Origin of the sequence: Aquabacterium sp. NJ1 (assembly GCF_000768065.1) — a bacterium.
Classification (GTDB): domain Bacteria; phylum Pseudomonadota; class Gammaproteobacteria; order Burkholderiales; family Burkholderiaceae_C; genus Aquabacterium.
The window spans coordinates 627,867-743,209 of record NZ_JRKM01000001.1; the positions used below are offsets into that span (position 1 = coordinate 627,867).

The window sequence follows — 115,343 nt, forward strand, 5'->3', positions numbered from 1 at the left end:
GTTACTGAACACCTTGGCCGCCTGCTGCTGCCCGAAGGAGATCGGGCGCAGGGAATCGACCTGCGTGGTGCGCTCCAGCGTCAAGGTGCCCATGATCACGCCGTCTTGCGCCAGAGGCACCGTGACCAGGCCCGACAGCCCCTGCACCCGGCTTAAAGTCTGGTGCGCCATGGTGATGGCACTGGTGGGATCTGCGCCCTGCAGCAAAGGCCAGCTCAGCATCTTCTGCTGGTGCGCAGCCTCCAGCATGGCCTGGTGCAACTCCGGCAAGGCCACGCCCTCTTCCAGCAACACGCCATCGGACAGCACCCGCAAGCGCAGCGTCTGCCCGCTGACCCAGCCCAGCGACACGCGATGACATTGCATCTGCTGATTGAGCAAGGTCGCAAACGCCCCGGCGCCGGACGTCCAGTCCTTCTCGGCCAGAAACGCCTGCAGACAAGCGACCGCCGCGGAGTCGTTTGGCGCAAAAACGGGCGGCACCTCTCCCGGCGCCTCGGTGGGCGCCACAGGCGTGGCCGGCTGTTGCTCAGCCGGCTTCGGTCGAGGCGAAACGATGGTGCTCAAGGTGGCGGTCCTGGCTCACACACATGGGGGTGTCGGGCTTTTTAGCCCGGCTTGCCCCTATGATCTGAAAATCTCAAGCGGCCGATACCTTGAAAAACGGAGAAAGTTCACGCCTTGACAGGGATTCGGGTGGGTTCACGGTGGCTGCAAACCAAGATTTCAGGAGTTATTCATGAAGGTATTGCTGATCGACGACCACCCCCTGATCCTTGCCGCGCTGCAATCCGTCATCCAGGGCCTCGGCGACAACGTGACCGTCTCAGCCGCCGACAGCGGGCGTGCCGCCCGGGAAACGCTGCGCACCGACGCCAATTACGACCTGGTCCTGCTGGACCTGCATCTGGGCGACGCCGACGGCTTTGACCTGCTGGGCGAATTGCGCACCAAATACCCTGCCCTGCCTGTGGTCGTGATCTCCGCCTCGGACCGCACCAGCGACGTGATCCGCGCCATCGACATGGGCGCCATGGGCTTTGTGCCCAAGCGTGCCGCCAACGAAACCCTGCTGGACGCCCTGCAACAGGTCATGTCCGGCGGCGTGTACGTGCCCCCCATGAGCATGGGCGCCGACCACCAGCCCCAGCTCAGCGGCTCCCCTCACGTCCAGCAGGTGCAACGCGAGGCCACGGAAGCCTCCTTCCAGACGGTGCCGTCCCTGGTGCAACTGGGCCTCACCCCACGCCAGTCCGACGTGCTCAACCTGCTGCTCAAGGGCCAGCCCAACAAGCTGATCGCCCGCGAACTGGGCCTGTCGGTGGAAACGGTCAAGGACCACGTCGCTGCCGTGCTGCGCGCATTGGGTGTCAGCTCGCGTACCCAGGCGGTGATCGCGGTCAGCCAGATCCTGCAAAAGCAAGGTGGCGGCAACATGGGCACCGCTGCCAACACCTGGCGCACACGCTGATACCGCGCGGAGCCATGGCCACCCCCACCGTGAGTACCGCCCAACCGGGCAAACGGGCCCATGCGGCCGCCGAAAACCCGGACAGCTACAACACCCTGCCCCCGCCGTCTGACGACGCCCTGGCGCAGGACACCACCAAGCTGGTGTACCGCCAGACCAGCGCCGCGCTGATGGCGCACTTCCTGGGCATGGTGGTCCTCATCGGCGTGTACTGGCGATACGCGCCCCGGCACGTGCTGTGGGGCTGGGCCGCGGCCTTTGCCACGGTCTGGACGGTGCGCTTCGCCGGCTTGCTGGGCTATGACCGCGCGATTCTGCAAGGGCGGGCCGACTCCGACAAATGGCTTCGACGCTGGAACGTCAGCATGTTCGCCGGCGTGCTGCTGTGGAGCCTGGCCTCCATGCTGTTCTATGACTATGGCGGCCCGCAGGAACGCACGGCGATGCTGCTGATCGTGTACTCGCTGGCCCTGGGTGCCGTGCCCAATATGGCCTGCCAGCCCAGGCTGTTTCTGGCCTGCATGGGCGTGTATTTCGTGCCCATGATCGTGCGCACCGCCCTGCGGGACGTGCCGGGCGAGATGCAGATCGCCGGCATCCTGTGCCTGGTCTGCCTGTGTGCGCTGGCGCTGGGGCGCTCTTTCCGCAACGTGTTCGGCGAAATGGTCAGCCTGCGGGTGCACACCCAGGAACTGGCCCAGCGCCTGCGCGGCGAAATGGCCATTGCCGAGGCCGCACAACGCCAGGCCGAGCTGGCCAACCGGGCCAAGACCCAGTTCTTTGCCGCTGCCAGCCATGACCTGCGGCAACCGCTCCATGCCATGGGCCTGTTCGCCGAAGCCCTGCGTCAACGCAGCAAGGACACCGAGGTCGCCCACCTGGTCAACAGCATCAACAACTCGGTGGACGCCCTGGAGGGCCTGTTCAGCGAGCTGCTGGACATCACCAAGATCGACACGGGCGGCGTGGACAACCAGCCCGAGCACTTCTCGATGGGTGAGCTGTTCAACCGTGTGCGCCTCACCTTCGAGCCCAACGCCTTCGAAAAAGGCCTGATGCTCAGCTTCCGTGGCGAGCACCTGCATGCCTATGCAGACCCGCTGATCGTCGAACGCATCCTGCGCAATCTGGTGTCCAACGCCATCCGCTACACCGAAGATGGCGGCGTGCTGGTCACCTGCCGCAAACGCGGGGACCAGCTTTGCCTGCAGATCTGGGACACCGGCATCGGCATCACCGAGAAAGAACAGGGCCGCATCTTCGAAGAGTTCTACCAGACGCAAAGCAGCCGCCCACTGGAGCCGCACCACCGCAAGGGCCTCGGGCTGGGGTTGGCCATCGTCAAGCGGCTGGCCGACCTCATGGGCGCCCCGCTCACCCTGCGCTCCCGCGTCGGGCATGGCACGGTGTTCACCTTGATGCTGCCCATGGGCCGTGCTTCACGCCTGCAGGCCAGCACCTCGCCCGCCAAGCAATCCCTGGGTGTCACGCTGGACCGCCGCCACATCGTGATCGTCGAAGACGAACAGGCCGTCACCGAAGGGCTGGAGGTCTTGCTCAAGGGCTGGGGCGCCAGTGTCAGCGCCTTTGACACGGTAGAAGCCGTCCAGCAATGGGCCACGCACGCAGAGGCTCGCCCCGACCTCTTGATCGTGGACTACCGCTTGCCCGCGCAGCAAACCGGGGTGGATGCCATCAAGGTGCTGCGCGCCCGGTTCGGCGCCGACCTGCCCGCCATCATGGTCACCGGCAGCACGATGACCGGGCACGAAGAAGAAGCCCGACAGCACGACTTCCATCTGCTGATCAAGCCGGTCGTGCCCACCAAGCTGCGGGCGATGATCGCCTTCAAGCTCAGCCTGCGCTGAGGCGGGTGCATCAAACCTGCAGCGAGCAGGCCTGCGGACGGCAAGCCTGCATCGCTCGGGGGCCGGTCAGCAGCCCTGGCAGAGTTCCTTGCGCGCGGCCTCGTACTCGGCCTTCAGGCGCGCCACCAGCTCGGCCGTGGGCACGATCTGCTTGACCGCACCAATGCCCTGGCCGCAACCCCAGATGTCCTTCCAGACTTTGGCGTCGCCGCCGTCCTTGCTGCCGAAGCTCATCTGGCTGGGGTCGCCATTGCCCAGCGTGTCCGGGTCCAGGCCCGCGTTCACGATGGAGGGGCGCAGGTAGTTGCCGTGCACACCGGTGAACTTGCTGGAGTAGATGATGTCGGCGCTGTTGCTGTCGACGATCATCTGCTTGTAGGCCTCCACGGCGCGGGCCTCTTCGGTGGCGATGAAGGCCGAGCCGATGTAGGCGAAGTCGGCACCCATGGCGCGCGCAGCCAGGATGGCACGGCCATTCGCGATCGAGCCTGACAGCGCCAGTGGCCCGGTGAACCACTCGCGGATCTCCTGGATCAGCGCAAACGGACTGGTGGTGCCTGCATGGCCACCGGCACCAGCCGCCACCGCGATCAGGCCGTCCGCACCCTTTTCAATGGCCTTGTTGGCGAACTTGTTGTTGATGATGTCGTGCATCACCACACCGCCCCAGTTGTGCACCGCATCGTTGACGTCGGTGCGCGCGCCCAGCGAGGTGATGATCAGCGGCACCTTGTACTTCTCGCACATGGCCATGTCGTGGTCCAGGCGGTCATTGCTCTTGTGCACGATCTGGTTGATCGCGAACGGGGCCGCAGGCTTGTCCGGGTTGGCGGCGTTGTGGGCAGCCAGGCTTTCGGTGATCTCGGCCAGCCATTCGTCCAACTGGGCGGCCGGACGGGCATTGAGCGCGGGCATCGAGCCCACCACGCCGGCCTTGCATTGAGCGATCACCAGCTTGGGCGTGCTGACGATGAACATCGGCGAAGCGATGACGGGAAAGGGAACGCGCTTGAGCGTTTCAGGCAGTGCCATGGTCTTGTCTCCTCGTTATCAAACAAAAAAAGACGCCCTCACCGGCTTGAACCGATTGGGGCGTCCTTGTGTGGGCCGATCAATCCTGAACGATCAGGCTTGATACATGCTCAGTGCGGGTCGATCAGAAAGCATCCAGCGACAGGGCCGTCACGCTCTCACCACCGTTGAGGATGGTGTCACGCAGCGAAGCCACGCGGGCCAGGATGTGGTCGCCGTAGAAACGGGCGGTGGCGATCTTGGCTTCCATGAAGGACACGTCGTTGCCAGCAGCCAGATTGTCTTCCGCAGCGATCAGCGAACGGGCCATCTGCCAGCCGCAAACCAGGTTGGCGGTCAGCATCAGGTAAGGCACGGAGCCCGCGAACACGTCGTTGGGCTTGCTCTTGACGTTGGCGACCACGAAATCCACCGCTTGCAGGAAGGACTCGCGTGCGGCCTTCAGCTGGGTGGCCAGCTTCTTGCCAGCGGCGCTGTTGCGGCCAGCCAGTTGACCTTCGGTGTCGGCGATCATGGCGGCCACAGCCTTGGCCATGGCACCGCCGTCACGCGCGGTCTTGCGCCCGACCAGGTCATTGGCCTGGATGGCGGTCGTGCCTTCGTAGATCGGCAGGATGCGCGAGTCGCGGTAGTACTGAGCGGCACCGGTTTCTTCGATGAAGCCCATGCCACCGTGCACCTGTACGCCCAGCGAGGTCACTTCCACCGAGTTCTCGGTGTTGTAGCCCTTGATCAGTGGCACCAGGAACTCGTACATGGCCTGGGCCTGCTTGGCCGTGGCGGCATCCGGGTGATGGTGAGCCGTGTCATAGGCCGCTGCACCAACCAGCGCCATCGCGCGCTCGGCTTCGCACAGGGCACGCATGGTCATCAGCATGCGCTTGACATCGGGGTGATGGATGATGGCGGCCGAACCAGGGTGAGAGCCATCCACAGGGCGCGACTGGACGCGGTCCTTGGCATAGGCCACGGCATGCTGGTAAGCACGCTCGGACACGCCCAGGCCCTGCACGCCCACGTCGTAGCGGGCGGCATTCATCATGATGAACATGTACTCGAGGCCGCGGTTCTCTTCGCCGACCAGGTAGCCGATGGCACCTGCACCGACGTCGAACTTGTTATCGCCGAACACGAGCACAGCGGTGGGCGATGCCTTGATGCCCAGCTTGTCTTCGATCGAAGCGCAATACACGTCGTTGCGCTTGCCCAGCGAACCATCTTCGTTGACCAGGAACTTGGGCACCACGAACAGGCTGATGCCCTTGACGCCTTCCGGTGCATCCGGGGTACGCGCCAGCACGAGGTGGACGATGTTCTCCGACATGTCGTGCTCACCATAGGTGATGAAGATCTTCTGGCCGGAGATGCGATAGGTGCCGTCGCCTTGCTTGACCGCCTTGGAGCGAACCAGAGCCAGATCCGAACCAGCCTGCGGCTCGGTCAGGTTCATCGTGCCCGTCCACTGGCCGGCGATCATGTTGGGGATGTAGCGTTGCTTGAGCTCGTCGCTGCCGGCTGTCAGCAGCGCCTCGATCGCGCCTGCTGTCAGGATGGAGCACAGCGAGAAGCTCAGGTTGGCCGAGGTCATGTGCTCGATGCAGGCCGCACCGATGGACTTGGGCAGGCCCTGGCCGCCAAATTCCGTGGGTTGACCCAGGCCTTGCCAGCCGCCTTCGGCCAGGGCCTGGTAGGCTTCCTTGAAGCCCTTGGATGCGCGTACCACGCCGTTGTCCCATGAACCGTGGTCCTGGTCCCCGCTCCAGTTCAGCGGCGCCACCACGCCTTCATTGAACTTGGCCGACTCTTCCAGCACGGCCTGGGCGGTTTCGTAACCGGCGTCTTCAAAGCCGGGGATCTGGGCAATCTTGTCGAGGCCAGCCAATTCCTTGAGGCAGAACAGTTGGTCCTTGACTGGGGCGCGGTAACTCATAGGTATTCTCCGATAAACACAAAGGGGGCGTCTCTTGAAAGACGCCCCCGGCGGGTTGGTCAAACAGACAGACCGTCTGTCATGAATTATCCCGTAAATTGCCCGTGATTACAGGGCTTTCACCAGTTCCGGCACAGCCGTGAACAGGTCGGCTTCCAGACCGAAGTCAGCCACCTGGAAGATCGGGGCTTCCGGATCCTTGTTGATGGCCACGATGACCTTGGAATCCTTCATACCGGCCAAGTGCTGGATGGCGCCGGAGATGCCGCAAGCGATGTACAGCTGAGGCGCCACGATCTTGCCGGTCTGGCCGACTTGCAGGTCGTTGGGAGCGTAGCCAGCGTCCACGGCAGCGCGGGAAGCACCCAGGCCAGCGTTGAGCTTGTCAGCCAGGGGCGACATGACTTCGTTGAACTTCTCGGCAGAACCCAGGGCACGGCCACCGGACACGATGATCTTGGCAGCGGTCAGCTCGGGGCGAGCAGACTTGGTCACTTCACGGCCCACGAAGGACGAGGAGCCCGAATCGGCCACGGCAGCCACGGTTTCCACGGCAGCGGAACCACCGGTGGTGGGCGCAGCGTCGAAAGCGGTACCGCGAACGGTCAGCACCTTCACCGAGTCAGCCGATTGCACGGTGGCAATGGCGTTACCGGCGTAGATGGGGCGCTCGAAGGTGTCACCCGACACGATCTTGGTGATTTCCGAGATCTGGGCGACGTCCAGCTTGGCGGCCACGCGAGGCGACACGTTCTTGCCGGAAGCGGTGGCGGGGAACAGCAGGTGGCTGTAGCCCGAAGCCACGGCCAGCACTTGAGCAGCCAGGTTCTCAGCCAGGCCGTCGGCCAGTTGAGCGCCGTCAGCGTGCAGGACCTTGGCCACGCCAGCGATTTGAGCAGCGGCAGCGGCAGCGGCACCAGCGTTGGAGCCAGCGACGAGCACGTGCACGTCGCCACCCAGCGCCTTGGCAGCCGTCACCACGTTCAGGGTGGCGGACTTGATGCTGTTGTTGTCGTGTTCAGCAATAACGAGAGCGGTCATGATGCTTTATCTCCTCAGATCACTTTGGCGACGTTCTTCAGCTTGTCGACCAGGGTGGCCACGTCGGGCACCTTGATACCAGCGGAACGCTTGGGAGGTTCGGCAACGCTCAGGGTCTTGACGCGAGGGGCCACGTCCACGCCCAGATCCGCCGGCTTGACGGTTTCCAGGGGCTTCTTCTTGGCCTTCATGATGTTGGGCAGCGTCACGTAGCGGGGCTCGTTCAGACGCAGGTCGGTCGTCACCACGGCGGGCAGCGACAGCTTGACCGTTTCCAGGCCGCCGTCGACTTCACGGGTCACGGACACCTTGCCGTCAGCCACTTCCACCTTGGAGGCGAAGGTGCCTTGGGGCAGGCCAGCCAGGGCAGCCAGCATCTGGCCGGTCTGGTTGCTGTCGTCATCGATGGCTTGCTTGCCCAGGATGATCAGATCAGGCTTTTCCTTGTCGACCAGGGCCTTGAGCACCTTGGCCACGGCCAGGGGCTGCACTTCAGCGTCGGTTTCGACCAGGATGCCACGGTCGGCACCGATGGCCATGGCCGTGCGCAGGGTTTCCTGGCATTGCGACACGCCGATGGACACGGCGATGATTTCAGTGACCACGCCCTTTTCCTTCAGGCGGGTGGCTTCTTCAACGGCGATTTCGTCGAAGGGGTTCATGGACATCTTGACGTTGGCGATGTCGACACCAGAGCCGTCGGACTTCACGCGAACCTTCACGTTGTAGTCAACAACCCGCTTGACCGGAACCAGAACCTTCATGCGATGTTCTCCTGCGTCATGAGGAAGAGTTAAATAAAAGTTTGCCGCGCCCAAAAAAGCACGATCGTTCGATTCTAACGCGAACTTGGGAGATTGGACCACAAATGCGGATGCAATCGCATGACAAAATGCGACTTCTGCCCCGCGTTCCACGCCCCTGCCCCTCTGCTTGTGAACCAGCACGCCCCCGCATCCCCTGAAACAGGTGCCTCACCAGCACCCATCTACCGAGGCGCCCACACACACATCGGGGTATTCGACTCCGGCCTGGGCGGGCTTTCCGTGCTGCGCGCCTTGCACGCTCGACTGCCAGAGGCGGAACTGACCTATGTGGCCGACTCCGGGCACGCGCCCTATGGTGAGCGCGACGACGACTTCATCGCCGAGCGCAGTCATCGCATCTGCGCATTCCTGCTGGCCAGACAGGTTGATGTCATCGTGGTGGCCTGCAACACGGCCACGGCTGCCGCCATCCACTTGATCCGCCAGACTTACCCCCATGTGCCGGTGGTTGGCGTTGAACCGGGCGTCAAGCCGGCTGTAGCCCATTCACACAACAAGCGTGTAGGCGTGCTAGCCACCCCCAGCACCCTGTCAAGCGACAAATACAAACGTTTGATTGAAAGTTATGCGCAGGGTGCATTGATCGTGCCTCAACCCTGCCCTGGCCTGGCGCGGGAAATTGAAACCGGCGAACTGGATACGCCGGCTTTGCGCGCACTGGTCGAGCGCTTCAGTGCGCCGCTGAAGCTGGCCAAGGTGGACACCGTGGTGCTGGGCTGTACGCACTACCCTTTTGTCAGGCCACTGTTTGCCCAGGCCCTGGGGCCAGATGTGGTGATCATGGACACGGCGGACGCCGTGGCCGCGCACACTGCTCGTCTATGCAGCACGAGCAACAGCCAGAAATCGGCAAAACCAGAAAAATTGGAAACTTCGCGCAGAATTAATCATAAATCACCCAGCGAAGTTCATTTATTTTCCAGCGGAAACCCATCCCACCTCGCAGAGGTCGCGAAGAAATGGTTGGGCCTGGAAGGAAGCGTCTCTTCCTTCGACTAACAGGCCATTTGCCCCCCAAATTCTGGCAATTACTGAAATTTGCCTGAAAGGCCCCCCTCAGTCGTGAGGTTTCGCCCACTTTGCCTCCCGACATAGCGCCTTCGGATAGACCTGGTGTCGCCAGGGGCTTAAGCGGCGCCCCCCCTTCCCGATAACCCGATGTCGTGCGGAGAATCCCGCGGTTCAAAAACGCTTTGAAGAACCCCGGCTTATTCGCGCGTTGGAGTCTGTGCATCACGCATAGCCTCTGACGAGATCGGATTTTTCCTTCTGGGAACCGGGTGTTGGCCACATGTGACGCGCAACCCCAAGGACCAGAGGACCACAAGGGGTTAATAAATGTCTTCTCTGATTCCTCTGCTGACCACGACCCAGGTTGCGGCTCTGTCTACGCAAACCATCGTCAACCTGACGACATCGGACTGGGCCTTGTTCAACACGGCCCAGATCGCGGCGCTGACGACCGCGCAGGTTCAGGTCATTGAGACAGCAGACATCAAGGGGTTGACAACGACGTCCATGTCGGTCTTCACGACCGACCAGATCGCGGCCTTCACCTCGGCACAGTTCGGCGCCTTCTCCACCACCCAGATCGGCGCGCTGACCACATCGCAGGTGAGCGCCATCGAAACGAGTGACCTGCAGGCCTTCAACAGCACCTTGCTGCGCTCGCTGAACACCACGGCCCTGGGCGCCCTGACCACGGACCAGGTCGCGGCCCTGACCTCCGCCCAGATGCTGTCGTTGGCGACAAACCAGGTCGCCGCCCTGACAAGCACGCAAGTGGCCGCCATCGAGACCACCGATCTGTATGCGATGAGCTCGACCCAGATCGCCGTGTTCAACACGAACCAGATCAGTGCGCTGACCACAGACCAGATTGCCGCGCTGAGTTCATCCTCGATCAAGGCCTTCAACACCGCAGACATCGCGGCGCTGAGTACCGACCAGGTCGTGGCGATGAACACGGTCCAGCTATCGGCCTTCGACACCCGTCAGGTCAACACGCTGAACACGGCCCAGGTCGCCGCCATTGACACCGCCGCCATCAGCGCCCTGAGCACCGCCAGCATCCGCGCATTGAATACGGCTGCCCTGGCCGCCTTGAGCACCGACCAGATCGTCGGCCTGACTTCCGCCCAACTGGCCTCGCTGAGCACGTCGCAAGTGGCCTCACTGACCACCGATCAGGTCAGTGCCATCCAGACCAGTGACCTGGCGTCCATGAACACGGCGCAGATTGCCACGCTGAACACGGCTCAGATCGCCGCGCTGACCACCGACCAGATCGGTGCACTGAACACAGCCGAAGTCCGGGCCCTGTCGACCACAACCGTGTCCGGTCTGACGACCGATCAGGTCGTCGCGTTGAACAGCAGCCAGTTCACCGCCATGTCCACGGCGCAGGTCGGCGCCCTGAAGTCGGACCAGGTGGCCGCCATCGAGACAGGCGACCTGGCCGCGCTGAGCACGGCCGCCATTGCGGTATTCAATACCAACTCGGTCAAGGCGCTGACCACGGACCAGATCGCGGCGATGACTTCGTCGCAGATCGCCGCACTCAACACCAACCAGGTCAGCGTGCTCAGCACGGACCAGGTCAATGCCATCGAAACGACCGACATCAGCGCCATGACGACAGCGCAGATCGGCGTCCTCAACACCTCGCAAGCTTCCTCGCTGACCACCGACCGCGTCGCTGTGCTGACGACCGCTGAAGTGCGGGCCATGAACACGTCTGCCGTCGCGAACCTGAACACGGATCAGGTGGCAGCCATGAGTTCCGCCCAGATCGGTGCCATGACGACGACCCAGGTGGCGGCAATGAACACCGCCCAGGTGGCCGCCATTGAGACAAGCGACATCGTTGGCCTGAACACGGCCGCCATCCGCGCGTTCAACACCGCAGACGTGGCTGCCCTGACAACCGATCAGGTGGCCGCGATGTCCACGACGCAGGTGCTGTCGCTGTCGACGGCACAGGTCGCCGCCATGAACACCGACCAGGTGGTCGCGCTGAGCTCTGCGCAACTGGGCGCCATGAACACGCTGCAACTGGCTTCGATGAACACCGCGCAGATCGCGGCCATCGAGACCGGTGACCTCGCCGGCCTGAGCACCAATGCCATCAGAGGTCTGACGACCGCCGAAATCGGCGCCCTGACGACCGACCAGATCGTCGCGCTGAGCTCCGCCCAGATCGGGGCCATGAGCACGACCCAGGTTGCCGCGCTGACAACGGATCAGGTCGCTGCCATCGAGACGTCCGACGTGGCTGGTCTCAACACCGCCGCGGTGCGTGCACTCAACACGGCCGATGTGTCCGCGCTCACGACCGACCAGGTGGCCACCATGAGCAGCGCCCAGGTGGGCGCGCTGAGCTCCACGCAGGTAGGCGCACTCACGACCGATCAGGTCGTGGCACTGACCTCTGCAGACGTCGCTGCCATGTCGTCGGCCCAGACTGCTGCGCTGAACACCAACCAGGTGGCCGCCATGGAAACGGGTGATCTGGCTGCCATGACCACGAATGGTGTGCGTGCACTCAGCACCGCGGCCATCGCGGCCTTGACGACCGACCAGATCGTGGCCCTGAACTCGGCCCAGATCGCTGCCTTGAGCACCACGCAGTTCGGCGCGCTGACGACCGACCAGATCAGTGCCATCGAGACCAATGACATCAGCGCCATCAACACCGCGGACATCCGCGCCCTGACCTCGTCGGCCGTGGGCGCGATGAACACGCTGCAGGTGGCCACGCTGAGTACCACGCAAATCGCCGCGCTGGGCACCTCGCAGATCGCAGCCATGAGCTCCGATCAGATCGTGGCCATGACCTCGGCGCAGATGGCGGTGCTCAACACCGCCAGTGTCGCGGCCTTGAACACCAACCAGGCTTCTGCCATCGAGACCAGCGACATCTCGGCCATTTCGACGGCAGGCATGCGTGCATTCACGACCGCAGCTGTCGCCGCGCTGACAACCGACCAGATTGCCGCCCTGACCACAAGCCAGGCACTGGCCCTGAGCACCACGCAAGTGGCTGCACTGAACACCGACCAGGTCGCGGCCATGACCACCAACGATGTGCATGCCTTGAGTACGGCACAAGTCGCTGCGATGAACACCTCGCAGTTGGCGGCGCTGACGACCGATCAGGTTGGTGCACTGACCACGGCACAGATCCGCGCGATCGCCACGGCCTCGATTTCCGCGCTGACGACCGACCAGATCGTCGGGTTGAGCTCGGCCCAGGTGGGTGCACTGAGCACCGGCCAGGTCGCCGCCTTGACGACCAACCAGGTGGCCGCGATCGAGACAAGCGACATCGGCGCCTTGAACACCGCCGCGGTGCGGGCGCTGACCACAGCGGATGTCAACAACTTGACAACCGACCAGGTGGCCGCGATGACCTCGACGCAGGTGGCCGCACTGAGCACCACGCAAGTGGGCGCCCTGACCACTGACCAGGTGGTCGCGTTGACCACGAGCCAGGCCGCTGCGCTGAGCAGCAGCCAGGCGTCCGCGCTGAACACGGCCCAGGCAGCCGCCATCGAGACGACGGACCTGGCTGCCATGAGCACCGCCGCTGTGCGTGCGCTCACCACGGCTGCGACCAACGCGCTGACCACCGACCAGGTGGCCGCGATGAGCTCCAGCCAGATTGGCGCATTGAGCACGTCACAGGTGGCCGCGCTGACCACCGACCAGGTGGCCGCGATTGAAACGGGCGACATTGCCGCCCTGTCGACCGCTCAGGTCGCCGCGTTCACCACGAACCAGGCCTCCAATCTGACCACCGCTCAGGTCAATGTCATGAGCACGACCGACGTGCGGGCCCTGAACACCGCCGACGTGGCCGCCCTGACGACAGACCAGATCGTCGCCCTGAGCTCGGCTCAGATCGGCGCCATGAGCACCGCGCAGATTGCCGCGCTCAACACCAACCAGGCCGCCGCGATCGAAACCAGTGACATCGCCGGCCTGAACACGGCCGATGTGCGCGCCTTCTCGACAGCTGCCGTCAATGCCCTGACCACCGATCAGATCGTGGCCTTCAACACGGCCCAGGTCAGCGCCCTGAGCACCACCCAGGTGGCCGCGCTCAACACCGATCAGGTGGCCGCCATCGAGACCACCGACCTGGCCGCCATGAGCTCGGCCCAGATCGGCGCGATGAACTCCAACCAGGTTTCGGCACTGACCACCGATCAGATCGGCGCACTCAACACCGCCGATATCCGTGCGCTCAATACGACGAACATCGCCTCGCTGACAACCGACCAAGTCGTCGCGCTGAACTCCAACCAGGTTGCCGCACTGAGCAGCACCCAGTTCGCCGCGCTCAACACCTCGCAGCTGTCGTCCATGGAGACTGGCGACATCGCTGCGGTGAGTTCGACCCAGTTGGCTGCCATCAACACGGCCCAGACCGCCGCACTGACCACCGACCAGATCAGCGTCATCAGTTCGACGGCCATTCGCGCCCTGAACACCAACGACACGGCCGCACTGACGACCGACCAGATCGTCGCGCTGAACTCCAGCCAGCTCGGCGCCTTGAGCACCACCCAGATCGCCGCGCTCAACACCAATCAGGTCTCTGCCATCGAGACCACGGACATCGGTGCATTGAACACCGCAGCGGTGCGCGCCCTGAGCACAGCCGCTGTCGGTGCGCTGACCACGGATCAGATCGTGGCCATGACCTCGACGCAGATCGCCGCCCTGGGCACGACCCAGGTCGCCGCGCTCAACACCGACCAGGTCAGCGCGCTGGAGACAACGGACATCGCCGCCTTGACCACGGCCCAGGTTGCCGTGCTGAACACGGCCCATGCCACGGCACTGAACACACTGCACGTCGGGGCCCTGACCACGGCCGACATGCGGGCCTTCAAGACTGCCGACATCGCCGTGCTGAGCAGCGACCAGATTGCCTCGTTGACCTCGGCGCAGATCGCGTCGATGAGCACCTCGCAGTTCGCCGTCTTCAACACCAACCAGGCTTCCGCGATCGAAACGGGTGACCTGGCTGGCCTGAACACGGCAGACATGCGCGCCTTCTCGACGGCTGCCATCAATGCCTTGACCACCGACCAGATTGCGGCACTCAATACCGCTCAGATCAATGCCCTGGGCACCACCCAGGTGGCCGCGCTGACCACCGACCAGATCAGCAATATCGAGACCACCGATCTGGCTGCCATGAGCTCGGCCCAGGTCGGCAGCTTCAATACCGCCCAGGTTGCGGCCTTGACAACTGCCCAGATCGGCGTGATGACGACCGCCCAGGTACGTGCCCTGACCACCAGCGACGTCGGTGCCTTGACGACCGATCAAATCGTGGCACTGAGCTCGGCCCAGATCGGTGCCATGAGCACCACGCAGATCGCCGCGCTCAATACCAGCCAGGCCACGGCCATCGAGACCAGCGACATGGCCGGCCTGAACACGGCTGACATGCGCGCCTTCTCGACGGCCGCCATCAATGCCCTGACCACCGACCAGATCGTGGCGCTCAACACCGCCCAGATCAATGCCCTGAGCACCACCCAGGTGGCCGCGCTGAGCACCGATCAGGTCAGCAATATCGAGACCACCGATCTGGCTGCCATGAGCTCCGCTCAGGTCGGCGCCTTCAACACCAACCAGGTGGCCTCACTGACCACCACTCAGATTGGTGTGATCACCACCGCCGACATCCGCGCGCTGAACACCGCCAACATCGCCGCGCTGACCACGGACCAGGTGGTGGCGATGAACTCGACCCAGGTCGCCGCCATGAGCAGCACGCAGTTCGCTGCGCTCAACACGGCACAACTCTCGGCCATGGAAACGGGCGACATCTCGGTGGTCACGTCCTCGCAGCTGGCTGCGCTCAACACAGCCCAGGCCGCCGCGCTGACGACCGACCAGATCAGCGTCATCAGTTCCACGGCCATCCGCGCGCTCAACACCAATGACGTGGCCGCGCTGACGACCGATCAAATCGTGGCGCTGAACTCCGCACAGATCGGTGCCATGACGACGGCCCAGGTCGCTGCGATGAACTCGAACCAGGCCGCCGCGATCGAAACGGGCGATCTGGCTGGCCTGACCACCGCAGATGTGCGTGCCTTCTCGACAGCCGCCGTCAATGCGCTGACGACCGACCAGATCGTGGCGCTCAACACGGCGCAGATCACGGCGCTGAGCACCACCCAGGTTGGCGCCATGAACACCGACCAGGTCGCCGCCATCGAGACGACCGATCTGAGCGCCATGAGCACGGCGCAAGTCGCCGCGTTCAACACCAATCAGGTCAACGCGCTGACCACATCGCAGATCGCTGCGATGACCACGGCACAGGCCAGAGCCCTGAACACCGCCGACGTGGCCGCCCTGACGACGGACCAGATCGTCGCGCTGAACTCCAGCCAGGTCGCCGCGATGAGCAGCAGCCAGTTCGCCGCGATGAACACGTCGCAGCTGTCGGCCATGGAGACCGGTGACATCGCAGCGGTGAGCTCGACCCAGCTGGCCGCCATCAACACGGCCCAGACCGCCGCGCTGACGACTGACCAGATCAGCGTCATCAGCTCGACGGCCCTGCGTGCGCTCAACACGAACGACACGGCCGCGTTGACGACCGACCAGATCGTCGCGCTGAACTCCAGCCAGCTCGGGGCCCTGTCCACTGCCCAGATTGCGTCCTTCAACACCAATCAGATCACGGCCATCGAGACCAGTGACATCGGCGCACTGAACACCGCCGCCGTTCGTGCGCTCAATACCGCCTCGATCGCCGCCTTGACCACGGATCAACTCGTGGCGATGACGTCGACGCAGGTCGCCGCGATGAGCACCACGCAAGTGGCCGCGCTCAACACCAATCAGGTGAATGCGCTGCTGACGTCCGACATTGCCGCGCTCTCCAGCGCCCAGGTGGCCGTGCTGAACACGGCGCAGGCCTCCGCGCTGAGCACCGACCAGATCGGCGCGCTCAACACGGCAGACGTGCGGGCCTTGTCGAGCAATGCGGTCAACGCCTTGACCACTGACCAGATCGTGGCCTTGAGCTCGACACAGATTGGTTCGATGAGCACCGTGCAGGTGGCTGCATTGAACTCCACACAGGCGGCCGCGATCGAGACCGGCGACCTCGCCGGCCTGAACACGGCCGACATGCGCGCCTTCTCGACCAATGCGGTCAACGCCCTGACCACCGACCAGATCGTCGCGCTGAACTCCGCGCAGCTCGCCGCCTTGAGCACGGTGCAGGTGGGCGCGCTCTCCACCAACCAGGTAGCGGCCATCGAGACCAGCGACCTTGCCGCCATGGGTTCGAGCCAGATTGGCGCCCTCAATACGGCCCAGGCCAACGCCTTGACCACCGATCAGGTGAGTGCGCTGAACACATCGCAGGTTCGCGCGCTGAACACCAACGACGTGGCCGCCCTGACGACCGACCAGATCGTGGCCCTGAGCTCGACGCAGATTGGTTCGATGAGCACCGTGCAGGTGGCGGCACTGACCTCCACCCAGGCTGCCGCGATCGAAACCGGCGACCTGGCTGGCTTGAACACGGCCGACATGCGCGCCTTCTCGACCAATGCGGTCAGCGCCCTGACGACCGACCAGATCGCCGCCCTCAACACGGCGCAAATCAGTGCCCTGAGCACCACACAGGTCGCGGCACTGACCACGGATCAGGTCGCTGCCATCGAGACGACCGATCTGGTGGCCATGGGTACCGCCCAGATCGCCGCGATGAACACCAATCAGGTCACGGCACTGACCACCGCGCAGATCGGCGCGATGAGCACCGCCGCTGCCCGCGCGCTGAACACCGCCGACGTCGCCGCCCTGACCACCGACCAGGTGGTGGCGCTGAATTCGGCCCAGGTGGGTGCGATGAGCAGCTCGCAGTTCGCCGCGCTCAACACCTCGCAGCTCTCGGCGATGGAGACCGGCGACATCGCCGCCGTCACCTCGCTGCAACTGGCCGCCATCAACACGGCCCAGGCCGCTGCGCTGACCACCGATCAGATTGGCGTGATCAGCTCTACGGCCCTGCGTGCGCTCAACACCAATGACGTGGCGGCCCTGACCACGGATCAGATCGTCGCGCTGAACTCCAGCCAGCTTGCTGCAATGAGCACGGCGCAGATTGCCGCGTTCAACACCAAGCAGATCGCCGCGATCGAAACCACCGACATCAGCGCGCTCAACACCGCTGAAGTCCGGGCGATGAACACGGCATCCGTCGCCGCGCTGACCTCCGACCAGATCGTGGCCATGAACTCCACGCAACTGGCCGCGTTCAGCACGACGCAGGTGGCTGCCTTCAACACCACGCAGGTCAACGCCATCGAGACGGGTGACCTGGCTGCGATGAACTCGGCGCAGATCTCGGTGTTCAACACCGCACAGGCTGCTGCCCTGAGCACGGCCCAGATTGCGGTGCTGAACACGGCTCAAGTCCGGGCGCTGAAGACAGCCGACACGGCTGCGCTGAGCACCGACCAGATCGTGGCGCTGACCTCGGCCCAGATCGGTGCGATGAGCACGGCGCAGATCGCCTCGCTCAACAGCAACCAGGCTGCTGCCATCGAGACGGGCGACCTGGCGGGCCTGAACACCGCGGACATGCGCGCCTTCTCGACAGCCGCGGTCAACGCGCTGACCACCGACCAGATCGCCGCGCTGAACTCCGCGCAACTCGCCGCGCTGAGCACCACGCAAGTCGGGGCGCTGAACACCGACCAGGTCGCTGCCATCGAAACGGGAGACCTCGTCGCGATGAACACGGCGCAGATCGCGGCCTTCAACACGGCCCAGGCTGTGGCCTTGACCACGGCCCAGATTGGCGCGATGAACACGAACCAGGTCAAGGCATTCAACACCAATGACGTCGTCTCTTTGACGACTGACCAGATCGTGGCCTTGAGCTCGGCCCAGGTCGGTGCGATGAGCACCACCCAGATCGCCGCGCTCAACACCAATCAGGCTGCCGCCATCGAGACGAGCGACCTCGCCGGCCTCAACACTGCCGCGATGCGTGCCTTCACCACGGCCGCCATCAATGCGTTGACGACCGATCAGATCGCTGCACTCACCTCGACCCAGCTGGCTGCGTTGGGCACCACCCAGGTGGCCGCGCTGACGACCGACCAGATCGCGGCCATCGAGACCGCTGATATCAGCGCCATGAGCAGCGCCCAATTCGGTGTGCTCAACACGGCCCAGACCTTGGCGCTCACCACCTCGCAGGTCGCCGTCTTGACGACAGCCGATGTCCGTGCGCTCAACACCAACAACGTGGCAGCGCTGAACACGGACCAGGTCGCGGCGCTCACGTCCGCCCATCTGGCCGCGCTGAGCACGGTCCAGGTTGGCGCGTTGAACACCTCGCAGGTCGCTGCCATCGAAACGGGTGACCTGGCCGGCTTCAACACGGCCGACATGCGGGCACTCACGACAGCCGCCGTCGCCGCCCTGACCACCGACCAGATCGTGGCGTTGAGCACCACGCAGGTCAACGCACTGAGCACCACTCAGGTCGCAGCGCTGACCACCGATCAGCTCTTCAACATGCAGACTTCGGATCTGGCCGCCATGAACACGGCCCAGATCAACATGTTGAACACGGCCCAGGCCGCCGCCTTGAGCACGGTCGAGATCGGTGCGCTGGGCACGGCAGCAGTCCGCGCCTTCAACACCAACAGTGTCGCGGCACTCACCACCGATCAGATCGTCGCCCTGAACTCGGCCCAGGTCGGCGCCATGACGACGACTCAGATCGGCACACTCAACACCGCCCAGGCGGCGGCGTTCGAGACCAGTGACCTGGCCGGCCTGAACACGGCCGACATGCGAGCCTTCACCACCTCCGCCGTGGCAGCGTTGACGACCGACCAGATCGTCGCACTGAACTCGACGCAGATGGCCGCGTTCACGACAACGCAGGTCTCGGCCATGACCACCGACCAGATCGCCGCCATCGAAACGGCTGATCTGCGTGCGATGAGCACAGCCGAGATCCAGGCCTTCAACACCGCCCATGTGGCCGCGTTGACGACCTCGGAGATCGTGGCGCTCAGCAGCGCGCAATTCGTGGCCATGAACACCGCGAACATCGCTGCACTGACCACGGATCAGATCGTGGCCATCGAGACAGCCGACCTGCGCGCCTTCACGACAACGCAGATCTCGGCGCTGCACACCGACGTGATCGCCGCACTGGATACCGCCCACATCGTGGCCCTGACCACGCTGGACATCCATGCGCTGAACACGGCCCAGTTCGCCGCCATCTCGACGGACAGCATCGCTGCGATGACCACGGCGCAGTTCCATGAGTTCAATACCGCGCAGATCCAGGCCATGACCACGGATCAGATCGCGGCCATCGAAACCACGGATCTTGCGGCATGGACCATCAACCAGGCTGCCTCGCTGACCACGACCCAGGTCGGGGCCATGAGTTCCACGCAGCTCGATACGCTGATCAGCTCGACCCCGATCGTGCTTGACCTTGACGGCAACGGCGTGCACACGGTTTCCGCGGCACATGGCACCACCTTCGACCTCAACGCGACAGGCAGCACGGCCCAGCACGGCTGGGTGTCGTCAGGTGATGGCCTGCTGGTGCTGGACCGTAACCACGACGGCATCATCAACGACGGCACCGAGCTGTTCGGCACGGCCACCGTGCTGGAGAACGGGCAGCGCGCCGGCAATGGCTACAACGCCATGCTGGCGATGGACAGCAACCACGACGGCAAGCTGACGCTGGCGGATGCCCACTTCAAGGACATGCAGGTCTGGGTGGACACCAACGGTGACGGCATATCCGAGAAGGGCGAGCTGCATTCGCTGGCCAGCCTGGGCATCATCGAGCTGGACCTGAAAGCCACGACGGGTGTCGCCATCGACCACGGCAACCTGCTGGGCCTGGTCTCGAGCTACAAGACCAGCGACGGCGCCACGCACGATATGGCTGACGTGTGGTTCACCAAGTCGACCAGCGACGGCACGGCGGCAGCCAACACTGCGGTCACGCCGACCGATCACGCGACGGGCACGGCGACCACCGATGCCGCGGTCGCGGCGGCCAGCGGTTCACCGGCCGGTGCAGACGCCAGCACGACCCACGCCGCCGCCAGCGGCACGGGATTGGGCGTCAGTGCCTCCGATCTGCTGGCTGATCCGGGCCATAACCTCCTGAGCGGTCACGAGACCAGCGCATCCGTGACGTCCGTCACGAGCGAGGTCCAGGCCCATGCGGCGGTGGTGAATCTGGATGTGCAGATGGTCCAGACCGACCCGACCAAGTTGCTTGACGAGCAGCAACAAAACCACCCGCTTATCTGAGCTTCGGCTGCCCACGACTTAAGTAACGATCGTGGGCAGCCGATAAGTGCTCAATGGATTTGACCCAATGCTTTTGCGGTTGAAGCGTCATGCCATTGCGTCCGGCGGCCCCGGCGCGATCGCATCGCTTCAACCTTTTGCTTTTTTTCCGTATCAGACCGATTGGTACAAAGGAATAGACCATGGCATCACTCATTCCTAAGTTCACGACCACACAGATCGCTGCGTTGTCGACCACGTCGATCGCCTCGCTGAATACGGATGACTGGGCCTCCTTCGACACCGCGCAGATCGCGGCCTTGACGACCATCCAGATCCCCGCGATCGAAACCGTGGACTTCAGGGTGCTCAACACGGCCAACATCGCCGCGCTCGACTCCAATCAGGTCGCGGTGATGTCGTCTGCCCAGGTCGCTGCCATGACGACCACGCAAGCCGGTGTGCTCAACAGCGCTCAAGTGGCCGCGTTCACGACAGATGCCATCAGCGCGATGACCACCGCTTCGCTGCGCGTGCTGACCACGGACAGCACCGCGGCCCTGACGACCAGCATGGTCCAGGCGCTGTCGTCGACCCAGGTGGTGGCACTGAGCACCAACCAGGTCGCCGCCATGGGCACCAGCCAGATCGCCGCGCTGGAAACCGGTGATCTGCGCGCCATGAGCACGGCCCAGACTGCCGCCTTCAACACGGCCGATGTGGCCGCGCTGGACTCCAACCAGGCCGCCGCACTGACCACCGCGCAAGTACGCGCCTTCAGCACCGCCGCCATCGCCGCGTTCGGGACCGACGAAGTGGCCGCCTTCTCGTCCAGCCATGTGGCGGCGATGAGTTCGCTGCAGGTGCAGGCGATGACGACGGCGCAGATCGTCGCTCTCACCAGTTCACAGGCCGCAGCGCTCAATTCAGCGCAGACGGCGGCGCTGGACACAGCGCAAGCCAGCGCGCTGGAAACCTCTGATCTCGCGGCCGTCAGCACGACGGCCGTTCGTGCATTCAGCACCGCCAGTTTCGCAGCCCTGACCACCGACCAGATCGCGGCCTTGAGCTCCAGCCAGCTCGGCGCGATGACGTCCACCCAGGCTGCAGGCTTGAACACGGCCCAGGTGGCCGCCATTGAAACCGCAGACATTGCCGCGATCAACACGGTCAACCTGCGCGCCGTCTCGACAGCCGGTATCGGCGCCCTGACCACGGACCAGATCCAGGCCCTGAGCTCGACGCAAGTTGGCGCCCTCTACACGGCCCAGGTCGCCGCGATGAACAGCGATCAGATCGCTGCACTGTCCAGCACTGACCTGGCCGCGATAAACAGCGCCCAGGCCGCCGTGCTGAACACGAGCCAGGCCGCCGCCATCGAGACTGGCGATGTGTCCGCCCTCACGACAGCCGCGATCCGCGCGCTGAGCACCGCCGCCATCCATGCCCTGGGCACCGACCAGGTCGCCGCACTCACATCGACCCAGGTTGCTGCCCTGAGCTCGGCCCAGACCGGCGCGCTGACCTCCGATCAGGTGGCTGCGCTGGAGAGCACCGATCTGGCCGCCATGAACTCGGCCCAGATCGCCTCGTTCAACACCTCGCAGGCCGCTGCCATCGAGACGGGTGACATCAGTGCCCTGAGCACCACGAACATCCGCGCGTTCAATACCGCTGCCATCAACGCCCTGGGCACCGACCAGATCGCCGCGCTGACGACCGCGCAAGTCGCCGCGATGACGACGGCCCAGACTCAAGCCCTTAACACGGCCCAGGTTGCCGCGCTGGAAAGCACCGACTTTGCTGCGCTCAACTCGGCCCAGGTGGCCATCTTCAACACCGCCCAGGCTGCGGCCATCGAGACCACGGACATCGGCGTGCTGAGCACCGCAGCCGTACGCGCCCTGAGTTCTTCGGCCATCGCCGCGTTGAGCACCGACCAGATCGCCAATCTGAACTCCAACCAGGTTGGCGCCCTCACCTCGACCCAGGCCGCCGCGCTGGACACGGCGCAAGCTGCCGCCATCGAGACGGGTGACATCGCCGCACTGAGCACCGCCGCCGTGCGGGCCATGAGCACCGCCGCCATCAATGCGCTGGGCACCGACCAGGTTGCGGCCCTGAGCACCGCCCAGGTCGCGGGCCTGTCCAGCAGCCAGACCCAGGCCCTGAGCACCTCGCAGGTTGCCGCGCTGGAAAGCGCCGACCTGGCCGTGATGAACTCGGCCCAGATCGCCTCGTTCAACACCGCCCAGGCCGCCGCCATCGAAACCGGTGACATCAGCGCGCTGAGCACCACGAACATCCGCGCGTTCAACACGGCTGCCATCAACGCCCTGGGTACCGACCAGATCGAGGCACTGACCACGGCCCAGACCGCCGCGCTGACCACCACACAGGCTCAAGCCCTCAACACCGCCCAGGTCGCCGCGCTGGAAAGCACCGATCTGGCTGCCATGAACTCGGCCCAGGTCGCCGTACTCAACAGCGCCCAGGTGGGTGCCATCGAGACGGGTGATATCAGTGCCTTGAGTACCGCCGCCGTGCGGGCCATCGCCACCAATTCGGTGGCTGGCCTCACCACCGACCAGGTCGCCTCCCTCACCTCGGCCCAGATCGGCGCCCTGAGCTCGGCACAGGCCGCTGCGCTGGACACGGCGCAAGCTGCCGCCATCGAGACGGGTGACATCGCCGCACTGAGCACCGCCGCCGTGCGGGCCATGAGCACCGCTGCCATCAATGCCCTGGGCACCGACCAGGTCGCCGCCCTGAGCACCGCCCAGGTCGCAGGCCTGTCCAGCAGCCAGACCCAGGCCCTGAGCACCTCGCAGGTTGCCGCGCTGGAAAGCGCCGACCTGGCCGTGATGAACTCAGCCCAGATTGCCTCGTTCAACACCGCCCAGGCCGCCGCCATCGAAACCGGTGACATCAGCGCGCTGAGCACCACGAACATCCGCGCGTTCAACACGGCTGCCATCAACGCCCTGGGTACCGACCAGATCGAGGCGCTGACCACGGCCCAGACCGCCGCGCTGACCACCACACAGGCTCAAGCCCTCAACACCGCCCAGGTCGCCGCGCTGGAAAGCACCGATCTGGCTGCCATGAACTCGGCCCAGGTCGCCGTACTCAACAGCGCCCAGGTGGGTGCCATCGAGACGGGTGATATCAGTGCCTTGAGTACCGCCGCCGTGCGGGCCATCGCCACCAATTCGGTGGCTGGCCTCACCACCGACCAGGTCGCCTCCCTCACCTCGGCCCAGATCGGTGCCCTGAGCTCGGCCCAGACCGCAGCCTTCAACACCGCCCAGGCCGCCGCCATCGAAACCAGCGACATCGCGGCCATGGCCACAGCCTCGGTACGTGCCATGAGCACCGCCGCCATCGCCGCGCTGACCACGGATCAGATTCTGGCGCTGAGCACGGCCCAGGTCGCCGCCCTGAGCAGCACCCAGGCCCAAGCCCTGACCTCGGCCCAGGTCGCCGCGCTGGAAAGCACCGACCTGGCCGTGATGAACTCGGCCCAGATCGCCGTGCTCAACACCGCCCAAGCCGCCGCCATCGAAACCGGCGACATCAGTGCCCTGAGCACCACGAACATCCGCGCGCTCAACACCGCCGCCATCAACGCCCTGGGTACTGACCAGATCGCCGCGCTGACCACGGCTCAGACCGCCGCGCTGACGACCACGCAAGCGCAGGCGCTCAATACCGCCCAGGTCGCCGCGCTGGAAAGCACCGACCTGGCTGCCATGAACTCGGCCCAGGTCAAGGTCTTCAACAGCGCCCAGATCGGCGCCATCGAGACCGGTGACATCAGTGCATTGACCACCAACTCGGTCCGCGCCATCACCACCGATGCCCTGTCTGGCCTGACCACCGACCAGGTGGCCGCCCTGACCTCGGCGCAGATCGGTGCCCTGACCTCGGCTCAGACCGCCGTACTGGCCACAGCGCCCTCAGCCGCGATCGAAACGACTGACATCAGCGCCATGGTGACCGCCGCCGTGCGTGCGCTCAGCACCGCCGACATCGCCGCACTGACCACGGACCAGATTCTGGCCATGAGCACCGCTCAGGTGGCCGCGCTGTCCAGCACCCAGGTGCAGGCGCTCACGACCGACCAGGTCGCCGCGCTGGAAAGCACCGACCTGGCCGTGATGAACTCGGCCCAGATCGCCCAGCTCAACACCGCCCAGGCTGCTGCCATCGAAACCGGTGACATCAGCGCCCTGAGCACCACGAACATCCGCGCGTTCAACACGGCTGCCATCAACGCCCTGGGTACTGACCAGATCGAGGCACTGACCACGGCCCAGACCGCCGCCCTGACCACCACACAGGCTCAAGCCCTCAACACCGCCCAGGTCGCCGCGCTGGAAAGCACCGATCTGGCTGCCATGAACTCGGCCCAGGTCAAGGTCTTCAACAGCGCCCAGATCGGCGCCATCGAGACCACGGACATCAGCGCGCTGAGCACCAACTCGGTCCGCGCCATTGCCACCGATGCCCTGTCTGGCCTCACCACCGACCAGGTGGCCGCCCTGACCTCCGCGCAGGTTGGCGCCCTGAGCTCGGCCCAGACCGCAGCCTTCAACACCGCCCAGGCCGCCGCCATCGAAACCACGGACATCGCCGCGATGACCACGGCCTCGGTGCGCACGCTGAGCACCGCTGCCGTCAACGCCCTGACCACGGATCAGATCCTGGCCATGAGCACCGCCCAAGTGGCCGGCCTGTCCAGCAACCAGACCCAGGCCCTGACCTCGGCTCAAGTTGCCGCGCTGGAAAGCGCCGACCTGGCCGTGATGAACTCGGCCCAGATCGCCTCGTTCAACACCGCCCAGGCCGCCGCCATCGAAACCGGTGACATCAGCGCCCTGTCGACCACGAACATCCGCGCGTTCAACACGGCCGCCATCAACGCCCTGGGTACCGACCAGATCGAGGCGCTGACCACGGCTCAGACCGCCGCGCTGACCACCACACAGGCTCAAGCCCTCAACACCGCCCAGGTCGCCGCGCTGGAAAGCACCGATCTGGCTGCCATGAACTCGGCCCAGGTCAAGGTCTTCAACAGCGCCCAGATCGGCGCCATCGAGACCACGGACATCAGCGCGCTGAGCACCAACTCGGTACGCGCCATTGCCACCGATGCCCTGTCTGGCCTCACCACCGACCAGATCGCCGCCCTGACCTCCGCGCAGGTTGGCGCCCTGAGCTCGGCCCAGACCGCAGCCTTCAACACCGCCCAGGCCGCCGCCATCGAAACCACGGACATCGCCGCGATGACCACGGCCTCGGTGCGCACGCTGAGCACCGCTGCCGTCAACGCCCTGACCACGGATCAGATCCTGGCCATGAGCACCGCCCAAGTGGCCGGCCTGTCCAGCAACCAGACCCAGGCCCTGACCTCGGCTCAAGTTGCCGCGCTGGAAAGCGCCGACCTGGCCGTGATGAACTCGGCCCAGATCGCCTCGTTCAACACCGCCCAGGCCGCCGCCATCGAAACCGGTGACATCAGCGCCCTGAGCACCACGAACATCCGCGCGTTCAACACGGCTGCCATCAACGCCCTGGGTACTGACCAGATCGAGGCACTGACCACGGCCCAGACCGCCGCCCTGACCACCACACAGGCTCAAGCCCTCAACACCGCCCAGGTCGCCGCGCTGGAAAGCACCGACCTGGCTGCCATGAACTCGGCCCAGGTCAAGGTCTTCAACAGCGCCCAGATCGGCGCCATCGAGACCACGGACATCAGCGCACTGAGCACCAACTCGGTCCGCGCCATTGCCACCGATGCCCTGGCTGGCCTGACCACCGACCAGGTGGCCGCTCTGACCTCCGCGCAGATTGGCGCCCTGAGCTCGGCCCAGACCGCAGCCTTCAACACCGCCCAGGCCGCCGCCATCGAAACCACGGACATCGCCGCAATGACCACGGCCTCGGTGCGCACGCTGAGCACCGCTGCCGTCAACGCCCTGACCACGGATCAGATCCTGGCGCTGAGCACGGCCCAGGTCGCCGGCCTGTCCAGCAACCAGACCCAGGCCCTGACCTCGGCTCAAGTTGCCGCGCTGGAAAGCGCCGACCTGGCCGTGATGAACTCGGCCCAGATCGCCTCGTTCAACACCTCTCAGGCCGCCGCCATCGAAACCGGTGACATCAGCGCGCTGAGCACCACGAACATCCGCGCGTTCAACACGGCTGCCATCAACGCCCTGGGTACCGACCAGATCGAGGCGCTGACCACGGCCCAGACCGCCGCGCTGACCACCACACAGGCTCAAGCCCTCAACACCGCCCAGGTCGCCGCGCTGGAAAGCACCGATCTGGCTGCCATGAACTCGGCCCAGGTCAAGGTCTTCAACAGCGCCCAACTGGCCGCCATCGAAACGGGTGACATCAGCGCGCTGAGCACGAACGCGGTCCGCGCCATCACCACCGATGCCCTGTCTGGCCTGACCACCGACCAGGTGGCCGCCCTGACCTCGGCGCAGATCGGTGCCCTGACCTCGGCTCAGACCGCCGTACTGGCCACAGCGCCCTCAGCCGCGATCGAAACGACTGACATCAGCGCCATGGTGACCGCCGCCGTGCGTGCGCTCAGCACCGCCGACATCGCCGCACTGACCACGGACCAGATTCTGGCCATGAGCACCGCTCAGGTGGCCGCGCTGTCCAGCACCCAGGTGCAGGCGCTCACGACCGACCAGGTCGCCGCGCTGGAAAGCACCGACCTGGCCGTGATGAACTCGGCCCAGATCGCCCAGCTCAACACCGCCCAGGCTGCTGCCATCGAGACCACCGACATCAGCGCCCTGAGTACGACCAATGTGCGCGCCATCCGCACGGATGCGCTCAACGCCCTGAGCACCGACCAGATCGCCGCGCTGACCACGGCCCAGACTGCTGCGCTGACCACCACACAGGCGCAGGCCCTCAACACCGCCCAGGTCGCCGCGCTGGAAAGCACCGACCTGGCCGCCATGAACTCGGCCCAGGTCAAAGTCTTCAACAGCGCCCAGATCGGCGCCATCGAGACCGGCGACATCAGCGCGTTGACAACCAACTCGGTCCGCGCCATCACCACCACGGCGATCACCGGCCTGACGACCGACCAGATCGCCGCCCTGACCTCGGCCCAGATCAACGCCCTGACCTCGGCTCAGAGCGCCGTGCTCAACACCGCGCAAGCCGCCGCCATCGAGACCACCGATATCAGCGCCATGGTGACCACTGCCGTGCGCGCGCTGAGCACCGCCGCCGTCAACGCCCTGGGCACCGACCAGATCCTGGCCATGACCACGGCCCAGGTCGCCGGCCTGTCCAGCACCCAGGTGCAGGCCCTGACCTCCGCCCAGGTCGCCGCCCTGGAAAGCACTGACCTGGCCGTGATGAACTCCGCCCAGATCGCCCAGTTGAACTCCTCGCAGGCCGCCGCCATCGAGACCACCGACATCGGCGCGCTGAGCACTGCCAACGTCCGTGCCTTCAGGACCGATGCCATCAATGCCCTGGGCACCGATCAGATTGCCGCGCTGACCACGGCCCAGACTGCTGCGCTGACCAGCACGCAGGCCCAGGCGCTCAACACCGCCCAGGTCGCCGCGCTGGAAAGCACCGACCTGGCCGTGATGAACTCGGCCCAGATCAAGGTCTTCAACAGCGCCCAGCTCGGCGCGATCGAAACCACAGACATCGCCGCCCTGAGCACCACCGCGGTCAAGGCCATCACCACCGACGCACTGTCCGGCCTCACTACTGACCAGGTGGCCGCACTGACCTCAGCCCAGATCGCCGCCCTGACCACGACCCAGAGCGCCGTGCTCAACACCGCCCAGGCCGCCGCCATCGAGACCACGGACATCGCCGCGATGACCACGGCCTCGGTGCGCACACTGAGCACTGCTGCCGTCAACGCCCTGACCACGGATCAGATCCTGGCCATGAGCACCGCCCAGGTCGCCGGCCTGTCCAGCACCCAGGTGCAAGCCCTGACCTCCGCCCAGATCGCCGCCCTGGAAAGCAGTGACCTGGCGGTGATGAACTCCGCCCAGGTCGCCCAGTTCAACACCTCGCAGGCCGCTGCCATCGAAACCAGCGACATCCGCGCCCTGAGCACCACCAACATCCGTGCCCTGAGTACGGCTGCCATCAATGTGCTCGACACGGCCCAGATCGCTGCCCTGACAACGGCGCAGACCGCCGCCATGACGACGGCCCAGATCGCTGCCTTCGGCACGAACCAGTACGGCGCCTTGGACAGCACGGCCGTGGCCGCCATGTCCTCCGCGCAGGCTGCCTCGCTCAACAGCGCACAGCTTGGCGCCATCCGGACCGACGCCATCAGCGCCCTGTCAACAGCTGCCGTGCGCGCCCTGAAGACCGACGCGCTGGCCGGCCTCACCACCGACCAGGTTGCCGCCCTGACATCGGGCCAGATCGGTGCGCTGACCTCCAGCGAGAGCGCTGCGCTCAACACCGCCCAGGCTGCCGCCATCGAGACCACGGACATCGCCGCGATGACCACGGCCTCGGTGCGCACGCTGAGCACCGCCGCCGTCAACGCCCTGACCACAGATCAGATCCTGGCCATGAGCACGGCCCAGGTGGCCGGCCTGTCCAGCACCCAGGTGCAGGCCCTGACCTCGGCCCAGGTTGCCGCACTCGAAAGCACCGACCTGGCCGCGATGAACACCGACCAGGTGGCCGCGCTGAGCTCCACCCAAGTCAATGCCCTGACCACGGCCCAGAGCGCTGCGCTCAACACCGCCCAGGCTGCCGCCATCGAGACCACGGACATCGCCGCGATGACCACGGCCTCGGTACGCACGCTGAGCACCGCCGCCGTCAACGCCCTGGGCACCGACCAGATCCTGGCGATGACCACCGCCCAGGTGGCAGGCCTGTCCAGCACCCAGGTGCAGGCCCTGACCTCGGCCCAGGTTGCCGCACTCGAAAGCACCGACCTGGCCGCGATGAACACCGCCCAGATCGCCGCGCTCAACACCTCGCAGGCCGCGGCCATCGAGACCACCGACATCAGTGCGCTGAACACCAACAACGTTCGCGCCCTGAGCACCGCTGCCATCAACGCCCTGGGTACCGACCAGATCCAGGCCCTGACCACCGCCCAGACCGCCGCACTGACCAGTACGCAGGCCCAGGCCCTCAACACCGCCCAGGTCGCCGCGCTGGAAAGCACCGACCTGGCCGTGATGAACTCGGCCCAGATCAAGGTCTTCAACAGCGCCCAGCTCGGCGCCATCGAAACCACAGACATCGCCGCCCTGAGCACCACCGCGGTCAAGGCCATCACCACGGACGCCATGGCCGGCCTCACCACCGACCAGGTGGCCGCGCTGAGCTCCACCCAAGTCAATGCCCTGACCACGGCCCAGAGCGCTGCGCTCAACACCGCCCAGGCCGCTGCCATCGAGACCACGGACATCGCCGCGATGACCACGGCCTCGGTACGCACGCTGAGCACCGCCGCCGTCAACGCCCTGACCACGGATCAGATCCTGGCCATGAGCACGGCCCAGGTGGCCGGCCTGTCCAGCACCCAGGTGCAAGCCCTGACCTCGGCCCAGGTTGCCGCACTCGAAAGCGCCGACCTGGCCGCGATGAACACCGCCCAGATCGCCGCGCTCAACACCTCGCAGGCTGCGGCCATCGAGACCACCGACATCAGTGCGCTGAACACCAACAACGTTCGCGCCCTGAGCACCGCTGCCATCAACGCCCTGGGTACCGACCAGATCCAGGCCCTGACCACGGCCCAGACCGCCGCGCTGACCACCGCCCAGACCCAGGCCCTCAACACCGCCCAGGTCGCCGCGCTGGAAAGCACCGACCTGGCTGCGTTCAACTCGGCCCAGGTCGCCGTCTTCAACAGCGCCCAACTGGCCGCCATCGAAACGGGTGACATCAGCGCGCTGAGCACGAACGCGGTTCGCGCCTTCACCACCAATGCCCTGGCTGGCCTCGGCACCGACCAGGTCGCCGCTCTGACATCGAGCCAGGTGGCGGCACTCAACTCAGCGCAGACCGCCGCCTTCGACACCGCCCAGGCTGCCGCCATCGAGACCACGGACATCGCTGCGATGACCACGGCCTCGGTGCGCACACTGAGCACTGCTGCCGTCAACGCCCTGACCACGGATCAGATCCTGGCCATGAGCACCGCCCAAGTGGCCGGGCTGTCCAGCACCCAGGTGCAGGCCCTGACCTCGGCCCAGGTTGCCGCACTCGAGAGCACCGACCTGGCCGCGATGAACACCGCCCAGATCGCCGCACTCAACACCTCGCAGGCCGCGGCCATCGAGACCACCGACGTCAGTGCGCTGAACACCAACAACGTTCGCGCCCTGAGCACCGCTGCCATCAACGCCCTGGGTACCGACCAGATCCAGGCCCTGACCACGGCCCAGACCGCCGCGCTGACCACCGCCCAGACCCAGGCCCTCAACACCGCCCAGGTCGCCGCGCTGGAAAGCACCGACCTGGCTGCGTTCAACTCGGCCCAGGTCGCCGTCTTCAACAGCGCCCAACTGGCCGCCATCGAAACGGGTGACATCAGCGCGCTGAGCACGAACGCGGTTCGCGCCTTCACCACCAATGCCCTGGCTGGCCTCGGCACCGACCAGGTCGCCGCCCTGACATCGAGCCAGGTGGCGGCACTCAACTCAGCGCAGACCGCCGCATTCGACACCGCCCAGGCCGCCGCCATCGAAACCACGGACATCAGTGCCCTGACCACGGCTGCCGTCAACGCACTCAGCACCGCCGCTGCCGCAGCCCTGAGCACCGCCCAGATCGCGGCCCTGAGCACCGCACAAGTCCTGGCCTTCAACACCAACCAGGTTGCGGCCCTGAGCACCGACCAGATCGTCGCCCTCAACAGCGCCGATGTGGCAATCTTGAACACCGCCCAGGTCGCCGCCCTCAACACGGCCCAGGCTGCGGCCATCGAGACCAGCGACATCAGTGCCCTGTCGACCAATGACGTGCGCACCCTGACAACGGCTGCCTTCAATGCCCTGACGACCGACCAGATCGCCGCCCTGACCTCCACCCAGGTCGCGGCCATGACGACGACCCAGGCCAGCGCCCTGAGCACAGCCCAGATCGTCGCCCTGGAAAGCAACGATCTGGCCGCGCTCAACACCGCACAGGTGGCCGCCTTCAGCACCGCCCAGATCGCCGCGATCGAAACCACCGACATCAGTGCCCTGAACACGGCCAACATCCGCGCGCTGGGCACCGACGACATCGCCGCACTGGGCACCGATCAGATCGTCGCCCTGAGCTCCACGCAGTTTGGTGCGCTCAGCACCGCCCAGATCCAGGCGCTGGACACAGCACAGATCGCAGCGATCGAGACCACCGACATCGCCGCCCTCAACACCGCCCAGGTCTTTGCGCTGCAATCCGACCAGATCGCGGCCCTGTCGACCGCCGACATCCAGGCCATGACCACGGCCGAGGTCCGCGCGATCAACACGACAGCCTTCGAGGCGCTGAACACGGCTCACGTCGCCGCACTGCAAACCGACCAGATCCAGGCCCTGAGCACCGACCAGATCCACCACTTGAACACCGCCGACTTCGCCGCGATGACGACCGACCAGATCGTCTCGTTGACCACGGCACAGTTCGTGGCGCTGACCACCGACGACATCTCGGTCATGTCCTCCGTCGCCATCCAGGCCATGGAGACCGTCGATCTGCAGGCACTGACCACCGTACAGTTCGCCTCGCTGAACACGAGTGCCATCGGTGCCATGACCACGGACGACATCGTGGCCATGACGACGGCCCAGCTCCATGCACTGGACAGCAACCAACTGGCCGCCTTCAGCACGGATGCCATCGCGGCCTTCACCACCGCGCACATCCAGGCCTTCGACACCGCCCAGATCCAGGCCTTCACCACAACCCAGATCCAGGCCTTTGAAACCACCGACCTGGCCGTCTTCAGCATGGCGCAGGGTGCCGCCCTGACCCAGGCCCAGTTCAACGCACTCAGCACCGATCAGACGAATGTGCTGGCCGGCATCTCGCCGATCGCGCTGGACCTGAGCGGTGACGGTATCCAGACGGTGTCCGCCGCCCACGGTACCAACTTCGACCTGCTGGGTACCGGCAGCCATGCCACCCACGGCTGGGTGACGGGCAACACCGGCCTGCTGGCGATGGACCTCAACCACGACGGCGTGATCAACAATGGCACCGAGCTGTTCGGCTCGGCCACCCTGATCGACGGCCAACGCGCAGGCAACGGCTACAACGCCCTGATGGCCCTGGACACCAACCACGACGGCAAGATCACCACCGCCGACGCACACTTCAACGACCTCAGGGTCTGGGTGGACGGCAACGGCAACGGTGTGTCCGACGGTGGCGAACTCAAGGACCTCTCCGGCCTGGGCATCATCGAGCTCGACCTGAATGCACACGGTTCGACGCAGACCAACAACGGCAACCTCCTGGGCCTGATCTCCAGCTACAAGACGGCTGACGGTGCGACCCACGAGATGGCCGACGTCTGGTTCGCCAAGGATCACGGCAGCACGGCCACCGCGGACGCCACATCCCACGCCGGCACGACCACGGATCAAGCCCTGCACCAGGCTGCCGCCGACGCCGCCACCGCCTCGACCACGGGGACGGCCGACCACGGCAGCACCACAAGCACGACGGGTGAGCACACCGCCAGCACAGCGGACACATCGACCAGCCTGGGCGTCAGCGCCGGTGACCTGCTCGCCCACCCGGGCGACAGCCTCCTGGCCAGCGCGACGAGCGCCAGCCATGCGGAGGTGATGGCCACCACGGCGGCCCTGCCCGTCGACACGCACCTGGTCACGGTCGACCCGACTCAGTTGCTTGACGAGCAGCACAAGAACATCCCGCTGATCTGAGCCTGAGCGAGCCCCCGCCCCTTGCGCCCCCGTGGTGCAAGGGGCGTACCCGCGTCTGCAAGCTGTGCAAAAAGGCACGGTTGCCCCGGCTTTTCCGCATAACGGCCAGCGCCGTACAGCCCACCATTGGCAAACGGATCCGAGCAGAGTTGTTCTGCAGGACAGCCGTCGTCAAGGAGAATCCGCATGAGCATGCGACTGGGCACCAGCAAAACCTGTCTCGTTACCGGCGGTGCCGGCTTTCTCGGCTCCCACCTGTGCGAGCGACTGCTGGAACAGGGTCACGAGGTCATCTGCCTGGACAACCTGTTCACCGGCTCACGCCGCAACATCGAGCACCTCCTGGACCACCCCCGTTTCGAGTTCCAGCGCCACGATGTCACCTTCCCGCTGTACATCGAGGTTGACGAGATCTACAACTTCGCCTGCCCGGCCTCGCCCATTCACTACCAGCACGACCCGGTACAGACCACCAAGACCAGCGTGCACGGCGCCATCAACATGCTGGGCCTGGCCAAGCGCGTCAAGGCCAAGATCCTGCAAGCCTCCACCTCCGAGGTCTACGGCGACCCCAAGGTCCACCCGCAACCCGAAGAATATTGGGGCCACGTCAACCCCATCGGCTACCGCTCCTGCTACGACGAAGGCAAGCGCTGCGCCGAAACCCTGTTTTTCGACTACCACCGTCAGCACAAGCTGCGCATCAAGGTCATGCGCATCTTCAACACCTACGGCCCCCGCATGCACCCCAACGACGGCCGCGTGGTGTCCAACTTCATCGTGCAGGCCCTGAGCGGCAAGCCCATCACCCTCTACGGTGACGGCTCCCAGACCCGCTCCTTCGGCTATGTGGACGACCTCATCGACGGCGCCCTGCGCCTGATGAACAGCCCCGACGACATCACCGGCCCCATCAACATCGGCAACCCGGTCGAGACCTCGGTGCGCGCCCTGGCCGAAAAGATCATCGACATGACCGGCTCCCGCTCGGAAATCGTCTACAAGCCGCTGCCCCATGACGACCCCATGCAGCGCTGCCCGGACATCACCAAGGCCAGGACCCTGCTGGACTGGCAGCCCACCACCCAGCTCGAAGCCGGGTTGAGCAAGACCATCGCCTACTTCGAACAGCTGCTCAAGGTCGAGCAGATCGCCATCGCCTGAGCGCCCCATCGAAAAGGAAACACCATGACCACCAAGACACTGGACCTTGGCTGCGGCCCCAAGCCCAAGAACCCCTTCAACGCCACCGAGGTGTACGGCATCGACGTGCGCACCGATGTGGACGCCGGCATCTACAAAGCCGACCTGGTGGTGGAAGCCATCCCCTTCCCCGATGCAAGCTTCGACTTCGTCACCGCCCACGACTTCCTGGAGCATGTGCCCCGACTGATTTACTGCCCCGAACGCCGCAACGCCTTCGTCGAAGTCATGAACGAGGTCTGGCGCGTGCTGAAACCGGGCGGCGTCTTCATGTCGTTCACACCGGCCTACCCCAACCCGGCCGCCTTCCGCGACCCCACGCACGTGAACATCATCACCGACGAGACCTTCCCGGCCTACTTTGACAAGGTCAACCGCTGGGCCACCGCCTACGGCTTCAAAGGCGCCTTCGAGATCATCTCGCAGGAATGGCGCGGCCCTCACCTGCTGTCCCTGCTGCGCAAGGTCGACGTGCCCGCCGCCTGAGGCCGCACCGAGCCCTCGCACCACCCAGCCCTGACCGCACTCCAGCCCTTACCAGCGACAACGTCATGAACAACGCCGATCTGCTGCACATCAACCATTGGGAAACGTTCTTCGACGACGAGCTGCATGCCAGGCTCTACCCGACCTGGTGGGATGCCACCACGGCCAACCACTGGCGCCACATGCGCTTCATGGAACCCGTGGTCAACATCCTGCAGACCAGGCAAGACACCTGGCTGACCATCGGGGACGGCTCCGGGCACGACAGCTGGATCATGCTCAACGAAGGGTTCAAGGACGTCCTGACCACGGACATCGGCGCCGGCACGCTCAAGCGCAGCCTGGCCGAAGGGCACATCCAGAAGTACGCCCAGGCCAATGCCGAAGACCTCAAGTTCGCAGACAACCAGTACGACTTCGTGCTGTGCAAGGAAGCCTTCCACCACATGCGCCGCCCCTACCTGGGCATCTATGAAATGCTGCGCGTGGCGCGCCGCGCCGTGGTGATGATCGAACCGCAAGACCAGTGGGCCGACTTCCCCGCCCGTGCCGGCAAGGCTGCTGCGTCTTACGAACGCGTGGGCAACTACGTCTATTCGCTGTCGCAGCGCGAAGTCCAGAAGATCAGCCTGGGCTTGAACCTGCCCGGCTACGCCTGCAAGAACATGCAGGACGTCTACATCCAGGGTTGCGAGTTCGCCAAGGCCGACCCCAACGACCCGGTGTTCAACTCCATGGTCAACATGACCCAGGCGCTGGAACGCCAATGCCAGGAGAAGCAGGAGAAGTGGAACTACATCCTGACCATCTTCTTCAAGGATGCCTCCTTGCTGGATGACCCCGCCCTGATGGACCGCATGCTCACCAACCAGTGGCAAGTCGAGCGCACGGACACCAACCCGCATCTGCCCAAGACGTACTGAGCGACCACGACGTACCGACGGTCAACGATTGCACCACGGCCCGCCCTCACCGGCGGGCTTCTCTTTTGGGATGTTCCATTTCACGCAAGGGGAAAGGGAAAGAAAAAGGAAAAGGGCGTCCCTGCCAGACAGCAGGCGCCCCAAGGCTCAGTGATGGGCTGTGGTCACCACATTGGCCGACAACACCGGCCGGCCTGGCGCCGCGGCGGGCACCAGCACAGGCGGCGTCTCACCGAGCAGCGAGACCCAGAAGGGCTGGTTGTAGCGCCACCAGGCATGGCCGCCCATTGGCGCCCTGCCCTGGTTGATGGCCAGGTAGCGTTCGGGCTGCAACTCCAGCGCGAACAGCGAGGCCACACGCTCGTTGGGGATCTTGAAGTCCACCGACTGCGCGCCGATCAGCGAGAAGAAGATGTCCTCGCTGGAGCCCGAACGCAGGAACATGTCGATCGCTTGCGGAAACTCCTGGAGCAAGGCGATGCAGGCCGCATTGCGACGCAGGCTCAAGCCGCCATTGCCCACATGGACTTTGACTTTCTTGCCCAGCTCACCGCCAAAGCAGTCCAGGTTCAGCAGCACTTCCAGCCCGTCCGGCCAGGGCGCGCCCACATAGTCCCAGGGCTGGCTGCACCAGTGGTCCAGCTCGTCGCGCAGCAAGATGGCATCCGTCTGCAGGATCAGCATGAACTCGTGGCTGGCCCCGAAGTGCGCATAAAACGCCGGGTTCAGCAGCAGCCGGTTGTAGCCCTTGATCGACGCGAAGTAGTCATTGTCAAAACGCACCACAGGCACGCCTGGGTAGTGCGTGGCGTAATAGCTCACATCCAGGTTCTCTGGGGCCACGAAAATTCGGTCACGACCGGCATGGAGCTGCCTGAACGAGTAGTCCAGCGAGAACTTCTCCAGCGGCTCCAGTTCGGCGCGGTAGATGGGAATGACGATGGCGCAAGAGGCACTCATACCGCAAAACGCTCCCTGACGGCTCGCACGATGTCGGCCATGCGCTGGTCACCGTGGTGGTGGTCCAGCGCATAACGGTGGCGGGCCACGATGCCATCGGCACCGCCGGCGTCGAACATGGCCACGGCCCGATCGATCAGCGGCTTGGGGTTCATGATGTCATCGGGCGTGCTGAACACGATGTGCTCACGGCTGATGTCCCGAATGGGCGGCAGGAACTGCATCGACGCCGGCACCACCGGGATGCCGCCCGAGCACAGGGCATCAAAGATGCGGATGGCCACGTCATTGAGCACCGGCGCGATCCAGTGCACCTTGTGCGAGTACCACTCCTCCAGGCGTTCGTCGGGCGTGCGCACATGGAAGTTGCGATCCGAAAAACCAATCGAAGGATAGTGCTGGCTCAGCGTGCTCACCACGCGGTTGCGGTAGGTGAAGGGGGCATAGGGGATGTGCTTGCCCAGCGGCGCATTCGAGCGCTTGGCCGTGACCAGCTTGGCCACGTTGTCGGCCAGGAACTGGCGGGACCACTGCACCGTGGCGCAGTACACCGGGCCCAGGGTGGCCCAGTTGTAGCGGGTCAGCAGGTAGAGGTTCTCGTGGTGGGCGGGCGCATAGATATCGCTGTGCGCGGCCAGGAAGGTGCTCAGGTCCAGCCAGTGGTGGTTGTCCCAGTCCCAGGCCACGAAGATGGTCTTGTCGCAGCGGCTGTAGAACTCGGCGTACTGCGCCTGGTTCTGCCCTACGTCGTTGTTGTTGAGGATGACGATGGCGCCGTCCAGATGCGCGATTTTCTCGGCGCGGATGGCCTCGTCGGTCTCGGCGAAGAAGCCCTTCTCCAGGTACTCCACCGTGCAGCCCGGGATCTGCGCACCAAAACCATTGATGTTGGCGCTCAGCACGACCCGCGACAGGCCCTTCTGGGCGAAGTACGCCTTGAGCGCATTGCACCGACTGTTCTTGAGCGCGGCCAGCTGAAAGAAAGCGTCGCTCTGCGCGAACTTCACCAGCTCCACCGACTGCTGAACCGGCAGCGTGCGTTGATCAATCTGCTGGAAAACCGAGGTGATGGCGGGGTTACCCATGGGGTCTGTTCCTTTGGCTTTCTTGTTGTCTGGGGAGGTCTGGCCAGGTGGCGACGCGATCGCTGCTCAGTCGCCGCTCAGTCGCCACTCAGCTGGTCATGCGCCTCGCCCAGCTCGGCACGGCGCCACATCGAGATGTAGATCGCCTCCATGTTGCGGCAAAAGCGCTCTGTGTCAAACAAGGCATGCGTCTTCTGGTTGGCGGCCAGCTTGGTGCGCAAGGCCTCGCGCAGCGGGCGGTCCTGGGCCAGCTTCAGGGCCAGGGCCTCGTAGCCCTCTTTCGAATCGGCCACCAGTTCAGGCATGCCGATGGCGTGCAGCAGGCTGGCGGCCACACGCGCCGGGAAGGCTCCACCCATGAAGGTCACCACGGGCAGGCCGGCCATCAGGGCGTCGGCGGCGGTGGTGTGGGCGTTGTAGGGGTGCGTGTCCAGGAAGATGTCGGCCTGGCGGTAGCGGGCCAGGTGGTCTTCCACCATGGGCACGCGACCGGCAAATACCAGCCGGGCTGGGTCCACGCCGCGCTTGGCTGCTTCGTTGCGCAAGTTGGCCTGGGCCGTCTGTCCGCGCGACATCAGCCACAGCACGCTGCCGGGCACCTGTTGCAGCAGGCGCATCCACACATCGAACAGCGGGGGCGAGAGCTTGTAGTCGTGGCTGAAGGAGCAGAACACCACAGCCTCCTCGGGCAGGCCACACTCGGCGCGTGTGGGCGTGCGTTCGGCGATCTTCAAGCCGGCGTCCGTGGGCAGGTAGGCGTCGGGCAGGTAGACCACCTTCTCGTCGTAAAAGCGCTGGTGTTCCTGGGGGATCACGTAGCGGTCCGCGATGATGTAGTCCATGTAGGGCACACCCATGGTGCCGGGGTAGCCCAGGTAGTTCACGTGCACGGGCGCGGGGCGGTGAGCGAACACATCGGTGCGGGAGTCAGCGGTGTAGCCGGCCAGGTCCACGGCGATGTCCACTTCCATCTCGCGCATCAGCTCGGCGATCTGGCGCGAGGTCATCATGCGGGCGTCCACGAACTTGTCGAAGCTGTCGAGCATCCGGCCGCGCAGCCGGCTCTTGTCGTCGATGCCCAGCGAGATGGCGATGGTCTCGAAGCGGTTCTTGTCGTGGTGTTCGAAGATGCCGCACATCAGGTGGCCCACGGGGTGCTCGCGCAGGTCCGGCGAGACATAGGCCAGGCGGATCTTCTTGTGCTTGTAGCGCTGCCCCGTCCACAGCGGTTGATTGGACTGAGGAAAGCGCAGGCCAAACAGGCGGGAGCTGATCTGGTGCGCGGCCACGTCATCCGAAAAAGCCATCAGAGGCAGCGACTTGCAGGTCTTGCGACCCTGGTGGATGCCTTCGACGATGTTGCGTGCCATGCCCTCGAAGTCCGTCCAGTCGCAGGCGTGCAGGCGTTCGTAGCCCAGCAGGCCCAGGCCCCAGTCGTAATTGGGGTTGACGGTCAAGAGGCGCTGGAAGATGGCCACGGCCTCCTCGGTGCGCTTGAACTCGGTCAGGATGATGCCGCTGTTGCCCAGGGCCGTTTCATGGTCCGGCTTGATGGCCAGCACCTGCTGGAAGCGCATCAGCGCCTCGGCATGGCGGTGCTGCTCGCGCAGCAGCACGCCGCTGTTGATCAGCGCCTCGGTGTACTGCGGGTTGATGGCCACGGCCTTGTCGTAGGCCACCAGGGCCTCCTCACGGCGCCCGACGTTCTGCAGCGCGTTGGCATACGCCATCCATACCGGGGCAAAGCCGGGCGTCACGGCCACGCAGGGCGCCAGAATCGCCAGCGCGCGCGCATGGTCTTGCCGCTGCATCAGGATCACGGCCAGCGAGTATGTGGCGATGCCGTCGCAGGGGTGAGCGTGGAGGTAACTGGTGAAGATGGCCTCGGCCTCGGCCAGTTGACCGCTGTTTTGCAGCTCGATGCCGCGGATCAGGGTGGCCTGGTCCTGCGCTGCCCGCGCCGCGGCCGCTTCCGCCTGGGTTGGTGCTTGAGGCGCCAACTGGGGAGCCGGTGAGGCCGCAGCAGCCGCGCCAACCTCCTTCACAAGCGTCGAAACAGCGTTCTGTGCAGGGTGAAAAGCGGCAAAAGGTCGATTTCCCATCTCATTGGCCCGTCAGTACACGGCGATGGTCGCCGCAAGGCCAAGATTAGGGGAGCGCCCCCTCGGGTACTCCAGCCAACAAAGCGTGAAAAACCCGTCAAATTGGGCTTGTCACGCTTCGGAATGGCCTCAACGCGGCACGGCCTCTGGCGTCAGCCAGGCCGTCAGCCCTGCGCCCATGGAGCGCAACTGGGCGCTGGCCAGGTAGCCGTCGTGCAGGGCATTGACGTAGGCGATCCGCAGGTTGAAGTGGTCGCTTTCGGAGGACATCACGTCGAACAACGAACGGCGCCCCAGTTGGGACCACTGCTGGAAGGTGTAGTTGCGCACCCGCTCGCTGTCACGCAGCACGTCCACGTAGCGCTTGGCGCGGTCGAAGGCGCTGGTGGCCACGTCGTACATCTCCGCCGTGCGGCTGAACTTGGTATTGAGCAGGTCCTGCAGCTGCTGGCGGCTCGCTTCGGCGCGCTTGTTGGCGGCCTTGGAGGCGGCCTCGTCCGAGAAACCATTGAAGAGGCTGTAGGTGACGGTCACGCCGGCATGCCATGAAGACACATTGCTGTTGCCCAGCTTGCCCTCGGTCTTGCCCATGTTCCAACCAAACTGGGGGCCCTGCCCGGCGACCACCGCCTTGGCGTAGCTGTCCTGGGCCTCAGCCTGCGCACGCAACTGCTGTGCGTCGTTGCCGTATTCGATCTGGCGGTTGATCTCGCCAATCTCGGGCACGGTGGCCAGCGGAATGGTGATCCCGTCGCCCGGCGGCACCTGGTCGCCGATCAGCTTGCGCAGGCGGATCTCGCTCTGGCGGCTTTGGGCCAGGGCCTGATCGCGCTGCAGTTCGGTCTGCTGCTGCGTCTTGCGGGCCTGCACGAGCTCGCTCATGCGCCCCTTGTCCTCGGCCACGATGCCTTCCAGCGCCTCGACCAGGCAGCTCATCTTGCGCATGTACTGCTGGTAGACCTGGGCCTGCAGGCGGTACCGGTTGCGCTCCAGCGCGGCACCAACGGCTTCCAGCACCACTTGTTCGGTGGTCACGGCCGCACCGAACTTGGCCGAACCCGCCAACTGATTGCGCCAATCCGTCAAGCGGCTGATGCGGCCGTTGTCCCACAGTGGGGCAGACACATTCAAACTCAGGCTCGACTGGTTGCCCGAGCTGACGGTCACATTGTCCTGCTTGCTTCCGCCCGAACCCAGGTTGCCACTGACGAACACCTGCGGCCAGCGGCCGGCCTTCGTCTCGGCCACGTCATATTCGGCGGCTTCGGCCAGCAGGCGAGCGGCCCCCACCGAAGCGCTGCGGCGCTCCGCCTCGCGGGCGATGGTCTGCAACTGGCTCATGGGGTCGGGCGGCGGCGCTTCCTGCTCGGGCCTGCCGGCGGGCCTGGCCCCGGCCTTGGCCGTGGGTTTTTCAGCCCTCACCTCGCCATTGAGGTCATCGGCACAACGCGCCCAGGCACTCATCATGGTGGCCTGGGCCATCAGGACAGCGACACACAGCGCGGATTTCATCGAAGGGATCTTGCTCATCATGGCTCAACGCTCTCGGAAAGCTTCCTGGGACTTGATCATTGGCAGCAGCAGGTACTGCGCAACGGTCCTCTCGCCGGTCTGCACCTCGACCGAAGCAGTCATGCCGGGCATCACGGCCAGCGGCTTGTTACCCTGGTGCAGGGTGGATACATCCGAGCGGATCAGCGCCCGGTAGTAGGTGGTATCGCGGCCACCGGTCTTGGTGGGGTCATCGCCCAGCGAATCCGGGCTGATGTAGTCGATCGTGCCCTTGAGGCCGCCATAGATGTAGTAGTCGTAGGCGCTGAGCTTGACCGTCACGGGCAAGCCCACATGCACAAAGCCGATGTCGGAGGGCTTGATGCGCGCCTCGATCAGGATGCGGGGGCCCACTGGCAGGATCTCCATGATCGGTGCGCCAGCCGGCACCACGCCACCCACGGTCGCGATGCGGATGTTCTTGACCAGGCCCTTGACCGGGGACTTCAGCGTGGTGCGGGTCAGCATGTCCTGCTTGACCACCATCTGCTCTTCCAGCTGGGCCAGCTCGGAGCGGACCTTCACCAGCTCGCCGCTGGCGTCCTGCCTGAAGCGATTGACGCGCTCCTGGATCTGCAAGGTCAGGTCATTGACCTGGCGTTGCAGGCGCATCACCTCGACCTCGGACATCAGGCCCTTGGACGACATGCGCTCGGCCATCGCCAGCTCCTTGCGCAACAGGCCCAGGCTGCGCCGCGTCACGCCCACCGCCTCTTCCAGGGCCTGGCGGCGCGCCACGTAGGACTCGGTCTCGTCGTGCACGATCTGCGGCAGGGCCCGCACTTCCGTGGGAAAGAGCAAGGGCTTGCCGGTGGCTTCGGCCAGCAGCCGCGCAAGCGTGCCGCTCAAGGCCAGGCGCTTGGCCTCGCCTTCGTTCTGCTGGGCTTCCGCACGCGTCGGGTCGATCTGCAGGAGGTCCTGCCCCTTCTCGACCATCATCCCCTCGCGCACCAGCATATTGCGCAAGATGCCACCTTCAAGGCTGGCAATGACCTGCTCGCGCCCGTCGGACACCACCTTGCCCTCGGCCTTGGTGATCTGCTCGACCCGAGCCAACCAGGCCCAGGTGATGGCCACCACCACCGCGGTCAGCATCAGGTAGATCGCCCAGACCGCTTGCGGCGCAGCATGCACCAGCTCGGCCTGGCGGATGCCGGACATGAACTCCTCGTCACCCGGGAAAGGCACCCCGTCGGGGCTGTGCCTGGAAAAACGGCCTGCGATGCTCATGTTCACCCCGCCGCGGCCAGTTCACGCGGCGCCTGAGGCGCGGCGTTTTGTTGAGGGGGCACAGACTGCATCTGCGCAGGCTTCTGGCCGGCCAGCATGGCCAGCACCTTGGCCTTGGGCCCATCGGCCAGGATCTTGCCGCCGTCCACCACGATGATGCGGTCCACCACGTCCAGCAAGGCCGGCCGGTGGGTGACCACGATCAGCGTCTGCCCATGCACGGCCGAGCGCAGGTGGTTGATGAAGCCGGCCTCGGACTGCGCGTCCATCGAGCTGGTCGGCTCGTCCATCAGCAGCACCTGGGATTTGGTCACCAGGCAGCGCGCCAGCGCCACCAATTGCCGCTGGCCACCTGACAACAGCGAGCCCATCTCACCCACCGGCAGGTCGTAGCCCATGGGGTGCGCGGCCGCCAGCTTGTCCAGCCCCGTCTGGCGCGCCACCTCCAGGAAGTGGCCCACATCGGCGTGTGCTCGGCCCAACAGCACGTTTTCCTTCAGGCTGCCGTAGAACAGCCTGGGCTCCTGCGACACGAAGCCCACGTGCGAACGAAAATCCACCGGGTCGATCTGGCGCAGGTCGATGCCATCCACCTCGACAAAACCATCCGTGGGCTGATAGAGCCCCGCCAGCATGCGCAAGATGGTGGACTTGCCACTGCCGATCTTGCCGAGGATGGCAATGCGCTCACCGGGCTGAATCTGCAGGTTGATGCCCTTGAGCACCAGGGGCGCATGGTCGTGCTTGCCCTTGGGGTAGGCGAACGTCACATCATGCAGGCCCAGTTGCCCCTTGATGTGCTTGCGAGACAGGTACTGCTTGCCCTGCACCCGGTCCGTCGGCATGGCCATCAGGTCATTGAGGATCATCAAGGCGGACTTGGCGCCCTGGTAACGGCTCGCCAGCGACACCACTGATGTGAGCGGCTGCACGGCACGGCCGGCAAACATCACTGCCCCGATGAGCGAGCCGCCCGAGATCTGCCCTTCCTTGATCAGCACCACGCCCCACATCAGCATGGCCACTGTCACCAGAGGCTGAGTGATGGCCGAGAAGTTGCTCACCAGGCTGGCAATCGCCCGCGAGCGCAGGGCAGATGCCGCCGCCGCCGCATTGGCGGCCTCATAGCGCTTGGAGAAATACCCGGCCGCACCCGCGGCACGCACATCCTCCAGGCCCTCCATGGCCTCGACCAGCACACCTTGCAAGTCCGCATGTTGCGCCATGTTCGCCCGCATCGAGCGGCGCAAGATGCGCTGGATGGCGATCGACAGCCCCAGCACCGTTGGCACGGCGATCAGCAGGACGAAGACCAAGGGCCCTGCGATCACATAAGTCATCAAGATGAACAGGAAGATGAAGGGCAGATCCGTCATCACGGATGCACTGGCTGACGTCGAGAACTCCCGCACCACCTCGATCTGCGACAAGCGGTGGGCAAACGACCCTGCGGAATCCGGCTTGTGCTCCAGGCGGATGCTCAGGGCCTGGTTGAAGAGCATGTTGCCCATGATCAGGTCGGCCTTCTTGCCCGCCGTGTCGATCAGATAGCTGCGCAGCTGTCGCGCCATCAAGTCAAAGCCGATGCCGATCAGGGTGCCGATACCCAGGGACCACATGGTCACCATGGCATCGTGGGGGATCACCTTGTCGTAGACGATGGAGGTGAAGAAGCCCGTGACCAACATGAGGATGTTGCTCAACAGGGCCGCGAGCATGGCCGCGCGGTAGTACGGCACATAGCGCTTGAGCGTGGACCACAACCAGTGCGAGGGTGACTGCTGCTGCGCCTCTCGGTCGCCATGCACCATGCCGGGCTTGATCGCCGCCAACAGGGTGTAGCCCGAATACTCGGGGAGCAGCTCTTCCTCGGTGGCCGTGCAGACCTCGTTGCCCGAGCCTGGCATCACCACCTCGTAGCGCGTCCCGCCTGCCCGCTTCGAGCGCGAACCGAGGCGCCGGGTGAGGATGACCGCGTCGCCATTCTTGAGCAGCATCACCACCGGCATCAGCAAGCCGAGAATCTTGCCCGGCGGGCGACGGACCAGCGTCGCGCTGAAGCCGATCTGCTTGAGGACCCGAACCGCCTGCACAGGCGTCATGCCTTGCTCATCGAGCTGCAAGCCGTCCAGCACCGAGGCGTGGCTGCGGTCGATGGCGTGGTGGTGGCAGAGCCAGATCACAGCCTCCAGCAGCGGATCAGCCGACAAGGCTGCGCCCTCACCTGCAGCAAAGTCTTGCTCAGGCTCGGCAATCGCTTCGTCGATCAGATCGGGCTCGGAGGTGGGGTCCACCAGATAGCTCCCAGGGTCAACAACACAGGCACACAAGCCTTTTTGGGCGTGTACCTGGGATGCTAGGTGGGGGGAGGCGGAACCTTAAGCGGCAATAGAGCGGCATTCGCCGCGCATTTCCGGCACCAGGCCAAGGCCGGGCATGCGTGAAGCCACCGGGTGGCGACGCGATCTTTTCAGGGGGAAAAAGAGGGGTGGAGGCGCGGCCCGGAGTCGAACCGGGCTCAACGGATTTGCAATCCGACGCATAACCGCTTTGCTACCGCGCCTCAAAAAAAGCATCCAGCGCAAGGGCTGGAAAAAAGGGAAGCGCGCTGGCTTCCCTTTTTGAATTTGGAGCGGGATAAGAGGCTCGAACTCTCGACCTATACCTTGGCAAGGTATCGCTCTACCAACTGAGCTAATCCCGCATATTGTCAGATTGGAGCCTGACAACTTTCTTCGCTTTGGCTTGCGTCTTGATCGCTTACCTTGATCGTTTCTGGTGTCGCGATCAGCGAAGACCTGAACTATACATCGTTTTTGAGCAGTTGCGCAAGGTGTTGCAACTTTTCATCAAGATTTTGTCGCTCGCCACCTGGCGCCGGGATAACCGGGCCGGCCCGTCTCAGCCAGATCTGACCGAGGACGTACACTTGCGCCCCAGGCCCCGATGGTGAAATCGGTAGACACAGCGGACTTAAAATCCGCCGCTTGCTGAAAGGCGGCGTGCCGGTTCGACCCCGGCTCGGGGCACCAGGCCGTTCTCCAGCGGCACTACAGCACGAAGGGTTGGCCGACAAAGGCCCAGTCCCCGCCTCTTCCACCGCCACATGCCTAGAATGGTTCCAGCGACAAGCGGGAGCCACACCATGCGTGTACTCGTCCTCGGAAGCGGTGTCATCGGCGTCACCAGCGCCTACTGCCTGGCTCGCGCCGGCGCACACGTCACCGTGATCGACCGGCAGCCCGGGCCCGCGCTGGAAACCAGCTTCGCCAATGCCGGGCAGATCTCGCCAGGCTACGCCTCGCCCTGGGCCTCGCCTGGCCTGCCGCTCAAGGCCATGCAATGGCTGCTGCAACGCCATTCCCCCTTGTCCATTCGCCCTGACGGCAGCCTGTGGCAATGGCACTGGATGGCCCGGATGCTGCGCGAATGCACCCCTGATCGCTACGCCACCAACAAGGAACGCATGGTACGGCTGGCCGAATACAGCCGCGACTGCCTGCGCCAATGGCGCCAGGAGCTGGACCTGCGCTACGAAGGCCGCGCCCTGGGCACCCTGCAGATCTTCCGCACCGCCGAGCAGTTGCACAACGCCCGCAAAGACACCACCGTGCTGGACCGTTGCCAGGTGCCCTACAAGCTGATGACGCCAGGCGAGTGCATCGAGCAGGAGCCCGCCCTGGCGAGCCGCCAGCACCTGCTGACCGGCGGCCTGTACCTGCCTGGCGACGAAACCGGTGACTGCCAGCGCTTCACCACCTTGATGGCAGACCAGGCCCGCGCACTGGGCGTCCAGTTCCGCCACGACGTGCAGGTCGACCAGCTCTTGCATGATGGCCGGCGGGTCACCGGCGTGCGCCTGCTCAGCTCGCACGGCGCAGAAGTCCGCCTCGCAGATGCGTATGTGGTGGCCATGGCCACATACTCGCGTGGCCTGCTGCGTGATCTCGGGCTGGATCTGCCCGTGTACCCCGTCAAGGGCTATTCCCTGACCTTGCCCATCACCCAGCCTGATGCCGCGCCCCGCTCCACCGTGCTGGACGAGAGCTACAAGGTCGCCCTCACCCGCTTCGACCAGCGTGTCCGTGTGGGCGGCATGGCCGAGCTGGCCGGCTTCGACCTGAAGCTGCGGCCCAGCCGGCGCGCCACGCTGGAGCGCGTGGTGCAAGACCTTTTCCCCGATGCCGGCCCGCTTGATCAAAGCGAATTCTGGACAGGCCTGCGCCCCATGACGCCAGACGGCACCCCTGTCATCGGGCCGACCCGCATCGACAAGCTGTGGCTCAACACCGGCCATGGCACCCTGGGTTGGACCATGGCAGCCGGCAGTGGCCAGTTGCTCGCCGACCTGCTGCTGGGCCACGCACCGGCCATCCGCAGTGACGACCTGGCCTTGCGCCGCTATGAACGCGCGTTCTCGCACCACACAGGCCTGGGCCCGGTGCCCGCCACACGCACGGCGGCAGCGTCGCCAAAAAGAAAAGCCCCGCCAGGTTCGCTGGAGGGGCTTGTCTGAAAGCTGGAGGCGCGGGCCGGAGTCGAACCGACCTACACGGATTTGCAATCCGGTGCATAACCGCTTTGCTACCGCGCCGTGAGGCACGAAGTATCCCCGAAAATTCAAACACCTGCAGGCGGCCCTCAAAATTTTGTACGAGGCCCCTGCGTCAGGGTCGACGACATCACCAGATCAACTCGCCTGCGTAACCCGTCATCTCCAGGTAGCCTGAACCGATGACGCGCCCCTGTGCATCCAGCAGCTCGCTCAAGCCCTCCCAATAGACATCGCCGATGCCATTGCCGCCGTCCACTTCCTGCTGGTTCATGCGCGCTTTCACCGTGTAAGTCGTGCCAGCCAGATCCACACGCCAGGTCACGGGGTATCGGGCCCCGGTAGCCGGGCTGCGCCAGATTTCACCTGGTGTCATGCGGATCTCCTCGTGCTTGAAAACGCGATCCGGCCGACCAGCTTGCCGCAGCGTGGCCCCCTCCCACACCGTGCTGCCATCGCTTCGCCGCATGCGCACCACCATCAAGGCCGAACCATCCTGCAGGTTCATGCACACCCAGTCTGCCCCCACGGCATCAGGCGCCATCATGCGCCGCCCCCAGCCGTGGTCCAGCCAGGCCTGCCCCGTAACCCCGACCGTGTGCCGCTGGTAGCTCACCCGCCCCGTCACCTTCAGTTGAGGCTGCGAGTAATAGCGCGTGGGGTAGCCCAGAAAGGGGTCTCGGTGGATGGTGCCGTTCTCGCCATGCAGCATCACGGCCTGCGTGGGCGTGCAGCGCAGATCCAGCAAGAAATCAGGTGCGCTCACACGCCCCACATACGCCACCGGCCCCGGCGCACCACTGCGGGCCAGCAGCCAGTCCTGCAGGGTGACGCGCATGTCCTCCCTGGCTGCTTCCACCAGGCCGAAGCCCACACGCGCCATGCGCTGGTCATGCCATTCGGTGCCATGCAGCGGGTCGCTCAAAGAGGCTCGCGCACCGATCACATGCCGGGGCGCAAAGCGGCTGGGGTTCCGCTCGGCAGACTCCACCGCCGTTCGAAAGCAGGCCATGTGAAAACCCAGCGTCTGTTGCGCCCCCACCTGCAACATACCCTTGAGGTTCCACCATTCCGCACGGGAGTCCAGATGAGCGCCCTCGTCCTGCGGGAAGTGCAAAGGCGGCTCCGGTGGGCGTGCGGCGCTGATCACTGGCAGGTTTTGCTGCGCGCTCGACGGCATGGGCACCAGCCCTGATCCCGATGCGGCAGACCAGGTAGCCAGCTGCAGCCATTGCCGACGCGTCAGGCCCGGCTTCATCACCAATCCTCCTTCACCGCACTCACCACATCCGCCCCTACGGCAGCCCTCCCGGCCAGCCATGCCGTGAGCGTACCGGCCAGCACCACGCCCAGGCACAGCGCGGCCAGCCGCAAGCCGGGCAGCGACATGTCCATGGTCCAGTGAAAGCTCTGCGGGTTCACCACGTAGACCAGGATGAAGCTCACCGCCAGGCCCAAGGCCAGCCCCATCAGGGCGCCCACGCTGGTCAGCACGGCCCCCTCACCTGCCAGCACACGCCGGATCTGCGCTGACGTGAAGCCCAGGTGACCGAGCAGCCCAAACTCCTTGCGCCGCGCCAGCACCTGCGCAGAAAAGCTCGCCGACACACCAAACAAGCCGATGCCCAGCGCCACAGCCTGCAACCAGTACGCCACTGCAAAGCTGCGGTCGAACACCTGCAAGGTGGCCTGCCGGATATCCCGTGGGGACTGGAAACTCAGCAGCGTGCCGTCCAGCCCTTGCGCACTGGCTGCCTGGCGTATGCCCTCCTGCACGGCACCGGGCTGCGCCTGCGGTGCCAGCCACAAGGCCAGGTCATTGACTGTCTTGTCACCGGTGAGCCGCTGGTAATCAGTGGCCTGCATGATGAGCGCGCCTTGCTGGTGGGCATAGTCCCGCCATACGCCCAGCACCATCGCATCCACGGGCTCACGCCCCGCCTGAAGGGGCAAACGTAGCGGCGAACCAGGCCGCAGCCCATACAACTCGGCCATGGTCTCGCTCACATAGACACCCACGCGGCCATCCGTTGGCGGCATGGCGGCCCCCAGCAAAGGCAGCGCCAGGCGCTTGTCATCACCCACCGTACTGAAAGGCCGGGCGATCAGGGCCACCGGTGCTTTGCCCGCTTGCAGGCTCAGCCTGCCCACGCGCACACCCATCACCTGCGCCACACCAGGCTGATGCGCAATGGCATCCAGCAAGGCCGGTTCGAGATGCAAGGCATCGCTGCCATTGTTGGCCGCACCCGTGCGCACATACAGGTCAGCCGGCAAGAGTGTGTCCAGCCAGGACGTGATCGAGCCACGGAAGCTGGACACCATCACCGTCAAGGCAATCGACAGCCCCAGGCTGACCACGATGCCCGCGATCGCCACCGACGCCGACTGCCGCATGTGCCGCACGCGCTCCAGCGACAACAACAAGGAAGCGTGCCGCATCAAGCGGGCGCGGGGCAGGCCCTTCATCACGGCCTGGAGCAACAAGCTCACCGTGGCTGGCACGCACTCGATGCCACCCAGCATCACACAGGCGATGGCCAGATAAGCCCACACCGGCATGCCACCGAGCGGCGGCAAACAACTCAAGGCACCGCCCACCAGCAGCAAGGCAGGGCCCAGCCAGATGGCATGGCCCGAGCGCTCTGCCAAGGTGGCGCCTTTGAGCGCCTGCGCAGGTGCCAGCCGCTGCGCCATGCGGGCAGGCAGCACACCACCCCAGACGGCCGCCAGCACACCCAGTGCCCCGTACAAGCACGCCGCACGCCAGGACCACAAAAGGGCTGGCGCACTGCCCGCAAAGTAGTCGCCACCCAGATCGCCACCCGAGATGCGCAGGGCCAGTTGCGCCAGCCCTGCACCCAAGGCCAGGCCCAGCAAGGCGCCCAGCACGCCCAACACGCTGGATTCCAGCAACACCAGGCGCAAGCGTTCCCTGGCGCTCAAACCGAGCACGCCCAGCAAGGCAAACTGCTTCTGGCGCTGCGCCACCGACAAAGACAAGGTCGAGAACACCAGAAAGCTGCCCGTGAACAAGGCCATCAAGGCCAGCACGCCCAGGTTCACCCGGTAGGCGCGAGACAGTTGCAAGGCCTGCGATGACGCCGCCTGAGGCGAATCCACCAGCACGCCCGCCAATTCGGGGATCGCACCCAGCACCGCCTCAGGCTGTCGCCCGCCCTTGAACTGGATGTCCAGGCGCGTGACCTGCCCCAGCATCCCGAACGCAAGCTGAGCCCCCGCAATGTCCATCACCCCCAAGGCCTCGCCACCCGCCCCCACCGTGCCGGCCACCCGCAACACCATGGCCTGCAGCCCTGCCTGGACCTTGATGTCACTGCCAGGCACCACGCCCAGCACCGCCTGCGCCCTGGCATTCAGAAAGATCACACGAGGGTCGAACAAGGTCAGCCGCTCGTTGCCGATCACATCGCGAGAAACCTGAGGTATCAGCGCCGGTGTCATCAACCTGGCGGCCAGCGGGTCCAGCCCCAGCACGCGCAGCGGGTGGCCGTCCACCTGCGTCTGCACATCGATGATGGGGCTGACTGTGCGCACATCCGGGCGCCGGGCCAGCAAAGGGTACAAGGCTTCGTCCAGCCCGCCCCTGGCCGCATGCAGACTCACATCGGCCTGCCCATTGACCGATCGCACCGCGGCATCGAACTCGCTCAAGGCCGACTCGTGGATCAGGTGCACCGAAAAGGCCAGGGTCACACCCAAGGTCACCGCGAACATGGCCGCCATGTGGCGCATGCCGTGCCGACGCCACTCCTGCCAGGAAAAGGTCAGCAGCAGGCGCCAGATGGGTGAGCCCGGCGCCCTGGCGGCGCGCGCTTCAGCCAGCATGGCGCGCACACATCATCACCACTCTTCGGTGGGCTCCGAGCACTCGGATGCAACCGGGTTGACGCTGCAGCGGATCTTCTTGATCAGCTTGAGGCCCTTCTTGTCGTACAGGCCCTTCTCGGCCATGAGCACGCGGCCCTGGCGCAGCAACAAGGCATAACGCTCGTTGTCACGCGGGGTCAGGTCGACCCAGAAATGCTCGGGTACGTCCTTGTCAGCCAGCTTCAACGTCGCCATGGCCAGCTCGAAATTGCCCGCGATGTACTGCCGCGCCCGTTGCCCGAAACCCTTGGGGAACTTGGCCGAGCGGATGATCATCTGGTAGGTGCTGATGGTCATCGGCATGCGGATCACGGCCCCCTTGGTGCCCAGGCCGCGATACAGCTCGAAGGGCATGTAGGCGATGGTGGGCAGCACCACCATGTCCACATTGTGATTGTTGAACATCGGGCCCACATTGCTGATGTCCACCGACACGGGCCGAGCCCCGATGCGCTGCACCAGTTGCGACTCGGCCTTGTCCTGATCAAAAGTGCCAAAGCGCTTGCCTGCCTGCCCATCGATGGAGGCATTGGCCTTGTCGCTGGTAAAGACATAAGCCGCACCCAGCGGGAAGATGCCTGCCACCTCATACGGCCCCTCCACCATCATCTCGGCCGCCTTGGGCGTGCTCACCAACTGGATGAAGCGGCGCACAACATCGTAGCTGGCGTCCAGATCGACCTTGCCATTGCGCACGATACTTGAGGCGCCCACCGCATCCAGGGAAGCGGCCATGGCATGAAAAGCCTTGGTACGCAGGCCCGTGGCCATCACGGCATCGCACTGACCGGTCCGGAAGTCTTCCACGGCCACGCGCTCGTCCACATAAGGCTTCACATCGATGTCAACGCCGGCTTCCAGCATCTCCACATGGAAGTCCCGGGCGGCGCGAAAGCCATCGCCCTTGGCCCCCAGAGGGTCGAACACGCACATCTTGGCGGGCAGCAAAGCCGGCTCGGCCATCGCGGCAGCGGACGCACACCACAACGCGCACCACAACGCACCTGCGCTGAACAGTTTCATGACAAGAACTCCTTGCTTGATCACCAGTTTTCCGTGAGTTCCGTGCACTCGGACGCTTGCGGATGGATGCTGCAGCGGATCTTCTTGATCAGCTTGAGCCCCTTCTTGTCATAGAAGCCCTTCTCTGCCATCAGGACACGGCCCTGACGCATCAACAGCACATAGCGCTCGTTGTCACGCGGCGTGGAGTCGATCCACAGCTTCTCGGGGATTTCGCGGTCGCCCTTGGCCACGATGCCCATGGCCGTGTCGAACTGCGAGGCGAAGTAGTCCCGCGAATCCTGCCCGAAACCCTTGGCAAACTTCGCCGAACGGATGATGGCCTGCCCCGTCAGGATGAGCACCGGGAAACGCGCGACGCCCCCTTTGGTGCCGATGCCCCTGTACAGTTCCAGCGGCTTGTACACCATGGCCGGCGCCATGATCACATCCACCAGACCATTGTTGAACATCGTCGAGAAATTGCTGATGTCGGCGGCAACCGGCTTGGCGCCCACGCGCTGAATGAGTTGCGCCTCGGCCTTGTCGTAGTCCATGGCGGCCACGCGCTTGCCGGCGGCCTTCTCCAGGGTGTCGATGTTGCGGTCATTCACGAAGGGGTACACCGCCCCCAGCGGGGCGATGCCGGCCAGCTCGTACGGCCCCGCCACGATGAAGTCCGTGGCCTTGGGCGAACTGATCACGTTGACGAACTGGTGCACCACCTCGTAGGACGCCTTCAGGTCCACCTTGCCATTGCGAACAATGGTGGAGGCGCCCACCGAATCCAGCGCGGCAGAAAACGGCACATAAGGGCGTGTGCGCAAACCGGTGGCCATCACGCCATCACATTGGCCGGTGCGGAAGTCCTCCACCGCCACCCGCTCGTCCACATAGGTCTTGAGCTGGACGACATGCCCCTTCTTCAGCATCGCCAGGGCGTAATCCTGCATGGCGCGGTGCGTCTCGCCGGTGCCGATCGGGTCGAAGACGCAGAACTGGGCGCCATTGCCCTCCGGTTTGGCGTCCGCCTTGGCGCTGGTGGCAGCCTGGGCGCCCCCCACGCAGCTCGCCAGGAAAGCGGCAGCCAGCAACTTGGATGAAAACTTCATGTGTTTGAGTCGCAAAAAAACGAGGATCTTCGGGATCTGCGGCCGCAGGTTACCCGTCATCAGGACAGCCACAGCTTGAGGAAACCCCGCCCCGTGTTCGCCCAAAACCCCCTATCTGGCGCCTCATCGCCCCTCACATATGGGGCAGGCCCGAGGGAACCCTGATATTCCGCCCTTGGCCCTTTGTTAATCTGACGGTGCCGTACATCAAATCGATTCACGTATGACGTGCAGCATTACATTCACACATCTGGAAGAGATCGAGGAACACTCATGAAATTCACCAAGCACCTGGTTACCGCCGCCGTCCTGGCGGCCCTGGGCACAGCCGCCCAAGCCCAGAACATCCTGACCGTGGTCAACGGCGGCGCGACCTTCACCGGTTCTGGCGCCCTGACCTTCAGCGCCGACCTGCTGGGCGCGCTGGATACCGGCAAGATCGCAGCCACCGGCTACGGCGCAGCCACCCCGACCATCCTCAAGGATACGGACGGCTTTTACACCAGCATCCAGGTGTCGGCCCCGATGGCCACCCTGTCGCTGGACACCGATACGCTGGAAGTCGTCGGCGTGGGCACCAAGGGTGGCCTGACCCTGACCGCTCCCGTGGTCAAGAGCGTGTCGAGCGGCGGTTCGCTGACCGTGACCGACATCAAGGCTGACCTGACCAACAAGACCATTTTCGCCACCATCATTGGCGCCAATGGCGTGGGCACGGTCAACAACTTTGCGCTGTGGAACTTCAGCACCATCACCGGCACCACCGCCTACGCTGGCCCTGGCACCTACATCAACGACATCAGCGGCCTGAGCCTGACGGCAGATGGCTTCACTAAGTTCTCGCAAGCCCTGGGCCTGCTGAGCCTGGGTAAGGCGGCCATGAACGGCATCACCGACTACGGCACCATTCATTCCGTGCTCAACACCACGCTGGATCTGGGCCCCACCACGCCGGCTATTCCAGAGCCCTCGACCTATGCACTGATGGGCCTGGGTCTGGTTGGCGTGGCTTTCGCCGCACGCCGCAAGTCGGCCTGATTGCCGCTGCCCGCTTGACTCCACTGACGGGTGGCTGACAAGGCCACCCTGATTCTTCAAAACACACGACTGGGAAACCGGTTCGTGTGTTTTTTTATGGGAGAGGCATGCGCCAATGAAAAAGGGCCCTTCGTGTGAAGGGCCCTTTCAAAATTTGGAGCGGGATAAGAGGCTCGAACTCTCGACCTATACCTTGGCAAGGTATCGCTCTACCAACTGAGCTAATCCCGCATGTGCTGTCTTTCGACGGCGTCTTCGCTTTTGCAGATGCTCTAGAGTTGCCCCTTGCTTTGCTGCGTTGATCACCGTTTGGCGCAGTGATCAGCGAAGACCTGAACTATACATCATTTTTGACGTTTCGATCAAGCCGTCGCATTTTTTCAACCGATCAGTGCTTCATCACATCGCTGCTGCCCGCAGCCGCAGGGGCCGCAGCCGCTTCCGGCTTGGCTTCCACCTTGGCCTCTTCTTCAGGCAGTGGCGTGGGCTGGCGCTCCAGTGCCACTTCCAGCACCTTGTCGATCCACTTCACAGGCACGATCTCGATCTGGCTCTTCACGTTCTCGGGGATCTCAGCCAGGTCCTTCACGTTCTCTTCAGGGATCAGCACGGTCTTGATGCCACCGCGGTGAGCAGCCAGAAGCTTCTCCTTCAAGCCGCCAATCGCCGTGACTTCACCACGCAGGGTGATTTCACCCGTCATGGCCACGTCAGCACGCACCGGGATACCCGTCAGTGCCGACACGAAAGCCGTGGTCATGGCCGCACCAGCAGACGGGCCGTCCTTCGGCGTGGCGCCATCCGGCACGTGAATGTGGATGTCGCGCTTCTCGAACAGATCGTCGGTGATGCCCAGCCGGCGGGCGCGTGAACGCACCACCGAACGAGCGGCCTCGACGGACTCCTTCATCACATCGCCCAACTGGCCGGTGCGGATGATGTTGCCCTTGCCGGGCATGATCGCGGCTTCGATGGTCAGCAGATCGCCGCCCACTTCCGTCCACGCCAGGCCCACGACCTGACCGACCTGGTTGTCCTTCGTGGCTTCGCCGTAGCTGTACTTGCGCACGCCCAGGAAGTCATTGAGGTTCTCGTCGGTCACGACCACCTTCTCGGTGTACTGCTTGAGCGCAAAGCCCTTGATCACCTTGCGGCAGATCTTGGAGACCTCGCGTTCCAGCGAACGCACACCGGCTTCACGGGTGTAGTAGCGGATGATGCCGCGGATGGCGCTTTCAGCGACTTCCAACTCACCGTCCTTCACACCGTTGTTCTTGATCTGCTTGGGCAGCAAGTACGTTTGAACGATGTGCACCTTCTCGTCTTCGGTGTAGCCGGCCAGGCGGATCACTTCCATCCGGTCCAGCAAGGCTGGCGGGATGTTCAGCGAGTTCGAGGTCGCCACGAACATCACATCCGACAAGTCGAAATCAACCTCGATGTAATGGTCACCGAAGGTGTGGTTCTGCTCGGGGTCCAGCACCTCCAGCAGCGCCGATGAAGGATCGCCACGGAAGTCCATGCCCAACTTGTCGATCTCGTCGAGCAGGAACAGCGGGTTGCGCACACCGACCTTGCCCAGGCTCTGCAGCACCTTGCCCGGCATAGAGCCGATGTAGGTGCGGCGGTGGCCACGGATCTCGGCTTCGTCACGCACGCCGCCCAGGGCCATGCGCACGAACTTGCGGCCGGTCGCACGGGCGATCGACTGACCCAGCGAGGTCTTGCCGACACCGGGAGGGCCAACCAGGCACAGGATGGGCGCCTTGACCTTGTCCACGCGTTGCTGCACAGCAAGATACTCAAGGATGCGTTCCTTGACCTTGTCGAGGCCATAGTGCTCTTCGTTCAGCACCGACTCGGCGAGCGCCAGGTCATGCTTGACCTTGGACTTCTTGCTCCAGGGCAGGCCGACCAGGGTGTCGATGTAGTTGCGCACCACCGTCGCTTCGGCCGACATCGGCGACATCAGCTTGAGCTTCTTGAACTCGGCCTCGACCTTCTTGCGTGCCTCCTTGGGCATGCGAGCGGCTTCGATCTTCTTGGCGATTTCTTCGAGGTCTGCGCCCTCTTCGCCTTCACCCAGCTCTTTCTGGATGGCCTTGACCTGCTCGTTCAGGTAGTACTCACGCTGCGACTTCTCCATCTGGCGCTTGACGCGGCCACGGATGCGCTTCTCGACCTGCAGGATGTCGACTTCGTGTTCCAGTTGCTCCAGCAGCTTTTCCAGGCGACCAGAGACCGAGAACAGATCCAGCACGGCTTGCTTGGCTTCGAGCTTGAGCGGCAAATGCGCGGCGATGGTGTCAGCCAGACGGCCAGCATCGTCGATACCGGAGATCGAGGTGAGGATCTCGGGCGGGATCTTCTTGTTGAGCTTGACGTACTGGTCGAACTGCTGCGTCACCGCGCGGCGCAGTGCCTCAACCTCGGGCGTGATATTGCCTTCGGGCTGCACCGGCACCACATCAGCGGTGAAGTACTCGTTTTCGTCGTGGATGGCCGACGTATTGGCACGCTGCACGCCTTCAACCAGCACCTTCACGGTGCCGTCAGGCAGTTTCAACATCTGCAGAATGCTGGAGACGCAACCGATGTCGAACATGTCTTCCGCCTTGGGCTCGTCCTTGCCGGCGGCCTTCTGAGCCACCAGCATGATTTGCCGGCCAGCTTCCATCGCGGCTTCCAGTGCCTTGATGGACTTGGGGCGCCCCACGAACAGCGGGATCACCATGTGCGGAAAGACCACGACGTCGCGCAAGGGCAGCAGTGGCAGCGTGATGGGTTCAGAAGGAAGAATGGGGTGTCCAGACATATTGGGCTCACTTTCTCTGATGCCCACATGGGGCTTCAGCGATAAAACACAAGGGCACCGTGAAAACCTAGAAGTACAGGGTTTTCAGCGGTGCCCGTCAGAGCTGACCTATTCGGTTTCGCTCAGGCACTGGCCTTAGCCTGTTCCCGATACACCAACAAGGGCTTGGCGTTCTCTTCGATGGTGGACTCATCCAGGACCACCTTTTGCACTCCTTCCTGGGTAGGCAATTCGAACATCGTGTCAAGCAACGACTGTTCCAGAATGGAGCGAAGACCACGCGCGCCGGTCTTGCGGGCCAGGGCCTTGCGGGCGATGGCAGCGAGCGCCGGTTGACGGATCTCGAGTTCGACCCCATCCATGCTCAGAAGTTGCTGATATTGCTTGATCAACGCATTCTTGGGTTCGGTCAGGATACGCACCAGCGCATCCTCGGTCAATTCACCCAGGGTGGCCACAACGGGCAAACGACCAACCAGTTCGGGGATGATGCCGAACTTGATCAGATCCTCGGGCTCGACCTCGCGGAACACTTCAGAGAGTTTCTTCTCTTCCTTGCTCTGAACCGCGGCGCCAAAACCGATGCCGGACTTGACCGAACGGTTCTGAATGACCTTCTCGAGGCCGTCGAAAGCGCCGCCGCAGATGAACAGGATGTTGGTCGTGTCGATCTGCAGGAAATCCTGATTGGGATGCTTGCGGCCACCTTGCGGGGGCACCGAAGCCATCGTGCCTTCGATCAGCTTCAGCAAGGCCTGCTGCACGCCCTCACCCGACACGTCACGCGTGATGGAGGGGTTGTCGGACTTGCGCGAGATCTTGTCGATTTCGTCGATGTAGACGATACCGCGCTGGGCCTTCTCGACCTCGTAGTTGCAGTTCTGCAGCAGCTTCTGGATGATGTTTTCGACGTCTTCGCCCACATAACCGGCTTCGGTCAGGGTGGTGGCGTCGGCGATCACGAAAGGCACGTTCAGCAGGCGGGCCAGGGTCTGGGCCAGCAGCGTCTTGCCGGAGCCGGTAGGCCCGATCAGCAGGATGTTGCTCTTGGCCAGCTCGACATCGGGCTTCTTGTTCTCGCCCGTGCCCATGTGCTTGAGCCGCTTGTAGTGGTTGTACACGGCCACAGACAGCGTGCGCTTGGCCGTGTCCTGGCCGATCACATACTGGTCCAGGCTGGATTTGATTTCGGCCGGCGTGGGCAGGTCGCTGCGTGCAGGACGTGATTGTTCGGCTTCGGCAGCGACCTCATCACGGATGATGTCGTTGCACAGCTCGATGCACTCGTCGCAGATGAAGACCGACGGGCCGGCGATGAGCTTCTTCACCTCGTGCTGGCTCTTTCCGCAGAAGGAGCAGTAGAGGATTTTTTCGCTGGAGGAGCCTTTTTTATCTGCCATGGTGCAGGCCTGTCAAAGAGTCGGCAAGGGGGGTTGAGGACATGATAAGACAAATGCCCTGGCGGCGATCCCCGTGAACTGCCCCATCTTGGCGCGGCTTTTTTGCCACTTTCAGGGGTGTTTCGGGGTGCCAGGGCACCTGTCGGCTCACTGCCGCTTGTCCAGCACCTTGTCGATGAGTCCGTAGGTGGCGGCCTCATCGGCCGACATGTAGTAGTCGCGTTCGGTATCGTTCTGGATCTTCTCCAGGGGCTGGCCGGAACGCTCGGCCAGGATACGGTTGAGTTGCTCGCGGGTCTTGAGGATCTCGCGGGCGTGGATTTCGATGTCCGTGGCCTGACCTTGGGCGCCGCCCAGAGGCTGGTGGATCATGATCTTGGAGTTGGGCAGCGCGAAACGCTTGCCCTTGGCACCGGCGGCCAGCAGGAAGGCCCCCATAGACGCAGCCATGCCCATACAAAGTGTGGACACGTCGGGCTTGATGAACTGCATGGTGTCGAAAATCGACATGCCAGCGCTCACGCTGCCGCCAGGCGAGTTGATGTAGAACGAGATGTCCTTGTCCGGGTTCTCGCTCTCCAGGAACAGCATCTGAGCCACGACCAGGTTAGCGGTGGCGTCATTGACGGGGCCGACCAGGAAGATCACCCGCTCGCGCAAGAGGCGGCTGTAGATGTCATAGGCGCGTTCACCACGACCTGATTGCTCAATGACCATGGGCACCAGGCCCAGGTTCTGAATGTCCGTTGCGCTCATGTGCTTCCTTCTGTAGGTGGCACCTCATTCGTGCGAGGAACCACAAATGTGAGGTTGTGAAAAAGATTATGACGCTGGATACGCCCCGGTCGAACGCGAGAAAAAGCGCACGACTACCTTGGTCGTCTTTCCGTTGTTTGCAAGCACAGACAAAGTCGCACAAAACAAAAGGCACCTGCTTCCACTGGGGATTGCAGGTGCCCTTTGCAGAAAGAAAGCGAGGGTTGGCAAACGCCCGGCATTCACCGGGCAGAAGCAAACCCCACTGTGCTGCTGGGAAATCAGGCAGCGGCCTGTTGGCCCATCAGTTCTTCGAAGCCCAGTGCCTTGTCGGTGACCTTGGCCTTGGACAGCACGAAGTCAGCCACATTGCCTTCAATCACGACGGCTTCCACTTCAGCCATGCGCTGGCGGTCGCTCATATACCAGGCCACCACTTGAGCAGGCTGCTCGTAGCTCTGTGCCAGCTCTTGAATGTGGGCTTGCAGTTGCTCGGGCTTGGCTTGCAGGTTGTTGGCCTTGACCAGTTCAGCCACGGTCAGGCCCAGACGCACGCGGCGCTCGGCTTGGGGCTTGAACATTTCGGCGGGGATCGGGGCCTTGTCGGCGTCCTTGATGCCACGTGCCTTCAGGTCTTCGCGGGCGCCTTCCACCAGGCGGTCGGACTCGGCTGCCACCAGCGACTGGGGCAGATCGAAATCGACCAGCTTCAGCAGGGCTTCCATCACGGCAGCCTTGTTACGGGCAGCCACGCGGAACTTGACTTCACGCTCGAGGTTGCGCTTGATGTCGGCGCGCAGGGCGTCGAGCGAACCATCGGCCAGGCCCAGGCCCTTGATGAACTCTTCGTTCAGCTCGGGCAGGTTCTGGGCTTCCACCTTCTTGACCGTCACCAGGAAGTCGGCTTCCTTGCCGGCCACGTCCTTGCCGTGGTAGTCATCAGGGAACTTCAGGGGGAAGGTCTTGGAGTCGCCCGCCTTCATGCCGCGCACGGCCTTCTCGAAAGCTTCGAGCATCTGGCCTTCGCCCACGAGGAACTGGAAGCCTTCAGCCTTGCCGCCTTCGAAAGGCACGCCGTCGATCTTGCCTTCGAAGTCGATGGTCACGCGGTCGCCATCGGCAGCGGCTTCAGCAGCCGGGCGCTGGGCGAACGTGCGACGCTGCTTGCGCAGGATCTCGATGGTGCGGTCAATCGCTGCGTCGTTGACTTCAGCGGTCACGCGCTCGACTTCAACCGAGGCCACGTCACCGATCTTCACTTCGGGGTAGACCTCGAAAGTGGCGTCGAACTGCAGCTGGCCTTCAACCGGGCCGCCTTCTTTTTCGGAGATGCGGGGCTGGCCGGCCACGCGCAGTTGCGCTTCTTGAGCGGCCTGGGCGAAAGCCTCACCCAGCTTGTCGTTGACCACTTCGTATTGCACGGAGTAGCCATAGCGCTGGGCCACGACATTCATCGGCACCTTGCCGGGACGGAAGCCGTCTGCCTTGACAGTGCGGGCCAGCTTTTTCAGGCGGGCATCGACTTCAGATTGCAGAACGTCAGCTGCCAGGGACAGCGTGATGCGGCGCTCCAGCTTGTCGAGGGTCTCCACGTTGATCGCCATGATGTGATCTCTCAGTAAATAAGAATTGAGTCTGGTGCGCGGGGGGGGACTCGAACCCCCACACCATTGCTGGCGTCAGGACCTAAACCTGGTGCGTCTACCAATTTCGCCACCCGCGCATTGACTTTGAAAAGTCCGGCCGCCGGTCGTGCCTGCGAAGCGGCTCACGAAGTGAAACGGTCTCACGCAGGCCCACCCGGCACCCGGACAGGCTAATTTGGTCTGAACCGCCGATTCTAACGCGGCTCAGCCCCTGTTTTGACGGCCTCAGGCCGTTGTCGACTGGTGGCGAACCCTGAACCAGGCCGCGTACATGGCTGGCAAGGCCAGCAGGGTCAGCAAGGTGGCCACGATCAGGCCGCCCATGATGGCCACCGCCATCGGGCCCCAGAAGGCGCTGCGGGTCAGCGGGATCATGGCCAGCACGGCCGCGGCCGCAGTCAGCACGATCGGGCGGAAACGGCGCACGGCCGCCCCGACGATGGCATCCCAGGCTGGCACACCCCGGGCGCGGTCCTGCTCGATCTGGTCGATCAGGATCACCGAGTTGCGCATGATCATGCCCATCAGGGCGATCACACCCAGCATGGCCACGAAACCGAACGGCCTGTCCGAGGCCAGCAAGGCCATGGCCACACCGGCAATGCCCATCGGCCCGGTCAGGAAAACCAGCAGCGCACGCGAGAAGCTCTGCAACTGCAGCATCAACAGCGTGAAGATGATGAACAGCATGGCCGGCACATTGGCAAAGATCGAGCCCTGGCCCTTGGTGCTTTCTTCTGCCGTACCCGCCAGTTGCACGTGGTAGCCCTCGGGCATCTTGGCTTCCAGCTCCTTCATCTTGGGCCACAGGGCCTGGCTCACGGTCGGGCCCTGGATGCCGTCGCGCACATCACCCTGCACGGTGATGGCGAAGTGGCGGCCATCGCGCCAGAGTACGCCGGGCTCCCACACCAGCTTGGGCTTGGCCACTTGCAGCACCGGCACCATCTTGCCCGACGCTGTCGGCACGTAGGCGTTGTCCAAGGCGCTCAGGGTCTGGCGCTCGGATTGCGGCGAGCGCAAGGCAATGTCGATGAGGCGGTCGCCTTCGCGGTACTGGCCCACGGTCGTGCCGGAGGTCAGCACCTGGCTGGCCTGGGCGATGGACTGCGTGGTCACGCCCAGGGCGCGCGCCTTGTCCTGGTCCACACTCAGTCGGATGGATTTGACGGACTCGTTCCAGTTGTCGTTGACGCCGCGCATGTCAGGGTGCGCACGCATCATCGTCTTGGCTTCTTCCGCCCAGTGGCGCAAGGTCGTCACGTCATCCCCCACGATGCGGAATTGCACCGGGTAAGGCACGGGCGGCCCGTTGGGCAACAGCTTCACACGCGTGCGCACCTCGGGGAACTCGGTGGCCAGGATGGTGGGCAGCTTGTGCCGGATCTGCTCGCGCATGGCCGCGTCCTGCGGCAACACCACGATCTGGCTGACGTTGCTCTGCGGGAAGATCTGGTCCATGGGCAGGTAGAAGCGTGGCAGGCCCGAGCCAATCCATGAGCTCACGGTCTTGACGCCCGGCTCCTTCATCATGCGCGCCTCGAAGCGCCGCGCCACGTCCTCGGTCGAGTCAAAGCTGGAGCCTTCCGGCAGCCACAGGTCCACGATGATCTCGGGGCGGCTGGAATCCGGGAAGAACTGCTGCTGCACCTTGCCCATGCCGACGAAACCGAGGAACAAGGCCCCCAGGGTGATGGCGATGGTGATCCAGCGGTGCGCCACGCACCAGTTCACCAGCGCCTTGAAGCGCGAGTAGAACGGTGTGTCATACAGATCAGCCAGCTCGCCCTCGCCCGCCTGAATCTTCGGGCGAGTGCGCAGCAACCATTGGCCCAGGTAGGGCACGAAGTAGACCGACACCACCCAGGAGATCAGCAGCGCCGCGGCGGTCACCGCAAAGATGGCGAAGGTGTACTCGCCCACGGCCGAGTTGGCCATGCCGATGGGCAGGAAGCCGGCCGCCGTGATCAAGGTGCCCGTCAGCATGGGCATGGCCGTGATGTCGTAGGCGGCGGTGGCCGCGCGCATCTTGTCGTAGCCCTCTTCCAGCTTGTGCACCATCATCTCGACGGCGATGATGGCGTCGTCCACCAGCAGGCCCAGCGCGATGATGAGCGCACCCAACGAGATCTTGTGCAGGCCCACGCCCCACAGGTCCATGACCAGGAAGGTCACGGCCAGCACCAGGGGGATGGTGATGCCCACCACCAGGCCCGGCCAGACATCCAGGCGCAGCGGCTTGGTGTGCAAGCCCAGGCTCAGGAAACTCACCGCGAGCACCACCACCACGGCCTCGACCAGGGCGTGCACGAACTCACCCACGGAGTTGGACACCGCCTGCGGCTGGTTCTGGATCTGATCCAGCTCGATGCCCACAGGCAGGCTGGCCTTGATACGCTCTGTCGCAGCCGACAGGTTCTTGCCCAGCTCGATGATGTCCCCGCCCTTGGCCATCGAGATGCCCAATGCGACCACCTGCTTGCCCTGGTGGCGAACCTTGGTGACAGGCGGATCTTCATACCCGCGGCGCACGGTGGCGATGTCGCCCAGGCGGAAGGTGCGGGCCTGCCCGGTGGCCGGGTTGAGCACACGCAAAGGCATCTGCTTCAACTGCTCGACGTTCTGGAAGGCGCCGTTCACGCGCATCTGCACATTGGTACGGTCGCCGTTGTAGACGCCCGCGCCCTCGACGCCGTTCTGCGCATTGAGTTGCTGGATCACCTGTTGCAGATCCAGCCCCAACTGGGCCAGCTTGAACTGCGGGATCTCCAGGAAGATCTTCTCGGCTTGCACGCCGAACAGTTCCACCTTGGCCACGCCCGGCACACGCAACAAATCAGAACGGGCGCGGTCTGCAAACTGACGCAACTCTTCTTGCGAGAAGCCATCGGCAGACAAGGCGTAGATGGAGCCGTAGACGTCACCGAACTCGTCGTTGTAGAACGGGCCGATCACGCCTTGCGGCAAGGTGTAGCGCATGTCGCCCACCTTCTTGCGCACCTGGTACCAGAGGTTGGGAATTTCCTTGGGCGGTGACGAATCCTTGACCATGAAGAGCGTGAAGGACTCGCCCGGCTTGGTGTAGGACTGGATCTTGTCGGCGTAAGGCACCTCCTGCAGCGTGCGCTCGATCTTGTCTGTCACCTGCTCGGCCATCTGCTGCGCGGTGGTGCCCGGCCAGTAGGCGCGCACGACCATGATGCGAAACGCAAAGGGCGGATCTTCGTCCTGCCCCAGCTGGAAGTAGGCGGCCAGGCCCAGCAGCATCAGCACCACCATCAGGTAGCGCGTCAGCGCGGGGTGCTCCAGCGCCCAGCGGGAAATATTGAAACGCTGACCTTGCGGCCAGGCGCCCTGCGCCTCGTTCGAGGAATCTGGCTTGTGACTCAAGACTCGCTCCTCGCCGATCAGGGCTTGACCGCCGATGCGGCCGTTGCACCGTTGCCATCAGCCGGCGCGGTGGCGGGCTGATAACGGTGCACCTTCTGACCAGGGTTGAGCGCGTGCACGCCCGCCGTCACGATTTCCTGACCGGGGGCGAGGCCCTTGGCGATGAGGATCACGTTGCCGGTGACATCGCCCGTCACCACGGGCGTTGGCTTGACGGTCATGGACTGGGCATCCAGCACCCAGACGATGGACTTGCCATCGCGCTCAGCCAGGGCATACAGGGGGATGCGCACACCGCCGGCAACACGCACCGGTGTGTTGAACGCCACGCTGGCTGATTGCCCCAGTTCGAACCCGGCCTTGCCCACATCAGCCTTGGCCAGGAAAGTGCGGGTGGCAGGATCAGCGGCGGCCGCCACCTCACGCACCGTGGCAGGCACCCAATCATTGCTGCCCCAGCGGCGCACCTTGATGGCGTCCTTCTTGCCGACCAGGCCTCGCACCGCCTGCCCCAGATCTTCAGGCACGGCAAACACGGCGTCCCGGGGGCCGTCGTGGGCCAGCGTCAGCACCGGCATCCCGGCATTCACCACCTGGCCGGGCTCCATGTCCACCGACGTGATCACGCCTGCGGCGTCCGCCACCAGCGCGGCGTAACTGGTCTGGTTGCTTTGCACCCCGGCCTGGGCGCGCGCCTGGCGCAGGCTGGCCTCGGCCGTCGTGGCCATGGTGTTGTGGCGCTCCAGTTCGGCTTCGCTGATGAATCCCTGGGCCTTCAGTTCCTTGAAGCGCTTGAGATCGGCTGCGGCCTGCGTGGCATTGGCCTCCGCGGCGGCCAGGCCAGCGCGGGCTGCGTCCTGCTGCAAACGCAGGTCCTGCGGGTCGAGTTGCCCCAATACCTGCCCCGCACGCACGGCCTGCCCCAACTCGACCAGGCGGCGAGCCACCTTGCCCGGCACGCGGAAACCCAGGCGCGACTCGGTACGCGCGCGGATATCCGCAGAGAATTCGCGCTCCAGCACGCCGCCCGTTTCCGACACCATCAGTGTGCGCACGGCTCGCTCGGGTGTGGGCGCAGGCGGCTCCTTGCTGCAGCCCCCAAGGGCCAGAACCAGAGCAGTCGAGAGCAAGACGAGGCCCGTCGGGACGCGGTGCGCATTCAATTTCATATGGTGATCGGATTGGAGCAGAGGGGGATGCGCGGCGAATCAACAACAAGAAGACGACGGACATCGCACGACGCCAGAGTAACTGACTCGCGGGTCAGTAATGTAGGCAATGATTTCTGGGTCTGTCAATTCAGCTATTGAGACAATACGGATTGCGTCTTGCCATTTGTCATGAATTCATCCTCCCCACTCCCCTCTTCTGACGTTTTTCCGCATCCAGGCAGCAGCCTCTACTACGCGCTCGCCACGGCACCTGCCGGACGAAGCGCTGCCTTGCGTCTATGGCTGCAATGGTGGCATGAGACCGCCCAGATTCCATTCAAGATCCATGATCCCGGCGTGGCAGAAACGAAACTGCGCTGGTGGCTGCAGGAGTTGCAGGACGCCGCCAAGGGGCAGGCACATCACCCCCTGCTCAAGGGCCTGCTGTCCGCACCGGCCAGCAAGGATGCGGGGGCGTTGCCGGACTGGCCTTTATGGGCCAGCCAGATCGAAGGCTTGCTGACCCTGGTCCACCAGACACGCTGGCTGGATGACGCCAGCCTGCAGCGCCATGCGCAGCAGACCACGGGGGCCGCCTGCGAAGGTGCCGCCTGCCTGCTGGGGGCATCAAGCGAGGCGGCCAAACAGGCTGCAAGCCAGTTGGGCTGGGGCATGCGCCAGGCACACCAGTTGGCCCGCCTGGGCCAGGATGCGCGCGCCGGCTGGGTTCAACTGGGCATCGATGTCCTGCAGGCGCACGATGTCAAGGCGCACCAGTTGAGCAAGCCGGATGCGACGCAAGCACCCGAGGGCTGGCCCGCCCTGCTTGCGCACCTGCACCAGCGGGCCACGGACAACATCCAGGCGGGACTCAAGGCTTGCCAGGTGCTGCCCGCCAAAGAGACGCAAGCCCTGCTCCCTCTGCGCGTGCTCGCACACCTGTATCTGCAATTGATCGACGAGATCGCCAACCAGGGAGACCGCGTCCTGCATGAACGCATCGTGCTGACACCGTTGCGTAAATGGTGGGTGGCGCAACGCGTGAAGTGGGGCCTGCTGCGCTGAAGCGCTGGTGGGCCCTCACCGGCCGTAAGGTGCCGCCAGAGGCTCGCCCACGAACAGCCCCTGCTGGGGCCACATCACGCTTTTCCAGTAGGCTTCCAAGGCCGTGGCCCCTTGCACATAGAAGAGCAGGAGCACCTGGGGGTTGGGGAACTTCTGCACGTGCGCACAAGGCTCACTGGTGGTGCCATAGCTCGCCGTGGCACCCGCCTCGATCCAAGAGAGCACGCTCATCTGGCCGTGCGGGTCATCCAGCTTGCCGCCAAATGAGGTCAGGTGGTCGGCCAGCGCACCGGGCACGAAGTTCACACTGTCCAGGCCATCCACGGTGGCACGGCCCGTCATGTAGAGCAGCACCCGGTCCACATTGCGCAAGGCATCGGTCTGGTCCAGGAACACGTTGAGCCCCACCTTGGGCTCGGGCCCGGCGGGTGGGAAGAAGACCTGGCGCACGCTGCGCACGCTGTCCGAGGTGGTCACGAAGTGCACATCCACAGGCGGGGCACCGCGCAGCCCGAGGGTGCCGTCCGAGCGCACGCCGCGGTCGATCAAGGCCTTGGCTCCCTCCACATCCCGGGCTGCCAGCAGCATACTGGGGCGAATGTGGTGATCTTTATAGGGTTTGGTCGATATCGAACCAAAGTAGGAAGATGGCCGCCCCTTGTCGCAGGTCTTGCTGCACAGGCGCCCGTCATAGCCCAACGCCAGCGCGCCAGTGATGGAGTTGCAGTCCACGCTGAAGGGTTGCTTCCAGGCCAGCGCCAGCCCCTGGACACGACCGCCGTAGAACTCGTCCACCTTTTTCGAGAAAGCCTCGAACTCCTGGGGCGTCAGGCTCGGCTTGAGGGGCAGGCTGACCCGCAGGATCTGGTCTGCAGGAATGCGGCGGGCTTTGGCGTAATAGGCCCCGACCTGCACCGAGTAAGGATCGTCCTCGTTGATGACCAGGCCCATGTCTTTTGCCGTGAGTCGCCCGTACATCCTTGGAAAGGGCGAAAGCCATTTGCGCACTGGGGCCGAGGCCGCCGAGGCGGGCGGCGCATTCACGGCCCCCGAAGAAGCCGCCTGGGAGGCCGGGTTGCCGCTGGCGGCGACGTCCTTCTCCGGGGCGTTGCTGGGCTGGGCCGACGCCATACAGCCAAGGCCGGCAGCCACAAGGCCCACGAAAAAAAGGCGAAACAAGGACACGGGGCGTCGAGCGCGGCACCAGATTGGCGCGTTGAAACTGGAAATGGTCATAGGCGTTATGAAATGCCGAAAACGACATGCCAAAGGGGCGAAATGCGCTCAAGGCACAGATTATTTCGCCGATTGATGGGGGGTTCCACCTTTCAAAATCCCTTCTCACGGAGGAAAACCCCGATGAGTGACTCCAAAGCAGCATCCACTTCGATCCAGGTTCTCAGCAGAATGTTCAGTCTGCTGGACACACTCGCGCGTGACGGAGGTGCGGTTTCACTGAAATTGATCAGCGAGCAGACCGGTCTGCACCCCTCCACCGCCCACCGCATCCTCAATGACCTGGCCGTTGGCGGCATGGTCGAGCGCTCCGGCCCTGGCGCCTACCGCCTTGGCCTGCGCCTGCTGGAGCTGGGCAACCTGGTCCGCGCCCGACTGGATGTGCGTGATCTGGCCGTGCGCCCCATGCAGGAATTGCACCGCCTGACCGGCTTCCCGGTTTCCCTGTTTGTTCGCCAGGACGATGATGCCTTGTGCATCGAGCGCACGGTGTCCGAGCGCAATGGCGTGCAGGTCACCCGCGTGATGGGCCTGCGCGTGCCGCTGACGAGCAGCGCCGCCGGCAAGGTGCTGCTGCTCAATGAAACCGGCTCAGCCTTGCAAGCCTTGTCCGCCAACCAACCTGGCCTGCCTGCCGAGCTGTCCCTGATTCGTCAGACCGGTCTCGCACAGGAAGGCGAAGGGCAAGACCCTTCCCTGCAGCTGGCCGCCGCACCGATTCTGGACGACCAGGGCCGCGTGGCAGCCAGCCTGGCGCTCAACGCACCCGCATCACGCATCAGCCCGGAATGGGGCGAGGCGCTGAAGAACACGGCCCAGCGCGTGTCGGGCAGCCTGGGCTGGAGCCACGCCTGACCAGGCCCGGCCCCACCAAAAAAAAGCCTCCCGAGGGAGGCTTTTTTCATGGGCCCGCGCCAGCGCGCGGACCTGCTCAGATCACGAAGTGACCTTGTTGTGTTCGGGCAGGCTGCTCAAGGCACCCTTTTGCGTGGCCGACTCGATCCAGCGGCGAACACGTTCGGCGTCGGCCTGGCGAGAATACTTGCCCGAGGAATCCAGGAACACCATGATGAACTTGCGGCCGGCCATCTTGGCCTGCATCACCAGGCAGCGCCCGGCTTCCACGATGTAGCCGGTCTTTTGCAGGCCGATGTCCCAGGCGGGGTTGCGCACCAGGCTGTTGGTGTTGTGGAACTGCAGTTCACGACGCCCCACGCGCACGGCGTATTCGTGCGAGGTGGACAGCTCACGGATCAAGGGCTGCTGGTAGGCCGCCTTGACCAGGGAGGCTAGATCCTTGGCGCTGGACTGGTTGCCGCTGTTCAGACCCGTGGGGTCAACATATTTGGTGTCAGCCATGCCCAGGGAACGGGCCTTGGCATTCATCGCCATGACGAAAGCAGACAAGCCGCCAGGATAAGTGCGGCCCAGCGCATGCGCCGCGCGGTTCTCGGAGGACATCAGCGCCAGGTGCAGCAATTCGCCGCGCGTCAGGGTGGCACCAACGGCCAGACGCGAGCTGCTGTTCTTTTCGGTGTCCACGTCTTCCGAGGTCACCGTGATCTGGTCTTCCAACGGCAGCTTGGCTTCGACCATCACCATGGCCGTCATCAGCTTGGTGAGCGACGCGATGGGCAGCACGGCCTCGGAATTCTTGGCAAACACCACTTCATTGGTGTCCTGGTCCATCACCAGGGCCACGCTGGACTTCAGGTCCAGAGGGTCTTGCGTGTGATGCAGGCCATAGAGCTGGCCGAAGGAAGCACCGGAAGCGCTGGACGCTGCTGCCAGGTTGGATGCAGGCTTGATGGCGCTGGCGGCATTGATCGAAACCGGTGTCAGCTTGGCGGGTTCAGCCGAATTGTTGACAACGGCGCGAGTTACTGCCGAACGAGACGCCGCCGAACGAGATGCCGTCGAACGAGGCGCGGCATGAACGGCGCGAACGCGCGATTTACCGTGACGAACGACCTTCTTGCTCTTGACGGTGTGCGCCGACGCATGGCGAGCCTTGGTGGCGGCTTCAACAGAGGTCGTAGCCGTGAAAGACAGCACGGAAACGAGTGCAATCACAAGCCAGTTTTTATTCAATTTCGAGCACACCACAGTACAGCCCTTTCGTCTTCACGCAAGTGTAATAAAAAAACGCGCAAGATCAAAGACTTACGCGTTCTTTATCAAGCGGTCTGGCTAATCAGACCACCGTCGTGCGGGTCAACCCTGTGCGGCCACCCTCTCGGACTTGCTGTGCAGCTTGTTCAACGCAGAGAGATAGGCTTTGGCTGACGCCACAACGATGTCCGGATCTGCCCCGACCCCATTGACAACGCGCCCGCTATGCTGCAAGCGAACTGTGACCTCTCCTTGCGATTCTGTGCTTCCGGACGTGATCGCATTCACCGAGTAAAGGACGATTTCCGCGCCACTTTTCACGACAGCCTCGATTGCCTTGACACTGGCGTCGACAGGGCCATTGCCATCGCTCTCGGAACGGTGTTCCTGCTCGCCGGCCGCAAACACGATGCTGGCGTGCGGGCGCTCCCCCATCTCCGAGCGCTGTGACAAGGCCACCAGGCGGTAGTGCTCCTGCTCGTTGGTGACGCTCTCGTCGCCCACCAGGGCGATGATGTCTTCGTCAAAGATTTCGCTCTTGCGGTCGGCCAGTTCCTTGAACTTGGCGAAGGCGGCGTTGATTTCGGCTTCCGAATCCAGGTCGATGCCCAGGTCCTGCAGGCGTTGCTTGAAGGCGTTGCGGCCCGAGAGCTTGCCCAGCACGATCTTGTTGGCGGCCCAGCCCACGTCTTCGGCACGCATGATTTCGTAGGTGTCGCGGGCCTTGAGCACGCCGTCCTGGTGGATACCGGAGGCGTGGGCAAAGGCGTTGGCGCCGACCACGGCCTTGTTGGGCTGCACGACGAAACCGGTGGTTTGCGACACCAGGCGCGAGGCGGGCATGATCTGCTGGGTCTCGATGCCCACGTCCAGACCGAAGTAGTCACGGCGGGTGCGCACAGCCATCACGACCTCTTCGAGTGCGCAGTTGCCGGCACGCTCACCCAGGCCGTTGATGGTGCACTCCACCTGGCGCGCGCCGCCGATCTTGACGCCGGCCAGGGAGTTGGCCACGGCCATGCCCAGGTCGTTGTGGCAGTGCACGGACCAGATGGCCTTGTCCGAGTTGGGCACCTTCTCGCGCAGGGTCTTGATGAAGTTGCCGTACAGCTCGGGGATGGCATAGCCCACGGTGTCCGGGATGTTGATGGTGGTCGCGCCCTCGTTGATCACGGCCTCGCACACGCGGGCCAGGTAATCCAGGTCGGAGCGGTAGCCGTCTTCAGCCGAGAACTCGACATCGGACGTGAGGTTGCGGGCAAAACGCACGGACAGCTTCGCTTGCTCGAGCACCTGCTCGGGCGACATGCGCAGCTTCTTTTCCATGTGCAGCGCGCTGGTCGCAATGAAGGTGTGGATGCGCCAGGAATTGGCGCCCTTCAGGGCTTCGGCAGCACGGCTGATGTCGCGGTCGTTGGCACGGGCCAGCGAGCACACGGTGGAGTCCTTGATGACATCGGCGATCGACTTGATGGCCTCGAAGTCACCATTGGAGGATGCGGCGAAACCGGCTTCGATCACGTCGACCTTCAGGCGCTCAAGCTGGCGGGCGATGCGCAGCTTCTCTTCACGCGTCATGGACGCGCCTGGCGACTGTTCGCCATCGCGCAAGGTGGTGTCGAAAATGATGAGCTTGTCGGTCATGGTGGTCTCCGTGGGACAGAAGTCGGTCAGGTCAGGTTGACGCGGGCCGAGGACTTCTTCCATCCAAAACAAAACGGCCCGCAAGAAGCGCTTGGCGGGCCGTGATGCAAGGGGTACTGGTGGTACAGACGATAGCGATCAACGCGCCCGGGGCACTCCTAGCAGTAGTAGCAGCGATGCGTTGAAGGTAGTCATGGGTGTCAATATAGCATGCGTGCCCGGGGCCTGAACGGGGCAAATACGCCGATTCAGCCTCGGAAATGGCGATCAGCGATGTAGGCCGGCTTCATCTGGCTCGTCGGTGGAGGTGGAAATCACGCTCACCGGCTTGCCCTTCATGCGCTTCCAGACATACACACCATAGCCCGAGACGCCATAGATCACGAACACGCCAAACAGCACGATGGGCGGGTGGATGGTGATCACGGCAATGCCCAGTGCGATGGCCACGATGGCGATGAAGGGCACGGTGCGGCGGAAGTTGACGTCCTTGAAGCTGTAGAACGGGATGTTGGTGACCATGGTGAGGCCCGCGTACAGCGTGAAACCACAGGCCAGCCAGACCATGCCGTGCAGTGAACGCGCGGTTTCGCCCAGGTCGGTCACCACCCAGATCAGGCCCATGACCAGTGCAGCGGCGGCCGGGCTGGGCAGGCCCTGGAAGAAGCGCTTGTCCACCACGGCGATGTTGGTGTTGAAGCGTGCCAGGCGCAAGGCCGCACCCGAGCAGTACACAAAGGCGGCGATCCAGCCCAGCTTGCCCATGTCCTTGAGTGCCCATTCGTAGGCGATCAACGCCGGTGCGGCGCCGAAGGACACCATGTCGGACAGGCTGTCCATCTGCTCGCCAAAGGCGCTTTGCGTGTTGGTCATGCGCGCCACACGGCCATCCAGGCTGTCGAGCACCATGGCGCAGAAGATGCCGACCGCAGCCTGGTCAAAATGGCCGTTCATGGCCATGACGATGGCGTAGAAGCCGCCAAACAGGGCAGCCAGGGTGAACAGATTGGGCAGGATGTAGATGCCCTTGCGACGCGGGCGTGGCGCGTCATCGGCATCGTCCAGGCTCAGATCCACGTTGGGATCCGCCTCTTGCGGGGAAACAGGTTGCACAGTCAAGCCTTGTTCAGGGTTGCCAGAATGGTGGTGGTGGCCGAGACCTTGTCGCCGGGAGCGACCTTGGGCACGGCATTGGGTGGCAGGTAGACATCCACCCGCGCGCCAAAACGGATCAAACCGTAACGCTGACCACGCGTGAGCGTGTCACCGGGCTTGACCCAGCACAGGATACGACGGGCAATGAGCCCCGCCACCTGCACCAGGGTGACCAACTGGCCGTTGGACTCGATCACCAGCGCATTGCGCTCGTGATGCCGAGAAGCGGTGTCCAGATCCGTGTTCAGCAACTGGCCGGGAATGTACTCGACCTGGCGGATCACGCCGTCCACGCTGGCGCGGTTGGCGTGCAGGTTGAACAGGCTCATGATCACGCTGATGCGCAGGGCATCGCGGTTGGCGTAGGGGTCACGGGCCTTTTCAATGCGCACGATGCGGCCGTCTGCGGGAGACAGCACAACACCGGCCTGCGAGGGAATGGCACGCGGCGGGTCACGAAAATAAACCGCATGGAGCAGCAGCCCGGCCAGCGCCAGCACACTGGCAACCAAGGGGCCTTGCCAGGCCAGCGCCAACAGGCAAAGAAGCAGGAGTGCACCCAGAAAGGGCCAGTTGTCCCGACTCGGTAGGGGAAAAGGGAAACTCATCTTGCCGCGGAGGATAACTCAAGCGGCGTTCACATGGTGCATGACCCGCTGCGGGTACGGAATGTCCACCCCCAGGCGGTTGAGCGTATCCAGGATCACCAGATTGACCGCCGAGCGCGCGCCCAGCTGGCCGTTTTCGGGGTCGGCGATCCAGAAGGCAATGGTCAACTCCAGCCCGTCAGAAGCAAAACTGCTGAGGAACACGGAGGCCGAAGGCTCCGCCACGACGCGGGGCACAGCGGTCACGGCATCCCGCAGCGCAGGCATCACCGTGGTCAGGTTGGTGCCATAACCCACCTGCACCACCGTGGTCAGCATGAGCTTGTTATCGGCCAGCGAAGCGTTTTCGACACGCTGCGTGATCAGCAACTCGTTGGGCACGATGGATTCGCGGCCTGAAGAGGAGCGCAGCACCGTGTAGCGGGTGTTGATGTCGGTGATGCGGCCCTCGAAGTTGTCCACCTTGACCAGATCCCCGATGCGCAGGCTGCGTTCGGCCAGGATCACGAAGCCGCTGACATAGTTGGCCGCCAGTTTCTGCAGACCGAAACCCAGGCCTACGCCCACGGCGCCACCCAGCACGGACAAGGCCGTCAGGTCGATGCCCGCCGCCGACAGAGCCATGATCAGCCCCAGGGTCAGCAAGATGGCGCGGATGGCGTTGGCGGCGATCTTGCGCAGGGACAGGTTGTCCGTGGCGCCCTTGAGCAGCTTGTTTTCGATGGCCGACGACAGGCTCAAGCTCAGGATCAGCACCAGCACGGCGCTGAGCGAGCCTTCGATCAGGTTGCGCAGGCTGACCTGCGTGGCGCCGATCTTCCAGGTGATGTCTTCCAGCTCACCCATCACCATCGGCATGACGCCGGTCACCCACAGCACGGTGACGATCCAGGCCAGCCAGGAGACGGTCCGCTCGACCACCCTCACCGTATGCGATTGAGGGAAAGCCACCCGCAGCACCTTGACCGTCAGTCGGATCACGGCCAGGGAGGCCAGCACCGGAATGACCAGCCGGAAGACCGTCAAGGGCAGCACGCCCAGGAACATGCGCCGGGCGGCCAGCGACAGGAACAGGGCCAACACAGGGAACAGCACCCCGTCCACCACATGGCGGCCAAACCAGACGGAATGGGGGTCCCCCTTGGCGCCACGCCACAGGCGCAGCAACAACCAGGACAGTGCCAGACAACCCAGCAAGATGCCGGCTTCGGCCAGGGCCGAGCGCTGCTGAAGCCCTTCAAGCAGTTGGATCAGTTCTTCGGAGGTGATGGGATGGGTGACCTGCGCGGTACTCACTGACATGAAGGATGCGTATTAGTTTTCGATCAAGGTGCGCACATGCGCCGCCACACTGCGGGCCAGCGCACTGAGGTTGTAGCCACCTTCCAGGCAGGAAACGATGCGCCCCTTGCTGTACTTGCCGGCCACTTCCATGATTTTCGCCGTGATCCAGGCGTAATCGGCTTCGACCATGCCCAGGCCACCCATGTCGTCTTCGCGATGCGCATCAAAACCGGCGGAAATGAAGATCATCTCGGGCTGGAAATCCTCCAGGCGGTACAGCCAGTAGCTTTCCACCACATCCCGGATCAACTTGCCGTCGCTGCGGGCCGGCACGGGGATGTTGACCATGTTGCCCGCGCGGGACTCGGCCCCGCTGTACGGGTAGAAGGGGTGCTGGAACAGGCCGACCATCAGCACGCGGTCGTCGCCGGCGAGGATGTCTTCGGTGCCGTTGCCATGGTGCACGTCGAAATCCACCACGGCGACCCGCTTGAGGCCCCGCACGTCCAGCGCATGGCGCGCAGCCACGGCCACGTTGTTGAAGAAACAGAACCCCATGGTCTGGTTGTGGGTGGCGTGGTGGCCAGGCGGGCGCACGGCGCAAAAGGCGTTGTCCAGCTTGCCGTCGATGACCGCGTCGGTGGCGGCAATGGCCGCGCCGGCCGCGCGCCAGGTGGCAGCGCGTGTGCCCGGGCTGGCCCAGGTGTCCGGATCCAGCGCGCGGGTATCCCCAGTGGCTTCGAGCTGCTGCAGGAAGTCGTCCAGCGTGAGGACGTAATTGAGGTCATGCGCCAGCGCCAGATCGGTGTTGCTGGCCAGCGGCACGTCGGGCGAGAGCATCAGAACGTCCAGCCCCTGCGCACGCAGTTGATCTTCGATGGCCCTGATGCGTTGGGGGCATTCCGGGTGCCCTTCCCCCATGTCGTGGGCCAGGCAGTCTGTGTGTGAAAAATAGCCGGTTGCCATGGGTCAGCTTTGCCCCGCACGCGATGCGGGTTTGAGTTAATGTCGCGTCATGCTGCGAAACGACTCGAACCACGTCCTGCCGACTGGCGGCGCCACGTCCATCAAGGGCTCGCAAATCACTCAGCTCATTGATCAGGTTAGCACGATCATTGTGGGCAAACGAGAGCAGGTGACCCTCAGCGTGATCTGCCTGCTTGCCTCAGGTCATCTTTTGATCGAAGACGTGCCAGGCGTGGGCAAAACGACCTTGTCGCAGGCGCTGTCACGCAGCCTGGGGCTGAGCTTTTCGCGCATCCAGTTCACCTCGGACCTGCTGCCCTCGGACCTGATCGGCGTGAGCGTGTACGAGCGCCAGAAAGAGGCTTTTGTGTTCCACCCCGGGCCAGTGTTTGCCCAGGTGCTGCTGGCCGACGAAATCAACCGCGCCGGGCCCCGCACGCAAAGCGCGCTGCTGGAAGCCATGGAAGAGCGGCAGGTGTCCGTCGAAGGCGAAACCCGCCCCCTGCCTGCCCCGTTTTTCGTGATCGCCACGCAAAACCCGTCCGAGCAACTGGGCACCCACCCTTTGCCCGAGTCGCAACTCGACCGTTTTGCAATGCGGCTGTCCCTGGGCTACCCGGATCCGGCTGCCGAGCGCGCCCTGCTCACCGGCGTCGACCGGCGCAGTGCAATGCAGGCTTTGCAACCGGTGATCACGCCGGCGCAATGGCAACAATGGCAGGCACGTGTGGACGAGATTCATGTGGCCGACAGCCTGATTGATTACCTCCAGGCCTTGATCACGGCCACCCGGGATGGGCGCTGGTTCGCCCTGGGGCTGAGCCCACGAGCCGGCCTGTCGTTGCTGCGGCTGGCGCGTGCCCGCGCCATGGTGCTGGGCCGCCAGCACGTGTCGCCAGAAGACATCCAGGCGCTGTGGATACCCGCTGTGGCGCACCGGCTGATGCCTTTGCCGCAATCGGGCCGCAGCGCCGCGGCCCAGGCCCGCGCCCTGCTGGAGGCCACACCCGTCCCATGATGAGCCGGACTCGGGCGCCCCTGTCGAGTGGCCGCTTGCCAGCCGGCGTGAGCGGGATCAGCCAGCGCGTGTCGGCCTGGTGGGAAGCCAGGCTGCCCCGGCGCGACCAGCTCACCCTGAACCAGCGCAATCTCTACATCCTGCCCACCAAGGCGGGCTGGAGCTTTGCCCTGGTGTTCACCGTGCTCCTGCTGGCCTCGATCAACGAACAGGTCAACCTGGGCTATGCGCTGAGCTTCCTGCTCGGTGGCGCCTCCATGGCGGCGCTCTACCAGACGCATGGCAACCTGCACGGCGTGAACCTGCGCCTGCTGACCCTGCGCAGCGTGCACGCCGGCCAGGTGCTGCGCGTGGGCATCACCCTGAGCAACCAGCATCGCAAGCTGGGCCGCTACGGTTTGCGCATCACGGCGGGCCCCAAGGCGCCCGAAGGCACCACGGAAGGCCCTGGCTCACCCCAGCACGCCGAACTCAGCCCGGGCAGCGACTACACGGTCGAGGTGGACGTGGCCACGCACCAGCGCGGCTGGTTGACGCTGCCCCGCATCACGATCGACACCTGCTTCCCGCTGGGCCTGTTTCGCGCATGGGCCTACTGGCTGCCGCAGACGCAAGTCCTGATCTGGCCCGCCCTGGACCCGCACGCCCCCACCCTGCCTCATGAGCACCGGGTGGTGTCGTCCGAGCAGTCTCATCGCACGACATCGGTGAGCACCGACATGCCGGAGGGCTTGCGGGACTATCGCCGAGGTGACCCTCAACGCTGGATCGCCTGGAAGAAATCCAGCCACGCACTGGCCTCCGGGACGGGCCTGGTCAGCCGCGAGCCGGCGCAAGGCCACAGCCCTGACCTCTGGCTGGACTTTGATCAGAGCCCCGGCATGAGCGGCCTGGATGCGGAGGCCCGCTTGTCCCGCCTGGCCAGTTGGTTGATCCAGGCGGAGCAACAGGCTTCGGCACAAGGCCCGGTTTATGGCTTGCGCCTGCCTGGCGTCACCCTGCCCTGCAACGCCGGGCCGCACCACCTGCGCCATTGCCTGGATACCCTGGCCGTCTGGGCGCCCGCTGGCGCTGATCAAGGCCGGCCGCAGGGGGCTGCATGAAGCGGCTCAGCGCCACCGCCATCAGCCGGGAAGGCCGCGACAACCTGCTGTTGCTGGCCGTGCTCGCACTCAGCATCCTGCCGCACCTGCCGCGCCTGCCCTTGTGGTCATCCGTCAGCACAGGGCTGGCCATCGTCATCCGGGCCCGGCTGGCCTGGCGCGACGCCCCCCTGCCCCCGCGCTGGATCTTGCTGGTTTGCCTGGCTGTCGGCATGGGCATGACGGTCTGGACCTTTCACACGCTGTTTGGCCGTGAAGCGGGGATCACGCTGGTCTGTTTGCTGGCCGGGCTCAAGACCCTGGAACTGCGGGCCCGCCGGGATGCCTTCGTGGTGACCTCGCTGGGCTTTTTCCTGATCCTGACCCAGTTTCTGTACTCGCAAAGCCTGTTCATCGCGGCGCTGATGCTCGTCGTGCTGATGGGCATGCTGACCTCGCTGGTGCTGGCGCAAAGGCCCATGGGCCGACCCAGCATCTGGTCTGCGGTCAAGATCGCGTGGCGTTGCGTGCTCATGGGCATCCCGCTGATGCTGGCCCTGTATATCCTGTTCCCCCGCCTGGGGCCGCTTTGGAGCGTGCCCGCCGACGCTGGCCCGCGAACCGGGCTGTCCGATCGCATCAAGCTCGGACACGTGGCCGAACTGGCCCAGGATGACTCGGTGGCCATGCGCGTGAAGTTCATTGACACCCCCCCCGTCACGGCCAAGTTGTATTTCAGGGGGCCGGTGCTGGACTACTTTGATGGCCGCAACTGGGTGGCCCGCCCGCGGAGCCCGGAATCGGTCAGCGTGGACGAAGTCTTCCCGCCCACGCCCATCGGGCCGGGCACCCGCTACCAGATCACGCTGGAGCCCAGCAAAGTCAACACGGTACCGCTGCTGGACGGCACCTTGATGGCAGGCCCGACACCACCGCTCACCGAACCTCGTCTTGAACGCGAGGGCTTGAACTGGACAACGTCGCAATCCCTGGCGGACCGTACGCAGATCGACGCGCAAGCCTGGCTCAGCATCACGCATGGCCCCAAGCTGGGTACGCCGCTGCTTCAGCCCTGGCTGCAGCTGCCTGGAGGCCTCAACCCCCGCACCCTGGCCTGGGCACAAGCGCTACTTCAACGCCCTGAGCTCAACACGGCCGACCCAAGAGGCCTCTCCAACGCGGTGTTGACCCACATCCGCCAAGGTGCCTACCGCTACACCATGACCCCAGGAGACGACGGCACCGATGCCCAGGGCAGACCGGTGCGCGACCTGATTGACCACTTCTGGTTCGACACCCGCGAAGGCTTTTGCGAACACTACGCAACAGCCTACGTGGTCATCATGCGGGCCATGGGCATCCCCAGCCGCGTGGTCACCGGTTTTCAAGGCGCCGAAATCAACCCGGTGGATGGCCTGTTTGTGGTCCGCAACAGCGACGCACATGCCTGGGCCGAGTTCTGGCAACCGGGCGAAGGCTGGGTGCGCGTGGACCCGACCGCAGCCGTGGCGCCGGAACGCATCGAGCGCCCGCGCCAGTCGATCGGCAACCGCGGCCCGCTGCAAAACGCCTTGTCCAGCATCAACCCGGCGGCCTGGGGCCGCATGCGCGACTACCTGGACGCGACCAACCACCGCTGGAACGTCTGGGTGCTGCAGTACTCGCGCCACCGCCAGATGCAGCTGCTCAAGGACTGGGGCATGCCCTCGCCGAACTGGATGGACCTGGTCAGGCTGTGCGGCATCGTGATCATGTGCACCAGCTTGCTGGGCATCGGCTGGTTGTGGTGGACGCGGCCACGCACCCCTCGCACGCCGTGGAGACGGCCGCTGATGCGTGTGCACCGGGCGCTGCAATCGGCCGGGCTGCCGCCACCCGACGCCAGCCCGATGCCGGCACCGGCCATGAGCTGGGCCGCACGCATCGAGCGCGTTGACGCACCTGGCGCGCTGCAGCCGGTACAACAGGCGCTGATCAACGCACTGCAGCAGCTCGATGCGCTGCGCTACGCACCGCATCAAGGCAGCACACGCGAAGCCCGCCAGCAGCGATCGGCCTTGATTCAAACGATTCAGCAACAGGCGCAACAGTGGCGCGCGATCAGGCGACGGGATCGGGCAAACTAGGCTCATCCAGCTTCATGCGCATCCCGCGCCCTCTTTGAACATGCCTGCGGTGCCCCAAGCCACCATCATTTTTTGCCACCGCGGTGTGATCGCCGCCACCTTGTGTGCGTTCCTGGCGGCATGCGGCAGCAAGCCCCCAGTGCCAACACCGGGCTCCTTGCCCTCGTTGAGCATGTCCGACCTGCCCGCGCAAGCTGTCGAGGCGACACCAGAAGAAGGCCTGTCTGCCACCGCCAGGCCCACCGCCGTGCCTGACAACGCTGTGCTGAGCACCCGGCCGTTGCAAGGCAACCCCTCGCCCGACGGCTATGCGGCCCGCGAGGACGCCAGGCAGCTGGCCCATGAACTGGCCCAGGCGCAGGAGCTCAATGAAGCCTGGGTCTGGGAAGCGCTGTCCAAAGCCCGCTACAAGGAAAGCGTGGCCAAGCTCATGATGCCCGCTGCCGCCGGCACGGCCAAGAACTGGGGTGTGTACCGCAGCCGGTTTGTCGAGCCCATCCGCATCCGGGCTGGCGTCAGTTTCTACCGTCGTCATGAGGGCGACCTCAAACGCGCAGAGGCCACCTATGGCGTGCCGGCCAGCATCGTCGCAGGGGTTCTGGGCGTGGAAACCATCTATGGCCGACAGACTGGCAATTTCCGCGTGCTGGACGTGCTCACCACCTTGACGCTGGACTTCCCCAAAGGCCGAAGTGACCGCAGTGCCTTTTTCAAGACCGAACTGGGCCAGTTCCTGAAACTGTGCCAGGAACAGCAACTGGAACCCGACACCGTGCTGGGCTCTTACGCCGGCGCGATCGGTTTACCGCAATTCATGCCCAGTTCGATCCGGCGTTACGCGGTGGACTTTGATGCCGACGGCCACATTGACCTGCTGCGCAGCCCGGTCGACGCCATTGGCAGCGTGGCCCACTACTTGGCCGAGCACGGCTGGCAACCCGAGTGGCCCGCCTATTTCGATATCAAGCCACCGCAAGACGATCAAGCCCTGGCCAAATTGCTGGCGCCCGATATCGTGCCCAGTTTCTCTGCCGCTGACATGCAAGGGCTGGGAGCCGCATTGTCAGCCAGTGGACAAAATCACCCCGGCCAACTGGCCCTGGTGCTTTTGCAAAACGGCAGCGAGGCACCAACACTGGTTGCCGGCACATCCAATTTCTACGCCATCACGCGCTACAACCAGTCCAGCTATTACGCCATGGCCGTGATTCAACTGGGCGAAGCCGTATCCCGCGAGGCCGCACGATCAAATTGACTGCGTGTGTTCTCTGAAATTCCAGGCCGGAAAACAGCCCCTGAAGCATTGAATGGCGGACAGCGCAAAGCGTGCACGTTTCACGCCATATACAGCAACGAGCGTGCGGGGCTTTACCGATGCCCACATATTCAGTTTGCACCGACATTTATTTTGTGTTTAGAATTCGTGCAAGTTGACGCCCGGGCGTTCAAAGCATGAACGGGCCAGGCATGTCGACTGTTGGCATCTTCCAATAAGTATTCATTGCCCTTGATACCCGGGCCATAAAGGACACCACATGAGCAACTACCAAGAGCTTCTCGCACAGAAGGCCGCGCTCGAAAAGCAGGCGGCAGATCTGGAAAAGCAACTTCAGGACGCGCGTCGCGCTGAACGTGCTGGCGTGATTGCTCAAATCAAATCCCTGCTGGCCGAGCATGGCCTGACAGTGGCTGACCTGGGCCTCAAGCCCGGCAAGCCCGCAGCAGGTGCTGGTGGTAGCGCTTCGGCTGGCCGCAAGGTGGCCCCCAAGTACCGCAACGCCCAGACCGGCGAAACGTGGACGGGCCGTGGCCTGCAACCCAAGTGGGTTCAAGCTGCCATCGCTTCGGGCAAGAAACTCGAAGATTTCGCGATCTGAATTTCAGATTGAAACAAAAAGGCCGGTCTCGCAACCGGCCTTTTTTATTGTTCAGGGCTTGGCAGGTTTGAAATCACCTGCAAGACCCAATACAAACTGTTCGGGCTTGAGATACCGCTTCAGGGCCTGATTGACCTGATCCAGCGTCAGGGATTCCAGCCTTGCGTCAACCTGGGCCGCCAGCGCGAATGTGCGATCAAGGTAAAGGTTGCTGACCCAGCCCGCGGCCAGACGTGCATCTTGCGCCCGGCTCAATCGGCGGAAATTCAGCAAACCACGCTTGCCCGATTCAAACTCGGCTTGCGTGAAGCCCTGTGTCAAAGCCCGGTTGATCTCTTCCTTGAACGCGGCCTCCACCTTGTCCCGATTCTGTGGCGCGAAGATGGCCGATGCCGTCCATTCCGAATGCTGCTCGATCGGGTTCCAGTTGACCGAACTGTAGACGCTGTAGGACAGGCCTTCCTTTTCACGAATGCGATTCCACAAGCGGGAATCCCCGCCAGCGCCGAGCAAATGATTGGCCAGCATGAATGCGGCGTAATCCGGATCGCGGTCGCTCAAAGGCACCGGCAGGGTCACGGACATGGCTGCATTTTGTTTGTCCGGTGTTTGCAGCACCATGCGGGCAGGCGGCACCTTGATCAGTGGGTCGGGTACGCGTGCAAATGGCTGGTCATTACGCCAATCGCCAAAACCAGCCTGCAGCGCCTGTTTCACGGCGTTGGCATCCAGATCACCCACGGCCGCGAACTGCGCATGGTTGGCCGCCAGGAAGGTGTTGTGGAAGGCACGCACGCGGTCGATCTGCACGCCCTTCCAGTCCGCTTCGGTTTCGGCAAAGGTGCGGGCATAGCGCACATCCCCCACGGGGTAAGGGTTGCCGTGTCGGGCGATGGCTTCGGCCAGCACGGCTTCAGGCTCCTTGCTCTGCTCTTCCAGCGCGGCCAAGGCCTGATGGCGCACCTCTTCCAGGCCATCGGCTGGCAGGGCAGGATGGCGCAAGACATCGGCCACCAGGGCCACCACGGCCGGCAGGTGCTCGCGGCGGGTCGCCAGGTTGACGATCAATTGCCCTGGCGCGGCGTTGAAGCTCACCTCGGCCTGCAGGGCATCAAGCTTGTCTTGCAATTGCTGGCGGTTCAGGCTGGTCGTGCCCTTGTCCAGCAAGGCGGCCAGGGCAGCCGGTGCCTCGCCCCAGTTCGCGAGCGACTTCTCGTCACCGTAACGCAGCGTCAGGCTGGCCTTGACCGCCTGGCCGCGTGTGGATTTGGCCAGCAGCGCCACCTTCATGCCCGAAGGCAAGGCAAAGCGCTGCGTGCGTGCATCGATGTTGGCGGGGCTGGCATCAAAGGCCTCGGCCTTGGCCTGCGCGCCTTGCGCCTTGAAGTCCTTGAACATGTCAGCCACATTCACGCGTTCGGGCTGGGGAGCACGCTCAGGCGTGGCGGTAGGCACGTATTGGCCCAGCGTCCGGTTGGAGGACACGAATACCTGGTTCGCCACTCGCTGGACATCAGCCAGCGAAGCCGATTTGATGCGGTCACGCGTCAGGAAAAACAGGCGCCAGTCGCCCTGGGCCACCGACTCGGACAAGGCCACCCCGATGCGCTGCGGGTCGGAGAAGCCCATGTCCCACGATTTGAGCCACTTGGCCTTGGCGCGGTCCAGTTCCTCTTGGGTGATGGGCGTCTGCTTGAGCGAAGACTCGATCACGTCGAGCATGGCCTTGCTGGACACGGCCGCATCTTGTTGGGGGGAAAGTTGCGCCCCCAGCAGGATGAAACCAGGATCGGCCAGGCCTTCCGAGAAGGCGAAGACACCAGCGGCCAGTTGCTTCTCGGTCAGCGCCTTGTGCAGGCGGCCCGAGGGCGTGTCACCCAGGATCACCGAGAGCAACTCCACCGCTGCGTAGTCGGGGTGTGCACCCGGCATCACGTGGTAGCCCGCGTACAAGAGCGGCACGCCACCCACGCGACGCAGGGTCACGGCGCGCTCACCGTCTTGCACCGGGTCCAGCGTGTAGAGATGGGGCAAGCTGCGTGTGGGCTTGGGGATGGCGCCAAAGGCCTGCTGAATCCAGGGCAGCGCCTTGGCCGGGTCGAACTTGCCCGACACGATCAGGGTGGCGTTGTCCGGCTGGTAGTAGCGGTGGTAGAAAGCCTGCAGATGGCTGATGTCCACGCCTTCGACGTCCGCACGGGCACCAATGGTGGACTTGCCGTAGTTGTGCCACTGGTACATGGCCGAGACAGTCTTCTCCATAAGGATGCGGCCAGGGTCGTTTTCACCCATTTCCATCTCGTTGCGGACCACGGTCATTTCACTGTCCAGGTCCTTGCGGGCGATGAAGCTGTGCACCATGGCGTCAGCCTGCCAGTTCAGGTACCAGCGCAGGTTGTCGTCATTGGCGGCGAAGCTGGCGAAATAGTTGGTGCGGTCGTACCAGGTGCTGCCGTTGGCATTGAAGCCGCGCTTGTTGAATTCGGCCCAGACCTGCGGATATTTGGGCGAGCCTTTGAACATGAGGTGTTCCAGCAAGTGGGCCATGCCGGTTTCGCCGTAACTTTCGTGGCGCGAGCCCACGCGATAGGTCACGTTGACGGTGGTGGTCGGCTTGGAATCGTCCGGGATCAACAGGACTTGCAGGCCGTTGGCCAGCCGGTATTCGGTGATGCCTTCGACCGAGGTCACCAGGGTGGGCGCGGCGCTGACGGCCACGGCCTTGCTGGAAGCCGCCTGGGCCTTGGGTGCCACGGGCGCCGCTTGACCTGGCATGGCCAGCGTGGACGCGACCAGCATGGCCAGCACGCTCACCACGAAACGGGGTGACTGACGAAAACGAGAAACGTTTTGGGATGAAGTCATGGTTTGTTCGTTTGGCGATGGGCAGCAGAAAAGGCCCAGGATGAGACTCAGCTTCACTGAGTGTAGGCGGCCTGTGTAAAGGTTCCGTTGCGGATGCGCCCTGAAGGGCTGGCGCGTGACGCAGCCACACCTCACCAGGCTTTGTGCGATGTCATCGCTGGCCCGCTTGATGCATGGTAAAAAACAGCGTTCTCTACACTCTCTCCGCGTTCACCTACCCCACGCGGGCCCCGCATGACCCAATCCACCGATTCCCGGACATCCATGCTGCGCAAAGGCCTGGTCGGCATCGTACTGGCCGCTTTGGCCCTTGGCGCCTTCCTGGCCTGGAACCGGCTCAAGCCGCAAGGCCTGCCTGCCAGCATCGCCAGCGGGAATGGCCGCATCGAAGCCACCGACATCGACGTGGCCACCCGCACTTCAGGCCGACTGAAAGAGTTGCTGGTCAAGGAAGGCGACGATGTCACCGAGGGCCAGGTGATCGCCCGCATGGACACCGCCACACTGGACGCCGATCTGCAGCGCGCCCAGGCCCAGGTCAAGCAGGCCGAAAACGGCAAGGCCACCGCCACGGCCGTGCTGGCGCAACGTGAACAAGCGGTGAACACCGCCTCTGCCGTGGTGGCCCAACGCCAGGCCGAGGTGAATCTGGCGACCAAGCAGTTGCAGCGCACGCAGGAGTTGATCAACAAGGGTTTCGTGTCGCCCCAGAAGCTCGATGAGGCACAGGCCCAGTTGGCCAGCGCCAAGGCGGGCCTGAGCGCGGCACAGTCGCAGGTGGCGGAGGCGCGTTCCGCCATCGTGGCGACCAAGTCGCAAGTGGTGGAAGCGGAATCCGCCATCGCGACCGCCCAGGCTGCGCTCGCGCGAATTCAAGCCGACCTCAATGACACGGTGCTGCGCGCGCCCCGCCCCGGTCGCGTGCAGGTGCTGGCGGCCCAGGCTGGTGAGGTGCTGGGGGCCGGCGGCCGTGTGGTGTCGCTGGTGGACGTGGGCGATGTCTACATGACCTTCTTCCTGCCCGAAACCGCGGCAGGCCGCCTGGCCATTGGCAGCGAGGTGCGCCTGGTGCTGGACGCCGCGCCCCAGTACGTGATCCCCGCCAAGGTGTCTTTCGTCGCCAGCGTGGCGCAGTTCACGCCCAAGACGGTCGAGACCACGGCCGAACGCCAGAAGCTGGTCTTCAAGGTCAAGGCGCAGATCGACCGCGCCCTGCTGGAGCGCTACCGCCAGCAGGTCAAGACCGGCATGCCCGGCATGGCTTACGTGCGCGTTCAGCCTGACACGCCCTGGCCCGACAAACTGGCCATCGCCCTGCCCGCCCAGGCCTACGACAAGCCGAGCAGCGCACCGTGACCCAGGTGGTTGCCCACATCCAATCGCTGACCCACGCCTACAAGCGGGTCAAGGCGCTGGATGACGTCACCCTGTCCATCCCGGCGGGCTGCATGGTCGGCCTGATCGGGCCCGATGGCGTGGGCAAATCCACGCTGCTGGCCCTGCTGGCAGGTGCACGCCAGATCCAGGCCGGGCACATCCAGGTGCTGGGGCAGGACATGGCCAAGGCCTCGCAGCGCCGCGAGATCTGCCCGCGCATTGCCTACATGCCCCAAGGCCTGGGCAAGAACCTGTACGCCACGCTGTCCGTGCGCGAGAACGTGGACTTTTTTGGCCGGCTGTTTGGCCACAGTGAACGCGAACGCGCCGCGCGCATCCATGAACTGCTCACCAGCACCGGCCTGGCGCCCTTTGCCGACCGCCCTGCCGGCAAGCTGTCTGGCGGGATGAAGCAGAAGCTGGGCTTGTGCTGCGCCCTGATCCATGACCCGGACCTGCTGATCCTGGACGAGCCCACCACAGGTGTGGACCCACTGTCGCGCCGCCAGTTCTGGGAGCTGATCGAGCGCATCCGCCAACGCCAGCCCGGCATGAGCGTGCTGATCGCCACGGCCTACATGGAAGAGGCCCAGCGCTTTGACCACCTGGTGGCCATGGACGCGGGGCGTGTGCTCGCCACAGGCAGCCCTGCCGAGTTGTTGCAGCGCACGGGCTGTGATGACCTGGAGTCGGCCTTCATCCAGTTCCTGCCCGCGCAGCGTCGGGAAGGCCACCATGCGCTGGTGGTACCGCCGCGCACTGGCCGTGATGGCGACATCGCCATTGAGGCCCAGGGCCTGACCTGCCGCTTTGGCGACTTCACGGCCGTGGACCATGTCGACCTGTCCATCCACAAGGGCGAGATCTTTGGTTTCCTGGGCTCCAATGGCTGCGGCAAGACCACGACCATGAAGATGCTCACCGGCCTGCTGCCTGCCACGGAGGGCTCGGCTTCGCTGTTTGGTCGCCCAGTGGACGCCAATGACCTGGCTGTGCGCCAGCGCGTGGGCTATATGTCGCAGGGCTTCTCGCTGTACAGCGAGCTGACGGTGATCCAGAACCTGGAGCTGCACGCCAAGCTGTTCCATGTGCCCGTTGAGCAAAGGGCTGAACGCGTGCGCGCCATGCTGCAACGCTTTGATCTGGAGGGCGTGGCCAGCGAGCTACCCGAGAAGCTGCCCTTGGGCGTGCGCCAACGCTTGTCGCTGGCTGTGGCCGTGGTGCACCAGCCCGACATGCTGATCCTGGACGAGCCCACCTCGGGCGTGGACCCGATCGCGCGCGACCGCTTCTGGGAGCTGATGATCCGGCTGTCACGCGAGGACGGCGTCACCCTGTTCATCTCGACGCACTTCATGAATGAGGCCCAACGCTGCGACCGCATTTCGCTGATGCATGCCGGGCGCGTGCTGGCCAGCGGCACGCCCGGCGAGCTGATGCATCAGCATGGGCACCACAGCCTGGAAGAGACCTTCATCGCGCTGCTGGAGCAAGCTCAGGCTGTTGATGCAGCGAGCCAACCCGAGGCCGCTACCGATGTGACACATCAGGAACAGGTGGTTGAACCACATGCGCCATCAGGCACGCCATTGAATGTGCCTCCGAAGGCAGGCACCCACCACCAACGCGCCAAACGATTCAGCCTGGCCCGCCTGCTGAGCTACGCCCACCGCGAGTCGCTGGAGCTGCGCCGCGACCCCATCCGCCTGACGCTCGCGCTGCTGGGCACCGCCTTGTTGATGATCATCATGGGCTACGGCATCAGCATGGACGTGCAGGACCTGCGCTTTGCCGTGCTGGACCGCGACCAGACCTCGGTCAGCCGCGACTACGTGCTCAACATCGCCGGCTCGCCCTACTTCCTGGAGCAGCCCCCGATTCAGAGCGATGCCGACCTGGACCGGCGCATGCGCACGGGCGAGTTGAGCCTCGCCGTGGAGATCCCGCCCGGCTTTGCGGCCGACCTGCAGCGCGGGCGCCCCACCAGCATCGGCGTGTGGGTGGATGGCGCCATGCCCCAACGCGCTGAAACCGTGGCCGGCTACGTGCAAGGTCTGCACGCAGGCTACCTGAGCGAACAAGCGGCGCTGCACGGCCAGGCCACGCCACCCTTGGCCCAGGTTGAGATCCGTTACCGCTACAACCCCGATGTCAAGAGCCTGTACGCCATGGTGCCGGCGGTGATCCCCATTCTGCTCATCTTCATCCCGGCCATGCTGACGGCGCTGGGCGTGGTGCGCGAAAAGGAGCTGGGCTCCATCATCAACCTGTATGTCACACCCGTCACCAAGCTGGAGTTCCTGCTGGGCAAACAACTGCCCTACATCGGCACCGCCATGGTCAGCTTCGCCTTGATGACGGCCATGGCGGTGTGGGGTTTTGGGGTGCCGCTCAAGGGCAGCCTGCTCACGCTCACCATCGGCGCCCTGCTCTACGTCACGGCCTCCACAGGCCTGGGCCTGTTCATGTCCACCTTCACGGGCAGCCAGATCGCCGCCATCTTCGGCACCTCGCTGGCCACCATGCTGCCCGCCATCCAGTTCTCGGGGATCATCAACCCGGTGTCGTCGCTGGAAGGCTTCGCGGCCGTGCTGGGCCGCATCTACCCCACCGGCCCCTTCCTGATCATCAGCCGCGGCACGTATTCCAAGGCACTGGGCTTTGCCGAGTTGTGGCCCTACTTCGTGCCGCTGGCACTCGCCATCCCCGTGCTGACCATCGTCAGCGTGGCCCTGCTCAAGAAGCAGGACAAGTGAGCCCGCCATGACACCCATGCAGCGATCACTGGCCAATGTCTTCAACCTCGGCGTCAAGGAGTTGCGCAGCCTGTGGCGCGACCGCCTGCTCTTGCTGTTCGTGATCTGGGCCTTCTCGGGCGCGCTCTACACCGCCGCCAAGGGCGCCCCTGACCGCCTGCACCGTGCGCCCATGGCCGTGGTCGATGAAGACCAGTCCACCCTGTCGCAACGCATCGTCAACGCGTTCTACCCACCCACGTTCATGAAGCCCAGCCCCATCGGCCTGCCCGACATGGACCCGGGCATGGACGCCGGCCGCTACACCTTCGTGATGGACATACCGCCGGATTTCCAGCGCGATGTGCTGGCAGGCAAGTCGCCCTCCATCCAGCTCAATGTGGACGCCACCCAGATGAGCCAGGCCTTTCTGGGCTCAGGCTACATCCAGAGCATCGCCCTGGGCGAGATCGCCGAGTTCGTGCAACGCGAGCGCAGCGTCAGCACGCCTGCCTTGGACCTGGCCATGCGCATGCGCTTCAACCCCGCCCTGGACAACACCTGGTTCATGGGCGTGATGGAGCTCATCAACAACGTGACCATGCTGTCCATCATCCTGACGGGGGCAGCCTTGATCCGCGAGCGCGAACACGGCACCATCGAACACCTGCTGGTGTTGCCACTCAAACCGGTCGAGATCATGCTGGCCAAGGTCTGGGCCATGGGCGCGGTGGTGCTGCTGGCCACCGGGCTGGCCGTGCACTTTGTATTGCGCGGCGCGCTGGCCATGCCGGTCACCGGTTCGATCGGGCTGTTCATGGCAGGCTGCGCCCTGCACCTGTTTGCCACCACCTCCATGGGCATCTACCTGGGCACCGTGGCGCGCTCCATGCCACAACTGGGCTTGTTGATGATCCTGGTGCTGCTGCCGCTGGAAATGCTCTCGGGTGGCATGACCCCCAGCGAAAGCATGCCAGAGGTGGTGCGTTTCATCATGCTGGGCGCGCCCACCACGCACTTCGTGAGCTTCGCACAGGCTATCCTCTACCGGGGTGCGGATCTGAGCATCGTGTGGCCGCAGTTCGCAGCCATTGCGCTCATTGGCGCCGTGTTCTTCACCGGCTCGCTGCGCCGGTTCCGTGCCGCTGTGGGCCGCATGCAAAGCTGAGGGCATCAACTTGTTCACTCGTCCGACTGCACCGAACAATGGCGCCGGCAATGGCAGGCAAAACGGCCATGGTGGCAACGACAAATCCTGGCCGGTCAGCCCCTGGGGCCTGGCCCTCATCCTGCTGACCGTGCTGTGGGTACGCGACCTGTGGGTCAACAACGCCCAGGTGCAGCCCATGCCCTACAGCGAGTTCGTGCAGCACCTGCAAAGCGGTGATGTGGCCTCCATCCGCATCGGCAGCAACACCATCGAGGGCGAACTCAAGAAGCCGCTGGCAGACGGGCGCCAACGCTTCGTCACCAACCGCGTCGAGCCCGAACTGGCCAAGGACCTGGCCGCCCACAATGTGCGTTTCGAGGGCGTGATCGAGAACACCATCGTGCACGATGTGTTGTCCTGGGTGCTGCCCGTGCTGCTCATGTTCGGGCTGTGGAACCTGCTGGCGCGCAAGATGATGAAAGACGGTGGGCTGGGCGGGCTGGGCGGCATGATGACCGTGGGCAAGAGCCGCGCGCGGGTCTATGCCGAAACCGATGTCAGCGTGCACTTTGAAGACGTGGCCGGCGTGGACGAAGCCAAGGACGAACTGCGCGAATCCGTGGACTTCCTCAAGAACCCGAAGTCGTATGGGCGCCTGGGTGCACGCATGCCCAAAGGCATCTTGCTGATCGGCCCGCCCGGCACCGGCAAGACCATGCTGGCCCGCGCGATGGCAGGTGAAGCGGGCGTGCCCTTCTTCTCCATCAGTGGTTCGGAATTCGTCGAGATGTTCGTGGGCGTGGGCGCGGCCCGTGTGCGCGACCTGTTCGAGCAGGCCCGCCAGGCGGCGCCGGCCATCATCTTCATTGATGAGCTGGATGCCCTGGGCCGCGCGCGCGGGGCGGGCCCCTTGAGCGGCGGCCACGACGAAAAGGAGCAGACGCTGGACCAGTTGCTGTCCGAGATGGATGGCTTTGACGCCAGCGTCGGCGTGGTGATCCTGGCAGCCACCAACCGCCCCGAGGTGCTGGACCCTGCCCTGCTGCGTGCCGGCCGCTTTGACCGCCAGGTGCTGGTTGATCGACCCGACCGCAAAGGCCGCATCGACATCCTGCGCGTGCATCTCAAGAAAGTCACCACGGCCTCGGACGTGAACCCCGACACCATCGCCGGACTCACGCCAGGCTTTGCAGGGGCCGACCTGGCCAACCTCGTCAACGAGGCGGCGCTGCTGGCCACACGCCGGCGCGCCGATGCTGTCGAGGCACGCGATTTCAACGAGGCGGTCGAGCGTATCGTGGCCGGCATCGAGAAGCGCAACCGCGTGCTCAGCCCACGCGAACGCGAAACCGTGGCGTACCACGAGATGGGGCACGCCCTGCTGGCCATGGCTTTGCCGGGAGCCGACCCGGTTCACAAGATCTCCATCATCCCGCGTGGCATCGGTGCCCTGGGCTACACCATCCAGCGTCCCACGGAAGACCGCTTTCTGAGCACACGCACGGAGCTGGAAAACCGCATGACCGTGCTGCTGGGCGGCCGCGCGGCCGAGCAACTCGTGCTGGGCGAAGTCTCCAGCGGCGCCGCCGACGACCTGGCCAAAGCCACCGACATCGCGCTGGACATGGTCACCCGCCTGGGCATGTCAGGTGAGCTCGGCCAGGTGGCTTACGAGCGGCAACGTACGCCCTTCCTGGCCCAGATGCCGCAGTTCGGCTCCGAGCGCAACTACAGCGAAGACACCGCCCGCCACATCGACGAAGCCGTGCGGCAACTGATCGACGGCGCGTTCACCCGGGCCACCGAAGGTCTGCAGGCGAGGCGCACCTTGCTGGAACAAGGTGCGCGCCTGCTGCTGGAGCGAGAAACCCTCACCGAGGCGGAACTCGCCCCACTGGCGGCTTCTGCTCGCACACTGCCAGCCTGAAGACTGCGAGCTCCGCGCGTCCCGTCAGCACCATCACCTTGCACCCGGTATCCAGTCATGACCCATGACAAGTTCATCCAGTCCATCGCTGGCCTGCTCCTGCTTGGCCTGCTGTCGGCATGCAAGCCCGAAGGCCCCGTGCCGTTCTCTGGCTACGCGGAGGCCGATCTCATCTACATCGCGCCATCGGGCGGCGGTGTTTTGCAGGATCTGCACGTGCAACGCGGGGACCACGTCACCCAAGGCACGGCGCTGTTTCAGGTCGATGCCAGCGCAGAGACGTACAACCGGCAAGCCGCCATGGCCCAGCAAAACCGCGCCAACGCCCAGTTGGCCGACCTCAGCAAGGGGCGAAGGCGCGAGGAAATCGCCGCCATCCAGGCGCAACTGGTTCAGGCCAGGGCTGCGCGTGACACGTCCACCGCACAGCTCAAGCGCCAACGCGAACTCATACGCCAGGGTTTCGTATCCGCCGCCCAGATGGACGAACTGCAAGCCACGCAGACCCGTGATGCCGCACGCGTGAAAGAACTGGAAGCGCAACTGGCACTCGCACGCGAAGCTTCACGCCCCGACACCATCCAGGCGGCCAAGGCCGAGGTACAGGCGGCACGCGCCCAGGTTTCGCAGTCCGCCTGGGCCGAAACGCAGAAGGCCCGCAGCGCGCCGGTCAACGCCATCGTGTTCGACGTGCTGTACCGCCAGGGCGAATGGGTGGCCCCGGGCGCCCCGGTGGTGGCCCTGCTGCCTGACCACGGCGTCAAGGTCCGCTTCTTCGTGCCTCAAGCTGATCTGGCCAAGGCGAGTGTCGGCAAGGTCGTCCAGTACCAATGCGACGGTTGCAGCCCAGGCCAGGCCCGCATCAGCTACATCTCCCCGCAGGCGGAGTTCACCCCACCGGTGATCTACAGCAACGAAAGCAAGGACAAACTGGTCTTCATGATCGAAGCCACGCCGCAGGGTGGCCAGGCCTCGCCACTCAAACCCGGCCAGCCACTGACCGTGCGCTTTGCCTCATGAACAGCGCAACCGACCTCGCCATCGATGTGCGTGGCCTGAGCAAGCAGTTTGATGGCCGCACCGTGGTGGACGGCATCGACATCCAGGTACGCCGCGGCGAGATCTGCGGTTTCCTGGGCCCCAACGGCAGCGGCAAGACCACCACCATCCGCATGCTGTGCGGCCTGCTGCAACCCAGCGCCGGCCAGGGCCACTGCCTGGGCTTCGACCTGCTCAGCCAGTCGCGCCAGATCAAGCTGCGCACCGGCTACATGACGCAGAAATTCGGCCTGTACGAAGACCTGTCGATCGAAGAAAACCTGCGTTTCATCGCCGAGGTGTACGACATGCCCAAGGAAGGCGAGCTGGTCCGCCAGACGCTGGAGCGGCTGGGCCTGTACGAGCGACGCGCGCAACTGGCCGGCTCCTTGTCTGGCGGCTGGAAGCAGCGGCTGGCGCTCGCCGCCTGCCTGCTGCATGAGCCCGAGTTGTTGCTGCTTGATGAACCGACCGCCGGCGTGGACCCCAAAGCCCGCCGCGACTTCTGGCACCAGATCCACCTGCTGGCCGCAGAGGGCCTGACCGTGCTGGTCAGCACACACTACATGGACGAGGCCGAGCGCTGCCACCGCCTGGCCTACATCTCCTACGGCAAGCTGCTCACCGCTGGCACGACCCAAGAGGTGATCGCCGACTCGATGCTGCAGACCTGGGAGGTGACCGGGCCGCAACTGGACCGCATCATCAGCCTGACAGCCGAGCACCCGCACTGGATGGCCGTGCCCTTTGGCAGCGAGATCCATGTCAGCAGCACCGAAGGCCAGGACTTCGGCGACTGGCTGACCAGCGTCGCGCCCGGGCACCCCTGGCAGGTTCGCAGCATCCCCACCGGCCTTGAAGACGTCTTCATCCACCTGAGCCGCCATGCACAAGACAATTTCTGACAAGGCCTTGTCCTGGCGGCGTGTGTGGGCGGTGCTGCGCAAGGAGTTCGTGCAACTCAAGCGTGACCGCCTCACCCTGGCCATGCTGATCGGCATCCCGCTGATCCAACTCATCTTGTTTGGCTACGCCATCAATGGCGACCCCAAGCACCTGCCCACCGTCATCGCCGCCACCGACAACGGCCCCTTGAGCCGCAGCGTGATCCGCGCCATCGAAAACACGGGCTATTTCGACATCCAGGCCGTTGTCAGCGAAACCGAAGCGGAACGCCAGATCAGCGAAGGCCTGGTGCAGTTCGCCATCGTGTTGCCCTCGGACTTCAGCCGCAAGCTGTTGCGCGGCGAGCACCCGGTCATCGCCGTGTATGGCGATGCCAGCGACCCATCCACCTCGGGTGGCGCCATCTCGGCGCTCAACCAGTTGCCCGCCCAGGCCCTGCAGACGGAACTGCGCGGCCCGCTGGCGCACCTGCGCAGCACGCAGCCACCCTTCGAGCTGCGCGTGCACCGCCGCTACAACCCCGAGGGCATCACCGCCTACAACGTGGTGCCAGGCCTGATGGGCATCATCCTGGTCATGACCCTGGTGATGATGACGGCCATGGCCATGACGCGAGAGCGCGAGCGCGGCACCCTGGAAAACCTGCTGGCCACGCCCGTCAAACCCATCGAGGTCATGATGGGCAAGATCCTGCCCTACGTGGTGATCGGCTACGTGCAGGTCTCGATGATCTACATCGCCTCGCGCGTGTTGTTCGATGTGCCGATGTTCGGCAGCTACCTGTTGCTCGCCGGCGCTGTGCTGGTCTTCATCATCGCCACGCTGGTGGTGGGCTTCCTGTTTTCCACGGTCGCGCGCACACAGCTCCAGGCCATGCAGATGGCCATCTTTTTCTTCCTGCCCAACATCATGCTTTCGGGCTTCATGTTCCCGTTCCGGGGCATGCCGAGGTGGGCGCAATGGCTGGGTGAATGCCTGCCCGTCACGCACTTCCTGCGCGTGGTTCGAGGCGTCATGCTCAAGGGTTCGACCCTGGCCGATGTCGGGCACGAACTGTGGCCCATGGCCTTGTTCATCTTGCTGGTGGGCGGCTTGGCGATGCGGCGCTACCGCCAGACGCTGGACTGATCCCCACCAGCAAGCCGGATCGAGCGCCGGATTTACCTGGGTACCGACGCCGCCGAAGGCGCAGCCACCTTGGGTGCCAGCATCACGCGGGTCTTGCCGCCGGTGGTCACCAGGATGACGGCGTCACCGGGGTTGAAGGTTTCGTTGCCCTTAGCCTGCACGATCGAGCGGCGCTGGCCATTGGCCGTCTGCAGCAGGATCTCGATGGCGTCTTCACGCGTGCCGAAACGCTCCACGGCGTTACCGACCACCGCGCCCACCACGGCACCGGCCACGCCGATCATGGCCGAACTGCGGTTGTTGCTGGAGGCGCCCATACCGGCCGCACCACCCAGCACGCCACCGGTCACGGCACCGGCGCCGCTCTGGCTGCCTTCGATCACGACCGGCCGCACGTTGAGCACCACGGCGTCTTCAACCTGAGACATGCGCTGGGCGTTCTCGGGCTTGATCACATCGGGGCTGGTGGTGGAACAGGCGGCCAGCACACACAGAGACACGGCGGCAACCGACTTCAGGGTCACCTGCATAACTTGCTTCATAAAAGCCTCGCTTCAGTACACGAACCGGGCATCTCGATGACGCCCTATCCCGGCACTGTAGCGCAGTCGCGTGAGGCTTGTGTAAAGCAAAACCGCGTCAGTCGTCGATGCCCAGTTCCTGGATCTTGCGCGTGATCGTGTTGCGCCCGATGCCCAGCTTTTGTGCCGCTTCAATCCGGCGACCACGGGTGAGATCCAGCGCCGTGTGGATCAGGCTGGCCTCGAACTGGCGGGTCAGCACATCCCACACATCCGGCTGGCCGGACTCCAGGCGAGAACGGGCATCGCGCTCCAGATCCTTGAGCCAGGACGGGGCACCCGAAGCCAGGCCCGCCGCAGGCGCACCCGAATCCCCGGGCGACGAAACGCCCGCCGGAGCGCCATAGGCAGATGGCACCGGGCTGGCTGGCATCGCCGAACCAAATGGCGCACCATTACCCGCAGAGCTGGGCGCCGAATAGGCCATCGGCTCACCGACCGGCGCAGTCCAGGCATCCACCGGCAAACGCGCCGGTTCCACGTGCGACACCACCGAAGCCGCAGGCGCAGCCGCCTCCGACATTGGCGCATCCGGCAACACGGCCATCGGCGAAATCAGTGACTTGTCGTCCAGCAACTCGGGCGGCAGGTCCTTGGTCTCGATCACCTGGGCGGGCGCCATCACTGTCAGCCAATGGCAGATGTTCTCCAGCTGGCGAACGTTGCCAGGGAAGTCAAAACCAGCCAGCCGGGCCAGGGCCTGCTCGGAGATCCGCTTGGCCTCCACGCCCAGGTCCTTGGCGCTCTTTTGCAGGAAGAAGCGCGCCAGCGTGGGGATGTCCTCGCGGCGCTCGCGCAGGGCCGGCAGGCGCAGGCGGATCACGTTCAGGCGGTGGAACAAGTCCTCGCGGAACACACCCTGGCGGACGCGGTCCTCCAGGTTCTGGTGGGTGGCGGCGATCACACGCACATTGCTCTTGAGCGGGTGGTGGCCGCCCACGCGGTAGAACTGGCCATCGCTGAGCACACGCAGCAAACGCGTCTGCAGATCAAACGGCATGTCCCCGATTTCATCGAGGAACAAGGTGCCGCCATCGGCCTGCTCGAAGCGGCCACGGCGCATGGTCTGCGCACCGGTGAAGGCGCCGCGCTCATGGCCGAACAGTTCGGATTCCAGCAAGTCCTTGGGGATGGCCGCGGTGTTGATGGCCACGAAGGGCCCGTTGCCACGGGGGCTGTGCTTGTGCAGCGCGCGCGCCACCAGCTCCTTGCCCGCCCCGGATTCGCCGGTGATCAGCACCGTCACATTGCTCTGGCTGAGGCGGCCAATGGCACGAAACACATCCTGCATCGCCGGGGCCTGGCCCAGCATCTCGGGCATCTGTGTCACGCGCTCGTCGATCACCTCTTCGCGCACGCTCTCGTCCACGGCGCGGCGGATCAACTCAACCGCCTTGGGCAAGTCGAAAGGCTTGGGCAGGTACTCGAACGCACCGCCCTGGAAGGCCGACACGGCACTGTCCAGATCCGAGTAGGCCGTCATGATGATGACGGGCAGCCCCGGCAGGCGCGCCTTCACTTTGGACAGCAGGTCAATGCCCGAGCCACCGGGCATGCGGATGTCAGACACCAGCACCTGCGGCTCGTCGTCGTCGAGCGCCGCCAGGACATCGCGGGGGTTGGTGAACACGCGGACCGGCAGGTTCTCGCGGGTCAGTGCCTTTTCAAGCACAAAGCGGATGGATTGGTCGTCGTCAACGATCCAGATGGGTTTCATGCTGGCCTAGTGTGGATGGCATCCCGAACCGGATACGGAAGCGACGGCCGGCGTCACGGCAAAGGTATCAATATTTTGAATACCGTGCGTCCCGGCTCGCTTTCGCATTCGATGGTGCCTTGATGCTGTTGAACGAAGGTTTGCGCCAAAGTCAGACCCAGGCCGGAACCACCCTCGCGCCCCGACACCAGCGGGTAAAAAATGCGATCGCGGATGGCCTCCGGTATGCCCGGGCCGTTGTCCTCAATATGCAAGACCAATGCCAGGCGATGCGAATGGCGGTTGATCGTCACCCTGCGCGCCACGCGGGTACGCAGGATCAGCAAGGCGTCACCTGCGGCAATGCGATCCGACAAAGCCTGCGCTGCATTGTGCGCAATGTTCAACACGGCCTGGATCAGTTGCTCGCGGTCACCGCGGAATTCAGGCAGGGAGGTGTCGTAGTCCCGCTGGACCCGCAGCCCCTTGGGGAACTCCGCCAGGATCAGCGAGCGCACCCGCTCACACACCTCGTGGATGTTGACGTCGCCGACCAGGTGCGGGCGGCGGTGCGGCGCCAGCAGCCGGTCCACCAGCAACTGCAAACGATCCGCCTCGTGGATGATGACCTGCGTGTACTCGGTCAGCGACTTGGACTCCAACTCCATCTGCAGCAACTGCGCCGCGCCACGGATGCCACCCAGCGGGTTCTTGATCTCGTGCGCCAGGTTGCGGATGAGCTCCTTGTTGGCCTGTGCCTGGTCCAGCGCGCGCTCCTCGCGCTCCTGCCGGGTCTGCTGCTCGATTTCAACCAGCTCGATCAGCACGTGCGCCGTATGGTCCATCCGGGTCACGATGACCTGAACCGGCAGCGGGTCGCCCGCCAGCACATGCTGATGCCGCTTGAGCTCGGCCTGCAGGCGGCTGGTGGCGAACTCGTTGCGCGCCACGGCCGTGACGATGTCCCGCAGCAGGGTCGGGTCCACAAACCAGTCGAAGATGGACTCACGCATCACGCTGCGCCGCGACAGGCCCAGCACCTCCTCGAACACGGCGTTGGCGAACAAACATTGCCCGCCCGACTCGACCACCGCCACCATGGTAGCCAGGTAATCAAATGCCGCGTACGGCGTGGACGCCTCCTGCGCCCCGCTCGCAACCCCGCGCCTGGCACCCTTGCCCGGCGCCACCGATTTGCTCGCCATCATCCCGAAACCTCATCTGCCGAACCTGCACATGGCTGCGGCTCGGCACAAGCGCTTACTGCGCAGGCTTGCCAGCCGGTGCGCTACCGGCACTACCCAGGTTGCCCAACTCACGCTTGAGGGCGGCCACATCGGCCTCCTTGCGCGTGATGGCGGCCTTCATCTCGTTGACGCGGTCCTGGTACTTCTGGAAGTTGCGCTCGTCGCCCTTGCGATCGGGCTGCCCGTTGTTGTATTCCTTTTGCAGCGCGGCCAAGGCCTCTTCTTCCTTGCGAAGCTCGGCCTCCAGGATCTTGCGGCGATCGGCATCGCGCGCCTTCTGGTCGTCGCTGGACACCTTCTCACCGGCGGCACCGCTGCCAGACGATGGCGCTGAACGCGCCCCGCCCTTGGGGATCACGGACTGGATCACCGTGATGGGCGCGCCATCGAGCGTCTTGCAGCCCTTGGCCGCGGCCTCTTTGGCGCTCAGTGCATCGGTGTACAGGTTGCCGGGGCAGCGGTAAACCGGCTTGTCCTCGGCATGTGCGGGCGACTGGGCCAGGAGCAGCACGCCAGCCGTTGCCAGGCCCATCAACCAGCCAGAACGCCCAGACGTGCCCCGACCCGATTCAGCCACAGGTAGGTGATTAGCCATATCCGTCATGTTGATCCAATGAAGTACCTCGGGTGCCGCACCCGAAATCTGACAGGCAGTATGCACTCAAGCCACGGGAGGCAGTCAACAGCACAAGCCAGCGAAGGCCGCCCACATCGCCTCACGGCGCAGAAAACAACACCTGAAACGAAAAAGGGCGACTTGCGTCGCCCTTCGATCTGGCCCCTGAGAGCCATGCCCGCATCCCGAAGGATCACAGAGCGTAGTACATGTCGTACTCGACCGGATGGGTGGCCATGCGGAAACGAGTCACTTCCTGCATCTTCAGTTCGATGTAGGCGTCCAGGTACGAATCGGTGAACACGCCACCCTTGGTCAGGAACGCGCGGTCCTTGTCCAAGTATTCCAGAGCCTGATCCAGGCTGTGGCAGACGGTCGGCACCAGTGCATCTTCCTCGGGAGGCAGATGGTACAGGTCCTTCGTGGCGGCTTCGCCCGGATGGATCTTGTTTTCCACGCCGTCCAGACCAGCCATCATCAGGGCTGCGAAAGCCAGGTAAGGGTTGGCGGAAGGATCGGGGAAACGTGCTTCGATACGGCGGCCCTTGGGGTTCGCGACGTAAGGAATACGGATCGAGGCGGAGCGGTTCTTGGCCGAGTAAGCCAGCTTCACCGGGGCTTCGAAACCAGGCACCAGACGCTTGTACGAGTTCGTACCGGGGTTGGTGATGGCGTTCAGGGCACGAGCGTGCTTGATGATGCCGCCGATGTAGTACAGGGCGAATTCGCTCAGGCCAGCATAGCCTTCGCCGGCGAACAGGTTCTTGCCGTCCTTCCAGATGGACTGGTGAACGTGCATGCCGGAACCGTTGTCACCCACGATGGGCTTGGGCATGAAGGTGGCGGTCTTGCCGTAAGCATGGGCCACGTTCGTGATCACATACTTTTGCAGTTGCAGCCAGTCAGCGCGCTGAGTCAGGGTGCTGAACTTCGTGCCGATTTCCATCTGGCCAGCGTTGGCCACTTCGTGGTGGTGCACTTCAACGGGAATGCCCAGCGATTCGAGGATCAGGCACATTTCCGAACGCATGTCCTGGCCCGAGTCAACGGGAGGCACGGGGAAGTAGCCGCCCTTGACGGTGGGACGGTAGCCGGAGTTGCCGTGCTCGTATTCCTTGGAGGTGTTCCAGGCGCCTTCTTCGGATTCGATCTTGAAGAAGCTGCCGGACATTTCATTGCCCCAGCGGACCGAGTCGAACACGAAGAATTCGGGTTCCGGACCGAAGTAGGCGGTGTCGCCCAGGCCCGAAGCCTTCAGGTAGGCTTCAGCGCGCTTGGCCAGCGAGCGAGGATCGCGCTCGTAGGGCTTGCCGTCATGCGGATCGATCACGTCGCAAGACAGGATCAGGGTGGGCTCTTCGAAGAAAGGGTCGATATTCGCCGTGTTGGGATCGGGCATCAGCAGCATGTCGGATGCTTCGATACCCTTCCAGCCAGCGATAGACGAACCGTCGAAGGCGTGGCCCGAGGTGAACTTGTCTTCGTCGAAATGGGAAACGGGCACGGAAACGTGCTGTTCTTTGCCACGGGTGTCAGTGAAGCGGAAGTCAACGAACTTGACTTCGTTGTCCTTCACGAGCTTCATCACGTCGGCGACGGTCTTGTTGGCCATCAGGTGCTCCTAGCAAGAGGCGTAATGTGGATGCAAGAGGAATTTGTGTCTGTTTCCAGATCAGAAACAGCGCGCAGTGTAATAGCAGAAAGCGTGCCTCACGGCGATGACAGATCAAGCTTTGCGATTTCCTGCGCGGGTAAGCCCCTGGGAAATCGCACCGAAGCGGTTCAGATCGTCCGATTAACCATGCACTCGAACATGCCATCTTGCGAATGGTGGAATGCATCGGCAGCCGACGCAGGATCTGGCGAAGGCTGCTGCGCACCACTTTCGTGCGCAAACAGCATCACGAGCCTGATTGCACCACATTGGGGCCAATTGATGCACCAATACGAGACAAGCCAGCCAGCATCTCATTGAAAGCCGCTTCGACCTGATCCGGGGCGCCTTTTACCCCCAACTCGATGTGGCGGCCATGCACCGGGTGGTCCACGCTGGGCAGGCTGAACACCTTGACCGGCGCAAAACGCGCTTCGATGTCCACCATCAGCGGGGTGAGCACCGATTCAATGGCGCCGTACACCACCACGGCCTTTTCCGTCAGCCGGCCACGGCCATGCAGATCGGCATGGCAGTTGTCCAGCACCCAGGCCATCATGGGCCAGGCCATCACCGGGAAGCCGGGCAGGAAGTGCACGCGCCCCAGCAGGCTGAACCCCGGAATCTGGTTATAGGGGTTGGGGATGATGCTGGCGCCCTGCGGGAAGTGGCCCATCTGCAGGCGCCGCAGCGTATCGGGCGAATCCGGCTCGAACGGCTTGCCCTCTTGCTCGGCCAGCTTGCGGCAACGCGCCAGAATCAGTTCACGTGCCTCGGGATGCAGGCTCAACTCGGCCCCGAGCGCGCGGCCAGCACATGCACGCGTGTGGTCGTCCGGGGTGGCGCCGATGCCCCCGAAGGAGAACACCACGTCGCCACTGTCCAGCGCATGGCGCAGGTCGGCGGTGATGCGTTCGGGCTCGTCACCCACATAGCGGGCCCAGGACACCGCCATGCCACGCTCGGTCAACAGCTCGATGGCCTTGCTCAAGTGCTTGTCCTGACGGCGGCCGCTGAGGATTTCGTCGCCGATGATGATGAGACCGATCATGGTGTGGGTTCCGTGTTGATGACCTGATTGACCGCGTCGCCAGCCACACGCCGATGCGCCTGCAAGGCCGGCAGCAGGAAGTGGGCGAACCAGAGGCTGGAGAAAGCAAAGACCAGCGTGTAAAGCCAGACAGAGAGCAGCAGCATCAAGGGCGCGAGCGCCACGGTGAGTGCGCCCATGGCGGCCCACAAGGCGGTGGGTGCGGCACCGATGTAGCCGCACAGCACCCCCATGCCCAGAAGGCTGCGGTGATGCTGCTTGAGCAAGGCGTCCCGCTCGGCGGGTGTGGCCAGATCAACCAAGGTGTCAAAGGCCATCACGCGGTAGGTCAGCCAGCCCCAGATGATGGGCGGCACCAGCACGGCAAAGACCGGGATCACCCACAAGGGCAGGCTGAGCAGGAACAGGCTCAAGGCCGTGAGTGAGGCCCCCGCCGACCACAGCAGTGAACGCCACCAGGGCGCGCTCTCACGATCAGGCAGTTGAGGAAAGCGCCGCTGGCGGACCAGCTTGACCAGCGCAGGCGTCATCAGGCTGGCCACCAGCAACAGGCACAGCACGATCACCAGTGGCACCGCCAACAGCACCAGCAGGAACGGCGCCACCATGGCGCGCAGAAAACCCAAGCCTGCCCCGTCCATCCAGCCCAGCACCGTGTGGCTGAAGCCCCAGGCGTCCAGCGTCTCCCGCACGGCGGCCACGCCGGGTGTCCAGCCAAACCAGGTCAGCAGGCCCAGGCTCAGCGCCGCCAGGATCAGGGGCAACAAAGAGAGGTAGATCACGCGGGGATGCAGGCAGTACGCCAGCGAGCGCCATGCGGCGTCGATCATCAAACCAGCTGAGGACAACTGCGCGCGCAAAGGCGCATCAAGGGAACGAGAAGATTGCATGCCTGGCAGCATACCCAAGCCGCACCGATCTGGCTGAGCAGCGCCAGAACAGGCCTCAAGTTCGATCGCCCAGCAGGCGCTTGAGGCCCAGCCACTGCTGCGCCCAGAAGCCTGTGCCGTAATCCCGCCCACCGTATTCGGGCAACTGGTCGCGGATGCCGGTGGGCTCGAAGTGGCCGTCAAAGCGGGCCGTGTCAAACAGCATGTCCCACACCGGGAACAGCACTGCGAAATTACAGCCGCCCAAGGTGCCGGGTTGCGCCCCCTCGTGCCCCAGCCCGATGGCGTGGTGCAGGCGATGAAAGCGCGGCCCGACGAGCAGGCGCTCGCCCAACCAGCCGAAGCTGACGCGCGCATTGGCATGCGACAGGTTCTCGATCAGCTGCGTCACCGCCACCACGGCCACGAACTGCCCTGGTGGCACGCCAATGGCGCGGGCCGTGAACGCGATGATCAGGTCGCGGATGAGGTCATCGAGCAGATGGTTGCGGTTGTCGCTCCACATCGTCATGTGACGCTGGCTGTGGTGCACGGCATGCAGCGCCCACCAGCGATCAAAGTGGTGCTGGCCGCGGTGGATCCAGTAGTCCACCAGGTCGAACACCACGAGGTAAAGCACAAAACTCGCCCAGGCGGTATCGGTCACGCCAGGCCACCAGAGCGCCGCCACGGCATCCAGCTGCCAGCCATCCAGCCCGCTGACACGCGCCTGCCCGAACAAGGCATCCAGCAGGGGCTCGACCGAGAAAAACATGGCCACACGGAACAGGCCCAACCGGTGCACCAAGGTGTAGATCGCATCGGCCCGCACGGCTGCACCATGCGCGCCGCGCTCAACCGGGCGCCAACGCTGCAAAGGCGCGATCACGGCCAACATCAGCAGCAACTGGATCAGACCGACCAGCAGCCAGCCCGTGGCGCCGTAAGCGTCCTCCAGCAGATTGCCCATGCCGAGCGCGAACATCACAGGTTGCACCACCGCCTCGAACAACCATTGCTGGAGCTGGCCGAAGGCATCGGTCACAGGCGTGATCAGGATGTCATCCAACATGTTCAGGGTTGTACGGGGGCTTTGCCTGCGCCGGCGTAATCAGGGTGCTCGCGCAAGGTGGCGAAGCACAGGCCCTTGGCTTTCAGGCCCACGATGAGCGGCTCCAGCACAGCGGGCGCCCAGGCATCCTGGCGAGACCAGATGCCCAGGTGCATCAGCAGAATGTCGCCCGTGTGCACGCGCTTCAAGGCCTGCCGCAAGAGCGTGGCATTGGGGTAGCGGTCACTGGGCAGTTCATCACCCAGAAAGCCGGCTGATGTCCAGGGCACGTGCTGCCAGCCGCAGGCTTTGGCCGCGGCGATCAAGGCCGGCGAGGTCTTGCCGCCCGGTGCGCGGAAGATGGCGCGCATGGGCTGCCCCGTCATCTGCAAAAAGCGTTGTGCGGGCTGCGCCAGCTGGGCGCAGTACTGTGATGCCGTCAGGTGCTGCACCTGCCCGGCCTTGGGCCCGGCCGTACCTTTGAGCACAAATCCGCCTGGCTCATCGGCCTTCCAGCTCAGGTGGTCCCAGGTGTGCGAGCCGAAGTCGTGCCCCTGCGCGGCCAGCACCTTCCACCAAGGTGCCCACGTGTCATCCAGCGTGCTGCCCTCGGGGTGGCCTGCCACGGCCTGCGTGCGTTCATTGGCCAGGAAGAACGTGGCCTTGACGTCATGTCGCTTGAGCGTGTCCACGATCAAAGGGGCCACGCCCATGTGGCCCGTGTCGATCGTCAGGTAGACGGGGTGATCGCAAGCGGCCTGCGCCACGCTGCTCGCAAGCGACAGCAGACCTGCCAGCAGCAGGCGCAAGCCCTGGTGACGAGGCTCAGCCGCGTGGTGCATGGTCCAGCGTCCACACGCCGTGAGGCGAACGCCCGACGCGCACCTGGCGGATCACCTTCTGCGTGACGGTGTCGATGAGCGTCAGCTTGCGGGACCAGCGCGAGGTGACCAGGATGGTCTTGCCATCGGCCAGCAGGTCCATGCAATCCGGGCCACCTGGCGCAGGGTAAGTGGCGACCACGCTCATGCTTTGCATGTCGATCTTGCTGATGGTGTTGGCCACACGGTTGCTCAACAGCACGTGGCGCTTGTCACCCCAGGCTCGAAAGGCGTGGGCGCCCTCCCCGGTCTTGATGCGCTTGCTCAGCACCGGCTTGGGCCCGGTAATGTCATAGACCTCGACATAGCTGTCGCCAGTCAGGCCGATCATCAACTGTTTGTCATCCGGCGTCAGGAACACATCGGCCGGCAGCTTGCCCACGGGCACCTTCCAGCGCGGTGTTTGCGTGGCCAGGTCAATGGCGATCAGCTCGTCGCTGTCCTGCATGGACACATAGGCCACCGTGCTCTTGCTGTCGATGTTGATGTGGCTGGGGGTCTTGCCGGTGGCAATGCGTTTGGCCAAGGCCAGGTCCACGCCGCCACCGGCACGAGGCGTGGAACGGTAGATGTCCACGTGGTTCAGGCGGTTGGCAGCCGTCACGAACCACTTCATGTTGGGCGAGAAACGAAGCTGGTACGGGTCGGCAATGCCCTCCATCACGCGCTGGATCTGGCCGGTTTTCGGATCCACCAAAGTGAGCGAATCCGCCAGGGCGTTGGCCACCATCAGCGACTTCTCATCGGGCGTGAGGTAGAGGTGATGCGGCTCTTTGCCGGTGGGCAGGCGGCGCAACTCCTGGAAGCTCACCGGGTCCACCACGCTGATGGTGGCGTCCAGCGAGTTCAGCACGAAGATCGGGGGCTTGGCGCCTTGCGACCAGGCCGGGGCACTCAGCAGGACGGCACCAAGCGCGCAGAGTTGCGCGCCAAGTTGTGCCTGCCAACGTGCCAGCAAGGGGCGCAAGAAATCCAAACTGGGCGAACGGCTCGGGCTGTCTGTGAAATGCATTGATTTACTTAACTTCGGTCAAGCTTTCCAGTGTAAGCCGCCCGTCAAGGGGAGCACCTGAACCACGTGTATCGCGCCCCATCCGCCCGGGTTTGCGCAAGCCCGACAACCCCTGCCTTCGCCCTTGTGCCCTTATTCGTTGTCGCCCCCCAGCACGGAGCCCAGCAGGCCGCCTGCGCTCAAGCCCCCCAGCAAGCCCCCCTCTTCGCGGCCGCCACCACCGGTTTGCGGCGCCGCAGCAAAGATGCGTGACGCCAGGCGAGAGAACGGCAGGCTCTGCAACCAGACATGCCCCGGGCCGGTCATCTTGGCCAGAAACACGCCTTCGCCACCGAACAGGGCCGTCTTGATCTTGCCCACGTACTGGATGTCGAAATCCACGCCGGTGGTGTAGGCCACCACGCAACCAGTGTCCACCAGCAGGGTTTCGCCAGCCTTCAGTTCACGGCGCACCACGGTGCCGCCGGCATGCACAAAGGCCATGCCGTCACCCTCGAGCTTCTGCATGATGAAGCCCTCGCCACCGAAGAAACCGGTGCCCAGCTTGCGCTGGAACGCGATGCCCAGCGACACGCCACGCGCCGCGCACAGGAAGGCGTCTTTCTGGCAAATCAGGGTACCGCCCAGCTGCTTGAGGTCCATGGGCAGGATCTTGCCCGGGTAAGGCGCCGCAAATGCCACGCGCTTCTTGCCGCTGCCCTGGTTGGTGTAGATCGTGGTGAACAGGCTCTCGCCCGTGATCAGGCGTTTGCCCGCACCCAGCAGCTTGCCGAAGATCCCACCCTGCTGCTGGGAGCCATCGCCAAACACCGTATCCATGTCGATGCCCGCTTCCATGAACATCATGGAACCCGCCTCCCCGATGGCGGCCTCGCCCGGGTCCAGTTCCACCTCGACGAACTGCATCTCGGCGCCCTTGATTTCAAAATCCACCACATCCATGGCCATATCTGTGTTCTCCGTGTTGTCAAGACCCCGGCAGTGCGGGATTCACACGCCGCGTTGCATGCGGGAGAATCCAGCACACTAAAAAAACTGTGCAGGGGTACCATGAGGGAGGATTTTGTCCGACTTCCGGACATCATGTTGCGACCAAGCAGTTTCACGCCGCAATGCCTCACTTCGAACCCCTGCACCTGCCCACACTGACACTGGTCATCGGTGTCGTGCTGTTCATGGCCGCCGCGATCATGACGCTGGTGGGGGTCACGCAACGCACCTACCGGGGCTACTGGTTCTGGACGGCGGCGCAATGGGCCAACATGGTCAGCGCCCTGTGCCTGCTGGTGATTGCGGATCATCCCTGGCTGATCCCCGTCTCCGTGATCCTGTCGCTGCAGTGGCCGCTGACCATGCTCGCCGGCATGCGCCAGTTCTACATCCGCAGCAATTTCCGCACACCCCCCATGACCGACCTGGCCTTGTTGCTGGGCGGTTTCGCCTTGTACATCTTCATCTGGCGCCAGAACCCCAACGATGTGGGCGCGCGCGTGGCCACGTTCAGCTTCGTGAACATCGCTTTCTACCTGTACACCGCCTGGCAAGTGCATTCCATCCGGGACTGGCGTCAGAGCCCCTACCTGAAGGCGATCCTGTTCTTCCTCATCGTCGCCGTCTTTTTCCAGATCCCGCGGCTGCTGGCTGCGCTCGGCAGCTGGGGCGTGCCCGTGGCGGACGCCAACCACATCCAGCAACCCATCGTGCTGATCGGCCTGGTCGCGGCCGTGATGTTCTCGGTCTACATGTGCCTGCTGCTGACCTACGAGCGCACCGAGCAGGACCTGCGTGAATCCCACCGGCAGCTGCGCATCATGGCGGACTTCGACATGCTCACGCAGGTCCCCAACCGCCGCCACTTCAACGAAATGGCCGCGCAAACGCTGCGCCTGAGCCCCCCCGGCTCGTCGGCGCTCATGGTGTTCAACATCGACCACTTCAAGCAGGTCAACGATGAGAGCGGCCATGCCGGTGGCGACGAGGCGCTCAAGCTGGTGGCCAGCAGCGCCCGCAAGATCCTGCGCAGCCGCGACCTGGTCGGGCGCCTGGGCGGTGACGAGTTCGTGGCCCTGCTGCCCAACACCACCATCAACGATGCCCTGCACGTGGCCGACCGCATGGTGCGCCAGGTGGACCAGGGTCGCACCTCGCTGCAACAGCGCCCCTTGAGCCTGAGCTTCGGCGTGGTGCAGATCCAGCCAGGCGAGACCTTGCCTGATGCCACCCACCGCGCCGATCAGGCCTTGCAGGAGGCCAAGCGCCAGGGCCGTGGCCGTGCCGTGGCGGCCGAGCAGGAAGGCGAAGAAGGCGTGTTCACCACCGTGCGCACACTGGGCATCAACGAAGCCTGAACCAGGCCTGCCGCTTCACAGGCGACAATCCGCCCCATGTCAAAGTTCGATGTCGTCGTGATCGGCGCGGGTGCCGCCGGTCTGTTCTGTGCCGGGGTGGCCGGCCAACGTGGCCTGAGCGTCCTGCTGCTGGACCACGCCAGCAAGGTGGCCGAAAAAATCCGCATCTCCGGCGGTGGCCGCTGCAACTTCACCAACCGTGAAGTCACCCCGGCCAACTTCCTGAGCGAGAACCCGCATTTCTGCCGCTCGGCCCTGGCCGGCTTCACGCCCCAACACTTTCTGAGCCTGATCGAGCGTCACGGCATCGCCTGGCACGAAAAACACAAGGGCCAACTGTTCTGTGATCACAGTGCCAACGACATCATCCAGATGCTGCTCAAGGAGTGCGATGCGGGTGGCGTGGTTCGCCGGCAACCGTGCGCCGTGCAGGCAGTCCGGCCTACTGGCGATGCCAGCGGTCAGCGCGCGCGTTTTGAGCTGGACACCGACGCGGGCCAGGTCGAAGCTCACCAGGTGGTGATCGCCACAGGCGGCCTGTCCATTCCCAAGATCGGCGCCACCGACTTCGGGCAAAAGCTGGCTGCCCAATTGGGACACCGCATCGTGCCGCTGCGCCCTGCCCTGGTCCCCCTGACCTTCTCCGCAGCCCAATGGGCACCATTCGTGTCGCTGGCGGGCGTCTCTCTGGAGGTGGAGATCAGCACCCCCACGGCGACACCAGAGGGCGGCAAACGCAAGAAGGCCTTGCCCACCACCTTCCTGGAAGACCTGCTTTTCACCCACCGCGGCCTGAGCGGCCCGGGCGTGCTGCAGATTTCCAGCTACTGGCAACCAGGCCAGGCGCTGACCATCAACCTGGCACCCCAGCGAGATCTGGCCGACAGCCTCAAGCAAGCCAAGACCGGCTCTCGCAAGCAGCTGTCCACGCAATGGGGGCTGGCCCTGGGCGACGCCGTGCCTCAGCGTCTGGCCCAGACCTGGTTGACGCAACAAGCATCGTCCCACCCAGCCCTGAAGCCCGACGCAGCCCTGGCCGAGCTCAAGGACAAGGATCTGGACGCCCTGGGCCAAGCGGCCAACGCCTGGTCCATCACACCCGACGGCACCGAGGGCTACGCCAAGGCCGAAGTCACCGCTGGTGGCGTGGACACCCGTGACCTCAGCTCCCGGACCATGGAGAGCAAGCTGGTGCCCGGCCTGCACTTCATCGGCGAGGTGGTGGACGTGACCGGCTGGCTGGGCGGCTACAACTTTCAATGGGCCTGGGCCAGCGCCATGGCCTGTGCCCGAGCGCTGGAGCCGTCCGCAGCGCCACAACAGGATTAAGATGCCGGCCTATGAGCAGCACGCACTTCGGTTTTCAGCAGGTTGACGAGTCCCAGAAGGCACAACGCGTTCGCGGTGTGTTTGACTCGGTCGCCGGCAAGTACGACATCATGAATGACCTGATGTCGATGGGTTTGCATCGCCTGTGGAAGGCCTACACCATCGCCGCCAGCGGCGTGCGTGAAGGCCACAAGGTGCTCGACATCGCGGGCGGCACGGGCGACCTGTCCGAAGCCTTCGCCAAGCGCGTGGGCGCCACCGGCATGGTCGTGCACACCGACATCAACGAAGCCATGCTGGCCACCGGCCGCGACCGCCTGCTCAATGCCGGCATCGCCCTGCCCACCACGCTGTGTGACGCTGAAAAACTGCCCTTCCCCACGGGCACCTTCGACATCGTCACCGTGGCCTTCGGCCTGCGCAACATGACGCACAAGGACCTGGCCCTCAAGGAAATGTGCCGCGTGCTCAAGCCAGGCGGCCGCCTGCTGGTACTGGAGTTCTCCAAGGTCGCCAAGCCGCTGGAAAAGGCCTACGACTGGTACTCGTTCAAGGTGCTGCCCAAGCTGGGCCAGTTCATCGCCGGCGATGCAGCCAGCTACCAGTACCTGGCTGAATCCATCCGCATGCACCCCGATCAGGCCACGCTCAAGGGCATGATGAAGGAAGCCGGCTTCGGCCATGTGGACGTGCACAACATGACCGGCGGCGTCGTGGCCATGCACATGGGCATCAAGTGCTGATGCCCGCTGCTGGCGTCAGTCCTGATCGCCCCTGATCAGGACTGCCCCAGCAGATCGCCCTTGAGGCTGCGGTCCGAGGGCCGCTCACCCAACCAGATCTTGAGCAAAGCGCGGTAGAAATCCTCGCCGGCAATGTCCCTGCCCAGGGGCTTGCCACCCATGGTCACGCGCGTACCGATGCCAGGCAGGTAATCCAGCTGGATCTGCGAGCCCTTGGTGGCCTCGCCCGCGTTGCGCATGGCCGCTTCCAGCGCATCCAGCCTTGGCTGCAGGCTCAGGCGATCCGCCTGGCTCACGTTGTCATTGATGCCCTGCATCAGCGCCTCGGTCAGCTTCTCGGCCGACACATCGCGCAACATCACGATGCGGATGCTCTTGGGCCCAGGCTGATTGATGATCGCCGCCGAGGTGGTGTCCTTGCGTGGCACGTACAGGCCCACGGCGTACACCTTGATGATCATCTTGACGCGCACGCCCGCGCCATTGAGCACCAGGGCTTGATTGCCCAGACTGGTCTGATCATCGAAATGCACACCCGCCACATCGTGTGCGGCACAGCACGGCGTCGCCAGGGTGGAGGCCATCATGAAGGCCAGCGCGGCGGCCATCGACTTGAGTCTGTTCATCACGAGTCAGGGTAAAGCATCATCTGGTCGGACTTGAACTGACCACCCTCGCGGTCCGACATATCGAGGGTTGGCTGCCGCAAGGCTTCAACGCCTGGACAACACACCGAATGTTACATTAACTCTGCAACATCAGGTCGTTATCATGGGCGGCCGTACCGTTATCCGACTATCGATGCCTGCCCTTCCTGCCAAAAATTCACGCCCCCGCCCCGCCGCCCGCGTGCCCGCAGACGGCAGCGAAATGACTGTCGAAGCACTTTCGGCACGAACCGGGGTCAGCGTCCGCAACATCCGTGCATACCAGACTGCCGGCCTGATGCCACCGCCCAGGCTCCAGGGCCGCCTGGGCTTGTACGACGTGGAACACCAGGGCAAGCTTGAACTCATCCGCGACCTGCGGCAACAAGGGTTCCGGCTGGAGGCCATCAAGGGCATGCTTGAAAAGACGCCCGAAGGTGCCTGGAGCGAATACTCGCTGATCAGCGAGTTGTTCTCAACCACGTTTTTCACAGTCGAGGCCCCCAAGCGCAAAGCCATCAAGGAAATGGCGGCACATTGGCACACCACGGCCACGCCCGAACAGAAAGAACGGCTGGCCCGCAACGGGCTGTACCGCCCCATTGGCGACGACGAGTTCGAAATGCTCAGCCCCGCGCTGGAGCGCATCGGCATCCAGCTGGCTGATCTGGGTGTGCCGCTGGACACCGTGCTGGACTTGCAGGATTCGCTGATCAAGCACACGCGGGCCATTGCCAAGTCCTACGTAGAGGAACTGTTCCTGACCATGGCGCAGGCCCTGGCGGAGGCGCACCGCGAGGCCAAGAAGCAAGGCACGGTCGTGGACCCCAAGGTGGTGGAGAGCATGAAGGGCTTGTTCGAGCGCCTGCGGCCTCTGGCGATTGGCTCGGTGAGCGCCGCGTTTCCGGTGGTGCTGCAGCAGGAGTTTGATCGCAGCATTCAGAAGCAGTTGAAGGGGCGGTAGGCGCGACCGCGGCTCGCGTCAGGCTGCACAGCCTTCGCACGGGTCAGGCGCCCTCTTGCACCCATGAAGAGCGCCATGGCGACGCTGCCTGCAGCACTCAAGCCTGTACAGCCTCGCCTGTCGCAAAAAAGGCGCCGCCCGCCACATGGTGCAGGCTCCTCTGCGCGTCGTGCTCGAAGTGCCAACGCCCCTCACTGAACACTGCAGGGTCGGCCCAGGCTGCCACTACCTCTGCCAGAAACAGGTCATAGCGCCCAGCCATCGCCGGCTCGGGCAGTAAACGGCATTCCAGCCAGGCCAGGCACCCCTCCACCAATGGCGCGGCCACCAGGCTGGCCGGTGCAGACCGCAGCCCACAGGCCTCGAACTTGTCGTCCACATCACGCCCAGACTGGTTGCCTGCAGCCACCACCTGATGAACCAGCGCCACAGGCGGCACAGACAGCACAAACTCGCCCGAGGCTTCGATCAAGGCCCCCGTGTAGGTCTGCTTGTCGATGACCACAGCTACCTTGGGTGGGTTGAAGTCCAGCGGCATGTTCCAGGCGGCCGCCATCACGTTGCGACGCCCCTCGTGGGCCGCACTGACCAGCACCGTAGGTCCATGGTTCAACAGCCTGTAGGCCTTGGCCAGCTCCACCGCCACCCGGTGCGTTGGCTGAGGGGCTGCCTGCTCAACTTGTTGCGTAAGGGTGGAGGTCATAGTGCTGCTTGCGCTCACGTGTGCTGATCAAGCGCACATCATGCAGCAAGGGCAGCCAAGACTGGCTGGGCCCAGAAACACGAAAGGGTCAGTAGGCAAAACCTACTGACCCTCGTGATTTCTTGGTCGGGGCGGCGGGATTCGAACTCGCGACCCCTTGCACCCCATGCAAGTGCGCTACCAGGCTGCGCTACGCCCCGACAAGACTTAAACTATAGCATGGCTCTTCGCGTTTTTCGAGCCACACTGGATTTTTTTGTCATCAAGACAACAAATCGCGGATGGACAGCAGCGCCTCGCGCAGCGCCATGACCGAGTCCGGGCTCAGTTTGTCCAGATCAGGCAAGGCTGGGCTCATCCAGGCGGCATCGGCCATGGCCGGCGCGCTGGCCTGCAAGGCGCGCACGGCACGCCCATCCGAAGGCAGGCTGTGAGCCAGCATGCCCGCCGGCACGCGAGGCGCTGTCTCCGCAGGGCTCGCTGGCAACTCATCCGCACCATCGAAATCGTCATGAGCGGGTGCCATCACGGTCATGTCCGCCAACTGGTTGCGGGCGCCACTGATGGTGAAGCCCTGCTCGTACAGCAACTCGCGAATGCGTCGGATCAGCAACACCTCATGGTGCTGGTAATAGCGACGGTTGCCGCGGCGCTTCATGGGCTTGAGCTGGACGAACTCCTGCTCCCAGTAACGAAGCACATAAGGCTTGACCAGGCACAACTCGCTCACCTCACCAATGGTGAAGTAGCGCTTGGCAGGAATAGGCGGCAAGGCGCTCTCGACGCGGTCCATGGCTCCCATCGCAGACTACAGTTACCTGATCTTCTCGGAAAATCCCGATCCAAATCAACAGGATCGAGAAAAGGTTTCAGACTTTACTCCAAGTCTTCACCAGATGGAATGTCACCTTGCACCATGCCTTTGAGCTTCTGGCTCGCATGGAAGGTCACCACGTTGCGTGCCTTGATGGGAATGGCCTCGCCCGTACGCGGGTTGCGCCCCGGGCGCGGCGCCTTGCGGCGAATCTGGAAGTTGCCAAAGCCCGACAGCTTGACATCGGTGCCCTGCACCAGGGTGTCGTTCACCAGTTCGAAAAAGGCCTCGACCATGTCCTTGGACTCGCGCTTGTTGAGGCCCAGGCGCTCGAACAGCATGTCGGCCAGTTCGGCCTTGGTCAGGGTCGGGGTCTCGATGGTGGGCAACAGCACCGTCAGATCACTGATCTTGTCATTCATGTCCACAGGCCCTCCCCGGCCTCAGGCTCGAACACGTGCACCGACTTCGCTGGCCAACGAGGCCAGCACGGCCTTCATGGCCACGTCGATGCGCTCGTCGGTCAAGGTTTGCTCATCATCGCGCAATTCCACGCGCACAGCCAGACTGCGCTCGTTGTCGGCCATGCCGGCCACGGGTGCCTTGGGCTTGTAGATGTCGAACAGGCGGGCACCGCGCACCAAGCCCTCGCTCGGGGCCTTGGTGATCGCGCCGATCAGGGCATCGTGCGCCGTGCTGTCGGTCACCACCAGGGCCAGATCGCGGTACACAGACTGCATCTTGGGCACGCTGGTGAAAGCCGGCACCGCGCGCTGCGTCAGCACATCGGCATCCAGCTCGAACAGCACCGGGGCCAGAGGGAGGTCATAGGCCTGGCGCCACTTGGGGTGCAATTCGCCCACGAAACCCACGGCCTTGCCCTCCACCACCACCTGGGCACAACGGCCGGGGTGGAAGGCGGGGTGCTCGACCTTGATGAACTGTGCCTGGCGCGGGGCGAGCAGTGCTTCCACGTCACCCTTCACATCGAAGAAGTCCACGTTGCGAACCGCCTGCCCCCACTGCAAGGTATCGGCCGGGCCATAAGCCAGGCCGCTGACACGCACGGGCTGGTCGAAGCCGGCCACAGTCTGGTCACCGTCCTGCACGGCGGCATCTCGCTTGAACACGCGACCCACTTCGAAAATACGCACCCGGTCCGCCTTGCGGGCCAGATTGGTCTTGAGGACTTCAACCAGGCTGCCGATCAGGCTGGAGCGCATCACGGCCAGAGGGCTGGCGATCGGGTTGAGCACGCGGATAGGCTGCGTGTTGCCGGCAAAGTCGGCTTCCCACTTTTCTTCGACGAAGCTGAAGGTGATGGCTTCCTGGTAGCCACGCGCGGCCACAGAGCGGCGCACGGCATACAGGCTGCGCCGGGCTTCGGGGCGAACATGTGGTACCACAGGCGCCTTGGGCGCACGCTTGGGCAGCTTGTCAAAGCCGATCACGCGCACCACTTCTTCGATCAGGTCTTCCTCGATCTGGAGGTCGAAACGCCAGCTCGGTGGCACGACCACCAGGTGCGTGTCGCTGCCCTTGGCCTGAGCGGTGAAAGGCAGATCCAGGCGCATGAACACCTGCTCGACCTGCGTCAGCGTCACCGGCATGCCGATGACCCGTTGTGCACGGGACAGACGCAAGGTCACAGGCTTGCGCTCAGGGCGTTGCAAGGTCTGGTCATCCAGCGGGCCGGCCTTGCCGCCGCAGATGTCGATGATCAATCGCGTGACGCGCTCGATGTATTGTGCGGTCGGTGCCGGGTCCACGCCGCGCTCATAACGATGCGAGGCATCGGTCGAGAAGTTGTAGCGTCGAGCACGGCCTGCAATGGCCTTGGGCCACCAGAATGCGGCCTCCAGGTAGACATTGCGGGTGTCGTCACCCACGGCAGTGGCGTCACCGCCCATGATGCCGGCCAATGACTCGACCTGGCCACTGCCATCGGCGATCACGCCCACCTGTTCGTCCAGCTTGACGGTGTTGCCATTGAGCAGCTTGAGCTCTTCACCCACCTTGCCCCAGCGCACGACCAGTTCGCCCTTGATCTTGTCCAGGTCGAACACATGCGAGGGCTGACCCAGCTCGAACATCACGTAGTTGGAGAT

The 115,343-nt window shown here is 64.3% G+C and carries 74 protein-coding genes and 7 tRNA genes (2 of these 81 cut by a window edge); 30 read left to right on the plus strand and 51 right to left on the minus strand.

Going from position 1 to position 115,343, the window contains the following annotated elements:
• Positions 1–567: the 5' portion of an efflux RND transporter periplasmic adaptor subunit gene (locus JY96_RS02785; protein ID WP_152606338.1), read on the minus strand. The gene continues 954 nt to the left of window position 1, outside the view; the window shows 567 of its 1,521 coding nt (coding positions 1–567); its start codon is at positions 565–567; its stop codon lies off the left edge, out of view.
• Positions 568–739: 172 nt separating this feature from the next.
• On the opposite strand from JY96_RS02785, the gene JY96_RS02790 reads away from it, so the two are divergent.
• Positions 740–1,471 (plus strand): response regulator transcription factor, encoded by a 732-nt coding sequence (locus JY96_RS02790; protein WP_035034771.1) that lies wholly within the window; start codon positions 740–742, stop codon positions 1,469–1,471.
• 14 nt (positions 1,472–1,485) lie between these two features.
• Positions 1,486–3,339, plus strand: a complete 1,854-nt coding sequence (locus JY96_RS02795; RefSeq protein WP_081960984.1) for a hybrid sensor histidine kinase/response regulator — start codon at positions 1,486–1,488, stop codon at positions 3,337–3,339.
• Positions 3,340–3,405: 66 nt separating this feature from the next.
• Here the strand turns inward: JY96_RS02795 and JY96_RS02800 are convergent, their stop codons facing one another.
• The 4 genes from JY96_RS02800 to JY96_RS02815 all read right to left on the minus strand — a co-directional run bounded on the left by JY96_RS02800 (position 3,406) and on the right by JY96_RS02815 (position 8,106).
• Positions 3,406–4,371, minus strand: coding sequence for a nitronate monooxygenase family protein (locus JY96_RS02800; RefSeq protein WP_035034774.1), 966 nt, complete (start codon positions 4,369–4,371; stop codon positions 3,406–3,408).
• 124 nt (positions 4,372–4,495) lie between these two features.
• Positions 4,496–6,301 carry an acyl-CoA dehydrogenase gene (locus tag JY96_RS02805; protein WP_035034777.1) on the minus strand — a complete coding sequence of 602 codons (1,806 nt, stop codon included), beginning with the start codon at positions 6,299–6,301 and terminating at the stop codon, positions 4,496–4,498.
• A 108-nt stretch (positions 6,302–6,409) separates the two neighbouring features.
• Positions 6,410–7,342 (minus strand): electron transfer flavoprotein subunit alpha/FixB family protein, encoded by a 933-nt coding sequence (locus JY96_RS02810; protein WP_035034779.1) that lies wholly within the window; start codon positions 7,340–7,342, stop codon positions 6,410–6,412.
• Between the two features lie 14 nt (positions 7,343–7,356).
• Entirely contained in the window at positions 7,357–8,106 is a 750-nt protein-coding gene (locus tag JY96_RS02815; protein WP_035034782.1) for an electron transfer flavoprotein subunit beta/FixA family protein, read from the minus strand.
• Positions 8,107–8,352: 246 nt separating this feature from the next.
• Here JY96_RS02815 and murI point away from each other — a divergent pair, with 246 nt between their 5' ends.
• The 6 genes from murI (at position 8,353) to JY96_RS21895 (ending at position 36,049) form a co-directional block, all read left to right on the plus strand.
• The gene (gene murI / locus JY96_RS02820) at positions 8,353–9,168 is read left to right on the plus strand and encodes a glutamate racemase (RefSeq protein WP_035040938.1); all 816 of its coding nucleotides are present in this window, start codon (positions 8,353–8,355) and stop codon (positions 9,166–9,168) included.
• A gap of 339 nt (positions 9,169–9,507) precedes the next feature.
• The gene (locus JY96_RS02825; protein ID WP_052162066.1) at positions 9,508–20,526 is read left to right on the plus strand and encodes an S-layer family protein; all 11,019 of its coding nucleotides are present in this window, start codon (positions 9,508–9,510) and stop codon (positions 20,524–20,526) included.
• Between the two features lie 182 nt (positions 20,527–20,708).
• A complete protein-coding gene (locus JY96_RS02830) occupies positions 20,709–33,437 on the plus strand; it encodes a hypothetical protein (protein ID WP_152606339.1) in 12,729 nt (4,242 codons plus the stop codon).
• 192 nt (positions 33,438–33,629) lie between these two features.
• A complete protein-coding gene (locus tag JY96_RS02835) occupies positions 33,630–34,601 on the plus strand; it encodes a UDP-glucuronic acid decarboxylase family protein (protein ID WP_035040943.1) in 972 nt (323 codons plus the stop codon).
• A 24-nt stretch (positions 34,602–34,625) separates the two neighbouring features.
• Positions 34,626–35,126: a class I SAM-dependent methyltransferase gene (locus JY96_RS02840; RefSeq protein ID WP_035034785.1), complete on the plus strand. Its 501-nt coding sequence runs from the start codon at positions 34,626–34,628 to the stop codon at positions 35,124–35,126.
• Positions 35,127–35,191: 65 nt separating this feature from the next.
• On the plus strand, positions 35,192–36,049 hold the full coding sequence (locus tag JY96_RS21895; RefSeq protein ID WP_052162067.1) for a class I SAM-dependent methyltransferase: 858 nt from the start codon (positions 35,192–35,194) through the stop codon (positions 36,047–36,049).
• A gap of 147 nt (positions 36,050–36,196) precedes the next feature.
• Here JY96_RS21895 and JY96_RS02850 read toward each other — a convergent pair whose 3' ends face one another.
• The 8 genes from JY96_RS02850 to JY96_RS02885 form a co-directional block, all read right to left on the minus strand.
• Positions 36,197–37,009, minus strand: a complete 813-nt coding sequence (locus JY96_RS02850; protein ID WP_035034787.1) for a DUF5672 family protein — start codon at positions 37,007–37,009, stop codon at positions 36,197–36,199.
• The gene (locus JY96_RS02855; protein ID WP_035034789.1) at positions 37,006–38,094 is read right to left on the minus strand and encodes a hypothetical protein; all 1,089 of its coding nucleotides are present in this window, start codon (positions 38,092–38,094) and stop codon (positions 37,006–37,008) included. The genes JY96_RS02850 and JY96_RS02855 overlap by 4 nt, the downstream gene beginning before the upstream one ends.
• 77 nt (positions 38,095–38,171) lie before the next feature.
• The gene (locus JY96_RS02860) at positions 38,172–40,094 is read right to left on the minus strand and encodes a tetratricopeptide repeat protein (protein WP_235333834.1); all 1,923 of its coding nucleotides are present in this window, start codon (positions 40,092–40,094) and stop codon (positions 38,172–38,174) included.
• 231 nt (positions 40,095–40,325) lie between these two features.
• Positions 40,326–41,726 (minus strand): TolC family protein, encoded by a 1,401-nt coding sequence (locus JY96_RS02865; RefSeq protein WP_161784228.1) that lies wholly within the window; start codon positions 41,724–41,726, stop codon positions 40,326–40,328.
• Positions 41,727–41,732: 6 nt separating this feature from the next.
• Positions 41,733–42,977 carry an HlyD family type I secretion periplasmic adaptor subunit gene (locus tag JY96_RS02870; protein ID WP_035034793.1) on the minus strand — a complete coding sequence of 415 codons (1,245 nt, stop codon included), beginning with the start codon at positions 42,975–42,977 and terminating at the stop codon, positions 41,733–41,735.
• A gap of 2 nt (positions 42,978–42,979) precedes the next feature.
• Complete coding sequence (locus JY96_RS02875) at positions 42,980–45,271, minus strand: type I secretion system permease/ATPase (RefSeq protein ID WP_052162068.1); 2,292 nt, start codon at positions 45,269–45,271, stop codon at positions 42,980–42,982.
• Between the two features lie 195 nt (positions 45,272–45,466).
• Positions 45,467–45,540, minus strand: a tRNA-Cys gene (locus tag JY96_RS02880).
• 65 nt (positions 45,541–45,605) lie between these two features.
• A tRNA-Gly gene (locus tag JY96_RS02885) sits at positions 45,606–45,681 on the minus strand.
• A gap of 236 nt (positions 45,682–45,917) precedes the next feature.
• On the opposite strand from JY96_RS02885, the gene JY96_RS02890 reads away from it, so the two are divergent.
• Positions 45,918–46,009, plus strand: a tRNA-Leu gene (locus JY96_RS02890).
• Between the two features lie 113 nt (positions 46,010–46,122).
• Positions 46,123–47,493, plus strand: coding sequence for a D-amino acid dehydrogenase (locus JY96_RS02895; protein WP_052162069.1), 1,371 nt, complete (start codon positions 46,123–46,125; stop codon positions 47,491–47,493).
• A 4-nt stretch (positions 47,494–47,497) separates the two neighbouring features.
• Here the strand turns inward: JY96_RS02895 and JY96_RS02900 are convergent.
• From JY96_RS02900 to JY96_RS02920, 5 genes are all read right to left on the minus strand, one after another.
• A tRNA-Cys gene (locus JY96_RS02900) sits at positions 47,498–47,571 on the minus strand.
• An 88-nt stretch (positions 47,572–47,659) separates the two neighbouring features.
• Positions 47,660–48,787 (minus strand): lipocalin-like domain-containing protein, encoded by a 1,128-nt coding sequence (locus JY96_RS02905; RefSeq protein ID WP_052162070.1) that lies wholly within the window; start codon positions 48,785–48,787, stop codon positions 47,660–47,662.
• The gene (locus JY96_RS02910; RefSeq protein WP_052162071.1) at positions 48,787–51,378 is read right to left on the minus strand and encodes an FtsX-like permease family protein; all 2,592 of its coding nucleotides are present in this window, start codon (positions 51,376–51,378) and stop codon (positions 48,787–48,789) included. The genes JY96_RS02905 and JY96_RS02910 overlap by 1 nt, the downstream gene beginning before the upstream one ends.
• Positions 51,379–51,393: 15 nt before the next feature.
• Positions 51,394–52,443, minus strand: a complete 1,050-nt coding sequence (locus JY96_RS02915) for a putative solute-binding protein (protein WP_152606340.1) — start codon at positions 52,441–52,443, stop codon at positions 51,394–51,396.
• A gap of 20 nt (positions 52,444–52,463) precedes the next feature.
• Complete coding sequence (locus JY96_RS02920; protein WP_035040962.1) at positions 52,464–53,534, minus strand: putative solute-binding protein; 1,071 nt, start codon at positions 53,532–53,534, stop codon at positions 52,464–52,466.
• 273 nt (positions 53,535–53,807) lie between these two features.
• On the opposite strand from JY96_RS02920, the gene JY96_RS02925 reads away from it, so the two are divergent.
• The gene (locus JY96_RS02925; protein WP_035034803.1) at positions 53,808–54,572 is read left to right on the plus strand and encodes a PEP-CTERM sorting domain-containing protein; all 765 of its coding nucleotides are present in this window, start codon (positions 53,808–53,810) and stop codon (positions 54,570–54,572) included.
• A 155-nt stretch (positions 54,573–54,727) separates the two neighbouring features.
• On the opposite strand, the gene JY96_RS02930 is transcribed toward JY96_RS02925, so the two are convergent.
• The 8 genes from JY96_RS02930 to JY96_RS02965 all read right to left on the minus strand — a co-directional run bounded on the left by JY96_RS02930 (position 54,728) and on the right by JY96_RS02965 (position 65,748).
• Positions 54,728–54,803 (minus strand) — tRNA-Gly (locus JY96_RS02930).
• Positions 54,804–54,960: 157 nt separating this feature from the next.
• Positions 54,961–57,387 carry an endopeptidase La gene (lon, locus tag JY96_RS02935; RefSeq protein WP_035034806.1) on the minus strand — a complete coding sequence of 809 codons (2,427 nt, stop codon included), beginning with the start codon at positions 57,385–57,387 and terminating at the stop codon, positions 54,961–54,963.
• 122 nt (positions 57,388–57,509) lie between these two features.
• Positions 57,510–58,787: an ATP-dependent Clp protease ATP-binding subunit ClpX gene (clpX, locus tag JY96_RS02940; protein WP_035034808.1), complete on the minus strand. Its 1,278-nt coding sequence runs from the start codon at positions 58,785–58,787 to the stop codon at positions 57,510–57,512.
• A 147-nt stretch (positions 58,788–58,934) separates the two neighbouring features.
• Entirely contained in the window at positions 58,935–59,543 is a 609-nt protein-coding gene (gene clpP, locus JY96_RS02945; RefSeq protein WP_035034810.1) for an ATP-dependent Clp endopeptidase proteolytic subunit ClpP, read from the minus strand.
• Positions 59,544–59,824: 281 nt separating this feature from the next.
• A complete protein-coding gene (tig, locus tag JY96_RS02950) occupies positions 59,825–61,147 on the minus strand; it encodes a trigger factor (RefSeq protein ID WP_035034813.1) in 1,323 nt (440 codons plus the stop codon).
• Between the two features lie 32 nt (positions 61,148–61,179).
• Positions 61,180–61,266, minus strand: a tRNA-Leu gene (locus JY96_RS02955).
• Positions 61,267–61,414: 148 nt separating this feature from the next.
• Entirely contained in the window at positions 61,415–64,579 is a 3,165-nt protein-coding gene (locus tag JY96_RS02960; RefSeq protein ID WP_052162073.1) for an efflux RND transporter permease subunit, read from the minus strand.
• Positions 64,580–64,596: 17 nt separating this feature from the next.
• Positions 64,597–65,748: an efflux RND transporter periplasmic adaptor subunit gene (locus JY96_RS02965; protein WP_035034816.1), complete on the minus strand. Its 1,152-nt coding sequence runs from the start codon at positions 65,746–65,748 to the stop codon at positions 64,597–64,599.
• A gap of 171 nt (positions 65,749–65,919) precedes the next feature.
• Here JY96_RS02965 and JY96_RS02970 point away from each other — a divergent pair, with 171 nt between their 5' ends.
• Positions 65,920–66,795, plus strand: a complete 876-nt coding sequence (locus JY96_RS02970; RefSeq protein ID WP_081960989.1) for a squalene/phytoene synthase family protein — start codon at positions 65,920–65,922, stop codon at positions 66,793–66,795.
• A 15-nt stretch (positions 66,796–66,810) separates the two neighbouring features.
• Here JY96_RS02970 and JY96_RS02975 read toward each other — a convergent pair whose 3' ends face one another.
• A complete protein-coding gene (locus tag JY96_RS02975; RefSeq protein ID WP_235333836.1) occupies positions 66,811–67,746 on the minus strand; it encodes a TIGR03790 family protein in 936 nt (311 codons plus the stop codon).
• Between JY96_RS02975 and JY96_RS23795 the strand changes: the two genes are divergently transcribed.
• Positions 67,745–68,107 carry a hypothetical protein gene (locus tag JY96_RS23795; protein ID WP_235333838.1) on the plus strand — a complete coding sequence of 121 codons (363 nt, stop codon included), beginning with the start codon at positions 67,745–67,747 and terminating at the stop codon, positions 68,105–68,107. The genes JY96_RS02975 and JY96_RS23795 overlap by 2 nt on opposite strands.
• A gap of 95 nt (positions 68,108–68,202) precedes the next feature.
• Complete coding sequence (locus JY96_RS02980; protein ID WP_235333839.1) at positions 68,203–68,886, plus strand: IclR family transcriptional regulator; 684 nt, start codon at positions 68,203–68,205, stop codon at positions 68,884–68,886.
• 81 nt (positions 68,887–68,967) lie between these two features.
• Here the strand turns inward: JY96_RS02980 and pbpG are convergent, their stop codons facing one another.
• The 6 genes from pbpG to JY96_RS03010 all read right to left on the minus strand — a co-directional run bounded on the left by pbpG (position 68,968) and on the right by JY96_RS03010 (position 75,800).
• Entirely contained in the window at positions 68,968–70,104 is a 1,137-nt protein-coding gene (gene pbpG, locus JY96_RS02985) for a D-alanyl-D-alanine endopeptidase (protein WP_035034825.1), read from the minus strand.
• A 141-nt stretch (positions 70,105–70,245) separates the two neighbouring features.
• Positions 70,246–71,787, minus strand: coding sequence for a 2-isopropylmalate synthase (locus JY96_RS02990; protein WP_035040970.1), 1,542 nt, complete (start codon positions 71,785–71,787; stop codon positions 70,246–70,248).
• 267 nt (positions 71,788–72,054) lie between these two features.
• Positions 72,055–72,864 (minus strand): CDP-diacylglycerol--serine O-phosphatidyltransferase, encoded by an 810-nt coding sequence (pssA, locus tag JY96_RS02995; protein ID WP_052162879.1) that lies wholly within the window; start codon positions 72,862–72,864, stop codon positions 72,055–72,057.
• A gap of 38 nt (positions 72,865–72,902) precedes the next feature.
• Positions 72,903–73,550 carry a phosphatidylserine decarboxylase gene (locus tag JY96_RS03000; protein WP_035034826.1) on the minus strand — a complete coding sequence of 216 codons (648 nt, stop codon included), beginning with the start codon at positions 73,548–73,550 and terminating at the stop codon, positions 72,903–72,905.
• Positions 73,551–73,568: 18 nt separating this feature from the next.
• Positions 73,569–74,852 carry a mechanosensitive ion channel family protein gene (locus tag JY96_RS03005; RefSeq protein WP_035034828.1) on the minus strand — a complete coding sequence of 428 codons (1,284 nt, stop codon included), beginning with the start codon at positions 74,850–74,852 and terminating at the stop codon, positions 73,569–73,571.
• 12 nt (positions 74,853–74,864) lie between these two features.
• Positions 74,865–75,800, minus strand: coding sequence for a histone deacetylase family protein (locus JY96_RS03010; protein WP_035034829.1), 936 nt, complete (start codon positions 75,798–75,800; stop codon positions 74,865–74,867).
• 49 nt (positions 75,801–75,849) lie between these two features.
• Here JY96_RS03010 and JY96_RS03015 point away from each other — a divergent pair, with 49 nt between their 5' ends.
• The 5 genes from JY96_RS03015 to JY96_RS03035 all read left to right on the plus strand — a co-directional run bounded on the left by JY96_RS03015 (position 75,850) and on the right by JY96_RS03035 (position 81,903).
• Positions 75,850–76,818, plus strand: coding sequence for a MoxR family ATPase (locus JY96_RS03015; protein ID WP_081960991.1), 969 nt, complete (start codon positions 75,850–75,852; stop codon positions 76,816–76,818).
• Complete coding sequence (locus JY96_RS03020; protein ID WP_081960992.1) at positions 76,815–77,921, plus strand: DUF58 domain-containing protein; 1,107 nt, start codon at positions 76,815–76,817, stop codon at positions 77,919–77,921. The genes JY96_RS03015 and JY96_RS03020 overlap by 4 nt, the downstream gene beginning before the upstream one ends.
• On the plus strand, positions 77,918–80,026 hold the full coding sequence (locus tag JY96_RS03025) for a DUF3488 and transglutaminase-like domain-containing protein (protein WP_052162076.1): 2,109 nt from the start codon (positions 77,918–77,920) through the stop codon (positions 80,024–80,026). The genes JY96_RS03020 and JY96_RS03025 overlap by 4 nt, the downstream gene beginning before the upstream one ends.
• Positions 80,027–80,198: 172 nt before the next feature.
• Complete coding sequence (gene mltB / locus JY96_RS03030; protein WP_081961566.1) at positions 80,199–81,281, plus strand: lytic murein transglycosylase B; 1,083 nt, start codon at positions 80,199–80,201, stop codon at positions 81,279–81,281.
• A gap of 280 nt (positions 81,282–81,561) precedes the next feature.
• Entirely contained in the window at positions 81,562–81,903 is a 342-nt protein-coding gene (locus JY96_RS03035; protein WP_035034831.1) for an H-NS family nucleoid-associated regulatory protein, read from the plus strand.
• Between the two features lie 51 nt (positions 81,904–81,954).
• Here the strand turns inward: JY96_RS03035 and JY96_RS03040 are convergent, their stop codons facing one another.
• Positions 81,955–84,768, minus strand: coding sequence for a pitrilysin family protein (locus JY96_RS03040; RefSeq protein ID WP_235333841.1), 2,814 nt, complete (start codon positions 84,766–84,768; stop codon positions 81,955–81,957).
• A gap of 234 nt (positions 84,769–85,002) precedes the next feature.
• Here JY96_RS03040 and JY96_RS03045 point away from each other — a divergent pair, with 234 nt between their 5' ends.
• From JY96_RS03045 to JY96_RS03075, 7 genes are all read left to right on the plus strand, one after another.
• The gene (locus tag JY96_RS03045; RefSeq protein ID WP_081960993.1) at positions 85,003–86,124 is read left to right on the plus strand and encodes an HlyD family secretion protein; all 1,122 of its coding nucleotides are present in this window, start codon (positions 85,003–85,005) and stop codon (positions 86,122–86,124) included.
• Positions 86,121–88,901: a ribosome-associated ATPase/putative transporter RbbA gene (gene rbbA, locus JY96_RS03050; RefSeq protein ID WP_035034834.1), complete on the plus strand. Its 2,781-nt coding sequence runs from the start codon at positions 86,121–86,123 to the stop codon at positions 88,899–88,901. Before JY96_RS03045 ends, rbbA begins: the two co-directional genes overlap by 4 nt.
• Positions 88,902–88,917: 16 nt before the next feature.
• A complete protein-coding gene (locus JY96_RS03055; protein WP_035034837.1) occupies positions 88,918–90,048 on the plus strand; it encodes an ABC transporter permease in 1,131 nt (376 codons plus the stop codon).
• A gap of 109 nt (positions 90,049–90,157) precedes the next feature.
• A complete protein-coding gene (ftsH, locus tag JY96_RS03060; protein ID WP_035040989.1) occupies positions 90,158–91,957 on the plus strand; it encodes an ATP-dependent zinc metalloprotease FtsH in 1,800 nt (599 codons plus the stop codon).
• Between the two features lie 57 nt (positions 91,958–92,014).
• Positions 92,015–92,977 (plus strand): HlyD family secretion protein, encoded by a 963-nt coding sequence (locus JY96_RS03065; protein WP_052162079.1) that lies wholly within the window; start codon positions 92,015–92,017, stop codon positions 92,975–92,977.
• A complete protein-coding gene (locus JY96_RS03070) occupies positions 92,974–93,900 on the plus strand; it encodes an ABC transporter ATP-binding protein (protein WP_035034839.1) in 927 nt (308 codons plus the stop codon). The genes JY96_RS03065 and JY96_RS03070 overlap by 4 nt, the downstream gene beginning before the upstream one ends.
• Positions 93,881–95,029: an ABC transporter permease gene (locus tag JY96_RS03075; protein ID WP_035034848.1), complete on the plus strand. Its 1,149-nt coding sequence runs from the start codon at positions 93,881–93,883 to the stop codon at positions 95,027–95,029. The genes JY96_RS03070 and JY96_RS03075 overlap by 20 nt, the downstream gene beginning before the upstream one ends.
• Positions 95,030–95,061: 32 nt before the next feature.
• On the opposite strand, the gene JY96_RS03080 is transcribed toward JY96_RS03075, so the two are convergent.
• From JY96_RS03080 to JY96_RS03130, 11 genes are all read right to left on the minus strand, one after another.
• Complete coding sequence (locus JY96_RS03080) at positions 95,062–95,571, minus strand: hypothetical protein (protein ID WP_035034851.1); 510 nt, start codon at positions 95,569–95,571, stop codon at positions 95,062–95,064.
• Between the two features lie 97 nt (positions 95,572–95,668).
• Positions 95,669–97,327, minus strand: coding sequence for a nitrogen regulation protein NR(I) (ntrC, locus tag JY96_RS03085; RefSeq protein ID WP_035034854.1), 1,659 nt, complete (start codon positions 97,325–97,327; stop codon positions 95,669–95,671).
• 53 nt (positions 97,328–97,380) lie between these two features.
• Entirely contained in the window at positions 97,381–98,514 is a 1,134-nt protein-coding gene (gene glnL, locus JY96_RS03090) for a nitrogen regulation protein NR(II) (RefSeq protein WP_255352654.1), read from the minus strand.
• A gap of 52 nt (positions 98,515–98,566) precedes the next feature.
• Positions 98,567–99,085 carry a hypothetical protein gene (locus tag JY96_RS03095; RefSeq protein ID WP_052162882.1) on the minus strand — a complete coding sequence of 173 codons (519 nt, stop codon included), beginning with the start codon at positions 99,083–99,085 and terminating at the stop codon, positions 98,567–98,569.
• A gap of 277 nt (positions 99,086–99,362) precedes the next feature.
• Positions 99,363–100,781 (minus strand): type I glutamate--ammonia ligase, encoded by a 1,419-nt coding sequence (glnA, locus tag JY96_RS03100; protein WP_035034856.1) that lies wholly within the window; start codon positions 100,779–100,781, stop codon positions 99,363–99,365.
• 289 nt (positions 100,782–101,070) lie between these two features.
• Positions 101,071–101,874: a molybdopterin-binding protein gene (locus JY96_RS03105; protein WP_035034859.1), complete on the minus strand. Its 804-nt coding sequence runs from the start codon at positions 101,872–101,874 to the stop codon at positions 101,071–101,073.
• The gene (locus JY96_RS03110) at positions 101,871–102,764 is read right to left on the minus strand and encodes an EI24 domain-containing protein (RefSeq protein WP_161784229.1); all 894 of its coding nucleotides are present in this window, start codon (positions 102,762–102,764) and stop codon (positions 101,871–101,873) included. Before JY96_RS03110 ends, JY96_RS03105 begins: the two co-directional genes overlap by 4 nt.
• A gap of 55 nt (positions 102,765–102,819) precedes the next feature.
• Positions 102,820–103,815, minus strand: coding sequence for a sterol desaturase family protein (locus JY96_RS03115; protein ID WP_052162080.1), 996 nt, complete (start codon positions 103,813–103,815; stop codon positions 102,820–102,822).
• Positions 103,816–103,817: 2 nt separating this feature from the next.
• A complete protein-coding gene (locus JY96_RS03120; protein WP_035034862.1) occupies positions 103,818–104,636 on the minus strand; it encodes a polysaccharide deacetylase family protein in 819 nt (272 codons plus the stop codon).
• A complete protein-coding gene (locus JY96_RS03125) occupies positions 104,620–105,642 on the minus strand; it encodes a YncE family protein (protein WP_369796118.1) in 1,023 nt (340 codons plus the stop codon). Before JY96_RS03125 ends, JY96_RS03120 begins: the two co-directional genes overlap by 17 nt.
• Before the next feature lie 177 nt (positions 105,643–105,819).
• The gene (locus JY96_RS03130; RefSeq protein WP_035034865.1) at positions 105,820–106,635 is read right to left on the minus strand and encodes a TIGR00266 family protein; all 816 of its coding nucleotides are present in this window, start codon (positions 106,633–106,635) and stop codon (positions 105,820–105,822) included.
• A 164-nt stretch (positions 106,636–106,799) separates the two neighbouring features.
• Here JY96_RS03130 and JY96_RS03135 point away from each other — a divergent pair, with 164 nt between their 5' ends.
• The 3 genes from JY96_RS03135 to ubiE are packed head-to-tail and all read left to right on the plus strand — an operon-like array spanning position 106,800 to position 110,107.
• On the plus strand, positions 106,800–108,035 hold the full coding sequence (locus tag JY96_RS03135; RefSeq protein ID WP_035034867.1) for a GGDEF domain-containing protein: 1,236 nt from the start codon (positions 106,800–106,802) through the stop codon (positions 108,033–108,035).
• Positions 108,036–108,071: 36 nt separating this feature from the next.
• Positions 108,072–109,364 (plus strand): NAD(P)/FAD-dependent oxidoreductase, encoded by a 1,293-nt coding sequence (locus JY96_RS03140; protein ID WP_035034870.1) that lies wholly within the window; start codon positions 108,072–108,074, stop codon positions 109,362–109,364.
• Between the two features lie 11 nt (positions 109,365–109,375).
• A complete protein-coding gene (gene ubiE, locus JY96_RS03145) occupies positions 109,376–110,107 on the plus strand; it encodes a bifunctional demethylmenaquinone methyltransferase/2-methoxy-6-polyprenyl-1,4-benzoquinol methylase UbiE (protein WP_035034873.1) in 732 nt (243 codons plus the stop codon).
• Positions 110,108–110,142: 35 nt separating this feature from the next.
• Here the strand turns inward: ubiE and JY96_RS03150 are convergent, their stop codons facing one another.
• Positions 110,143–110,733 carry a chalcone isomerase family protein gene (locus JY96_RS03150; RefSeq protein WP_035034876.1) on the minus strand — a complete coding sequence of 197 codons (591 nt, stop codon included), beginning with the start codon at positions 110,731–110,733 and terminating at the stop codon, positions 110,143–110,145.
• Between the two features lie 244 nt (positions 110,734–110,977).
• Between JY96_RS03150 and JY96_RS03155 the strand changes: the two genes are divergently transcribed.
• Entirely contained in the window at positions 110,978–111,718 is a 741-nt protein-coding gene (locus JY96_RS03155) for a MerR family transcriptional regulator (RefSeq protein WP_161784230.1), read from the plus strand.
• A 97-nt stretch (positions 111,719–111,815) separates the two neighbouring features.
• On the opposite strand, the gene JY96_RS03160 is transcribed toward JY96_RS03155, so the two are convergent.
• The 5 genes from JY96_RS03160 to pheT all read right to left on the minus strand — a co-directional run.
• Complete coding sequence (locus JY96_RS03160) at positions 111,816–112,421, minus strand: flavin reductase family protein (protein ID WP_052162081.1); 606 nt, start codon at positions 112,419–112,421, stop codon at positions 111,816–111,818.
• Between the two features lie 123 nt (positions 112,422–112,544).
• Positions 112,545–112,621 (minus strand) — tRNA-Pro (locus JY96_RS03165).
• A 62-nt stretch (positions 112,622–112,683) separates the two neighbouring features.
• The gene (locus JY96_RS03170; RefSeq protein ID WP_035034881.1) at positions 112,684–113,214 is read right to left on the minus strand and encodes a MerR family transcriptional regulator; all 531 of its coding nucleotides are present in this window, start codon (positions 113,212–113,214) and stop codon (positions 112,684–112,686) included.
• Positions 113,215–113,297: 83 nt separating this feature from the next.
• On the minus strand, positions 113,298–113,657 hold the full coding sequence (locus JY96_RS03175; protein ID WP_052162082.1) for an integration host factor subunit alpha: 360 nt from the start codon (positions 113,655–113,657) through the stop codon (positions 113,298–113,300).
• Between the two features lie 21 nt (positions 113,658–113,678).
• Positions 113,679–115,343: the 3' portion of a phenylalanine--tRNA ligase subunit beta gene (gene pheT / locus JY96_RS03180; protein WP_035034883.1), read on the minus strand. The gene runs 768 nt beyond the window's last position; the window shows 1,665 of its 2,433 coding nt (coding positions 769–2,433); its start codon lies beyond the right edge, outside the window — the gene reads right to left on this strand; the stop codon is at positions 113,679–113,681.

Excerpts from the sequence above, each read along its gene's own strand:
- JY96_RS02790 (WP_035034771.1), top strand. The coding sequence starts at position 740 with ATGAAGGTATTGCTGATCGACGACCACCCCCTGATCCTTGCCGCGCTG.
- JY96_RS02795 (WP_081960984.1), top strand. The coding sequence starts at position 1,486 with ATGGCCACCCCCACCGTGAGTACCGCCCAACCGGGCAAACGGGCCCAT.
- JY96_RS02800 (WP_035034774.1), bottom strand. The coding sequence starts at position 4,371 with ATGGCACTGCCTGAAACGCTCAAGCGCGTTCCCTTTCCCGTCATCGCT.
- JY96_RS02805 (WP_035034777.1), bottom strand. The coding sequence starts at position 6,301 with ATGAGTTACCGCGCCCCAGTCAAGGACCAACTGTTCTGCCTCAAGGAA.
- JY96_RS02810 (WP_035034779.1), bottom strand. The coding sequence starts at position 7,342 with ATGACCGCTCTCGTTATTGCTGAACACGACAACAACAGCATCAAGTCC.
- JY96_RS02815 (WP_035034782.1), bottom strand. The coding sequence starts at position 8,106 with ATGAAGGTTCTGGTTCCGGTCAAGCGGGTTGTTGACTACAACGTGAAG.
- JY96_RS02825 (WP_052162066.1), top strand. The coding sequence starts at position 9,508 with ATGTCTTCTCTGATTCCTCTGCTGACCACGACCCAGGTTGCGGCTCTG.
- JY96_RS02830 (WP_152606339.1), top strand. The coding sequence starts at position 20,709 with ATGGCATCACTCATTCCTAAGTTCACGACCACACAGATCGCTGCGTTG.
- JY96_RS02835 (WP_035040943.1), top strand. The coding sequence starts at position 33,630 with ATGCGACTGGGCACCAGCAAAACCTGTCTCGTTACCGGCGGTGCCGGC.
- JY96_RS02840 (WP_035034785.1), top strand. The coding sequence starts at position 34,626 with ATGACCACCAAGACACTGGACCTTGGCTGCGGCCCCAAGCCCAAGAAC.
- JY96_RS21895 (WP_052162067.1), top strand. The coding sequence starts at position 35,192 with ATGAACAACGCCGATCTGCTGCACATCAACCATTGGGAAACGTTCTTC.
- JY96_RS02850 (WP_035034787.1), bottom strand. The coding sequence starts at position 37,009 with ATGAGTGCCTCTTGCGCCATCGTCATTCCCATCTACCGCGCCGAACTG.
- JY96_RS02855 (WP_035034789.1), bottom strand. The coding sequence starts at position 38,094 with ATGGGTAACCCCGCCATCACCTCGGTTTTCCAGCAGATTGATCAACGC.
- JY96_RS02865 (WP_161784228.1), bottom strand. The coding sequence starts at position 41,726 with ATGAGCAAGATCCCTTCGATGAAATCCGCGCTGTGTGTCGCTGTCCTG.
- JY96_RS02870 (WP_035034793.1), bottom strand. The coding sequence starts at position 42,977 with ATGAGCATCGCAGGCCGTTTTTCCAGGCACAGCCCCGACGGGGTGCCT.
- JY96_RS02895 (WP_052162069.1), top strand. The coding sequence starts at position 46,123 with ATGCGTGTACTCGTCCTCGGAAGCGGTGTCATCGGCGTCACCAGCGCC.
- JY96_RS02905 (WP_052162070.1), bottom strand. The coding sequence starts at position 48,787 with ATGAAGCCGGGCCTGACGCGTCGGCAATGGCTGCAGCTGGCTACCTGG.
- JY96_RS02910 (WP_052162071.1), bottom strand. The coding sequence starts at position 51,378 with ATGCTGGCTGAAGCGCGCGCCGCCAGGGCGCCGGGCTCACCCATCTGG.
- JY96_RS02915 (WP_152606340.1), bottom strand. The coding sequence starts at position 52,443 with ATGAAACTGTTCAGCGCAGGTGCGTTGTGGTGCGCGTTGTGGTGTGCG.
- JY96_RS02920 (WP_035040962.1), bottom strand. The coding sequence starts at position 53,534 with ATGAAGTTTTCATCCAAGTTGCTGGCTGCCGCTTTCCTGGCGAGCTGC.
- JY96_RS02925 (WP_035034803.1), top strand. The coding sequence starts at position 53,808 with ATGAAATTCACCAAGCACCTGGTTACCGCCGCCGTCCTGGCGGCCCTG.
- lon (WP_035034806.1), bottom strand. The coding sequence starts at position 57,387 with ATGTCTGGACACCCCATTCTTCCTTCTGAACCCATCACGCTGCCACTG.
- clpX (WP_035034808.1), bottom strand. The coding sequence starts at position 58,787 with ATGGCAGATAAAAAAGGCTCCTCCAGCGAAAAAATCCTCTACTGCTCC.
- clpP (WP_035034810.1), bottom strand. The coding sequence starts at position 59,543 with ATGAGCGCAACGGACATTCAGAACCTGGGCCTGGTGCCCATGGTCATT.
- tig (WP_035034813.1), bottom strand. The coding sequence starts at position 61,147 with ATGGCGATCAACGTGGAGACCCTCGACAAGCTGGAGCGCCGCATCACG.
- JY96_RS02965 (WP_035034816.1), bottom strand. The coding sequence starts at position 65,748 with ATGAAATTGAATGCGCACCGCGTCCCGACGGGCCTCGTCTTGCTCTCG.
- JY96_RS02970 (WP_081960989.1), top strand. The coding sequence starts at position 65,920 with ATGAATTCATCCTCCCCACTCCCCTCTTCTGACGTTTTTCCGCATCCA.
- JY96_RS23795 (WP_235333838.1), top strand. The coding sequence starts at position 67,745 with ATGTCTTTTGCCGTGAGTCGCCCGTACATCCTTGGAAAGGGCGAAAGC.
- JY96_RS02975 (WP_235333836.1), bottom strand. The coding sequence starts at position 67,746 with ATGGGCCTGGTCATCAACGAGGACGATCCTTACTCGGTGCAGGTCGGG.
- JY96_RS02980 (WP_235333839.1), top strand. The coding sequence starts at position 68,203 with ATGTTCAGTCTGCTGGACACACTCGCGCGTGACGGAGGTGCGGTTTCA.
- JY96_RS02990 (WP_035040970.1), bottom strand. The coding sequence starts at position 71,787 with ATGACCGACAAGCTCATCATTTTCGACACCACCTTGCGCGATGGCGAA.
- JY96_RS03000 (WP_035034826.1), bottom strand. The coding sequence starts at position 73,550 with ATGAGTTTCCCTTTTCCCCTACCGAGTCGGGACAACTGGCCCTTTCTG.
- JY96_RS03005 (WP_035034828.1), bottom strand. The coding sequence starts at position 74,852 with ATGTCAGTGAGTACCGCGCAGGTCACCCATCCCATCACCTCCGAAGAA.
- JY96_RS03010 (WP_035034829.1), bottom strand. The coding sequence starts at position 75,800 with ATGGCAACCGGCTATTTTTCACACACAGACTGCCTGGCCCACGACATG.
- JY96_RS03015 (WP_081960991.1), top strand. The coding sequence starts at position 75,850 with ATGCTGCGAAACGACTCGAACCACGTCCTGCCGACTGGCGGCGCCACG.
- JY96_RS03020 (WP_081960992.1), top strand. The coding sequence starts at position 76,815 with ATGATGAGCCGGACTCGGGCGCCCCTGTCGAGTGGCCGCTTGCCAGCC.
- JY96_RS03025 (WP_052162076.1), top strand. The coding sequence starts at position 77,918 with ATGAAGCGGCTCAGCGCCACCGCCATCAGCCGGGAAGGCCGCGACAAC.
- mltB (WP_081961566.1), top strand. The coding sequence starts at position 80,199 with ATGTCCGACCTGCCCGCGCAAGCTGTCGAGGCGACACCAGAAGAAGGC.
- JY96_RS03035 (WP_035034831.1), top strand. The coding sequence starts at position 81,562 with ATGAGCAACTACCAAGAGCTTCTCGCACAGAAGGCCGCGCTCGAAAAG.
- JY96_RS03040 (WP_235333841.1), bottom strand. The coding sequence starts at position 84,768 with ATGACTTCATCCCAAAACGTTTCTCGTTTTCGTCAGTCACCCCGTTTC.
- JY96_RS03045 (WP_081960993.1), top strand. The coding sequence starts at position 85,003 with ATGACCCAATCCACCGATTCCCGGACATCCATGCTGCGCAAAGGCCTG.
- JY96_RS03055 (WP_035034837.1), top strand. The coding sequence starts at position 88,918 with ATGCAGCGATCACTGGCCAATGTCTTCAACCTCGGCGTCAAGGAGTTG.
- JY96_RS03065 (WP_052162079.1), top strand. The coding sequence starts at position 92,015 with ATGACCCATGACAAGTTCATCCAGTCCATCGCTGGCCTGCTCCTGCTT.
- JY96_RS03070 (WP_035034839.1), top strand. The coding sequence starts at position 92,974 with ATGAACAGCGCAACCGACCTCGCCATCGATGTGCGTGGCCTGAGCAAG.
- JY96_RS03075 (WP_035034848.1), top strand. The coding sequence starts at position 93,881 with ATGCACAAGACAATTTCTGACAAGGCCTTGTCCTGGCGGCGTGTGTGG.
- JY96_RS03080 (WP_035034851.1), bottom strand. The coding sequence starts at position 95,571 with ATGAAGCAAGTTATGCAGGTGACCCTGAAGTCGGTTGCCGCCGTGTCT.
- ntrC (WP_035034854.1), bottom strand. The coding sequence starts at position 97,327 with ATGAAACCCATCTGGATCGTTGACGACGACCAATCCATCCGCTTTGTG.
- glnL (WP_255352654.1), bottom strand. The coding sequence starts at position 98,514 with ATGATGGCGAGCAAATCGGTGGCGCCGGGCAAGGGTGCCAGGCGCGGG.
- JY96_RS03095 (WP_052162882.1), bottom strand. The coding sequence starts at position 99,085 with ATGGGCCTGGCAACGGCTGGCGTGCTGCTCCTGGCCCAGTCGCCCGCA.
- glnA (WP_035034856.1), bottom strand. The coding sequence starts at position 100,781 with ATGGCCAACAAGACCGTCGCCGACGTGATGAAGCTCGTGAAGGACAAC.
- JY96_RS03105 (WP_035034859.1), bottom strand. The coding sequence starts at position 101,874 with ATGATCGGTCTCATCATCATCGGCGACGAAATCCTCAGCGGCCGCCGT.
- JY96_RS03110 (WP_161784229.1), bottom strand. The coding sequence starts at position 102,764 with ATGCAATCTTCTCGTTCCCTTGATGCGCCTTTGCGCGCGCAGTTGTCC.
- JY96_RS03115 (WP_052162080.1), bottom strand. The coding sequence starts at position 103,815 with ATGTTGGATGACATCCTGATCACGCCTGTGACCGATGCCTTCGGCCAG.
- JY96_RS03120 (WP_035034862.1), bottom strand. The coding sequence starts at position 104,636 with ATGCACCACGCGGCTGAGCCTCGTCACCAGGGCTTGCGCCTGCTGCTG.
- JY96_RS03130 (WP_035034865.1), bottom strand. The coding sequence starts at position 106,635 with ATGGCCATGGATGTGGTGGATTTTGAAATCAAGGGCGCCGAGATGCAG.
- JY96_RS03135 (WP_035034867.1), top strand. The coding sequence starts at position 106,800 with ATGCCTCACTTCGAACCCCTGCACCTGCCCACACTGACACTGGTCATC.
- JY96_RS03140 (WP_035034870.1), top strand. The coding sequence starts at position 108,072 with ATGTCAAAGTTCGATGTCGTCGTGATCGGCGCGGGTGCCGCCGGTCTG.
- ubiE (WP_035034873.1), top strand. The coding sequence starts at position 109,376 with ATGAGCAGCACGCACTTCGGTTTTCAGCAGGTTGACGAGTCCCAGAAG.
- JY96_RS03150 (WP_035034876.1), bottom strand. The coding sequence starts at position 110,733 with ATGAACAGACTCAAGTCGATGGCCGCCGCGCTGGCCTTCATGATGGCC.
- JY96_RS03155 (WP_161784230.1), top strand. The coding sequence starts at position 110,978 with ATGACTGTCGAAGCACTTTCGGCACGAACCGGGGTCAGCGTCCGCAAC.
- JY96_RS03160 (WP_052162081.1), bottom strand. The coding sequence starts at position 112,421 with ATGACCTCCACCCTTACGCAACAAGTTGAGCAGGCAGCCCCTCAGCCA.
- JY96_RS03170 (WP_035034881.1), bottom strand. The coding sequence starts at position 113,214 with ATGGACCGCGTCGAGAGCGCCTTGCCGCCTATTCCTGCCAAGCGCTAC.
- JY96_RS03175 (WP_052162082.1), bottom strand. The coding sequence starts at position 113,657 with ATGAATGACAAGATCAGTGATCTGACGGTGCTGTTGCCCACCATCGAG.